Annotated in this window: 124 protein-coding genes and 1 pseudogene (2 of these 125 cut by a window edge); 79 read left to right on the top strand and 46 right to left on the bottom strand. The window is 71.5% G+C overall.

The features are described 5' to 3' along the window. A protein-coding gene (locus AC27IY_RS01320; protein ID WP_487176852.1) for a tyrosine-type recombinase/integrase crosses the window boundary here: on the top strand, positions 1-33 show its 3' portion. The gene continues 948 nt to the left of window position 1, outside the view; 33 of the gene's 981 nt are visible here — the last part of the coding sequence; its start codon lies off the left edge, out of view; its stop codon occupies positions 31-33. A 101-nt stretch (positions 34-134) separates the two neighbouring features. Here the strand turns inward: AC27IY_RS01320 and AC27IY_RS01315 are convergent, their stop codons facing one another. Both AC27IY_RS01315 and AC27IY_RS01310 read right to left on the bottom strand, forming a co-directional pair. Next, positions 135-344: a hypothetical protein gene (locus AC27IY_RS01315; RefSeq protein ID WP_487176851.1), complete on the bottom strand. Its 210-nt coding sequence runs from the start codon at positions 342-344 to the stop codon at positions 135-137. Positions 345-532: 188 nt separating this feature from the next. Then, on the bottom strand, positions 533-1045 hold the full coding sequence (locus AC27IY_RS01310; protein WP_487176850.1) for a helix-turn-helix transcriptional regulator: 513 nt from the start codon (positions 1043-1045) through the stop codon (positions 533-535). 165 nt (positions 1046-1210) lie between these two features. Between AC27IY_RS01310 and AC27IY_RS01305 the strand changes: the two genes are divergently transcribed. From AC27IY_RS01305 to AC27IY_RS01175, 27 genes are all read left to right on the top strand, one after another. Next, positions 1211-1417 carry a helix-turn-helix transcriptional regulator gene (locus tag AC27IY_RS01305; protein WP_487176849.1) on the top strand — a complete coding sequence of 69 codons (207 nt, stop codon included), beginning with the start codon at positions 1211-1213 and terminating at the stop codon, positions 1415-1417. Beyond that, positions 1417-1707, top strand: a complete 291-nt coding sequence (locus AC27IY_RS01300) for a hypothetical protein (protein ID WP_487176848.1) — start codon at positions 1417-1419, stop codon at positions 1705-1707. The genes AC27IY_RS01305 and AC27IY_RS01300 overlap by 1 nt, the downstream gene beginning before the upstream one ends. An 85-nt stretch (positions 1708-1792) precedes the next feature. Continuing rightward, positions 1793-2206 (top strand): hypothetical protein, encoded by a 414-nt coding sequence (locus tag AC27IY_RS01295; protein ID WP_487176847.1) that lies wholly within the window; start codon positions 1793-1795, stop codon positions 2204-2206. Next, positions 2161-2448 (top strand): hypothetical protein, encoded by a 288-nt coding sequence (locus tag AC27IY_RS01290; RefSeq protein WP_487176846.1) that lies wholly within the window; start codon positions 2161-2163, stop codon positions 2446-2448. Before AC27IY_RS01295 ends, AC27IY_RS01290 begins: the two co-directional genes overlap by 46 nt. Continuing rightward, positions 2445-2807, top strand: a complete 363-nt coding sequence (locus tag AC27IY_RS01285) for a hypothetical protein (RefSeq protein ID WP_487176845.1) — start codon at positions 2445-2447, stop codon at positions 2805-2807. The genes AC27IY_RS01290 and AC27IY_RS01285 overlap by 4 nt, the downstream gene beginning before the upstream one ends. Then, on the top strand, positions 2804-3049 hold the full coding sequence (locus AC27IY_RS01280) for a hypothetical protein (protein WP_487176844.1): 246 nt from the start codon (positions 2804-2806) through the stop codon (positions 3047-3049). The genes AC27IY_RS01285 and AC27IY_RS01280 overlap by 4 nt, the downstream gene beginning before the upstream one ends. Continuing rightward, on the top strand, positions 3046-3315 hold the full coding sequence (locus tag AC27IY_RS01275) for a hypothetical protein (RefSeq protein WP_487176843.1): 270 nt from the start codon (positions 3046-3048) through the stop codon (positions 3313-3315). Before AC27IY_RS01280 ends, AC27IY_RS01275 begins: the two co-directional genes overlap by 4 nt. Beyond that, positions 3315-3785, top strand: a complete 471-nt coding sequence (locus tag AC27IY_RS01270) for a hypothetical protein (protein WP_487176858.1) — start codon at positions 3315-3317, stop codon at positions 3783-3785. The genes AC27IY_RS01275 and AC27IY_RS01270 overlap by 1 nt, the downstream gene beginning before the upstream one ends. Next, a complete protein-coding gene (locus tag AC27IY_RS01265) occupies positions 3782-4231 on the top strand; it encodes a helix-turn-helix transcriptional regulator (protein WP_487176842.1) in 450 nt (149 codons plus the stop codon). The genes AC27IY_RS01270 and AC27IY_RS01265 overlap by 4 nt, the downstream gene beginning before the upstream one ends. Then, positions 4228-4764: a WhiB family transcriptional regulator gene (locus tag AC27IY_RS01260; protein WP_487176841.1), complete on the top strand. Its 537-nt coding sequence runs from the start codon at positions 4228-4230 to the stop codon at positions 4762-4764. Before AC27IY_RS01265 ends, AC27IY_RS01260 begins: the two co-directional genes overlap by 4 nt. Positions 4765-4804: 40 nt before the next feature. Next, the gene (locus AC27IY_RS01255) at positions 4805-5128 is read left to right on the top strand and encodes a hypothetical protein (RefSeq protein WP_487176840.1); all 324 of its coding nucleotides are present in this window, start codon (positions 4805-4807) and stop codon (positions 5126-5128) included. Then, a complete protein-coding gene (locus tag AC27IY_RS01250; protein WP_487176839.1) occupies positions 5125-5643 on the top strand; it encodes a hypothetical protein in 519 nt (172 codons plus the stop codon). The genes AC27IY_RS01255 and AC27IY_RS01250 overlap by 4 nt, the downstream gene beginning before the upstream one ends. Further along, a complete protein-coding gene (locus AC27IY_RS01245) occupies positions 5640-6365 on the top strand; it encodes a hypothetical protein (protein WP_487176838.1) in 726 nt (241 codons plus the stop codon). The genes AC27IY_RS01250 and AC27IY_RS01245 overlap by 4 nt, the downstream gene beginning before the upstream one ends. After that, positions 6362-6643 carry a hypothetical protein gene (locus tag AC27IY_RS01240; RefSeq protein WP_487176837.1) on the top strand — a complete coding sequence of 94 codons (282 nt, stop codon included), beginning with the start codon at positions 6362-6364 and terminating at the stop codon, positions 6641-6643. The genes AC27IY_RS01245 and AC27IY_RS01240 overlap by 4 nt, the downstream gene beginning before the upstream one ends. Next, positions 6640-7440: a hypothetical protein gene (locus AC27IY_RS01235; protein WP_487176836.1), complete on the top strand. Its 801-nt coding sequence runs from the start codon at positions 6640-6642 to the stop codon at positions 7438-7440. The genes AC27IY_RS01240 and AC27IY_RS01235 overlap by 4 nt, the downstream gene beginning before the upstream one ends. Before the next feature lie 25 nt (positions 7441-7465). Continuing rightward, positions 7466-8194 carry a hypothetical protein gene (locus tag AC27IY_RS01230; protein WP_487176835.1) on the top strand — a complete coding sequence of 243 codons (729 nt, stop codon included), beginning with the start codon at positions 7466-7468 and terminating at the stop codon, positions 8192-8194. A gap of 94 nt (positions 8195-8288) precedes the next feature. Further along, on the top strand, positions 8289-8576 hold the full coding sequence (locus AC27IY_RS01225) for a hypothetical protein (RefSeq protein ID WP_487176834.1): 288 nt from the start codon (positions 8289-8291) through the stop codon (positions 8574-8576). Between the two features lie 174 nt (positions 8577-8750). After that, complete coding sequence (locus AC27IY_RS01220; RefSeq protein WP_487176833.1) at positions 8751-9329, top strand: hypothetical protein; 579 nt, start codon at positions 8751-8753, stop codon at positions 9327-9329. Further along, positions 9326-11734, top strand: a complete 2409-nt coding sequence (locus AC27IY_RS01215) for a bifunctional DNA primase/polymerase (RefSeq protein ID WP_487176832.1) — start codon at positions 9326-9328, stop codon at positions 11732-11734. The genes AC27IY_RS01220 and AC27IY_RS01215 overlap by 4 nt, the downstream gene beginning before the upstream one ends. 351 nt (positions 11735-12085) lie before the next feature. Next, positions 12086-12475: a helix-turn-helix domain-containing protein gene (locus AC27IY_RS01210; RefSeq protein WP_487176831.1), complete on the top strand. Its 390-nt coding sequence runs from the start codon at positions 12086-12088 to the stop codon at positions 12473-12475. Continuing rightward, complete coding sequence (locus AC27IY_RS01205; RefSeq protein WP_487176830.1) at positions 12472-12870, top strand: hypothetical protein; 399 nt, start codon at positions 12472-12474, stop codon at positions 12868-12870. Before AC27IY_RS01210 ends, AC27IY_RS01205 begins: the two co-directional genes overlap by 4 nt. Next, positions 12867-13577 carry a hypothetical protein gene (locus AC27IY_RS01200; protein ID WP_487176829.1) on the top strand — a complete coding sequence of 237 codons (711 nt, stop codon included), beginning with the start codon at positions 12867-12869 and terminating at the stop codon, positions 13575-13577. Before AC27IY_RS01205 ends, AC27IY_RS01200 begins: the two co-directional genes overlap by 4 nt. A gap of 4 nt (positions 13578-13581) precedes the next feature. Further along, the gene (locus AC27IY_RS01195) at positions 13582-13899 is read left to right on the top strand and encodes a hypothetical protein (RefSeq protein WP_487176828.1); all 318 of its coding nucleotides are present in this window, start codon (positions 13582-13584) and stop codon (positions 13897-13899) included. A 154-nt stretch (positions 13900-14053) separates the two neighbouring features. After that, on the top strand, positions 14054-14569 hold the full coding sequence (locus AC27IY_RS01190; RefSeq protein WP_487176827.1) for a hypothetical protein: 516 nt from the start codon (positions 14054-14056) through the stop codon (positions 14567-14569). Then, the gene (locus AC27IY_RS01185; protein WP_487176826.1) at positions 14544-15800 is read left to right on the top strand and encodes a PBSX family phage terminase large subunit; all 1257 of its coding nucleotides are present in this window, start codon (positions 14544-14546) and stop codon (positions 15798-15800) included. The genes AC27IY_RS01190 and AC27IY_RS01185 overlap by 26 nt, the downstream gene beginning before the upstream one ends. A gap of 174 nt (positions 15801-15974) precedes the next feature. Next, positions 15975-17555, top strand: coding sequence for a hypothetical protein (locus AC27IY_RS01180; RefSeq protein ID WP_487176825.1), 1581 nt, complete (start codon positions 15975-15977; stop codon positions 17553-17555). A 15-nt stretch (positions 17556-17570) separates the two neighbouring features. Beyond that, positions 17571-18785: a phage minor capsid protein gene (locus AC27IY_RS01175; protein WP_487176824.1), complete on the top strand. Its 1215-nt coding sequence runs from the start codon at positions 17571-17573 to the stop codon at positions 18783-18785. On the opposite strand, the gene AC27IY_RS01170 is transcribed toward AC27IY_RS01175, so the two are convergent. Further along, a complete protein-coding gene (locus AC27IY_RS01170) occupies positions 18782-19159 on the bottom strand; it encodes a hypothetical protein (RefSeq protein WP_487176823.1) in 378 nt (125 codons plus the stop codon). The two genes, AC27IY_RS01175 and AC27IY_RS01170, sit on opposite strands and share 4 nt — an antisense overlap. Before the next feature lie 143 nt (positions 19160-19302). Here AC27IY_RS01170 and AC27IY_RS01165 point away from each other — a divergent pair, with 143 nt between their 5' ends. The 23 genes from AC27IY_RS01165 to AC27IY_RS01055 all read left to right on the top strand — a co-directional run bounded on the left by AC27IY_RS01165 (position 19303) and on the right by AC27IY_RS01055 (position 35276). Beyond that, a complete protein-coding gene (locus tag AC27IY_RS01165) occupies positions 19303-19953 on the top strand; it encodes a hypothetical protein (protein ID WP_487176821.1) in 651 nt (216 codons plus the stop codon). A 14-nt stretch (positions 19954-19967) separates the two neighbouring features. Next, the gene (locus tag AC27IY_RS01160; RefSeq protein WP_487176819.1) at positions 19968-20807 is read left to right on the top strand and encodes a phage major capsid protein; all 840 of its coding nucleotides are present in this window, start codon (positions 19968-19970) and stop codon (positions 20805-20807) included. A 41-nt stretch (positions 20808-20848) separates the two neighbouring features. Then, a complete protein-coding gene (locus tag AC27IY_RS01155; protein WP_487176818.1) occupies positions 20849-21013 on the top strand; it encodes a hypothetical protein in 165 nt (54 codons plus the stop codon). 3 nt (positions 21014-21016) lie between these two features. Next, positions 21017-21397, top strand: coding sequence for a hypothetical protein (locus AC27IY_RS01150; RefSeq protein WP_487176817.1), 381 nt, complete (start codon positions 21017-21019; stop codon positions 21395-21397). 52 nt (positions 21398-21449) lie between these two features. Next, entirely contained in the window at positions 21450-21683 is a 234-nt protein-coding gene (locus AC27IY_RS01145) for a hypothetical protein (RefSeq protein WP_487176816.1), read from the top strand. 1 nt (position 21684) lies between these two features. After that, the gene (locus tag AC27IY_RS01140) at positions 21685-22032 is read left to right on the top strand and encodes a hypothetical protein (protein WP_487176815.1); all 348 of its coding nucleotides are present in this window, start codon (positions 21685-21687) and stop codon (positions 22030-22032) included. 81 nt (positions 22033-22113) lie between these two features. After that, positions 22114-22494 (top strand): head-tail connector protein, encoded by a 381-nt coding sequence (locus AC27IY_RS01135; RefSeq protein WP_487176814.1) that lies wholly within the window; start codon positions 22114-22116, stop codon positions 22492-22494. Beyond that, positions 22494-22805, top strand: coding sequence for a hypothetical protein (locus AC27IY_RS01130; protein ID WP_487176813.1), 312 nt, complete (start codon positions 22494-22496; stop codon positions 22803-22805). Before AC27IY_RS01135 ends, AC27IY_RS01130 begins: the two co-directional genes overlap by 1 nt. 10 nt (positions 22806-22815) lie before the next feature. Then, the gene (locus AC27IY_RS01125) at positions 22816-23187 is read left to right on the top strand and encodes a hypothetical protein (RefSeq protein WP_487176812.1); all 372 of its coding nucleotides are present in this window, start codon (positions 22816-22818) and stop codon (positions 23185-23187) included. After that, the gene (locus AC27IY_RS01120) at positions 23184-23588 is read left to right on the top strand and encodes a minor capsid protein (protein ID WP_487176811.1); all 405 of its coding nucleotides are present in this window, start codon (positions 23184-23186) and stop codon (positions 23586-23588) included. Before AC27IY_RS01125 ends, AC27IY_RS01120 begins: the two co-directional genes overlap by 4 nt. Next, entirely contained in the window at positions 23588-24046 is a 459-nt protein-coding gene (locus tag AC27IY_RS01115) for a phage tail tube protein (RefSeq protein ID WP_487176810.1), read from the top strand. The genes AC27IY_RS01120 and AC27IY_RS01115 overlap by 1 nt, the downstream gene beginning before the upstream one ends. Positions 24047-24048: 2 nt before the next feature. Continuing rightward, the gene (locus AC27IY_RS01110) at positions 24049-24576 is read left to right on the top strand and encodes a hypothetical protein (protein WP_487176809.1); all 528 of its coding nucleotides are present in this window, start codon (positions 24049-24051) and stop codon (positions 24574-24576) included. Between the two features lie 158 nt (positions 24577-24734). Next, positions 24735-27941: a phage tail tape measure protein gene (locus AC27IY_RS01105; RefSeq protein ID WP_487176808.1), complete on the top strand. Its 3207-nt coding sequence runs from the start codon at positions 24735-24737 to the stop codon at positions 27939-27941. 10 nt (positions 27942-27951) lie between these two features. After that, the gene (locus AC27IY_RS01100) at positions 27952-28203 is read left to right on the top strand and encodes a hypothetical protein (RefSeq protein WP_487176807.1); all 252 of its coding nucleotides are present in this window, start codon (positions 27952-27954) and stop codon (positions 28201-28203) included. Beyond that, positions 28200-28727, top strand: coding sequence for a hypothetical protein (locus AC27IY_RS01095; RefSeq protein WP_487176806.1), 528 nt, complete (start codon positions 28200-28202; stop codon positions 28725-28727). The genes AC27IY_RS01100 and AC27IY_RS01095 overlap by 4 nt, the downstream gene beginning before the upstream one ends. Position 28728: 1 nt before the next feature. Then, entirely contained in the window at positions 28729-29160 is a 432-nt protein-coding gene (locus AC27IY_RS01090) for a hypothetical protein (protein ID WP_487176805.1), read from the top strand. A 67-nt stretch (positions 29161-29227) separates the two neighbouring features. Continuing rightward, positions 29228-31078 carry a phage distal tail protein gene (locus tag AC27IY_RS01085; RefSeq protein ID WP_487176804.1) on the top strand — a complete coding sequence of 617 codons (1851 nt, stop codon included), beginning with the start codon at positions 29228-29230 and terminating at the stop codon, positions 31076-31078. 12 nt (positions 31079-31090) lie between these two features. After that, the gene (locus AC27IY_RS01080; RefSeq protein ID WP_487176803.1) at positions 31091-32938 is read left to right on the top strand and encodes a hypothetical protein; all 1848 of its coding nucleotides are present in this window, start codon (positions 31091-31093) and stop codon (positions 32936-32938) included. Beyond that, positions 32938-33351 carry a hypothetical protein gene (locus tag AC27IY_RS01075; protein WP_487176801.1) on the top strand — a complete coding sequence of 138 codons (414 nt, stop codon included), beginning with the start codon at positions 32938-32940 and terminating at the stop codon, positions 33349-33351. The genes AC27IY_RS01080 and AC27IY_RS01075 overlap by 1 nt, the downstream gene beginning before the upstream one ends. Before the next feature lie 25 nt (positions 33352-33376). Then, complete coding sequence (locus AC27IY_RS01070; RefSeq protein WP_487176800.1) at positions 33377-33733, top strand: hypothetical protein; 357 nt, start codon at positions 33377-33379, stop codon at positions 33731-33733. A gap of 2 nt (positions 33734-33735) precedes the next feature. Beyond that, positions 33736-34488: a peptidoglycan recognition protein family protein gene (locus AC27IY_RS01065; RefSeq protein WP_487176798.1), complete on the top strand. Its 753-nt coding sequence runs from the start codon at positions 33736-33738 to the stop codon at positions 34486-34488. After that, positions 34485-34871, top strand: coding sequence for a hypothetical protein (locus AC27IY_RS01060; RefSeq protein WP_487176797.1), 387 nt, complete (start codon positions 34485-34487; stop codon positions 34869-34871). Before AC27IY_RS01065 ends, AC27IY_RS01060 begins: the two co-directional genes overlap by 4 nt. A gap of 102 nt (positions 34872-34973) precedes the next feature. Next, positions 34974-35276, top strand: a complete 303-nt coding sequence (locus tag AC27IY_RS01055; RefSeq protein ID WP_487176796.1) for a hypothetical protein — start codon at positions 34974-34976, stop codon at positions 35274-35276. Positions 35277-35440: 164 nt separating this feature from the next. Here the strand turns inward: AC27IY_RS01055 and AC27IY_RS01050 are convergent, their stop codons facing one another. The 5 genes from AC27IY_RS01050 to AC27IY_RS01030 all read right to left on the bottom strand — a co-directional run bounded on the left by AC27IY_RS01050 (position 35441) and on the right by AC27IY_RS01030 (position 39859). Then, positions 35441-35644 carry a hypothetical protein gene (locus AC27IY_RS01050; RefSeq protein WP_487176795.1) on the bottom strand — a complete coding sequence of 68 codons (204 nt, stop codon included), beginning with the start codon at positions 35642-35644 and terminating at the stop codon, positions 35441-35443. A 167-nt stretch (positions 35645-35811) separates the two neighbouring features. Further along, complete coding sequence (locus tag AC27IY_RS01045) at positions 35812-37863, bottom strand: hypothetical protein (RefSeq protein ID WP_487176794.1); 2052 nt, start codon at positions 37861-37863, stop codon at positions 35812-35814. Further along, the gene (locus tag AC27IY_RS01040) at positions 37860-38915 is read right to left on the bottom strand and encodes a hypothetical protein (RefSeq protein ID WP_487176793.1); all 1056 of its coding nucleotides are present in this window, start codon (positions 38913-38915) and stop codon (positions 37860-37862) included. Before AC27IY_RS01040 ends, AC27IY_RS01045 begins: the two co-directional genes overlap by 4 nt. A gap of 288 nt (positions 38916-39203) precedes the next feature. Then, the gene (locus AC27IY_RS01035) at positions 39204-39494 is read right to left on the bottom strand and encodes a hypothetical protein (RefSeq protein ID WP_487176792.1); all 291 of its coding nucleotides are present in this window, start codon (positions 39492-39494) and stop codon (positions 39204-39206) included. After that, entirely contained in the window at positions 39491-39859 is a 369-nt protein-coding gene (locus AC27IY_RS01030; RefSeq protein ID WP_487176791.1) for a hypothetical protein, read from the bottom strand. Before AC27IY_RS01030 ends, AC27IY_RS01035 begins: the two co-directional genes overlap by 4 nt. A 96-nt stretch (positions 39860-39955) precedes the next feature. On the opposite strand from AC27IY_RS01030, the gene AC27IY_RS01025 reads away from it, so the two are divergent. Both AC27IY_RS01025 and AC27IY_RS01020 read left to right on the top strand, forming a co-directional pair. After that, positions 39956-40723, top strand: coding sequence for a GntR family transcriptional regulator (locus AC27IY_RS01025; RefSeq protein WP_487176789.1), 768 nt, complete (start codon positions 39956-39958; stop codon positions 40721-40723). 133 nt (positions 40724-40856) lie between these two features. Continuing rightward, the gene (locus tag AC27IY_RS01020) at positions 40857-41102 is read left to right on the top strand and encodes a GntR family transcriptional regulator (RefSeq protein ID WP_487176788.1); all 246 of its coding nucleotides are present in this window, start codon (positions 40857-40859) and stop codon (positions 41100-41102) included. 144 nt (positions 41103-41246) lie between these two features. Here AC27IY_RS01020 and AC27IY_RS01015 read toward each other — a convergent pair whose 3' ends face one another. The 5 genes from AC27IY_RS01015 to AC27IY_RS00995 all read right to left on the bottom strand — a co-directional run bounded on the left by AC27IY_RS01015 (position 41247) and on the right by AC27IY_RS00995 (position 45612). Then, positions 41247-41471 (bottom strand): hypothetical protein, encoded by a 225-nt coding sequence (locus tag AC27IY_RS01015; protein ID WP_487176787.1) that lies wholly within the window; start codon positions 41469-41471, stop codon positions 41247-41249. Between the two features lie 54 nt (positions 41472-41525). Continuing rightward, positions 41526-43061 (bottom strand): acyl-CoA synthetase, encoded by a 1536-nt coding sequence (locus AC27IY_RS01010; protein ID WP_487176786.1) that lies wholly within the window; start codon positions 43059-43061, stop codon positions 41526-41528. Positions 43062-43149: 88 nt separating this feature from the next. Beyond that, positions 43150-43995, bottom strand: coding sequence for a MetQ/NlpA family ABC transporter substrate-binding protein (locus AC27IY_RS01005; protein WP_487176785.1), 846 nt, complete (start codon positions 43993-43995; stop codon positions 43150-43152). 10 nt (positions 43996-44005) lie between these two features. Next, entirely contained in the window at positions 44006-44662 is a 657-nt protein-coding gene (locus tag AC27IY_RS01000; protein ID WP_177240815.1) for a methionine ABC transporter permease, read from the bottom strand. Further along, positions 44659-45612 (bottom strand): methionine ABC transporter ATP-binding protein, encoded by a 954-nt coding sequence (locus AC27IY_RS00995; protein WP_344205833.1) that lies wholly within the window; start codon positions 45610-45612, stop codon positions 44659-44661. Before AC27IY_RS00995 ends, AC27IY_RS01000 begins: the two co-directional genes overlap by 4 nt. 380 nt (positions 45613-45992) lie before the next feature. Between AC27IY_RS00995 and AC27IY_RS00990 the strand changes: the two genes are divergently transcribed. After that, complete coding sequence (locus tag AC27IY_RS00990; RefSeq protein WP_364456556.1) at positions 45993-46427, top strand: MarR family transcriptional regulator; 435 nt, start codon at positions 45993-45995, stop codon at positions 46425-46427. A 118-nt stretch (positions 46428-46545) separates the two neighbouring features. On the opposite strand, the gene lon is transcribed toward AC27IY_RS00990, so the two are convergent. Beyond that, positions 46546-48903: an endopeptidase La gene (lon, locus tag AC27IY_RS00985; protein WP_423471921.1), complete on the bottom strand. Its 2358-nt coding sequence runs from the start codon at positions 48901-48903 to the stop codon at positions 46546-46548. Between the two features lie 896 nt (positions 48904-49799). Between lon and AC27IY_RS00980 the strand changes: the two genes are divergently transcribed. The 3 genes from AC27IY_RS00980 to AC27IY_RS00970 all read left to right on the top strand — a co-directional run bounded on the left by AC27IY_RS00980 (position 49800) and on the right by AC27IY_RS00970 (position 53425). Continuing rightward, the gene (locus AC27IY_RS00980; protein WP_487176784.1) at positions 49800-51095 is read left to right on the top strand and encodes a sensor histidine kinase; all 1296 of its coding nucleotides are present in this window, start codon (positions 49800-49802) and stop codon (positions 51093-51095) included. 236 nt (positions 51096-51331) lie between these two features. Continuing rightward, positions 51332-51994: a response regulator gene (locus AC27IY_RS00975; RefSeq protein ID WP_487176783.1), complete on the top strand. Its 663-nt coding sequence runs from the start codon at positions 51332-51334 to the stop codon at positions 51992-51994. A 66-nt stretch (positions 51995-52060) separates the two neighbouring features. Further along, entirely contained in the window at positions 52061-53425 is a 1365-nt protein-coding gene (locus AC27IY_RS00970; protein WP_487176782.1) for a phenylacetate--CoA ligase family protein, read from the top strand. 343 nt (positions 53426-53768) lie between these two features. Here AC27IY_RS00970 and AC27IY_RS00965 read toward each other — a convergent pair whose 3' ends face one another. After that, positions 53769-54020, bottom strand: a complete 252-nt coding sequence (locus AC27IY_RS00965) for a type II toxin-antitoxin system Phd/YefM family antitoxin (RefSeq protein WP_449954643.1) — start codon at positions 54018-54020, stop codon at positions 53769-53771. Positions 54021-54211: 191 nt separating this feature from the next. Here AC27IY_RS00965 and AC27IY_RS00960 point away from each other — a divergent pair, with 191 nt between their 5' ends. After that, positions 54212-54856: a biliverdin-producing heme oxygenase gene (locus tag AC27IY_RS00960; RefSeq protein ID WP_364456570.1), complete on the top strand. Its 645-nt coding sequence runs from the start codon at positions 54212-54214 to the stop codon at positions 54854-54856. Positions 54857-55425: 569 nt separating this feature from the next. Here the strand turns inward: AC27IY_RS00960 and AC27IY_RS00955 are convergent. Beyond that, a pseudogene (locus AC27IY_RS00955) lies at positions 55426-55638 on the bottom strand (Fic family protein); the annotation flags it as partial. A gap of 215 nt (positions 55639-55853) precedes the next feature. On the opposite strand from AC27IY_RS00955, the gene AC27IY_RS00950 reads away from it, so the two are divergent. Both AC27IY_RS00950 and AC27IY_RS00945 read left to right on the top strand, forming a co-directional pair. Continuing rightward, the gene (locus tag AC27IY_RS00950) at positions 55854-56585 is read left to right on the top strand and encodes a TetR/AcrR family transcriptional regulator (protein WP_423447684.1); all 732 of its coding nucleotides are present in this window, start codon (positions 55854-55856) and stop codon (positions 56583-56585) included. Further along, the gene (locus AC27IY_RS00945; protein ID WP_487176781.1) at positions 56582-57982 is read left to right on the top strand and encodes an MFS transporter; all 1401 of its coding nucleotides are present in this window, start codon (positions 56582-56584) and stop codon (positions 57980-57982) included. Before AC27IY_RS00950 ends, AC27IY_RS00945 begins: the two co-directional genes overlap by 4 nt. Here the strand turns inward: AC27IY_RS00945 and AC27IY_RS00940 are convergent, their stop codons facing one another. Next, positions 57983-59212, bottom strand: a complete 1230-nt coding sequence (locus AC27IY_RS00940) for a cytochrome P450 (protein ID WP_344205821.1) — start codon at positions 59210-59212, stop codon at positions 57983-57985. Between the two features lie 67 nt (positions 59213-59279). Between AC27IY_RS00940 and AC27IY_RS00935 the strand changes: the two genes are divergently transcribed. Beyond that, positions 59280-60764, top strand: a complete 1485-nt coding sequence (locus tag AC27IY_RS00935; RefSeq protein ID WP_487176780.1) for an FG-GAP and VCBS repeat-containing protein — start codon at positions 59280-59282, stop codon at positions 60762-60764. A 76-nt stretch (positions 60765-60840) separates the two neighbouring features. Here AC27IY_RS00935 and AC27IY_RS00930 read toward each other — a convergent pair whose 3' ends face one another. The 6 genes from AC27IY_RS00930 to AC27IY_RS00905 are packed head-to-tail and all read right to left on the bottom strand — an operon-like array spanning position 60841 to position 66678. Beyond that, entirely contained in the window at positions 60841-62334 is a 1494-nt protein-coding gene (locus AC27IY_RS00930) for a sensor histidine kinase (RefSeq protein WP_449954658.1), read from the bottom strand. A 5-nt stretch (positions 62335-62339) separates the two neighbouring features. Further along, positions 62340-63038, bottom strand: a complete 699-nt coding sequence (locus AC27IY_RS00925; RefSeq protein ID WP_344205817.1) for a response regulator transcription factor — start codon at positions 63036-63038, stop codon at positions 62340-62342. Then, entirely contained in the window at positions 63035-63571 is a 537-nt protein-coding gene (locus AC27IY_RS00920) for a hypothetical protein (RefSeq protein ID WP_423447690.1), read from the bottom strand. Before AC27IY_RS00920 ends, AC27IY_RS00925 begins: the two co-directional genes overlap by 4 nt. A gap of 10 nt (positions 63572-63581) precedes the next feature. Beyond that, on the bottom strand, positions 63582-64838 hold the full coding sequence (locus tag AC27IY_RS00915) for an ABC transporter permease (RefSeq protein WP_487176779.1): 1257 nt from the start codon (positions 64836-64838) through the stop codon (positions 63582-63584). Beyond that, on the bottom strand, positions 64835-65584 hold the full coding sequence (locus AC27IY_RS00910) for an ABC transporter ATP-binding protein (protein WP_344205814.1): 750 nt from the start codon (positions 65582-65584) through the stop codon (positions 64835-64837). Before AC27IY_RS00910 ends, AC27IY_RS00915 begins: the two co-directional genes overlap by 4 nt. Then, on the bottom strand, positions 65581-66678 hold the full coding sequence (locus AC27IY_RS00905) for an efflux RND transporter periplasmic adaptor subunit (RefSeq protein WP_487176778.1): 1098 nt from the start codon (positions 66676-66678) through the stop codon (positions 65581-65583). Before AC27IY_RS00905 ends, AC27IY_RS00910 begins: the two co-directional genes overlap by 4 nt. 194 nt (positions 66679-66872) lie before the next feature. Between AC27IY_RS00905 and AC27IY_RS00900 the strand changes: the two genes are divergently transcribed. Continuing rightward, a complete protein-coding gene (locus tag AC27IY_RS00900; protein WP_487176777.1) occupies positions 66873-68510 on the top strand; it encodes an efflux RND transporter periplasmic adaptor subunit in 1638 nt (545 codons plus the stop codon). Positions 68511-68651: 141 nt separating this feature from the next. On the opposite strand, the gene AC27IY_RS00895 is transcribed toward AC27IY_RS00900, so the two are convergent. The 3 genes from AC27IY_RS00895 to AC27IY_RS00885 all read right to left on the bottom strand — a co-directional run bounded on the left by AC27IY_RS00895 (position 68652) and on the right by AC27IY_RS00885 (position 71683). Further along, a complete protein-coding gene (locus tag AC27IY_RS00895; RefSeq protein ID WP_487176775.1) occupies positions 68652-70190 on the bottom strand; it encodes an alkaline phosphatase D family protein in 1539 nt (512 codons plus the stop codon). A 75-nt stretch (positions 70191-70265) separates the two neighbouring features. Next, entirely contained in the window at positions 70266-70859 is a 594-nt protein-coding gene (locus AC27IY_RS00890) for an HAD family hydrolase (protein WP_487176774.1), read from the bottom strand. Continuing rightward, entirely contained in the window at positions 70856-71683 is an 828-nt protein-coding gene (locus AC27IY_RS00885; RefSeq protein ID WP_371252832.1) for a hypothetical protein, read from the bottom strand. The genes AC27IY_RS00890 and AC27IY_RS00885 overlap by 4 nt, the downstream gene beginning before the upstream one ends. A gap of 100 nt (positions 71684-71783) precedes the next feature. On the opposite strand from AC27IY_RS00885, the gene arfB reads away from it, so the two are divergent. Next, positions 71784-72191, top strand: coding sequence for an alternative ribosome rescue aminoacyl-tRNA hydrolase ArfB (gene arfB / locus AC27IY_RS00880; RefSeq protein WP_344205804.1), 408 nt, complete (start codon positions 71784-71786; stop codon positions 72189-72191). Positions 72192-72215: 24 nt separating this feature from the next. Here arfB and AC27IY_RS00875 read toward each other — a convergent pair whose 3' ends face one another. The 7 genes from AC27IY_RS00875 to AC27IY_RS00845 form a co-directional block, all read right to left on the bottom strand. Next, positions 72216-72818 (bottom strand): NADPH-dependent FMN reductase, encoded by a 603-nt coding sequence (locus AC27IY_RS00875; RefSeq protein ID WP_423471945.1) that lies wholly within the window; start codon positions 72816-72818, stop codon positions 72216-72218. 117 nt (positions 72819-72935) lie between these two features. Beyond that, positions 72936-74915 carry an ABC1 kinase family protein gene (locus AC27IY_RS00870; protein WP_364456603.1) on the bottom strand — a complete coding sequence of 660 codons (1980 nt, stop codon included), beginning with the start codon at positions 74913-74915 and terminating at the stop codon, positions 72936-72938. Between the two features lie 168 nt (positions 74916-75083). After that, positions 75084-76010: an acyl-ACP desaturase gene (locus AC27IY_RS00865; protein ID WP_344205800.1), complete on the bottom strand. Its 927-nt coding sequence runs from the start codon at positions 76008-76010 to the stop codon at positions 75084-75086. Between the two features lie 155 nt (positions 76011-76165). Beyond that, the gene (locus AC27IY_RS00860; protein WP_371252835.1) at positions 76166-76564 is read right to left on the bottom strand and encodes a hypothetical protein; all 399 of its coding nucleotides are present in this window, start codon (positions 76562-76564) and stop codon (positions 76166-76168) included. Between the two features lie 190 nt (positions 76565-76754). Beyond that, the gene (locus AC27IY_RS00855) at positions 76755-77174 is read right to left on the bottom strand and encodes a hypothetical protein (protein ID WP_487176773.1); all 420 of its coding nucleotides are present in this window, start codon (positions 77172-77174) and stop codon (positions 76755-76757) included. A gap of 130 nt (positions 77175-77304) precedes the next feature. Then, a complete protein-coding gene (locus AC27IY_RS00850) occupies positions 77305-77931 on the bottom strand; it encodes a hypothetical protein (RefSeq protein ID WP_449954684.1) in 627 nt (208 codons plus the stop codon). 58 nt (positions 77932-77989) lie between these two features. Beyond that, positions 77990-78769, bottom strand: coding sequence for an HAD-IIA family hydrolase (locus AC27IY_RS00845; RefSeq protein WP_344205794.1), 780 nt, complete (start codon positions 78767-78769; stop codon positions 77990-77992). Positions 78770-78828: 59 nt separating this feature from the next. On the opposite strand from AC27IY_RS00845, the gene AC27IY_RS00840 reads away from it, so the two are divergent. The 8 genes from AC27IY_RS00840 (at position 78829) to AC27IY_RS00805 (ending at position 87835) form a co-directional block, all read left to right on the top strand. Next, complete coding sequence (locus AC27IY_RS00840; RefSeq protein ID WP_487176772.1) at positions 78829-80022, top strand: M20 metallopeptidase family protein; 1194 nt, start codon at positions 78829-78831, stop codon at positions 80020-80022. A 55-nt stretch (positions 80023-80077) separates the two neighbouring features. Next, positions 80078-81043, top strand: coding sequence for a zinc-dependent alcohol dehydrogenase family protein (locus AC27IY_RS00835; RefSeq protein ID WP_487176771.1), 966 nt, complete (start codon positions 80078-80080; stop codon positions 81041-81043). Positions 81044-81188: 145 nt separating this feature from the next. Beyond that, on the top strand, positions 81189-83024 hold the full coding sequence (locus AC27IY_RS00830) for an ABC transporter substrate-binding protein (RefSeq protein WP_364456615.1): 1836 nt from the start codon (positions 81189-81191) through the stop codon (positions 83022-83024). Between the two features lie 3 nt (positions 83025-83027). Next, the gene (locus AC27IY_RS00825; protein ID WP_344205788.1) at positions 83028-84035 is read left to right on the top strand and encodes an ABC transporter permease; all 1008 of its coding nucleotides are present in this window, start codon (positions 83028-83030) and stop codon (positions 84033-84035) included. Then, positions 84032-84937 (top strand): ABC transporter permease, encoded by a 906-nt coding sequence (locus AC27IY_RS00820; protein ID WP_344205787.1) that lies wholly within the window; start codon positions 84032-84034, stop codon positions 84935-84937. Before AC27IY_RS00825 ends, AC27IY_RS00820 begins: the two co-directional genes overlap by 4 nt. Before the next feature lie 5 nt (positions 84938-84942). Next, entirely contained in the window at positions 84943-85956 is a 1014-nt protein-coding gene (locus tag AC27IY_RS00815) for an ABC transporter ATP-binding protein (protein WP_344205786.1), read from the top strand. Further along, positions 85953-86963, top strand: a complete 1011-nt coding sequence (locus AC27IY_RS00810; protein ID WP_364456619.1) for an ABC transporter ATP-binding protein — start codon at positions 85953-85955, stop codon at positions 86961-86963. Before AC27IY_RS00815 ends, AC27IY_RS00810 begins: the two co-directional genes overlap by 4 nt. Next, positions 86963-87835, top strand: a complete 873-nt coding sequence (locus AC27IY_RS00805) for a GNAT family N-acetyltransferase (protein ID WP_487176770.1) — start codon at positions 86963-86965, stop codon at positions 87833-87835. The genes AC27IY_RS00810 and AC27IY_RS00805 overlap by 1 nt, the downstream gene beginning before the upstream one ends. 2 nt (positions 87836-87837) lie before the next feature. Here the strand turns inward: AC27IY_RS00805 and AC27IY_RS00800 are convergent, their stop codons facing one another. Continuing rightward, entirely contained in the window at positions 87838-88941 is a 1104-nt protein-coding gene (locus tag AC27IY_RS00800) for an exo-beta-N-acetylmuramidase NamZ family protein (RefSeq protein WP_423447718.1), read from the bottom strand. Positions 88942-88999: 58 nt separating this feature from the next. Between AC27IY_RS00800 and murQ the strand changes: the two genes are divergently transcribed. Genes murQ through AC27IY_RS00785 form a run of 3 tightly spaced genes read left to right on the top strand, consistent with a single transcriptional unit; the run spans position 89000 to position 91402 of the window. After that, positions 89000-89899 (top strand): N-acetylmuramic acid 6-phosphate etherase, encoded by a 900-nt coding sequence (gene murQ / locus AC27IY_RS00795; RefSeq protein ID WP_423447720.1) that lies wholly within the window; start codon positions 89000-89002, stop codon positions 89897-89899. A gap of 41 nt (positions 89900-89940) precedes the next feature. After that, positions 89941-90987, top strand: coding sequence for a serine hydrolase domain-containing protein (locus AC27IY_RS00790; protein WP_487176769.1), 1047 nt, complete (start codon positions 89941-89943; stop codon positions 90985-90987). A 34-nt stretch (positions 90988-91021) separates the two neighbouring features. Continuing rightward, positions 91022-91402: a VOC family protein gene (locus AC27IY_RS00785; protein ID WP_487176768.1), complete on the top strand. Its 381-nt coding sequence runs from the start codon at positions 91022-91024 to the stop codon at positions 91400-91402. Here AC27IY_RS00785 and AC27IY_RS00780 read toward each other — a convergent pair. Continuing rightward, the gene (locus AC27IY_RS00780; protein WP_487176767.1) at positions 91399-92286 is read right to left on the bottom strand and encodes a TIGR03619 family F420-dependent LLM class oxidoreductase; all 888 of its coding nucleotides are present in this window, start codon (positions 92284-92286) and stop codon (positions 91399-91401) included. The two genes, AC27IY_RS00785 and AC27IY_RS00780, sit on opposite strands and share 4 nt — an antisense overlap. 45 nt (positions 92287-92331) lie before the next feature. On the opposite strand from AC27IY_RS00780, the gene AC27IY_RS00775 reads away from it, so the two are divergent. Both AC27IY_RS00775 and AC27IY_RS00770 read left to right on the top strand, forming a co-directional pair. Then, positions 92332-93195, top strand: coding sequence for a phosphotransferase (locus AC27IY_RS00775; RefSeq protein WP_487176766.1), 864 nt, complete (start codon positions 92332-92334; stop codon positions 93193-93195). Between the two features lie 58 nt (positions 93196-93253). After that, positions 93254-93514, top strand: coding sequence for a TFIIB-type zinc ribbon-containing protein (locus AC27IY_RS00770; protein WP_364456635.1), 261 nt, complete (start codon positions 93254-93256; stop codon positions 93512-93514). Between the two features lie 47 nt (positions 93515-93561). Here AC27IY_RS00770 and AC27IY_RS00765 read toward each other — a convergent pair whose 3' ends face one another. The 3 genes from AC27IY_RS00765 to pcp form a co-directional block, all read right to left on the bottom strand. Further along, the gene (locus AC27IY_RS00765; protein ID WP_487176765.1) at positions 93562-94422 is read right to left on the bottom strand and encodes a hypothetical protein; all 861 of its coding nucleotides are present in this window, start codon (positions 94420-94422) and stop codon (positions 93562-93564) included. A gap of 164 nt (positions 94423-94586) precedes the next feature. Then, positions 94587-96263: an ABC-F family ATP-binding cassette domain-containing protein gene (locus AC27IY_RS00760; RefSeq protein ID WP_487176764.1), complete on the bottom strand. Its 1677-nt coding sequence runs from the start codon at positions 96261-96263 to the stop codon at positions 94587-94589. 275 nt (positions 96264-96538) lie between these two features. Further along, positions 96539-97180, bottom strand: a complete 642-nt coding sequence (gene pcp / locus AC27IY_RS00755) for a pyroglutamyl-peptidase I (protein ID WP_487176763.1) — start codon at positions 97178-97180, stop codon at positions 96539-96541. Between the two features lie 121 nt (positions 97181-97301). Between pcp and AC27IY_RS00750 the strand changes: the two genes are divergently transcribed. Both AC27IY_RS00750 and AC27IY_RS00745 read left to right on the top strand, forming a co-directional pair. Next, positions 97302-97466 carry a hypothetical protein gene (locus AC27IY_RS00750; RefSeq protein WP_344205762.1) on the top strand — a complete coding sequence of 55 codons (165 nt, stop codon included), beginning with the start codon at positions 97302-97304 and terminating at the stop codon, positions 97464-97466. A gap of 51 nt (positions 97467-97517) precedes the next feature. After that, positions 97518-99272, top strand: coding sequence for an AMP-dependent synthetase/ligase (locus AC27IY_RS00745; RefSeq protein WP_487176762.1), 1755 nt, complete (start codon positions 97518-97520; stop codon positions 99270-99272). Between the two features lie 18 nt (positions 99273-99290). Here AC27IY_RS00745 and AC27IY_RS00740 read toward each other — a convergent pair whose 3' ends face one another. From AC27IY_RS00740 to meaB, 3 genes are read right to left on the bottom strand one after another with little or no spacing between them, the layout of a single operon-like run. Continuing rightward, positions 99291-100373 (bottom strand): acyltransferase family protein, encoded by a 1083-nt coding sequence (locus tag AC27IY_RS00740; protein ID WP_487176761.1) that lies wholly within the window; start codon positions 100371-100373, stop codon positions 99291-99293. After that, positions 100370-100990, bottom strand: a complete 621-nt coding sequence (locus AC27IY_RS00735) for a TetR/AcrR family transcriptional regulator (protein WP_487176759.1) — start codon at positions 100988-100990, stop codon at positions 100370-100372. The genes AC27IY_RS00740 and AC27IY_RS00735 overlap by 4 nt, the downstream gene beginning before the upstream one ends. Before the next feature lie 49 nt (positions 100991-101039). Continuing rightward, positions 101040-102065: a methylmalonyl Co-A mutase-associated GTPase MeaB gene (meaB, locus tag AC27IY_RS00730; RefSeq protein ID WP_487176758.1), complete on the bottom strand. Its 1026-nt coding sequence runs from the start codon at positions 102063-102065 to the stop codon at positions 101040-101042. Positions 102066-102144: 79 nt separating this feature from the next. On the opposite strand from meaB, the gene AC27IY_RS00725 reads away from it, so the two are divergent. Next, complete coding sequence (locus AC27IY_RS00725; protein ID WP_487176757.1) at positions 102145-104031, top strand: serine/threonine protein kinase; 1887 nt, start codon at positions 102145-102147, stop codon at positions 104029-104031. On the opposite strand, the gene scpA is transcribed toward AC27IY_RS00725, so the two are convergent. From scpA to AC27IY_RS00700, 5 genes are all read right to left on the bottom strand, one after another. Beyond that, positions 104009-106162 carry a methylmalonyl-CoA mutase gene (gene scpA, locus AC27IY_RS00720; protein ID WP_487176756.1) on the bottom strand — a complete coding sequence of 718 codons (2154 nt, stop codon included), beginning with the start codon at positions 106160-106162 and terminating at the stop codon, positions 104009-104011. The two genes, AC27IY_RS00725 and scpA, sit on opposite strands and share 23 nt — an antisense overlap. Then, complete coding sequence (locus tag AC27IY_RS00715) at positions 106159-107871, bottom strand: methylmalonyl-CoA mutase subunit beta (protein WP_487176755.1); 1713 nt, start codon at positions 107869-107871, stop codon at positions 106159-106161. Before AC27IY_RS00715 ends, scpA begins: the two co-directional genes overlap by 4 nt. A 60-nt stretch (positions 107872-107931) precedes the next feature. After that, positions 107932-108708: a peptidoglycan recognition protein family protein gene (locus AC27IY_RS00710; RefSeq protein ID WP_364445174.1), complete on the bottom strand. Its 777-nt coding sequence runs from the start codon at positions 108706-108708 to the stop codon at positions 107932-107934. A gap of 79 nt (positions 108709-108787) precedes the next feature. Beyond that, complete coding sequence (gene mtnA / locus AC27IY_RS00705) at positions 108788-109726, bottom strand: S-methyl-5-thioribose-1-phosphate isomerase (protein WP_423447750.1); 939 nt, start codon at positions 109724-109726, stop codon at positions 108788-108790. A gap of 42 nt (positions 109727-109768) precedes the next feature. Continuing rightward, positions 109769-110082, bottom strand: the final stretch of a protein-coding gene (locus tag AC27IY_RS00700; RefSeq protein ID WP_487176754.1) for a CASTOR/POLLUX-related putative ion channel. The gene runs 1555 nt beyond the window's last position; the window shows 314 of its 1869 coding nt (coding positions 1556-1869); its start codon lies off the right edge, out of view; the stop codon is at positions 109769-109771.

Here is a 110082-nt window from a genome sequence, read left to right as displayed (position 1 = left end):
CATGCGCGGCATTCGCCGTCGGACAGGGTGTGAGCATGGATCGGGCCCAGAGCCTCCACCGATGGCTCCGGGCCCGCCTCCCCCGAGGTGCTCATTGAGACGCGCGTATCGTCACCTACGCGCGGCCTGGGGTGCTATTTGTCTCGATCGTTTCGGCCGTGCCGGTATCCGATGCGGTACTCGATGCCTTCGCGGCGGAGGAGCCAGGCGACGGTGACCACAATGGTGATGACGGCGAGCAGCCGCTGGCCCGGCTCGAAGTCGAGGTGTGGGCGTCCGAGTACGGCGACCACGTATACGACGTTCAAGGTCCACAACGCCAGTGTTGTGGCGGGCAGCAGCATGTGACGCATTTCGGTTGGGCCCCCTTGTGCTGTTCGGGACGTGCTGGAGCGGTGCAAAACCCCCATTTGGGTTGGTGCGAGTTGTTGCACGGACCAGCGAAACACAAGGAGCGTTCGGGTTCCACCCTTTCCTCTAAGTATTCTCGAAATTACTCAAAGTGTGATTTTGACGCTACGTTATGTCACGCTTACGATTCCGTTATGCCGGATTCGTCCACTTCAAATCGGACTAGCCGCGCAAAACGTGCATTAGCCTCTTCAGCCTCACGCGCAGCATCCTCTGCGATTCGCTCAAGTCGCCGGCGCTCCGTTTCCCGGAAATCCTCCAGTAGCGCGCGCCGCCGCGGCGACAATCGGGAGAGCAACTTTTCGGTCTCCGCATCGCCCTTGACTTCGGGGGTTACCACAGGTTGAGGCTCTGTGATGGCGTCATGGAGCGCGCGCTCGACCGGACTGTTGCCAGTCACCACGAGGCCCGCGACGGCGAGAAGCTCCTCCCGAGGGATGCCGAAGGCATCTGCAATAGCGTTCACAGTTTCGGGGAGGGGCAGGCGTTTCGCCCGTTGCCATCGGTAGATGGTAGCTCGATCAACTCCGGACCGTTCTTGCAGGTCAAGAGCACTCCACCCTCGCTTGTTGCGCTCCGATTCCACGCGTTCGTAGAGGCGGCGCACGGGGGGAAGTCCGCTGCTGTCGCTCATGTTGCAAGTTGTAGCACAGACGCACACCGGAAGCTCGTTTCGCACGACAATCTGCCTCACCAGGCAGCAAATTGTGGCGTCATGGGGCAGGTTGTTGCGTCTTTGCGATGTGTGTTGTAGCGTCTTGTTGCACGAAAGAACAAGGTGCAACAACCGGAAGAGCCGATGACCTACATCACCATGAACGAGACGTGCAAGCGCCTCGACCGGTCGCGCTGGACCGTCCACCGCCTCATCAAGGCCGGCACCCTCAAAGCCAAGAAGCGCGGTCCCGCGCGCAACGCCGAGGTGCTCGTGGACGCCCGCTCCGTGGACCGCTACCTCGACGGGCGCCCCGTCGAGCCCACTAGCACTTCCTCGGCGACCGCCTGATGGCCGCCGACCGGTCCGCCCGGCACCAGATCGCCGCGGACATCTCCTGGGCGCGCACCCCGAACCGGGCCGAGCGCACCGCCTCCGGCTTCAAGTCCTCGCCCCTGAGCTTGGACTACTGGATCGCCAAGATCCGCGCCGAGGGCAAGGTGCGCGAGGAGGACGTCGAGGCCGCCGCCCGCTCCGCCTACCGCGCCAGCCAGCGCCAGCGATCGCTCAAGGCCGCCGCCACCCGGCGCGCGAACGCCGAGCAGCGCCGCCAGCCCAACCCGCTGCGCCGCACCGCATAACCCCCGTAGACGCGGCGGGGCCCGGCCATGCGACGGCCGGGCCCCGGCAACCCGCACCCCCACCAACCAGAAGGGACCGGGTCTCATGACCATCATCCCAGACCGGACCAGCCTCTCCCCCACCAGCGTGGCGGGACTCGACGTCATCCAGGCCCACGTCGACGGCCTCAACGCCATCGCCGCCTTCCTCAAGGCCCACGTCGACCTCCTGCCCAGCCACGGGGTCAGCGTCGGCGGCACGCTCACCGCCGCCTACATCTGGTACGGCAACGAGGACACCGCGCGCGCGTCGATCGAGGCGTGGGCCGCCGCCGCGGTCACGGCGGGCATCCCGGTCGAGCCCTACGCCAGCCACAAGTACGCGGGCATCAACCTCCACTTCGGCCCGACCACCGTGCAGGTCTACACCCGCGGGCACGTACTGGGCGAGCGGGTGCAGGTCGTCACGGAGGAGTGGCGGCCGACCATCACCATCCCCGCGCCCGCGGCTGGTTCGTGATGGTGGCCGTCGACCTCACCGCCCGCATGATCGTATCCGCGCCCGAGTGGAACGACGGCCAGCCCGTCCGCATCGCCGCCGTGCACCCGGTGCACGGCGGCCGGGTCGCCGTCCGCTACCAGGACGCCCACCTCCAGCGCGCCGCCCGCGCCGACATCGTCCCGATCGGGATGGAGCTGACGCTCATCTCCGGCGGCTGCATCCCCACCAGAACCTCCCCCATTCCGAAGGACATCGCATGATCGGATACGCGCACATCGAGGCGTTGCGCGAGCAGGTGGCCCGCGCCGAGCGCGAGCTGGCCGGCTGGCGGAACCTGCTCACCTACGCGGAGCAGGCGGACGGCTCCGAGCGGATGCCGAACCCGGCCATGCAGGCCGGGCAGCCGTGGCCGCTCCACGCCCCGGAGCCGTGGCAGCCTCCCGTCGTGCCCGTCGCCGGCCGGGACCCGTACCCGGTCACCTCGGTGCTGCCGCCGATCAACGGCAGCGAGCTGCCGGGCCGACAGGAGGCGGCGCTCGGTGCGATCGCGTCCGAGCACGACGCCTACGCCCAGACGCCGAAGGGGCAGGACGAGCAGCGCAAGTGGGAGGCGTCGTGACCGGGCCGGAGCACTACCGCAAGGCCGAGAAGTTCCTCTCCTACGTCGAGGACCTCCCGCATGGTGACGCAAGGGGAACGGAGTCCCTGGTGCAGGCCCAGGTGCACGCGACGCTCGCCCTGGCCGCCGCCACCGCCATGCTCGGCCCCGTCGCCGCCTCCGGCTACGACGACGCCGACCTCGACGACTGGCGCAACACCACCAGCGTGCAGACCGACGGCAGCGGAAGCGAGGCGTCGTGATGCTGCTGCTCATGCTGATCGCCAGCGCGGTTGCGGCGGCGTTCCTCGGGGTCGCCGCCGCCCGCCGCCACTGGGCCCTCCACACCATCATCGCCGCCACGTGCACGTTCGTGCTGGTCACAGTCGCCGTGTATGTGGCGACCGGCGGCCTCATCGCCGACCTGCCTGCCTGGTTCACGCTGCTCGGGTTCGCCGTCGACGTCCTGCTGCTCGCGACCGCCTTCGACATCAACCGGGCCTCCAAGCATGACGGGGCGGCCCGGTGATGGTGAACAAGCCCAAGGCGCTCGGGACCGCGGCTGAAACCGCCGTCGTCCGCGCCCTCCGCACCCTCGGCTGGCCGCACGCCGAACGCCGCGCGCTCGCCGGCGCGGCCGACCTGGGCGACATCACCGGCACGCCCGGCGTCGCCTGGGAGGTGAAGGGCGGCCAGCAGACCCGCTCCCCGTCCGACGAGCAGGTCGTCGCCTGGATGGCGGAGACGGAGGTGGAGCGCATCCACTCCGGCGCCGATGTCGGCGTGCTCGTGCTGCGACGCCACGGCATCGGCGAGAGCAGGGCGCACCGCTGGTGGGCGTACCTGCCCGCCATCTGGGTTACTCGCCCCATGGTCGGCGACGTACGGCTCTCGGCCGGCCCACTCGACCATCTGCCGGTGCGGCTCCTGCTCGGCGACGCGTGCCTGCTGCTGCGCACTGCCGGATACGGCCAGCCGCTCCCGGAGACCACGCCGTGACCGCGCCGCTGCACCGGCAACTCGCCGCGCTGCGCCGTGCCGCAGGCCTCACCCAGAAGCAGGCGGCCGACCGGCTCGGCGTGACCGTGTACGCGGTCAGCGGGTGGGAGGTCGGCCGGCACAGTCCCCGCCTCCCCCACGCCATCGCCTACGCCCACCTCGTCGGCCGCCAGCTCGTCGTCACCGGCCGTGACGGGGCGCCGGTCGGCCCGCTCCCGGAAGTGCTGCCCCGGCTCGACGAGGTGCGTCGGGAGCGGATCCACCGCACCTACCTGGCGCAGCGGATGAACGTGCAAGTGAGCGCGATCGGCTGGTTCGAGCGGCGCGCCCGTCACGGCCAGACCCGGCTGTCCAGCCTCCTGGCCTACCTGACGGCGTTCGGGCACGGCCTCGACCTGGCCCCGCTGCCCGCCGAGCACGTCGAGCCTGCGGGGAGGGTGGCATGACCGTAGCGCTCGCCTACCTGCCCAAGTGGAAGGGCGTCGGCCCCTGCGTCGACGAGCCCACCCTCATGTACCCCAGCAACGACCACGACCTGCGCCGCGCCCGCTCCGTCTGCCGGGCCTGCCCCGTCAAGCCCGAATGCACGACGTGGGTCACGGGGCTGCCGTACTCCGCCGACCCGGGCGGTGTCGTCGCCGGCCTGACGCTCGCCGAGCGCGCCCGCATCGCCGGGCTGATCCCGGCCGCCAAGGTGTGCCCCGGATGCGAGGAGGAGCTGCCGTACACGGCGTTCGCGCTCATCTCGCGCGGCCGTCCCCGTCTCAAGGCGTACTGCAGGGCGTGTGAAGGCCGTGCACAGGGCGCGCTGCGGGCGGAGCCGGAGGAGGTTGACGCTCTTCCTGGTGAGGCGCACAAGGTCTGTCCCCGCTGCAAGATCACGCGCGGCGTCAGCCGCTACTACCCCAACCGCGACTTCACGGACGGCTTGTCCGTCTGGTGCAAGCCGTGTTTTTCGTCCCTGAGAGGAACCGAGTGACCACCACCGATAACGAGCCGCGGGTCGTGACCGGATGAACGTGAGCACGACCGAGGCCCTCACCGCGCGCGGTGGGGGCCTCCCCGCACCCGGGGCCAGCATCACCGTGACCGAGCGGCAGGGCGGCCAGGTGGTCGTGTCCACCTGGGAGACGTGCCTCGGGGTGTCCGCGTTCGTGACGTCGTTCCTCGGCGAGCCGTCCGCCCGCGCCACCACCACCGCGCCGTCGTGCTGCCGGTGCGACCCCGAGCAGTGCGCGACGGACGACTCGGGCGACCACTGCGCGACCGCAGGGTGCGCCCGCTGCCTGGAAGGATGCCCGGCGGCCGACGGCACGCCGTGCTGTGAAGGAGGTCAAGGATGATTCGCAAGCTGCTGACGGCCGTTCTCCGGCCACCGGTCAAGCCCGCTGAGCCGGTCGAGGCCAGGACGGTCGCGCTCCTCCAGGAGCTGATCGACTCCCAGGAGACGATCGGCCGGTTGAAGGATGACCTGTCCGAGGAACGGCACTCCGCGGCCGAGGCGCGGCGCGAGCTGGACGTGGCCCGGCTGGAGATCGGCCGGCTGCTGATTCAGCTGGAGGCTGGGGATCGGGCGGTGCAGCCGTGGCCGGTGCCGCGCAGCGTCTCGCTGGAGTTGGCGTTGGCGCGGGAGCGCGCTGATGCGCTTGGTGCGCGCGTGCACCAAGCTGCAGGAGGCGAACCTCAAGGCGCAGTGCATGCATGGAATCCCTGTTCAGCTGCGTGTTGCGGGCGCCGGGGGCGACTCCGGGGGATGATCTTGTGGTGCGTCTTGCGGCGTGATGTTGCATGTTGTAGCGTGTGTGCATCAGGACGCCACAAGGCGCACCACGAGAACCAAGGAGCACAGCAGCCATGACCCCCGAGCCGCAGGTCGGCGACCTCCTCAACATCACCCTCACGGGCGTTCGCGTCGCCGACACCATCGACGCGATCCCGGACTTCGGCCGCGGCCTCCTCGCCGCGATCCCGGCCGTGGGCGGTGGCGAGACCAACGTCCTGATCCGCATCGACTCCCCCGCGGTCTCCATCGAGCGCGCGACCCCCGCCGACGAGCTCCGCCGCGCCGCCGCCCACACCCGCGAGACCGCCCCTGACGGCGACCTCGACGGTGGCTTCACCGCAGCCCTCGCGGAGCTGCTCGACCACCTGGCCGACGAGATGAGCAGGGTCGGCGCGCACGAGAGCGAGGTCGCCGGCCCCGCCCCCCGCCGGGCCACCAGCGTCTACAACCGGCACGGCCGGGTCCAGCCCGCCTGGACGGCGGCGCTCGACCTCGCCCGCGCCATCAACATGGCGGCGACCGAGGACGCGGCCACCTGCGGATGCCCCACGGACACCTTCGACTGCAACGCCATGTCAGAGCCCTTGGACGGCCAGCACCCCGCGTGGCCGCCCCGCCAGGGCGACATGTGGAAGGACCGCGAGGACTACGTCTGGTTCGCCGTGACGAACTACGCCCGCACCAAGGAGGGCGCCGTCGAGCTGGTGGACGAGTTGGGCGACTACTACACCCCCGACATCGTCGCCTCCGAGAACGGCCCGCTCACCCTCGTCAGCCGGAAGCCCGCCGACCAGTGAGCACCCCGACCAGCACCGACGAGACCGGGCACATCGACGCCAAGTGCACCAACCCCGAGTGCAACGGCTGCATGTTCTGCGACGGCGGTCTGTGGGCCTGCGACGTCTGCTGCGGGCTGGAGGGCTCCATGCCGTCCACCTGCCCCGGCCAGCGCATGACCACCGAGCAGATTGAGGCGGTTTACGCCGGGCGACTCGACTTCCGTGACGGCCAGTGGGTCGAGGGCGTTGCCTCGCGCTTCTGCCCGACCGGCTGGCGGAGCGAGGTGGGCCAGTGAGCATCTCGCAGAAGGTCCTCGATCAGCAGGCCGAACTCGACCAGCTGATCGAGGCCCACATCCTCAACCAGCCCCGCAGCCTCCAGCGTGAGCCCGGCCCGTCCGAGCTGGGCATCCCCTGCGACCTCCGGCTCGGCTACAAGCTCGCCGGCCACCCGCAGGTGAACACCGGCCAGCCGCTGCCGTGGAAGGCGTGGATCGGCACCAACGTCCACCGCGGCCTGGAGGAGCTGCTGGCGCTCGCCAACTTCGCGCAGCCGAACTGGCACGTCGACGGGCAGGTGCGGTACGCGCTCGAGGAGCGGGTGACCGTCGGCCAGGTCGACGGCACCGACATCTCCGGCAACAGCGACCTGTACATCGACGGCGTCGTCTGGGACTGGAAGGTCCCCGGCGGATCCACGTTGCGCCAGTACAAGCGGGACAACCACCCGGGCGAGCAGTACGAGACGCAGGCGCACGTCTACGGGCTCGGCCACGAGCTCGCCGGCCGCCCCGTCACGCACGTCGCGATCTACATGCTGCCGCGCGATCAGGAGTGGCGGCAGCGGTGGCTCTGGTCCGCGCCGTACGACCGGCAGCGCGCTCTCGACGCCCTCTCACGGGCCGACGGGATCGCGAAGCTGACCGGCGCGCTCGGGCCGGCCGCCTTCCCTCTGCTGAAGAGGAAGGCGTCGTGGTGCCGTTCCTGCCCGTGGCTCATGCCCGGGTCCACCGATCTCGCCCGGGGCTGCCCGGGTGACCCCGACCTCGCCGAGCAGGCGGCGTCGGAACTGCAAGACCTCATCGCCAAGTAGCAAACGAGCAAGGAGCACAACAGCAATGACCGACATGACCATGATGAGCGCCGACGACTTCCTGATGGGCGGCGGCATCCCCTCCGGCCACGCCGTCTTCGACAAGGCACCGTACGGCACCAGCATCACCGGCACCATCACCACCCGCCCCACCGTCGAGCAGCAGCGCGACCTCGACACCGGCAAGCCCAAGTTCTGGGAGAGCGACGGCAAGCCCATGCTGCAGTTGGTCGTCACCCTGCAGACCGACCTGCGCGACCCCGAGCGGGTGGACGACACCGGCCTGCGCAACCTGTACGTCAAGGGCAACATGCAGCAGGCCATCCGCACCGCCGTGCGCGCCACGAGCGCGAAGGGCCTGGACATCGGCGGCCAGCTCACCGTCACCTACGTGGGCGACGGCGAGCAGAAGGCTCGGGGCAAGAACCCGCCGAAGCTGTACACCGCGGTGTACGTGCCCCCCGCGCAGGCAGCGGCGAACGACTTCGTGAACGGCGGCCAGCCTGCCCAGGTCGCGCAGCCGGTGCAGACCTCCGCGTACGCGGGCGCCCTGCAGCAGTCGGCCGCCTACAACGCGGCCCAGAGCCAGCAGCAGCCCGCTCCCCCGGCCCAGCCCGCCACCCCGCCCGCCCCGCCGGCGGCCCCGGCCGCGCCCGCCGCGGGGGCGTGGACGCCGCCGCCCGGCATGAGCGACGCCCAGGCCGCCGCGCTCGCCGCGCTCACCCCCGAGCAGCGCGCCGCCCTCGGCTACTAGCCCCTCTGCTGGCCCGGTGCGTCCGCCCGATCGGGGGTGCGGACACACCGGGCCAGCCCTTCCCCATCCGAGCCGACCAAGGAAGCAGGACCACATGAGCCACGTGGACGACCTGTGGGAGCCGAACGACCGCGAGCCCACCGAACCCGACGAGTACCACGAGCAGGGCGGCCAGGAGGAGACCCCGGTCTACCCCGCGCACGGCAGCGAGATCCCCGACCAGCCCGGCTACGTCGTCGGCACGTGCGGCCACCGCGTCGCCGGCAGCGAGTGGCGGGCCGGGTTCCGCACCTGCGAGCGGTGCCCGCGCATCGAGAACGTCGACGACGACTTCGACGGCGACGAGATCGACGGCGACTACTACGACCCGCACGCCTCCTAACCCCCTAGACGGCCCCCGGGCGCGCCGCACCATCCCCTCGACGGCGCGCCCGGGGGCACCCCCGCTTCACCGGCAGGCACCCGGGTTCGAGCCCCGGCGGAAGCACCAAGCACCACCCGCACCACCACGACACGGAAGGGGCCCCAGCATGATCGATCCCCGGCAGGGTCCCGCATGAGCGTCACCCTCGAACCCCCACTCACCCGCGGCGGCCTCTCCGACGGCGAACCGCTCACCACCGGGCCCCGCTACGTCCGCACCCCCGGCATGTCCCGCTGGCACCGCCCCCGCGACGGCGTACGCCTCGACCACGGCATCGTCTACGGCCTGTGGTGCGGCCAGTCCGCCCACGAGCGCAACGGCCTGGCCGTCGTCGACGAAGCGCCGGCCGGGGATCAGGTGTGCGGAACGTGCGAAGGCCGCGCCATCGGCGCCGGACAAGAGACCTGGCCCGGCGCCACCAACCCGCTCGTCTTCTCCCCGATGCGGCTCACCCCGCCGAAGAAGTGCCCCGGCTCCCGCACCGAGTGGTGCGAGGAGCTCGGCAACAACGTGGCCCGCTGCCTCGTGTGCGGCTCGTACGCGACCCTGCGCGCGTCCGGCGGGCCGTACAACCCGCGCTGGGGGCTCGCCATCCACCCGCCCGGCGAGCAGCTGGTGCCGGGCTGCCCGTTCCACGCCTGGCGTGAGCTCGGCCTCGTCGACGGCCGGGTGCGGTGCCTGTGCAAGCACGGGGAGGCGACACCCGAGTGACCCTGTCCATCCCCGACATCGACGACGAGCAGGACACCCTGTCCGCCGCCCTCGCCTACGCCCGCGCCGGCTGGTACGTCCTCCCCGTCAACCAGCAGACGAAGCACGCCGGGAGCGTGCTCGGGAAGGGCTGGCCGGCCAAGACCTCGCGCGACCCCGAGACCATCATCATGTGGTTCGCGGGCACCGACCACGCCCTCGCCCTCCACGTCGGCCGCTCCGGCGCCATCTGCTTCGACGTCGACTCCCCCGCCGAACTCCCGCCGCTCCTCCGCGCCGCGCTGCTCACCGTCCCCGGCCCGTTCCAGTCGACGCGCGAGCAGGATCCGGAGCGCGGCCACTACCTGTACGCCGTCCCGCCCGGCCGCCACCTCGGCAACAGCAACGGCGCCCTCGGCCGGTCGTGGGGCGAGGTGCGCGGCAAGAACGGCATCATCGTCGTCGCCCCCAGCATCCACGAGAAAGAAGCCGACGGCGGCCGCTACACCTGGGCCCGGACCGGCGCGCTCCCCGAGCTGCCCGCGGTGCTCGCCGAGCAGCTGCCCGACGCCACCGACGCGAGCGACGCCGCGACGGACCGCGAAGTCCTCGCCTTCCTCCAGGCGCACGACGGCAGCGCGCGGCCCGAACTCCTCGCCGCCGTCTTCGGCCGCTTCGAGGCCGCCGTGCGCGCCGGGGAGTCCCGGCACGGCGCCGCCCTCTCAGCCGCCGCCTGGGCGATGCGCGAGAGCGCCGCCGGGCTGTACCCGGCCCTCACCGCCGCCCGCGCACTCCAGGAAGCGTTCATCACCGCGCTGGCCAGCTCGCGCGACGGCGCCGAGCGCACCCTCCCCGCCGGGCAGGCCCGCGCCGAGCACGCCGGCATCCTCGCCTGGGCCATCGCCCAAACCGCCCACGCCCAGCCCGACGCCGTGCGCGCGGCCGTCGAAGAACGCGCCCCCCACAACAGCCTGGAGGCCCTGATCGCGCCCCTCCAACCGGGGCCGCCCCCTTTCCACGACCACGCCCAAGAGGATGAGATGCAGGGCCTCTACGAGCTCCTCGGCACTGATCCCCCGCCCGTCGAGGCGGCGGCGAAGGAGCGGACGTCGTGGTGGCCGCGAGGCCTCGGCAACATCCTCGCCGGAGTCGAGGAAGAGCCGCCGCCCGCGTTCCTCGCCCGCGCCGACGGCGCCCGCCTCCTCTACGCAGCCAAGGTCAACGCCCTCCTCGGCGAATCCGAGTCCGGCAAAACCTGGGTCGCGCTCCTCGCCGTCGTCCAGGCGCTCGACGCCGGGGAACGCGTCGTCTACCTCGACTTCGAAGACACCCCCGCCGGCATCGTCGGCCGCCTGCGCGCCCTCGGCGTCGGCGACGACACCATCCTCGCCCGCCTCTACTACGTCGGCCCCGACGAAGTGCTCCACGCCGCCGCATCCAGCGACCTGCGCGAACTCCTCGACCTCGTCAAGCCCGGCCTCGTCATCCTCGACGGCTGGAACGCCGCCATGACCCTGCTCGGGCTCGACCTCAACTCCAACACCGACGCCACCCGCTTCTCCCAGCTCCTCCTCAAGCCCCTCACCACCACCGGGGCCGGCGTCGTCGCCATCGACCACGTCCCCAAGAACAAAGACACCCGAGGGAAAGGCGGCATCGGCGCGCAAGCAAAACGCGCCATGCTCACCGGCTGCGCCATAACCGTGGAAGTCGCCGAACCATTCGGCCGAGGAATGACCGGACGCCTCCGGCTGTACGTCGACAAGGACCGGGCCGGGCACGTCCGCGCCATCGCTGCCGAAGCGAAATTCGCGGGCACCGCCATTCTCGAATCGGATGCCGCCACGGGAAATGTGACCGTGGAGATTCGTCCCCCGGATATGTCGCCCCGCATCGAAAAGGAAGACAACCGGCGCGCCTACCTGATGGAGGAGATCGCGACCTTCCTCCACCACGCCCCGCCGCGCACGAGCCTCACCGCCATCCGCAAGGGCGTCGAGGGCCGCAACCCCGACATCGACGACGCCCTGGAGGAGCTGATCCGGCGCGGGCACGTCGTACGGCAGGAGAAGGGGCAGGCGTTCACGCACACGCTCGTGCGGATGTTCACCGTCCTGGGCGAGCTCGCAGGCACGAACGATTCGTCCGATTTGCCCCTGCCCGTCCCGTCGGGGCACGGTGGGCACGGTCCCCAAAACATGCCCGAAAAATCCGATTCGCCCATGCCCGACCGATTCGGGGCAGGGTTCGGGCACGGCTCCGTACCACCGGCAAACCGTGCCCCGCGCCCCTCCTATATAGGGGGGCGGGGCACGGTTGCCGGGACGGACGGCCGCCCGGCGCCGACCGCCGACGAGTGGACCCAGATCGACGGCGAATGGATCAACACCCGCACCGGCGAAGCCCAAACCGAGGCACCACGGTGACCGCCGCATGGCTCCAGGCCCGCCGCGCCGAGTGGGCGCGCGCCGCCAACCTCAAGACGTGCCCGCTCTGCCGCGGCCCCGTGCTCGCCGGCCTCGACGCCGACACCGCGGCCCGCCCCGTCCGCTGCGACCCCACCCCACTCACCGAAATGGGCGAAGCCGTCGCCCTACTCCAAGGCCGCCAAACGTACGACCTGCTGCCCACGAAAACCGGGCGCGAACTCCACGAGCGATCGCCCTACTTCATACAAAAACTGAGGCGATACCAAGTATTCGCCTCACACCAATGCAATAACCCGCTCACCGCATTCATCGAACTACCCGCCGAGCCGAGAACCGAGGTAACACGCAATGACGACCGCCCGCCGTTCTAAGGCAACCATTTCCCGTCAGGAAAAGGTTCGCCCCGCACGCGACCACGAGGAGTACCTGACCGTCGCCGAGATCGCGACCCTGCTGCGCGTCTCCAAGATGACCATCCACCGCCTCATCGACTCCGGCGAGATCCCAGGGACCATCCGCGTCGGAAGATCCATCAGGGTCGCGCACAGCGCTCTACAGGCGTACCTGGAGGGCTCTGTCCTCACCCTCACGGCGGCCGACGTCGCCGCGGTGCTCGACTCCATGGCCGTCAACGACCACTGCACCATCGACCACCACGTGCAGATCAAGCTGGTCCGCGCCCGCATCGAGGCGTTCGCCGGCGAGGCCGGTCTGATGCTCACCAGGAGCGCCGAGTGAGCCGCGACGAACTCCCGCACCGCTGCGCCGACGCCGCCCTCGCCAGCCAGCTCGACAACATGCTGGCCAACCTGAACGCGCACATCGAGGCCCGCGCGCAGGAACTCGCCCAGCCGCTCATCTACGACGTCCGCGAGGCAGCCGCGACCGAGGTCAAGACGGCCCAGGGCAAGCAGCAGCGCGCTGAGGACCTGGTCGACGAGCTTCGCCGGCAGATCCGCGCGCTGGAGTGGGGGCGGAACGAGCAGAAGCAGCGCGCCGAGAAGGCCGAGGCCGCCGTCGCCCGCGTCCGTCGCCTCTGCAACCTCACCATCGAGGCATCTTGCCGTGTCGAGGCCATCAACCAGGCCAGAGACACCCTCGCCGTGCTCGACCGGGAGGAGCACAACTCTTGAGCTACGTCATCGAAACCCTCGACTGGCTCATCGAATACTGGCCCGACCTCCTCGAAGCCCGCCTCCCCCTCACCACCAACCAGCCACGCCACGCCGGCCAGCTCGGCGACGACGCCCGCGCCGAACGCGACGCCCAAGCCCGCGCGGAGCGCATCGAACGCAGCGCGCTCGGCCTGGGCGAGAGCCCGGCGCCCGTCAACGTGGCCGTGCTGTCGACGATCCTCGACGTGCTCGTGCAAGCCGACGACCTCGCCGCCGAACTCACCGAATGGGGCATCGCGCCGATCCTCGCGCCGCCCGGGCCCGGCCAGCTCGACGCCCGCCCCTACCTCGCCCGCGCACGCGACAGCCTGCTCGCCGAGATCGAGGACCTGGGCGAGCCCGGCCCCTGGCACGAGTACGCCGACTACCACGTCCACCGCATGTACGAGGCCGTCGCCCGCGCCCTCGCCATGCTCTACACCGGCCAGACCGTCCGCGTCCTCTGCCCCTGGTGCGGCGGCCGGACGGCCGAGCAGCCGGTCGGCGGCGCCTGGACGTGGCGCGTCCACGAACTCCCCGGCGGCCAGATCGCCATCGTCTGCCACGGCGTGTGTGAGCCGCCGGCGAGGGAGGTGGGGACGTGGTGGGGCGGCGCTCCGTGCTGGCCGCTGTCCGAGTGGCCGAGGCTCGCCAAGCGCGTGCACGCTGTAGAGCTGGCACGATGACCTGATGAGCGATGAACGAATTCGAGGGTTACACGACGTCATCGGGAAGCGTCCTCAGGAAGATCTGAAGATGGCGGCGATCGTTGAGGCGATCTCAACGGTCCTGCAACCAGGTGGCTCCGATGTCGGCAGCAGCATGATCCTTCGCCAGATGATGATGGCGGTCCTTAGCGATGGACAGCCCGAGTCCCTTGGCCAGGCCCTGTCGGCACACGTACGCGTCACGCTGCATGTGGTCGAACATCTCGCGGCGGCGACCGGTAAGACGCCACAGCAGGCCTGGGAATCCGTGGCTACTGCTCTGCGGCGGGAAGTACCGTAGCTGACCTGGCTTGACACTGCGCCTGTGGATAACCCATGATCGAGGCGTCTTCGGCATGCCCGAAGCACGGAGGTGGTCACCATGGCCTGACCACCCGCACACCAGCCAGCCCCGCCACCGAGCGGGGCTTTCTCGCGTTCGGGGGTGAGCACGTGTGCCCCCACGACTCCCCGAAAACCAGCGGCAGGCCATCCTCGACGACATCAAAGCCGGCGGAAACTCCTGCCGCGGCATCGCCCGCAAACACGGCGTCAGCGACCGCGTCGTCCGCAAAATCGCAGACGAGAACGCCATAGCCGACCCTTGGTCGCGCGCCCAGACCGAAAACGCCACGCGTGCACGTAAGGCCGACATGGCCGCCGAGCGGGCCGAACTCTCGGCGCTGTTCCTGCGCCGGGCGCGCGAAGCTCTGGAGCAGATGGTGCAGCCGCACGTCGTCTTCCACTTCGGCGGCAAGGACAACACCTACAACGAGAAGACCCTGGACCGGCCGCCCACGGGCGACATGCGGAACCTGATGACGATCGCCGCGACCGGGTTCGACAAGCACATGGCCCGCGAACGGTTCGACTCCGAGGACGACGCCGGCCAAGTGGCGTCCCTGCTGGGCACGCTCTTCGACGGGCTCCGGGAGAAGTACGGCGATGGCGACGATCCCGCGGCTGAGTGACAAACAAGCGCGGTCGATCGCGCACAGCACGGCCCGCATCAACATCTGGTCCGGCGCCGTCCGCTCCGGCAAGACGATCAGCAGCCTGCTGCGCTGGCTGGAGTACGTCGGCCGCGCCCCGCGCGGCGGCGCCCTCGTCGTCTCCGGCAAAACCTTCGACACCGTCGCCCGCAACGTCTTCGGACCGCTCATGGACCCGGCCGTCACCGGCCCCGCCGCCAAGCACGTCAAGTACACCCGAGGCGCGTCCACTGCGACGATCCTGGGGCGCGAGGTCGAGGTCATCACCGCCAACGACGCCAAGGCCGAAGGCCGGCTTCGAGGGTTGACCGCGGCCGGCGCGTACGTCGACGAACTCACCCTCATCCCCGAGGACTTCTTCACCCAGCTGCTCGCCCGCCTCAGCGTCCCGGGCGCGAAGGTGTTCTGCACGACGAACCCGGACGGGCCGGCGCACTGGGTCCGCAAGAGGTACTTGCTGCGTCAGGGCGAGCTCGATCTCCGCCACTGGCACTTCACGCTCGACGACAATCCCGCTTTGGATCCCGCCTACGTCCAGGCGCTGAAGGCGGAGTACGTCGGCCTGTGGTTCAGGCGGTTCATTAAGGGCGAATGGTGCCTCGCCTCCGGCGCCATCTACGACACGTGGGACGAGACCACGCACGTCGTCGACATCCTGCCGCCGATCGTCGAGTGGATCGCGACCGGCGTCGACTACGGCACCGTCAACCCGTTCAGCGCGCTCATGCTCGGCCTGGGCGCCGACGGACGCTTGTACTTCACCCGCGAGTGGCGGTACGACTCGAAGCTGCAGCGCCGCTCACTCACGGACATCGAGTACGCGACCCGCCTCGTCTCATGGATGGACGCCGGCGGCCACCCCCGCCCCACGTACGTCGTCGTCGACCCGTCCGCCGCGAGCTTCCGTGTGCAGCTGCACCAGCCGCCGTTCGGCATCGCCTCCCGGCTGGGCGACAACGAGGTGGTGCCCGGCATCATGACCATGTCCAGCCTCCTGGCCACCGACCGGCTGAAAGTCCACCGCTCCTGCAAGGGCTTCATCGACGAGGTGCCCGGCTACTCGTGGGATGACGAGAAGGCCGAGAAGGACGGCGAGGACGTCCCGATCAAGGCCGACGACCACTCGCTGGACGCGGCGCGGTATGCGGTGCACACGACCCGGTCGGTGTGGCAGTACCAGTTGCGCGAGCCGACTCTGCTCGCTGCATAAACGGACGCATAACGACTGCATAAACGGACATTTGGGCGGATTCTCGCGCCAATTTCGGAGCCGTTTCTCGCCCGATCGCGTGACCTGCGGAAACGCCGAACGCTGACCGAACAGAATGGGCATTCTGTACGGTTACCAGCCAGTAATCCACAATCGAGCCACAGGAGATTCTCCGTGCCGCTGCCGAGCGGCGGCGCCTGGCCGCCCCCCGCACTCGCACCCATCACCCCCAAACTCGCCGAATGGTCCGCCTGGTACTCCGGCGACCCCGACGCCCTCGCCAGCGTCTACGGCGGCCAACAGACCGGCGACACCACAGGCTTCTTCGCCAGCGAGCGCGGAGGCTGGCGCGCCGCCGTCGGCAAAAAGCTCGAACGCTGGTTCTGGGGCACCCGCCCCAACGGCGCCCAGCCCCGCACCAAACTCCACGTCCCCCTCGCCTCCGACATCTGTGTCACGAGCGCCAACCTCGTCTTCGGCGAGATGGTCAACATCACCAGCGAGGACACGGCCACGCAGGACCGCATCGAGCAGCTCGTCGACACGTCCGGCCTCCACTCCACCCTCCTCGAAGCCGCCGAACTCGACGCCGCCCTCGGAGGCGTCTACCTGCGCGTCTGCTGGGATCGGGAAGGGCAGCCCGACGGGCCATGGCTCGCCCCGGTCCACGCCGACAGCGCCGTCCCAGAGTTCCGATGGGGACGGCTGACCGCGGTCACGTTCTGGCGGATCGTCGAGGACGACGGCCAGCGCGTCCTCCGCCACCTCGAACGCCACGAGCCCGGCGCCATCCTGCACGGCCTGTACGAGGGCGACTGCGACGACCTCGGCCACATGATTCCCCTCACTGAGCATGAGGCCACCGCCCATCTCGCCCAGGTCGTCACCGACGGCGGCACGGTCCAGACCGGCATCCCGTTCCTGACCGCCGCCTACATTCCGAACGTCCGCCCGAACCGGATCTGGCGCAACAGCCACGCCGCCGCCTACCTCGGCCGCTCCGACCTGCAAGGCATCGAGCCCATGCTGGACGGCCTCGACGAGGTGTACTCCTCCTGGCGGCGCGACATCCGCTTGGCGAAGGCGCGGCTGATCGTTCCGTCGTCGTACCTGCAGAGCATGGGCAAGGGCCAGGGCGCCACGTTCGACGTCGAGCAGGAGCTGTACGAGACGCTGAACGTGCTCGGCGGCGACGAACGCATGGAAATCAGCCCGCAGCAGTTCCTCATCCGGCACGAAGAGCACCGCGCCACCGCCGCCGACTGGCTCGAACAAGCCGTGCGCGGCGCCGGCTACAGCGTGCAGACCTTCGGAGGAGAGGGCGACGTCGCCGCGACCGCCACCGAGGTCGTCGCCCGGCAGGAGCGCTCGTACACGACCCGGACGAAGAAGATCGGCTACTGGAAGCAGGGCCTGGGCGACGCTCTGGCCGCGCTCCTCGCCATCGACAACGTGGTGTTTGGGACGGGTGTGCTGCCGGAGCGGCCCATGCTGGAGTGGCAGGACGGGGTCGCCACCGACCCGAAGGCCCTCGCCGAGACCCTCAACCTCCTGACGCAGGCCGAGGCAGCCTCGACCGAGATCAAGGTGCGGATGCTGCATCCGGACTGGGAGGACGACGAGGTGCAGGAGGAGGTTGACCGCATCAAGGAGGCATCCCAGGCGGTCGAGGACCCCTTCGCGCTCCCGCCCGAGATGACCGACGGCCAGACCCCCGAGGATGGCGGCCAGAACGAGCCGCCGCCCGGCGAGTAGCTCGGGGAGGTCCTGATGGCGGTGGACCAGGACCTCCTCGACCGCATCGCCGCCAGCGTGGCCGACCTGTATCGCGAGGTCGAGACCGCGCTGGTGCGCACCGTCGCTCAACGGCTGCGCGCCGAGCTCGACGAGCAGCCCGCGTCGCTGGCCTTCTACCAGGAGAAGCTCGACGCTGTCCGCAAGCTCCAGGCGTCGGCCCGGCTGATCCTCGCCTCCCTACAGGAGAAGCGCGCGACCGTCATCCGCGAGGCGGTCGCCCGCGCCTACCGGTCCGGCCGGGACGGCGCGGTCGCCGACCTGCCGGAGAAGTGGTTCCCCAAGAGCGGCGTGGGCCAGGCCGCCCGCCGCGCTACCGCCATCGTGCCGAACGCCAGGGTGTTGGAGAACATCGCCCAAGCCCTCCACCAGGATGTCGGCCGGGTGGACGCGAACATCCTGCGCGCGCCCTGGGACGCGTACCGTGCCGTCCAGGCCGGCGCGGCGGCCCGCATCACCTCCGGGGCGTTCACGAGGCGCGAAGCCTCACAGGCCGCCTGGCAGAGGTTGATGGATCGCGGAATCGTCGACTTCACCGACCGGGCCGGCCGCCGCTGGAAGCTCTCCACCTACGTCGAGATGCTGGCCCGCACCAACGCCCAGCGCGCCGCCGTGCAAGGCCAGACCGACCGGCTCGCCGAGCTCGACATCGACCTGGTCTACATCTCCGACAACGTGCAGGAGTGCAAGCGCTGCCGCCCGTTCGAGTCGAAGGTGCTCAGGAGGGATCCCGGCCCGGTCGGCAAGATCCGAGTCGAGCACGCCACGAAGGACGGCGTCATGGTCACCGTCGACATCATCGACACCTTGGACGGAGCCAGGGCGAAAGGCCTCTTCCACCCCAACTGCCGCCACAGCGCCTCCGCCTACCTGCCCGGCGTCACAACCCTGAAGAAGAACACCGCCGACCCGGAAGGCGACAAGGCCCGCCAGCGGCAGCGCGCCCTCGAACGGCGGATCCGCGCCGCCAAAGAGGCCGAGCTCGGCGCGCTCACCCCGGCAGCAAAGAAGGACGCGCGCGCCCGAGTGGCCGCCGCCCAGGCCTCGCTGCGCGCCCATCTGAAGGCCAACCCGGGGCTGAAGAGGCTCACGTACCGGGAGCAGATCGGGGCTGGCAACATCCCGAAGGGCCAGCCGAAGGGCGGGCCGGTCACCGACCTCACCCCGCCGGTGCAGCAGGCGATCGTCTAGGGCTTGCACCACGCCTTGACAGCTTTGATCACCTGCTTGGCCTGGGCCTCATCGATCGTGGCGTTCCCGCCCGACAGCTCCTCCACGGTGTACTCCTCCAACGACATGGCGCCGTCCGAGCCGTGCAGGATGCGCTCACAGATCCGGCCCGCGCGACGCAGCACCCGCTCCTCGTTCACCACCAACCCCGGATCGATCTTCTCCAGCGCGGCCAGGTAGTCCGCGCGCTGGCCGGCGTCCGGGCTCGGCACGCTCGATGTGGGGCGCTCGGCGCTCGCCGACGCGGACGGCTGCGGTTGAGGGTCAGGGGCCGGCGTTGAGCAGGCGGACAGCAGGGAGCACGCGGCCACAGCCGCGATCACAGTGAGTCGCATAGCGATGCACCGTACGCGGCCCCACCAGTCTTCCGGCACCCCTCACCAGGTGACGGACACCCGAAAACGATCGCCCGGAGCGGTCCAAAACCCGTGTTCAGCCAGGCGCTGAACTTCACCCCGCAGACTCCTGGAGGGTCCGCATGTCCATGCCCGCCCCGCCCGCGCCCGACCCCAGCCAGCCCCCGACACCGGCGGCCCCGGCCGACCCGACCGCGCAGGCCCCTACCCCGGCAGCCCCCACACCACAGGCTCCGGCCACCGCGCCGGCCGCCCCGCAGTGGACGCCGCCACCCGCCGTCCCCACCCCGCCCCCGGCCGCCCCCCAGCAGCCGGCCGACGACGGGACGCGCGACATCTCCCGGCTCCCCCAGTGGGCGCAGAAGGAGATCAACGACCTCCGCAAGGAGAACGCCGACCGGCGCGTCACCGCCCGGACCGCGGTCGTCTCCCAGCACGCGTTCGCCGCCGCCCCCACCCTCGGGGTCAACGGCCACGCCCTGCTGTCGTCGATCCCGTTCCAGCAGGCCGCCGCCGAACTCGACCCCACCGCGCCGGACTTCACCTCCAAGCTCACCGCGAAGGTCCAGGAGATCCTCGCAGCGAACCCCTGGATGTCCGTCCAGCCGACCCCAGCCACGCCCGCACCGCCGCCCGCCCCCGCCGTCTCCGGCGGAGAGTTCACGGGCGCGCCCGGCGAAGGCCAGCCCATCACCGAAGCCCAGCTCGCCAACATGACGCCCGACCAGATCGCGAAGGCGTACGCGGACGGCAAGCTGAAGCACCTCATGTAAGAGAGGCAACCACCATGGCGATCACCCGGTTCCGGCCGGAGATCTGGTCCGCCCTGCTCCTGTCGAGCCTGAAGAAGTCCCACGTGTACGCCGAGGCGTTCACCAACCGGGACTACGAGGGCGAGATCAAGGCCGCGGGTGACACGGTCCGGATCACCTCGGTCTCCCGTCCCACGGTCAACAGCTACACCCGCAACGCCGACATCTCCTACGAGGAGCTGACGGACGCGCAGCGCACCCTGGTCGTCGACCAGGAGAAGTACTGGGCGTTCAGCGTGGATGACGTGGACATGGCGCAGGCGCGCGGCAACGTCGTCCCCGAGGCGATGCAGGAGGCCGCGTACGCCATCGCCGACGTGGTCGACCAGTACCTCGCCTCGTTCTACACCTCGATCCAGTCCGCCAACCAGATCTCCACCACGGCGATCACCGACGGCGACAAGGCGTACAACGCGCTCGTCGACCTCGGCGTCAAGCTGTCCGAGGCCAACGTGCCCAAGCAGAACCGGCGCGTCGTGATCCCCGAGTGGTACCACGGCCTCCTGCAGAAGAACACCAACTTCATCAACGCCGAGAAGTCCGGCAGCACGGAGCCGCTGCTCAACGGCCGCGTTGGCCGGGCCGCCGGGTTCGACATCTACACGTCGAACAACGCGCCGCTCATCACCGGCGACGACTACGCCGTCATCGCCGGCGTCCCCTCCGCGCTCACCTTCGCCGAGCAGGTCACCAAGACCGAGGCCCTGCGCTCGGAGGTGCGGTTCGCCGACCGGATGCGTGGCCTGTACGTGTACGGTGCCAAGCTCATCCGCCCCGACTCCCTGGCGGTCCTCACCGCCTCGAAGACCGCCTGAGGGTGATCGGTATGTGGCTTGTTGCCTTCGATGGTGGCCGCGTGAACCTCGTCCACGTCGCAGCGCTGCTGGCGTCCGGTAGCGGAACGAACTGGGTCGTCAGCGCCAAGCTCGTTGACGGCTCGACCGTGAAGATCCTCGACGCGCTCCCATCCAAGCAGGACGCGATCGACGCAATCGACAATCTCATCCTGGACGGGAGCTGACCCATGGCTCGCACCGCAGTCACCCCTCGCGCCCTGCTCGCCAACGGCGGCCTCAACGGCGCCACCGGCGCCACCACCATCGACTCCACGCTCGTCACCAACGGCGTCGTCATCAACTCGGCGGAGCCGGAGCGCATCCTGCTCCGCGTCACCAACACCGAAGGCTCGACGAACGTCGTCACCATCAAGGCGGGCGACTACCCGCCCGCGCTCGCGGCCGGCCTGGGCGACATCACCGTGACCGTCGCCGCCACCACGGGCGTGCAGTACATCGGCCCGTTCGAGTCCGGCCGCGTCCTGCAGTCCAACGGCACGATGGAGATCGACTTCGAGTCCGGCATGACCGGCGCCATCGACGCCCTCCTGCTCCCGAAGGGCGTCTGAGCCCGTGGCCCACACCGCGTATTTCCGGGGCGAGGGCGGGACCATCTGGGAGATGGACTTGCCCCTCTCCGAGGTGATGCAGGACAAGCTGACCCGCGGCTACCTGAAGCGCGTCAACGAGGACGGCACCCCGTACGTCGAGGAGGCTAGGGAGACGCTGTCCCTACCCTCGAAGACCGCGAAGAAGGCCGAGTGGGTCGGCTGGGCCGTCCACAACGGTATGAGCCCAGACGACGCCGACGCGCTCACCAAGGACGACCTGATCGAGCGGTTCGGGGGCGACTGACGTGGCCCGCACAGCACTCACCGCGGTGGCCGCGTCCGAGAACGGCGTCGATCTGGACGCCGTCGACCAGACGGCCGAGCTCACCGACGGCAACTCGTTCATATGGACCGCGACCAGGCGTTACTACGTCAACAACGGCGACGACGCCTCCCTCACGGTCACCTTCCAGACCCCGGCCACCGTCGGCGCGTCCGCGCTCGCGGTCGCCGATAAGGCGGTCGTCATGACGGCCGGCCAGCGCAAGGTGTTCGGCCCGTTCGGGCCCGAGTACCGCAGGCCCGACGGCACGGTGTGGGTCGACTACTCCGGCACGACCCCGACCGGGGTCATGGTGGCCGCCCTCGATTGACGGCGGCTTCGAGCGTGCGGGCGGGCTGGTGTTCGTGAGGGTGCGCTGCCCGCCCGCGCCCGGAATCGGGAGGTGCCTTGCATGGCCTACGCGACTGTGGACGATCTTGTCCCCACTTACCTGGCCACCGCTCCGGCCAACGCTACCCTGCTGCTCACACGCGCGTCCCGCGCCGTCGACCAGGCGCTCATCGCCGCGGTCTATGACACCGAGGACGCCGACGTGCAGACCGCGCTCCAGGAAGCGACGTGCGAGCAGGTCGCAGCCTGGGCCGCTGTCGGGGAGGACGGGACAGGCGCGTCCGCCGAGTACGCCAACGTCTCCATCGGCAGTGTCTCGCTGGGGCGGGCGCAGAGCGGCGGGGCGGGTGGCGGAGGCTCGGCCGCTACCCGCCTCGCACCCCAAGCTTTCGCTGTGCTGCAACAGGCCGGGCTCACCGGCCACGGGCCATGGATGTGCTGATGGACATCCCTCCGTTCCTGCTGCGCCACAGCGTGACGATCGAACCGTACGAGGGCGAGGGCCCGTTCGGCCCCGAGTACGGGCCGAAGACCACCGTGGTGTGCTTCATCGACGACGGCCGCAGGCTCGTCATCGGCCCAACCGGCGACCAAGTCGTCTCCGAGACGACCTTCTACGCGCCGCTCGACACCGTGTGCCCCGTCCAGTCCCGTATCACCGTCAACGGCCGGCAGACCTTCGCCCTGGCCGCGTCCCGGCGGGACGGCGGCGGCCTCCCCACCCCTGATCACCTCGAAGTCGCCTGCCAGTGAGGAGGCTCCTGTGCCGGTCCGTGCCGAGCTGAAGACGAACCTGGGCAAGATCCTTGCCGCCGAGCGCGCCGGCGCACTCAAGGGGCTGAAGGTGGCCGCCGAGCACCTCCTCAAGGTGGCCCGCGACCAGGTGCCGCACGAAGAGGGCACCTTGGAGAGGTCGGGCGACCCGTCTGAAACGCCCGGCGCGCTATCCGTCGATGAGGCCAACCTGCGCGCCGCTGTCAGCTTCGACACCCCGTACGCCGTGAGGCAGCACGAGGAGATGACGTGGAAGCACGACGAGGGCCGCAAGGCGAAGTACCTGGAAGACCCGATGGTGTCGGAGCAGGCGACGATGCGTGAGCTGATCGCCGCCGAGATCCGCCGGAGTCTCCGGTGACCCTCCTCGAAGAGATCATCGCCTACGTCACCGGGCTCGGCCTCGACCTCGGCCCCGTCCACTCCACCAAGCTGCCGGCGAGCCCGGACCGCGCGGTCGCGGTCGCCCGCTACGGCGGCCCAGAGTCCAGGCTGGCCGACAACTACGACGAGCCGCGCATCCAGTTCCGGTGCCGCGGCCCGGCCGCCGACGTCCGCGTGGCCGAACGGGACGCCGAACTCATCTACGACCGGCTCAACGGCCTCGAAGACCTCACGCTGCCGGGCGGCACCTTCCTGTCGCTCATGGTCGGCCTCAACGGCGGGCCCGTCTACATCGGCCAGGACGCCAACAAGCGCGACGAGTACACCGTCAACTTCCGCACCGAGGTGTCGCGGACCAGCACGAACAGGGAGAACTAATGGCTTCCGTGAAGATCAAGGCCCGCGATCTGATCGTCGAGGTGGAGTCCTCGACGCCAGACACCTGGCTGCGCATCGAGAACCTGGCCACGATCACGATCAACCCGGGCGAGAACGTCGAGCGGGCGGTGCTCACCGACAACGACTCGCAGGGCGCCTACGAAGAGTGGATCATGCAGCGCGGCGCCAGCATGTCGCTCGCCGGGCAGGAGGAGAACGACTCCGCCACCGGCCTGCCCAAGCCCGGCCGCGCCCAGGTCGAGGCCAACGCCGGCGAAGACAAGCTCGGCGAGGACTCCATCGCCCGCTACCGGTTCCGCCACCCGCGTCACACCGAGTGGAAGATCTGGGAGGCGACCACGGTGCTCGGCGAGAAGGGCGGCGAGACGAACGCGGTGGGCGCGTGGGCCGCCACCATCACCAAGTCCGGGCTGACCGACACGGAGGACGTGGCCTGATCATGTCGAACACCGAGCCATTCGACGACCACGACGACGACGCGCAGGAAGAGGCCGCCGAGGAGGCGGGCTGGGACGCCTTCTGGGACGAAACCCTCCGCGCCGAGGCGGCCGCCCGCGGCCAGCAGCCCACCACGGTCATCCGCGGCATCACGGTGAAGATCCCGCAGGACCTGCCGCTCCGCTACGAGGCCAAGGCTAAGAGGCTGCGCGACTCCGGCGATGATGCCGCGTTCGCCGAGCTGCTCGCCGAGCTGTTCGGCGCCGACGTGCTCGACGCCTGGCGCGACAACGGCATGGGGGCGCGCGAGTTCCGGGTGATCCTCGCCTGGGGCCTGTCGCACGGCCGCGGTAAGCCGATCTCGTTCCGTGAGGCGTACGACCTCGTGCACGACGAGGACGAGGACGGCGAGGGCGACGGGGGAAAAGCCTCACCCCGGAAGAGCGGCGCATCCGCAAGTACTGGCCGCTCATCGAAGCCGACTTCCACCGCGAGTACGGACTCCGGCCGGCGGACATCGCGGGGCTGACCTGGCGCCAGTTCTACGTTCGCCTTTACGGTCTGTCCCCGCAGTCCCTGTACCGGATCACGGTGGCCAACGCGCCGCTGGAGCTGTCCGGGGAGCGGGCGGCCGACTTCATCAGCACCCTGTGAACACGCGAGAGGCGGTGACCTCTCGTGGCCGGGATGACGGTGGGCGAACTGACCGGGTTCATCGACCTGGAGGACAAGGGCTTCGCCAACGAGCTGCGCGCGGCGGAAAACAGCCTCACCAAGCTCCAGTCCACCACCACCTCGAAGACGGCCTCGATCGAGTCGGCCGTGGTCAAGACGTTCCACGAGGTGGAGGAGGCCATCAAGGACGGCCTCGACCCGGCCGAGGCGATAGCCGACCTCGACAGGCTGGAGGCCGAGCTCGCCGCCAGCTTGGCCGCCATGCTGTCCGACGCCGACCAGTTCGCGGCCGACCTGGAGCGGGAGATCGACGCGGCCTTCGACGCGCTCGACGACGACGCGAAGGAAGCCGGGCGCAAGGCCGGCGAGCAGCTCGCCGACGGCCTTGAGGACGGGCTGCGCGACGCCCCCGACGAAGCCCGCAAGCAGGGCCGCAAGAGCGGCCAGGAGTTCGGCGACGGCGTCGAGGACGGCGGAGGCGGGCAGGGCGGCGGCGGCCGCATGGCCGGCATCGGCCAGTCCATGGTCGGCGGGTTGAAGGCCGGCGCCATGGGGCTCGTCGCCGCGGCGGGCGCGGCGATCGGCAGCGCCCTCGCGTCGGCGATCGGGAACGCCCTCGAACGCGAGGACATCTTCGCCGAGCTCGCCGTCAAGGTGGGCGCGTTCGGCGCGGAGTCCGAGCGGCTCGGCCGCCTGGCCGGGGAGCTGTACGCGGACGCGTACGGGGAGAGCCTGGAGGAGGTCACGGGCGCGCTCGCCCGTGTCCTGCAGAACATCGACGGGGCCGGCAAGTTGGGCGACTCCGCGCTGAAGGACATGACCGGCCAGGCGTTGACGGTCGCCCGGGTCATGGACGAAGACGTCAGCGCCGTGACGCGGGCCGTTTCCCAGATGCTCCGCAACGATCTTTCGCCCAGCGCGAAAGACGCGTTCGACGTGCTGATTCGCGGCCAGCAAGAGGGCGTCAACAAAAGCGAGGACTTGCTCGACACCTTCAACGAGTACGGCACCATCTTCCGCGACCTCGGCTTGGACGCGAAGGACGCACTCGGCCTGATGGCGCAGGGACTCAAGGCCGGCGCACGCGACTCCGACACCGTCGCCGACGCCCTCAAGGAACTGGACATCCGCGTCAAGGACCTGTCCGCGAAGGACGCCCTGAAGAAGCTCGGCCTCGACGCCAACGAGATGGCGTCCGCGTTCGCGAAGGGCGGGCCGACGGCCCGGAAGGCGCTCGACCAGATCCTGGAGAAGCTCGGCGCTGTCAAGGATCCCGCCGAGCGGTCCCGGCTCGCCGTGGAGCTGTTCGGCACCAAGGCCGAAGACATGGCGAAGAGCATCAACAGCCTCAACCTGGACGAGGCCAAGAGCAAGATCGGTGATTTCAAGGGTGCCGTCGACGAGGCCGGGAAGACGCTGGGCGACACCGCCCAAGCTGATGCCGACCGGTGGTCGAGGTCGTGGGAGGGCGCGTTCGCGTTCGCCGGCGAAATGTTCATGGCCCAGCTCCAGAACTGGCTGCCTTCGCCGTCGGACATGGAAGCCAAGTGGGGCGAGCTGACCAGCTGGTTCACCGGCACGGTGGGTCCCTTCTTCGCCGACGCGTGGGCATCCGTCTCAGCCACCACACAGGAGATCTGGACCGGCATCGGCGACTGGCTGAGCACGAAAGCGTCTGAGATCGTCTCCTGGCTGCAGGGCGTCCCCGGCAAGATCGCGGGCTTCTTCACCTCCGGCTGGGCCGACCTGAAGGCCAAGACGGTCGAAGCCTGGGAGGGCCTGAAGTCCGGAGCGACGCAGAAGGCGTCCGAACTGGTCACCTGGCTGCAGTCCGTGCCAGGCAAGATCGCGGGCTTCTTCACCTCTGGCTGGGCCGACCTGAAGTCGAGCACGATCGAAGCCTGGGAGGGCCTGAAGTCCGGGGCCATAGCGAAGGCGAACGAACTGGTCACCTCGGCCAAGGAGATCCCCTCCAAGGTCAAGGCCGTCTTCGCCTCAGCTGGCACCTGGCTGCTGCAGGCTGGCCGCGATGCCATCCAGGGGTTCATCAACGGCGTGCGGGAGAAGGCGCAGCAGGCCGTCGACGCGGTGCGCGGGGTCGGCCAGAGCGTCATCGACGCCGCCAAGAAGGTGATCGACTCCCATTCGCCGTCGAAGGTGTTCGAGCAGATCGGCAAGTGGACGGTGGAGGGCCTGGTCAAGGGTCTGCGCGACAACGAGCAGTCCGCGGTCGACACCGTCAAGGGCATGGTCGGCAAGATCAAGGAAGCGTTCTCGTCGCAGCCGGATGTCGCCGACGGCCTGGTCAAGTTCGTGTCCATCGGTAACGACAGCCTGGCCGCGCTCGCGAAGCAGCGCGAGGACCTGGTGTCCAAGTTGGCGGCGGCGAAGGAGATGGCCAAGCAGGTCGCCGGCAGCGCGCAGGAGTGGGCTGAGATCACCGGGCTTAAGGCTGAAGATTTCTCCGGCGGCGGGGACCTGGCGGCGGAGCTGCAGAACCGAGCCAGCGCGATCAACAACTTCGCCAACAATATCCAGACCCTCGCCAAGCGTGGCCTGAACAAGGCCGTTATCCAGCAGATCATCGACGCCGGGGTCGAGCGCGGCGCGACCTTCGCGGAGATGTTGGTGGGCAGCGACGGCTCCGAGATCAAGGCGTTGAACAAGGCTCAGGCGGCTGTGGAGAAGGCGTCGAAGAAGTTGGGCAAGGTCAGCTCGGACGCCATGTTCGACACCGGTAAGAAGGCTGGTGAGGGCTATCTGAAGGGGCTGCAGGACAGCCTGAAGAAGCTCGACGACGAGATGGAGAAGATCGTCAAGGCCCTGGTGGCGGCGATCAAGAAGCATCTCAAGATCAAGAGCCCCAGCCAGGTGATGGCCGAGATCGGCGGCCAAACCGTCGAGGGGCTCGCCGTCGGCATGACCGACGCGACCGGCGAGGCGGTCGCAGCCATCCAGCAGGTTGCCGCCAACGTCGCCAGCGCGGCGGCGGGCAGCCTCGGCGGGATGGTTGCGGGCCAGCTCGCCCCCACCGGGTCGGGCGGCCAGTACGGGCTCGCGCTCAACGGTGGGGGCGGCGTCGACTACAAGAACCCGCCTGGACAAGTTGGCGGCGGTACCAGCGTGGTCGTCAACATGCCGAACGCCACCATTCGCGAAGACGCCGACCTGCAGAAGATCGGCAACGAGTTCGGCTGGCAGGTCAACGCCTACGGATAGGAGCACCCCTATGTCGCTGATCGTCCCCGCCAGCCAGCACGACCTCAACGACCTGAAACGCCGGCTGGCCGAGCGCGGCCTCGGCACGCCGTCCACCCGCGACCGGGTGCTCCCCTACCGGGACGCGCGCGGCCGGCCCGCCCAGGTGCGCGTCGACCAGCTCGGCAACCTGGTGCAGGAGCGCTGGGAAGGCCAGGACGCGATCGTGTTCATGCCCCACCTGAAGGTGCGGTGGCGGCCCATCACCACGGAGGAACGATGAACGGACTCGGGCTGCCCACACCGCAGCCGACCGTCGCCGAGCTACGCGCCCAGCTCGCCATGGCGGAGGCGTGCGAGCCGATCGAGCAGGAGCTGCAGGACGCCAAGCAGGCGTACCGGGAGGCCCTGGAGGGCGGCGACCAGGAGACGATCGCCGCCGCCAAGCAGCGGAAGGACGCCGCCTCCCACCACATCAACGAGACCCGCACCTGGCTCAGGCGGGAGGCGCGGATCGCCAAGCTGAACGTCCTCATCCCCGACCTGCGCCAGGCGCTCGACTCCCCGGCGTGGAAGCCGCGCCCGAACTGGACGCAGGAGGAGCGGCAGGCCCGCGCCGACATGGAGGCGTCCCTCGCCGCGATGGAGGCCGAACTGCCCGCCCTGGAGGCCGAGGCGGCGCCGCTGCGCGAGCTGCTCGGCGCGGTTCCGCAGCCGGGCCCGCCCGTCATCGTCGAGGACGGCTCCGCCTCGGTGGACATGCCGACCGTGAAGGCGCAGGCCAAGACGATGAAGGGCGGCAAGTGACATGGCCAGTGGTCTGTACGTGGTCACCTACCAGGACGTCCTCGACACCACCCAGCTCGCCCTGGACCTGGACCTGGAGACGCACAAGTTCGCGCTCTACACCAGCTCCCGCACCCCCAACTACAACAGCGACAGTGCCTACGCCACCACGAACGAGATCAGCGGCACGGGCTATACGGCGGGCGGCAAGGTCGTCACCGGCACCGCCCTCAGCCTGCCCGGCGCAGGCGTCCTCAAGTACAGCTCGGACGCCGTCTCCTGGCCGAGCTCGACGCTGTCCGGGGTGCGGATCGTCGACATGTACGCTGACGCCCTCGCAGGCAACAACCTGATCATGGGCATCGACCTGGTCAGCGACTACAACACCGCCAACGGCACCCTGCTGCTCACCCCGCACGCCAACGGCCTTTTCACGATCGACTTCACCCCCTGACCTGCCGCAACACCGCGCCGCCGCCACCCCTCCGTGGCGGCTCTTCTCGTTGAAGGGGGTGTAAGCCTTGGCGATCACCCTGCACGCCTCCAGCCCGGCGCTCGTCACCACGACCGCCAACGGCACGCTCGTCACCAGCACCTTCTCCCCGCCGGCGAACAGCTTCCTGGTGGCGATGGTGTCGGCGCTCGACGACTCCACCAACGGCCCCACCGTGACCAGCGGCGGCGGCCTGACATGGACGCGGCGCGTCACCCGCGGCACCAGCGGCGACGGCACCCGCACCCAGATCTGGACGGCTCCGTGCGCGGCCGGAGCATCCAACATCACCGTCACCCTCGCCAGCGCAGGCGTTTTCGGAGGCGTGGTATTCGCCAGCGCCATGAAGGTCGACGTGTTCACCGACGTCGACCTCGCCTCACCGGTCGGCGCGACCGGGCAGAATTCCTCCACATCCGCCTCGGTCAACGTGACCGGCTACTCCAGTACGGCTGCCGGGTCGCGCGGCGTGATCGCGGCGTCGGATACGGCCGTGACCGGCCTGCCGTCGTCCTCGGACGACGAGTCCGCGTTCGACATGTCCGGCCTGTCCGGCCTGTTCGCGCGCAAGGCGGCCAACACCGCCACCTCCGGCACCAGCGTCACCTTCAACCTGGTGTCCGGCGGGTCGGGGCCGGAATGGGAGTGGGTCGCCCTCGAACTCAAGCCCGGCGCGTCCGACGCCTCCGCCACCCTCACCACCGTCACCGCCACCACAACCGTCCCCGCCCCGGACGCCGGCGCAGGCGCAGGCCCCACCCCCGCCACCGTCACCGCCACCACCACGGCCCCGGCCCCGACCGTTTCGGGTGACGCCAACGCCACCCCGGCCACCGTCACCGCCAACGTGGCGGTGCCGGCCCCGGCGGTCACCACCGACTCGGCCACCGTCGTCGACCTGTCCACCGTCACCGGCACCGTGGCGGTCCCCGCCCCGACGGTGCAGACCGACATCAGCCTCACCGCCGGGCCCGTCGAGGCGGCAGTTACGGTGTGGCCGCTCGACGTGGTCGCCGAATTCGACGCCTCCGCCGTCCTCCCGCACGTCGCCGTCACCGTCGAGGCGGCTGGTGTGGTCGCGTCCGTGCCGCCGCTGCCCGGCGACCAACTCGACGGGCAGCCTGGCCAGATCGAGTTCGGCGGCTTCGTGCTCGGCCGCGGCACCCCGTACAGGTGGAAGACCCTCACCGGGTGGCGGGGCAAACCGCCGATCGACTCCGGCAACGTGCCTCGCTCGTCCCGGCACGGGTCGTGGGCAGGCCGGCCGCTGCTGCAGGAGCGGGTCATCACCTGGACCGGGCTGCTGCGCGCCCCCCGCGCCGACGTGGAAGCGGCCGTCACAGCTCTGGAGCTGGCGTTGCCCGTTTACTCCGACGAGCGTGAGGTGCCGCTCGTCATCAACGACCTCGGCACCCCCTACCTGATCTACGGCCGGATCGACCGGGACCCGCTCGTCGTCGACCAGCAGCTCCGGCTCGGCCTCGGCCAGCTCAGCCTGCAATGGGTGTGCTCCGACCCCAGGAGGTACAACCTGCTCGCGACCGGCGTCACCGTCCCCGCCGGCGGCCAGGAAACGATCTCGAATGGCGGCAACATCGAAACCCACCCGCTGCTGGTCGTGCACGGCCCGGCCGCCGACCCTCCGAGCGTGCTGAACGCGACCACGAACAAGCTGGTCGAGTTCAACGTCACCCTCACCGACGGCCAGACCCTGGTCATCGACTGTGATCTCGGTAACGCCACCATCGACGGCGAGTCCGTGATGGGGCAGCTCGCCGGCGGCGCGGTGCACCCGACCGACTTCGTGCTCGACCGCGGCGGCAACGTCATCTCGGCCACGGCGGAGACGGATGTGCTGTACCGGGACGCCTGGGCGTAAGGGGGTGCGGCTGTGACCATCTCCGCCCGCTCCTACTCCGGCGGTGCTGCCGGTGTCGATTCGTCCGTGCACATTGACCGGCCCAGCCCGGCCCCGCTGCCCGGCGACCAGCTGTGGGCGGTGTGGACCGGCTACTCCGGCGGCGGCGGCGACGGCGTCACCTCGCCCGGCTTCACGGAGATTTACGAGTTCGAGCCCGACGAGTTCGGGGCCGCGTTCAAGATTCTCCGCCGGATCGCCACTGTCGCCGAGCCTTCCGGCTACACGTTCACGCTGCCGTCCGGCGGCAACGTGCACCTGATCTGCGTGCATGAGGCGTCGCCGACGGTGCCGGCCCGGATCGCCACCATGGTCGCCGAGGACAACGGCTCCCGCACCCCGTCCGTCACCCCCGCCTCCGGCAACCATCTGGAGATCCGGGTCGCCTCGTTCTTGAACGTCGCGTTCCCATCCGTCGACTGGGGGGCGCCGGCCGGGTACGTGCTGCGCGGCAGCCTGGACACGAGCATCGTCTGCTCCGCCGCCGCCACCCGCACCATCGCCTCGTCGGCCCCGTCCGGAGTGCAGACGTTCACACGCGACTCTGGCAACATCACCCTCACCTCGACCGGGTTGACCATCAGCATCCCGGCCGCCGACCTGGAGCCGGAAACCCCTCCGCCGCCACCCTTCACTCCCGGCGTCGGGACGGCCGACTTCCAGTACGTGTTCCGGCGCATGCTGGACCGCGCCTACCTCGGCCATCTTGACCTGTCCGGCGTGTCGTTCGAGCGGCGCACCTCCAGCGTAGGGGCGTTCTCCGCCAGCTTGCCGATCACGTCGTCGGCGATCGGCGACCAGGTCGACGCGATCATCCCCCGCGACCGCACCCAGCTCAACCGCGGCCCCGGGGTGATCGTGTGCGAGATCTTACATAAGGGCGACTACTGGGGCGAGTACTGGATCACCGGGTACACGCTGCGGAAGGACCGCCGCCAGGCCCCGGTCCTGCAGCTGCGAGGCTCCACCTTGGAGGCGTACCTGCAGCACGTGAGGATCAGAGACACCCTCGACTTCACCGGCAGCGGCGCGGCCGACCAGTTCGAGATCTTCCGCCAGCTGCTCATCACGATGCAGGCCCGGCCGCACGCCAACCTCGGCCTGGTCTTGCCGTCCGGCGATTCGGGGCAGGTGCGGGAACGGCTGTACGAGGGCAAGGACCGGACCCCGTTCGGGCAGCGCATCCAAGAGTTGGGTGATGTCATCGGCGGGTTCGAGTGGACTTTCGACACCATCACCGGCGCGTCCGGGCTGGACCGGGTCGTCCGGGTGGGCTCGCCCACGATCGGCGACCCCGACGCCGGCCACGTGTTCGGGATGGGGTCGGGCGGCGGCGACATCATCGCCTGGGGGTACGAGGTCGACGCCCTGAAGGGCGGCACCGTGTGGGAGGCCAGAGGCGACACCCCCGACGCTGAAGGCGACGCGTCGGTGTCGGCCGAACCGCTCACCTCAGCCTTGTATGAGGCGACCGACCACCTGGAGGCGGGCTGGCCCGCCATCGAGCGCCTGGTCGACCGGCCGGGCGTGACGATCCAGGAGACGTTGGAGGAGTGGGCGCAGGGCTGGGCCGCTCGCAAGTCGGGCGCGGTCACCGTGTTCTCGGTGACGATCGCGATCGGCGATAACCCGTCGTTCACGCCGAACAACCTGGGCGACACCGCCCGGTTCGTGCTCAGTGACGAGTGGCACAAGCGGACCAGCACCGGCGCCGGGCTCAACGCCCGCCACCGCGGGATCGGGACGCGGGTCCTCCCCGTCGGCCGCGACCAGGGCAAAGCCGAGATGGAGCTCATCGTCGAATCGTCGGAGGTGACCTGATGGACCGTGACCAACGCCCAGCCAACCCGATGCAGGACCTGCGAGACCTGCAGCGCGACGTGGCGCAGGCGCTCGGGCCGGGCGGCCGGGAAGCGCTCACGAAGGCGTCGAAGGGCTGGATCCTGCCGCCGATGGACGCCCCCGACCCTCCCGAGGAAGGCGTGCATCTGTTCACCGGCATGGACAGCAGCCCGTACGTCATCGACTCTTCCGGCACGATCACCCGGCTGACAGGCCAGGTAGCGCCAAACGTCACCGGGCTGACGGCCACCACAGGGACAGCGGGCGCGATCATCGACGACGTCGGCGCCACCTACAACCGCACCACCTTGAACAACAATTTCCGGTCGCTGACAGAGAAGGTCAACGCGATCTTGGCTGCGTTGAAGGCCAGCGACCAGATGGAGCACTGAGCCTGGCCGCCCGCGCGGGGCCTGGATGCGCGCCCCGACCTGGGAGGCGCGGGCGGCCACCCCTTCCATATCGCGGCGCTTCGCCGTGTCCCTCGACGATCGGAGCGCACCCTTGCCTCTCGACCCGCTCGGCCCCGTCACGATCGGAGCACGCGAAATCTACGACCAGCTCCTGGCCACGGACCGCAAAGTCGACGGCATCCGGGGCGAGGTCGCCCAGGTTGCCCAGGCGCACGGCGAGCTGACCAAGGACCTGGCGGACCATGAGGCCCGCATCCGAGCCCTGGAACGGGGGCGCTGGCCGCTCCCCTCGCTCGCCGTCCTCCTGTCGCTGGCCGGGTTCGTGCTGGCGCTCATCACCTTCCTGGCGAAGGGAGCGTGACCGTGGCCGAGCTCGTTACCCGAGCCGCCTGGGGCGCCCGCGCGCCCTCGCAGGCGCTGACCCGGATCGCCTCCACACGCGGTGTGAAGGTGCACTACACGGGCGGCCATGTCTCGCCCGCGATCGTGGACGACCACACCCGCTGCATCGCTCTCGTACGGTCGATCCAGCGCATGCATATGGCTGGCGGCCGGGAAACGCCCTACTCGGACATCGGCTACAGCCTGGCGGGGTGCCCGCACCGGAAGGTGTTCGTCGGCCGCGGCCCCCACATCCTGCCCGCCGCCAACGGCCCCGGACTCAACAGCGACCACTACGCCGTGCTCGCCCTCCTCGGCAACAGCGGCTTCACCCAGCCGAACGACGACCTTCTGCACGCGATCGTCGACTCGATCGAGCACCTGCGTGCGCACGGATCCGCCGGCCCCGAGGTGAAGTGCCACCGCGACGGCTACGCCACCGACTGCCCCGGCGGACCGCTGACGGCATGGGTCCGGCGCGGAGCACCACGGCCGGGCGCGACGAAGCCGGCCAAGGCGCGGCTGCCGGAGCTCAAGCCCGGCGACCGCTCCGAGCATGTGGTGACGCTGCGCAAGAAGCTCGGCGCCGCCAACCAGTCCAGCCCCGTGTACGACCCGACCGACCCGGACCTCGCCGCCCTCATCGAGGCGTTCAAGGCCCAGCACAAGCTCGGCAGCGGCCCCGTCTGGTCGGCCGCCTGCTGGGATGCCCTCAACCGATCGGAGAACCCGTGAGAAAGCCCCTCGTCGTCCTCGCTGCCGCCCTCCTGGTGCTCGGCGGCGGTGCCGCCGGCGCGATGGCGTCGGCCGCGTGGACCGAGCCCGCGAAGGCGTACGGCGGCTGCGTCTCCAAGACCACCGGCTACGTCCGCATCCTGGAGCGCAACGCCCTCTCCAAGAGCGTGAGCGGCGCCTGCAAGTCCACCGAGCGGAAGGTGACCTTCTACAGCCGGGCCGGGGTGGACGCGCTCGTGAGGCCGCTCAAGGGCTTCGAGATCAGCCTCGACGGCGCCGTCGCCACCTGCAAGCCCGGCGGCACGTCGAAGGCGGGCCTGCCCCGGTTCGCCTGCACCAAGGTCGCCCCGACGGCCAGCCCGTCCCCGACGCCCACCAGCTGACGCCGAAAAACGGCCCGACGATATGCCGGCTGGTATGCCATACCGGCCCTGACCAGCGCTCATGTAGCTGGGTCCCTCAACCCGTCTCCCTTGGAGGCACCCATGTCCCTGTCCGACTGGCTCGTGTCCTGGCTGCGCACCAACGTCGCCGCCTGGATCCCCACGGTGGCCGCGTGGCTGGCCGGGTTCGGCATCGACCTCCCGGTCGAGCCCTCCTCCGTCGCCATCGTGTCGCTCGCCATCTCCGCCTACTACACGCTCGTACGCCTCCTGGAGGCGCGCTGGCCCGCCGCCGGCGTCCTCCTCGGCTGGCGGGCCGCACCCTCCTACAGCCCGCCTGTGGCGGCGCGCACGACCGGCTACCACCCAGGCAACCACTCCGGCCGGGACCTCACCGGCCTGTAGCCCCCGGCGCGGCCCCAGGCGTACGGTGGAAGCTACTGCCCTGGGGAACATAAGACGGCCCCCGTCCTCCTTCGGGAGGGCGGGGGCCGTTCTTCGTCGTGCCCGGGGGTAGCGTGAGGAGTGCGGCGCCCGGTCGTGGGGAAGCGACCCGGGCGCCGCCGCCCTCACTCCCGCCCGCCGAACCGGCCGCGCACCTCGCCCCTGCGCCCGCAGTTCGTGCACGGCCTGTAGCGCCAGGGCAGCAGCCACGAGCGCAGCACGCCCTTCCCGCCGCAACGCCAGCACTTCGTCAGCGGGTTGCGAACACCGGCCAGGTAGATCGCGACGACGACTAGAACGGCGAACAGCAGAGCGATTCCTGGTTCCATCGGAGACTCCTTGGAGGGGTAGCGGTAGCGAAGCAGGTAGCGGCTCCGCTACCTGCCCTCGCTACCTGACTGACGTGCATAAACAGCCAGAGGTAGCGGGGTAGCGCGCCCCTTCAACGCCACCCGAGAACGGCCGGCACGGAGGGGTTGAGGGTGGGCGGTGGCCGCTACCCGGCGACGAGCTCGCGCTGGAAGAGCACCGCTTCGACGGCCTCCCGGCGGCAGCCCTTCAGCACCTGGCCGTCGGTCTTGACGTTCTCGCTCGGCACGCCCAGGCCGCGCAGCAGCGCGCTGACGGACTCGGGGGTGATGCCTTCGTACGCTTCCGGCCGCTGCTCGGCGAGCAACTGCGCCAGGCGCTGCCAGGACACGCCGGACCGTCCGACCGGCCACACCCTCACGACGTCCACGATCACGTCTAGGCGTGGCGCTTCTGCGCCGTCGGAGCCGATGATCTGGCCGCCGCGCAACTGGCTCGCGCGGGCAAGGATCTTCGCGGCGTGCTCCGGCGTCGGGAACTGCGACCGGACCGCGATGGGCCGTTCGAGGCCTGTCACCATCGCCCACCCGGCGTCCAGGCCCGGCCGGTAGCCGGTCGCGGTGATCCCGGACCGGTATGCGCCGGTGCCGAGGATCATGTCGTTGGCGATGTGGTCCTGCACGGCGAGGCAGGCGCGCATGGTGACGCAGCGGGTGATGTTCGGCGGCACGCTCTTCTTGTCGGGGATCTGCGTGGCCAGGATCACGATCAGGCCGAGGGCCCGGCCGCGCTTGATGAGCCGCTCCGCCGCCGCGGCGACCTCCTTGTCGATGAGCAGCTCGTGCGCCTCGTCGATGAGGATGACGACCGGGTGCAGGCCGACGCCGGCCGCCGCGAGCTCCGGAGTGACCTTGCCCTCGGGGGCGCGGCCCTCGGCCCGGAACTTCTTGATCCGCTTGCCGCGCCGTTCCGCCTCGGCGAGCCCCCACGCGATGATGCGGGCGCCGCCCTCGAATGCTTCGTCGTCGACCCCGCAGTAGTAGTCGGAGCACAGCCCGGCCTCGTCGAAGTCGGTGAAATCGCCGGTCCCCTTGAACTCGGCGATCTTGAACTCGACTGTCGGGTCGAGCGCGGCCATGAGCGCGAGCGCCCGCGCGAAGTACGACTTGCCGCTGCCGGGGACGCCGCCGATCAGCCAGTTCCGGGCGATCAGCTCGGTCGCGATCGGCCGCTGCCGCTGGTCCGCGCCGAAGTCCGCGGGCTCGAACACGGACGTGCGCGCGCCGTCGGCCAGCAGGCTCCACTTCGGCTGCCGCATCTTCGAGGCGGGCAGGTAGCCGACCCACAGGTCGAGCTGGCCTTCGTGGTCCGGGCCAACGGACGGCCACACCTGGTCCTGGGGCAGCCGCAGGGCGGAGGACAGGGCGCGGCGGGCCTCGCACACCTTCACCGCTTCCACCCCCCGGGGGAGGTTGATCCGGGCCAGCATGCCGGGCCCATCCCGGTGAATCTCCACCGGGAACTGAATCTGTGCCGGATCCTTGATGCCGGCGATGCCGATCGAGCACAGCGCCTCGCGCACCATCTCCGCCGTCAGCTTCCGGAACCGGGTGGTGACCACGGCCGGGGAGACGATCGGCCGGTCCGCGGGTCGCCCGAGGAAGCCGAGGGCGAGCGTGAGCCCGCTCCCGGCGAGCTGCAGCCACGGCGACGGCATGGTGAGGGCGGCGGTCACGGCGGCGCCGAGCGCTCCGGTGGCGCCGCCGGCGACGATGGGCAGCCGGGCGCGCAGGTGCTCGGCGCGTACGCGCTCCAGAGCGAGGTAGGCGTTGACGTCGCCCTTGGCTGCCACCTCGTGGCGTAGCTGCTTCTGCTCGGCATCGGTCGCCCACCGCCATGCTCCACGGAGGGTGACGCCGAAGCCACGCGGCGCCCACCACACCGTCTTGGCCGCATAGTGCGGGACGCGGACGGCGTGGTAGGCGGCGGTGTAGCTGAGGTGACCGGCCCACCAGCGGGCGGCGGCCTCGAAGTCGCGCCGGTTCCGGGCCCAGGCGGGGAGAATCGGCCGCCGCTCGTCGTCGGCGCGGCCGGTGACGGTCGCGTAGACGGTGGCCGGGCTGTCGTCATCTCCGTCGTCGGGAAGGTCCACAGGCCGCTCGGTGACGACCTCGGTTGGTTCATCGAGAACCTCGGCGTCATCCTCGACGACGCCGAGATCTTCGTCGTGCTGGATCACGCTCCGGCCGCCGATCCGTTCACCGCAGGCACCCGCGCCGGCGGCACCGGGCCGGAGGTGCGCGCGGTCTCCTGCTCGAACTGCCGCTCGGCCGCTTCCTCGCGGTCGGCGACCACGTCGGAGATCACGTAGCCTGCCTGCCGGTCGGCGATCCCGAACGATCGGGCGATGCCCGCGCGGGTCGGCTTTCCGCCGGCGTCGAGGATGAGGTGGACGGCGCAGGCGGCGAACCACTTGCGTACCTCCCGCTCGGTCTCCGCGTCGAGCACGACCTCCTCGGGCCGGTCGTTATCGTCCGGCCCGTCCCCGCTGTCCGAATCCGTCGAGCGCGGTTCGGTGAGCTTCGGGCGCTCCTGTTCGCGGTCGTCGGCGGCGTGTTTGGGCTGGTCACCCATAGCAGCCGGGAACAGATGGCGGAGCGCATACACGAACAGGTGCGTCCCACAGAAGATCGTCCCGATCACCAGGACCGCGATCACCGCGACCACCTGCCACGGCAGCGACCCCGGCTCCCCGGACCGGCCCGTCTGGGCGGTCCAACCGAGCCCATGCAGGAACTGCAGCAGACCGCTGGCGGCAGTGAAGAGGGCGACGATGCCGAGCGCGTACCGTCGGGCGACCGGATCGTGGCGCAGGATCATGGCGGCGACGATGGCCACCACGATCAGCCCATCGATCCCGATCCACCACAGGCGGGCAGCACTCGGTTCGATGTGCGCGGCGAGCGCGGTGTCGCGCAGCGCGCCGAGCCCGGTGTAGAGGCCGACGCCGACGATGGCGAGCACGAGCGCGGCGAGGGCGACGACGCCAAGGACCGCCCACCGGGACCGGTCCGCGCCGCGCGGCCGGGCCGAACGGACCGCGGCACGCTCGGCGCGCTTGGCGCGGCGGCGCTCCCGCCACGCGTTGACGCGCCGCTCCTTCGGGGCCTCTTCCGTCGTCTCGGGGGTGGCTCGCGGATCGGGCCCGGCCGGCTGGTCCGGCGCGGCGGGGGCGAGCTGGTTGTCGGAAGGTGCTGGCGCGGCCGGGGCCGCGATCGTACTGTCGTGCATGGTTCAGGACTCCAAAGAGCGTTGGTGTCGTGGACTGAAGACCCCGGCCGGCGCGCCAACGCCGGTCGGGCCTTCTTCGTTTCAGGGGAGATTGGGAGGCCGTCCCCGGGCGCTTCGCAGCGGCGCCAGTGGACGGGTCTGGCGGCGCGAAGCATGCCCGGGGACGGCCGTTGGATGGTGGCCCCGCACCATGGGGAAGCCCCGTGACGGGAGCCGGGCGCGGGGCCACCGCCCCGGCCCGCCGGCCCTGGGGAAAGGTGGGTGTGGGCGGCGGCGGGCCGGGGCTGCTTACGGGCGGTCGGGCCGCCTGGCGTCGAGGATCAGCAGCGACTGCTTGAGCAGCATGCGCGACAGCTCGTCGGGGCCGTCAGCGCGGAACGTCCCCAGGACGCCGAATGCCTTCCGCCGCTCGGTGAGCTGCAGTTTGAGGACGGCCACCCAGGCGCCGTCGCTGTCGCGGTCGACGTGCCAGGACGGGTAGAGGAGGCGGATGTAGCGCAGCCGCGTCTCCTCGGGCGTCTCCTTCGGCGGCGTGGGGGCGGGCGGCAAGGGGCGGCGATGGCGGAACCAGGCGGTCATGCGTGCTCCCACAGCTCGGCGTAGATCATGCGGTCGCGCCGCCGGCGGGTCCACGTCTCCCCGTACGAGTCGGCGAGCGCGGACACGATCTGGTGGGCGAACGGGGCGTCGACGCGCTCGATGTCGTTGGGGAAGACCAGCTCGAAGCGCAGGAAGCGGCGCGGCGAGTCATCGAAGATCGTGGTCAGGTTCAGGCGGCTGAGCGGGCTCGACCTGGCCAGCGCGGCCACGAACAGCTCCCGCACGATCTTCCCGGCGTCACCACCACGTCCCGGCAGATGTTCACCGACGATCGCGTCCGCGTAGGCCGCCGCGGCGTCGGCCGACCCGGGGAGTGCGGGGTAGTCCTGGGTCCAGGTTGTCACGGTCACCACCAAATCCGGGTCACAGAGCCGTACGTACGGCTCGCGAGTCGTATGGTCAGCTTGCAGCCGTACGTACGGCACGTCAAGCTGTCTGCTGTGGATCAGCCGTCATACGCCCGGATCGCGACCGATCTGAGACGTCAAATCACCTCCGGCGAGCTCGCCCCAGGCGACCGCCTACCGGCGCGGCACCAGCTGGCGCGCGACTACGACGTGGCCGAGAGCGTCATCACTCAGGCCACCAGGACCCTCGCCACCGAGGGACTGCTGGTGTCCCGGCCGGGCGCGGGCATGTTCGTCCGCGCAACGCCCCGCCGGCGGCAGCTCGTCCGCTCGTGGTTCCGCGAACGCCAAGGCGGGTCGCCGTTCGCCACCCAGATGGAGGAGCAGGGCCGCCGCGGCGCATGGGAGTACGCCTCGGACACGCTGCAGGCGCCGCCGGAGGTGCGGGACCGGCTCGGCCTGGACGCGCCGGACGGCGACCGGCACGACGTGATGCGCACCGTCTACTCCTTCACCTCGTCCGACGACGAGGAGCCGTGGATGCTGTCCACGAGCTGGGAGCCGCTCAGCCTGACGAAGGGCACCGTGATCGCTTTCCCGGAGGCGGGCCCGCACGCTGGCCAGGGCGTCACCCACCGCATGGCAGCGATCGGCGTGCTGGTGGACGCTTGGAATGAAGAGGTCGGCGCCCGCGTGGCGACAGCCGACGAGGCGAAGCGGCTGAAGGTCGGGCAGGGGTCGATCGTGCTCACGGCGGCCCGCGCCTATCTGGCGGGTGAGCAGGTGGTGGAGATCGCCGACATCGTGGTGCCGGCCGACAGCACGACGCTGGTCTACAACGGGCCGGTCGACGACAGCTGAGGTCGGGACCGGGACGGGTGACGCCGCCCCGGGCCCGCCGTGTCGCCGGTATACCCCGGTCTATAGGTGCCTATGCGTGCGCGTGTGTGCTCGTACGTACAGGGGTGCTGATGTGAGCCCCTACGCTCCCTACATGATCATGTGGAGAGATGATCTGCCCAGGTGGGAGCAGGTTGTCCGAGTCATCCGCCAGCGTGTTGAGTCTGGCGAGTACGGGCCCGGCCGCAAGATCACGGAACAGTCGCTGATCGAGGAGTTCGAGATCGCGAAGATGACCGCGCGTAAGGCGATCAAGGGGATGCGGGACGCCGGCCTGGTCTACACGCGCCCCAACCTCGGCAGTTTCGTGGGCCCGGACCCCGACATCGAAGATCGCTGATAGGTCGTTTAACTGTCGCGCATGCGGATGACAACGCACCTGGCTACACTCAGGCTTGCATGCGGGTCGCCGCTAGGTAAGACCTGGTTAAGCCTCTGATCAGAACTCCATGAGAAGGCCGATGGAGCGAGGTGCGCGTGCGGGCTACGGCGTCAGCGGCGGCAGGACGCCGATCCCGCGCAGAACCCCCACCAGCAGGACGATGGTGAAGCCGGTGAAGATCACCCAGATCCGTACCTGCCGGTAGAGGCGGACCATCCGCCGCGCCTCACGCCATTCGCGATCGTTGGCGCGCTTGGCACGTAAGCGGGCGATGTGGGCGCGGCTCGTGACCTTCAGCCTGCTGCGGTCGATCTGCTGTACCGGCATGATCCCATCCTGACAGGACGGGGCGGCCGGGGAAACGGGCCGCCCCGCGCGGGTTCAGGAGCGGGCGGGCCAGTACTCGTCGCGCAGCAGGCGCTTGTAGAGCTTGCCCGTGGGGTGGCGGGGCAGCTCCTGGCGGAAGTCGATCGACTTCGGGCACTTGTAGTGGGCCAGGCGCTCGCGGCAGTACGCGATCAGCTCCGCCTCCAGCTCCGGCCCCGCCTCGTCCATGGAGACCGGCTCGACCACGGCCTTGACCTGCTCGCCCATCTCCTCGTCCGGCACGCCGAAGACGGCCACGTCGGCGACCTTGGGGTGCACCGACAGCACGTTCTCGGCCTCCTGCGGGTAGATGTTCACGCCACCGGAGATGATCATGTACGAGCGGCGGTCGGTGAGGTAGAGGAAGCCGTCCTCGTCGAGGTAGCCGATGTCGCCGAGCGTGGTCCAGCCGCGGCCCTTCGGGTCCTGCGCGGAGCGGGTCTTGTCCGGGTCGCCGTGATACTCGAAACGGCCGCCGTTCTCGAAGAAGATGGTGCCGTGCGTGCCCGCGGGCACGTCCTCGCCGTCCTCGTCGCAGATGTGCACGACGCCGAGCAGGGAGCGGCCGACGGTGCCCTTGTGCTTGAGCCAGTCCTCGGGGCCGACGTAGAGGAAGCCGTTGCCCTCGGTGCCCGCGTAGTACTCGTGGATGATCGGCCCCCACCAGTCCATCATCTGCTCCTTGACGGGCACGGGGCAGGGCGCGGCGGCGTGGATGGCGTACTTGAGCGAGGACAGGTCGTACCTGGCCCGGGTCTCCTCGGGCAGCTTCAGCATCTTGATGAACATGGTCGGCACGAGCTGCGAGTGCGTGACCTTGTGGCGCTCCACCAGCGCCAGGTACTGCTCGGGGTCGAAGCGTTCCATGACCACGACCGTCGCGCCGAGGCGCTGGAACGTCATGCAGTAGCGCAGCGGGGCGGCGTGGTAGAGGGGCGCGGGCGAGAGGTAGACGCTGTCGGTGGAGGGCGCGAACAGCGCCGAGATGAGCTGGAGCAGCATCCCGGGCTCCTCCAGGGGGCCGTGCGGCGCGGGCACCTTGACGCCCTTGGGCCGGCCGGTGGTGCCGGAGGAGTAGAGCATGTCGGCGCCGGTGCACTCGTCCTCGACCGGCGTCGCCGGCTGCCCGGCGACGGCCTCCTCGTACGACTCGAAGCCCTCGGCGACGCCGTCGATCATCAGGCGAAGCTCGACCTTGGGCGTGGCGTCGGCGATCGAGGCGGCCACGTCGGCCAGGTCCGCGCTGGAGATGAAGACCCGCGCGCCGCAGTTGTCCACGATGTACGCCAGCTCGTCGGTCTGCAGCCGGGAGCTGATGGGCGTGTAGTACAGACCCGACCGGTGCGCCGCCCAGGCGACGGACAGGAAGAGCGGGTGGTTGGTGAGCATGAACGCGATGTGGTCGCCCGGCCGTAGCCCGGCGGCACGGAACAGGTGCGCCAGCCGGTTCGACTCCTCGTCCAGCTCGCGGTAGGTGACGATCCGCCCGGAGCCCGCCATGACCACAGCGGGCTTGTCGGGGGTGACTGCTGCGATGGCTCCCGGATGCATGACTAGAACAGTATTCGGTAGGCGGGCGGGCGCGCCAGCACGCGGCCGCCGCCCGCCCGTCATCCTTCCCGGTCAAGCCGGGGGGGACCTACTCGGCCGGGATGACCGAACCCTCGTACTTCTGCTGGATGAACTCCTTGGTCTTCGGGTCCTGCAGCAGCTTGCCGAGGGTGACGATGCCGGCGTCCTTCTCGTGGCCGGCCTGCACGACGAGGCCGTTGACGTACGGGTTGCCCTCGGTCTTCTCCAGCGCGAGCGCCTGCGAGGCGGGCTTGAGCCCGGCCTCAAGGGCGTAGTTGCCGTTGATCACGGCGGCGTCCACGTCGTCCAGCGAACGCGGGAGCTGCGCCGCCTCCAGCGCCTTGAACGTCAGGTTCTTCGGGTTGGCGGCGACGTCGCGCTCGGTGGCCGCGGTGCCGACGCCCTCCTTCAGGGTGACCACGCCGTTGTCGGCGAGCAGCTTGAGCGCGCGGCCGAGGTTGGTGGCGTCGTTGGGCAGGGCCACGGTGGCGCCGCTCGGCAGCGCGGACAGCTCGGTGACCTTCTTGGAGTAGAGGCCCAGCGGCTCCAGGTGCACGGGAGTGGCGAAGGCCAGCTTGGTGCCCTTGGAGGCGTTGAAGTCGTCCAGGTACGGCTTGTGCTGGAAGAAGTTGGCGGTCAGCTGCCCCTCGTCGAGCTGCACGTTCGGCTGCACGTAGTCCGTGAACTCCACGATCTCCAGCTTGAGCCCGGCGGCGGGGGCCAGGTTCTCCTTGACGAAGTTCAGGATCTCCGCGTGCGGCACGGGGCTCGCGCCCACCTTGATCACGGTGTCGGCGGACTCGGCGGTCTTGCCGCCGGCCTCCGACGTGGTGTCCGTCGCGGACTGCGACGTACCGCATGCGGCGAGCGACAACGACAGGGCGACGACACCCAGGACACGACGGATGTTCATGATTTCTTCCTTACTTGTGCGATAGACGCCGGGCGACCCAGTCGCCCAGGCTCTGCAGGAGTTGCACGATGACGATGAGCAGCACGACGGTGACGATCATCAGCAGCGTCTCGAAGCGCTGGTAGCCGTAGCGGACGGCGAGGTCGCCGAGCCCGCCGCCGCCGAGCGTGCCGGCCATGGCGGAGTAGCCGATGAGCGCCACGACGGTCACCGTCAGCCCGGCGACCAGGCCGGGCAGGGCCTCGGGCAGCAGGACCTTGCGCACGACGGTGGCCCGGCTCGCGCCCATGGCCTGGGCGGCCTGGACGACGTCCGTACCGACCTCGCGCAGCGCGGTCTCCACCAGCCGGGCGAAGAACGGCACCGCCCCGACGGTGAGCGGCACGACGAACGCGGCGGTCCCGATGGTGGTGCCGACGACCAGCCGGGTGAACGGGATGATCGCGATCATCAGCACGATGAACGGCAGCGACCGCCCGATGTTGACCACGAACCCGAGCACCGCCCGCAGCGCGGGCGCCGGCCGCAGCCCGCCCCGGTCGAGCACGACGAGCGCCACGCCGATCGGCAGCCCGAACAGCACGGTGAACAGCGTGGACCAGCCCACCATCTGGGCCGTCTCCACCGTCGCCGGCCACAGCAGCGGCAGCATCTCTTCCCAGGTCACGCGGCCTCCTCCACGATCAGTCCGGACTCACGCAGGTAGGCGAGCGCGGCCCCGGCCTCCGGGCCGTCCAGCGCGACGCGCAGCCGCCCGACCGAGTCGCCTGCCAGCTCCTCGATCGAGCCGCCCAGGATGTTGAGGTCCACGTCGAACTTGCGCACGACCTCCGACACCACCGGCCGGCCCGCCTGCCCGGCGAACGTCAGCGTCACGGAACCGGCGGGCGCCGGCTCGGGCAGCGGGAAGATCTCCCTGGTCAGGCGGGATCCGGGGGTGCGGACGAGGTCGGCGATGGTCCCCGACTCCTCGACGCGCCCGCCGGACATGATGGCGACGGAGTCGCAGACGCTCTTGACCACGTTCATCTCGTGGGTGATGAGCAGGATCGTCAGGCCCAGCTCGGCGTTGAGCCGCTTGAGCAGGGCCAGGATCTGCTGCGTGGTGGCCGGGTCGAGCGCGGAGGTGGCCTCGTCCGACAGCAGCACCGACGGGTTGCCGGCGAGCGCGCGGGCGATGCCGACGCGCTGCTTCTGCCCGCCGGAGAGCTGGTGCGGGCGGTGCCCGCCGCGGCCCTCCAGCCCGACCAGCTCCAGCAGCTCGCCGACGCGGCGCTCGCGCTCGGCCCTGGACACGCCCATGATCTCCAGCGGGAACGCCACGTTGCCGGCGACCGTACGCGAGGACAGCAGCGCGAAGTGCTGGTGGATCATGCCGATGCGGCGGCGGGCCCGGTTGAGCTCGGCCTCGCGCAGCGCGGTCAGGTCCTGACCGGCGACGGTGACGGTGCCCGCGTCGGGGCGTTCGAGCAGGTTGACGCAGCGCAGCAGCGTGCTCTTGCCCGCGCCGCTCTGGCCGAGCACGCCGAAGATCTCGCCTTCGCGCACGGTGAGGTCGACGCCGTCGAGCGCGACGACGTCGCCGTACTGCTTGCGCAGGCCGGAAGCCTGGATCACGGAAGAACTACCCCACGACTGAGGGCGGCCGGGGCCGCGGAGATGGACGACGACGGGCGGAGGAACCGGCCGGCGTCAGCGGGTGCCCGGAGGGAACGGCAGGTGGCTCAGCCTGCGCAGCACGAACACGGGGGCGATCATCAGGACCTTCGGGAGGAGAACGGGCGGGCGGGGGCGGTCGGGGTCAGCGGGCCGGCATTCGTCTCATGCGCATGCGACAACACAGGGCCGCCCCGGGGGCGCCTTGGTGGTTCGCGTATGCCTCGTTCACGCCCGTGCAAACGGCCGGTGAGAAGCGCATATTCCAGACCAGCCGCGTGATTCATGTCACGTCGGTCATATCGCTAGAGATGCATCGGTAGCGATGTAACATGCGGGCCATGAACATCGCGAGGATGCGCAGACTCGGACGGCGGCTGGTGGAGCTCGCCAAGGCCACGGAGAGCGAGGCGGGCGAGCCGGTGCTCACCCCCGGCGAGGAGGCCGTCTTCGTGGACGTGCTCCGCCATCCGGACAGCGCGGTGCGCGAGATCCAGGCCCGCACCGGCTTCGCGCAGAGCCACGTGTCGGCGTCCGTGGCGCGCATGCGCGAGCGCGGCGTCCTGGAGACCAGGCCGGACCCGGGGGACGGCCGGCGTACGCAGGTGCGGGTGGCCGACCGGACCGTGCACGCGCTGTTCCGGCGGGCGACCAGCCCGGTGGACGAGGTGGTCGGGGCCGCCCTGCGCGACCCCGCCGACACCGCGCGGGTGGTCGCGCTGCTGTCCGAGCTGGAGTCGTTGCTGATCACCGACGAGTCGCACGGCGCGGGCTGAAACAGGAACGCCCGCCGTCCCTCGGCGAGGGACGGCGGGCGTGGTCCCGCAATGCATGGTCCTGCAAGGCGTGGCCCTGCAAGACGTGGTCCTGCAAGACGTGGCCCCGCAGGGCCGGTCAGGCCGCGACGGTGGTCCCGACCTGGGCCGGCGTCAGCGCGAGGTCCAGCACCTCGCGCACGTCGCTGACCGGGTGAATGGTCAGCTCGCTCCGGACCTCCTCGGGCACGTCGTCCAGGTCCGGCTCGTTGCGGGCCGGGATCAGGACGGTGGTGATGCCCGCCCGGTGCGCGGCCAGCAGCTTCTGCTTGACGCCGCCGATCGGCAGGACCCGCCCGGTCAGCGAGATCTCACCGGTCATGGCCACGTCGCTGCGGACCAGCCGGCCGGACAGGAGCGAGGCCAGCGCGGTCGTCAGCGTCACGCCCGCCGAGGGACCGTCCTTCGGGACGGCGCCCGCGGGGAAGTGCACGTGCACCGACCGGTCCTTCAGCGCGGTGACCGGCAGCTCCAGCTCCGCGCCGTGCGAGCGCAGGTAGGACAGCGCGATCCTGGCCGACTCCTTCATCACGTCACCGAGCTGGCCGGTGAGCGTGAGCCCGGTCTCGCCGGTCTCCGGGTCGGCCAGCGACGCCTCCACGTAGAGGACGTCTCCCCCGGCCCCGGTGACGGCCAGGCCGGTGGCGACGCCCGGCACCGAGGTGCGCTGGGCGGTCTCCGGCAGCGAGGACTCCGGCACGAACCGCGGCCGGCCGAGGTATTCGACCAGGTCGGACTCGCCGACGGTGACCGGCAGCTCGTCCTTGGCGGCCACCTTGCGCAGCACCCGGCCGACCGCCCGCTCCAGCGAGCGCACGCCCGCCTCGCGGGTGTACTCGGCGGCCAGCCTGCGCAGCGCGGCCTCCTCGACGACGACCTCCTCGGCGCTCAGCCCGGCCAGCTCCCGCTGCCTGGGCAGCAGGTGGTCGCGGGCGATGGCGACCTTCTCGTCCTCGGTGTAGCCGTCGAGCGTGACGACCTCCATGCGGTCGAGCAGCGGGCCCGGGATGGCCTCCAGGACGTTCGCCGTCGCCAGGAAGAGCACGTCCGACAGGTCGAGCTCGACCTCGAGGTAGTGGTCGCGGAAGGTGTGGTTCTGCGCCGGGTCGAGCACCTCCAGCAGCGCGGCCGTCGGGTCGCCGCGGTAGTCGGCGCCGACCTTGTCGACCTCGTCGAGCAGGACGACCGGGTTCATCGAGCCGGCCTCGCGGATGGCACGGACCACGCGGCCGGGCAGCGCGCCGACGTACGTGCGGCGGTGGCCGCGGATCTCGGCCTCGTCGCGGACGCCGCCGAGCGCCACCCGGACGAACTTGCGGCCCATCGCGCGGGCCACGGACTCGCCCAGCGAGGTCTTGCCGACCCCGGGAGGGCCCGCGAGCGCGAGCACCGCGCCGCTGCGGCGGCCGCCGACGACGCCGAGGCCGCGCTCCTGACGGCGCTTGCGCACGGCCAGGTGCTCGATGATGCGGTCCTTGACCTCCTTCAGCCCCGTGTGGTCGGCGTCGAGCACGGCCCGCGCGCCGGTGATGTCGTAGTTGTCCTCGGTACGGACGTTCCACGGCATGTCGAGGACGGTGTCGAGCCAGGTGCGGATCCAGCCGGTCTCGGGCGACTGGTCGGGCGTGCGCTCAAGCTTGTCGACCTCCTTGAGCGCGGCCTCACGTACCTTGTCGGGCAGGTCGGCGGCCTCGACGCGGGAGCGGTAGTCCTCTTCCTCGGTCTCGGCGTCGCCGTTGAGCTCCTTGAGCTCCTTGCGTACGGCGGCGAGCTGCTGGCGCAGCAGGAACTCCCGCTGCTGCTTCTCCATGCCCTCCTGGACGTCCTTGCGGATCGTCTCGGCGACGTCCAGCTCGGCGAGGTGGTCGCGGGACCACTCGATCAGCCGGGCCAGCCGGTCGGCGGGGTCGGCCGCCTCCAGCAGCTCGACCTTCTGCGCCGTGGACAGCCAAGGGGTGTAGCCGGAGCTGTCGGCGAGCACCGACGGGTCGTCGATCTGGTTGACCTGGTCGACCACCTGCCAGGCGCCGCGCTTCTGCAAGATCGTGGTGGCCAGGGCCTTGTACTCCTTGGCCAGCTCGTGCGCGCGCTCGCTCGCCGGGACGGCGTCGATCGTGTGCGCCTCCACCCACAGTGCGGCGCCGGGGCCGGTCGTGCCGGTGCCCACGCGGACGCGGTCCACGCCGCGGACGACCGCCGCGGGCTCGCCTCCGGGAAGCCGCCCGACCTGCTCCACCACGGCGCGGACACCGGTGGCGCCGTAGCGGCCGTCGATGCGGGGAACGAGGAGCACCCGCGGCTTGTTGCCACCGGATGCACGGGCCGCGTCGATCGCCGCGCGCACCTCGGAGTCGGACAGGTCCAGCGGGACCACCATGCCCGGCAGGACCACCTCGTCGTCCAGCGGCAGGACCGGGAGGGTCAAGCTCTCACTCATGTGAACTCCAAAGGGTTGAGTTATACCGACTCAATCCATTGGAGCCGCCTAATGTTCCCTTTCTTGGTGATGTTCGCTCAGGGCGATCGTAATCATGTAAGCGGTACCTGGGGTTGAGGCAGGATCAGACCTCGGGGGGACGCGGGGCGGGCGGCGGTGTCCGTAGCCTTGACCACGTGATCCACCGCCGGCGCGACCCCCGCACCTCCTCCCCACCGCCGCCGCCACGCGCCTCTGAGACTCATGACGGTGATCGTGGGGCGGCGGACGCGTACGGAGCGGACGACGCCGGTGGCCACAGGCGCCCGGCCGGGGCACCTGATCACCACGCGCTCACAGCTGGGGAGCCTGGCGGCCACGAGCCCGCGCCCGGGAAACCTGAGGATCAAACGCCGGCAACCGGGGAGTCTGGCGACCGCACGCCGACGCCCCGGAAGCCTGGCTCCCGCGCGCCCGCACCCGGAAAACCGGACGACCACCCACCAGCACCCGAAAGATCTAGCAACCTCACACCAGCACCCGGGGAACCTGGCAGCCACGAGCCCACACCAGGGAACCCCGAGGACCATACGCTCGCCCTCAGGGAATCCGAGGACCACACGCCCGCCCCCAGGGAACCTGAGGACCACACGCCCGCTCCCAGCGAATTTGGCGACCACACACCCACACCCCAGGATCCTGGCGACTGCACACCCGGCCCCGGGAAACCTGGCAACCCCACGCCTGCACCCGGAGAACCTGGCGACCACGAGCCCTCCGCCGGCGTAGCCCCTGCAGCAGGACGTGCGGCCGACGACGACGCCAGTCACCAGCCCCGTGCCGCGGGCGGCGGGGCTCGGGGTGGGCGGGACGCGGCGGGGGGACGAGGGGCGGAGCTCTGGCGTTGGCGGGAGCTGGTGGCGGCAGCCCTGCAGCCGTTCGCACTCGCCCTGTTCCGGGGCAACGCCGACCCCCCGCCCCGATCACGCCGCCTGTCGCTCCCCGTGCCACGCGGGTTCCGGGTGCTGGTCCCGGTCGAACGGCTCAGCCTGGTGCGGACGGCCGAGCTCCTGATGGCCGTCATCCTCTTCCTCACGACCCAGGACATGGTGAGGCACTGGGCGATCCTGGCCGAAGCCGAAGGCCGGACATCGGTGCCGATCCCGGGGACCCTCGCGTTGCTCTGCGCCGTCGCGGCCGCGCTGCCGGTGGCGCTGCGCAACCGGTGGCCGCTCGCGGCCTGGCGTACGGCTTTCGCGCTGCTGCCGCTCTCCTTGTGGACGACCCTGCGTGTCAGCGAGCCGCCCTACCCGGTCTTCACCGTGCTGTCGTACCTGCTGGTGCTCTACTCCGTCGCCGTGCGCTGCGACCGGCGGATCACCCTGGCCGTGTGGGTCCTCACTCTGCTGACCGCGTGGATCGCGCACCCCGACTCGATGGCCGCCGTCACGGTCGTGGTGACCGTGGTCGTGCTGTTCGGCCACAACGTACGGGTGCGGCGCACCGCGACGTCCCGGCTGGCCGAGGAGGAGCGGCGCAGCCGGCTCGCGCAGGACGCGCAGGCGGTGCTGGAGGAGCGCGCCCGGATCGCCCGCGAGCTGCACGACGTGGTCGCCCACCACATGTCGGTGATCGCGATCCAGGCCGAGGCGGTGCCGATCAAGGCGGCCGGGGACCCGGTGCAGCTGGAGGCGGGCCTGGCGGAGATCCGCAACCTGTCGCTAGAGGCCATCGCGGAGCTGCGGCAGGTGCTGGGGGTGCTGCGCGACCAGGACGGCCGCACCGAGACCACGCCGCAGCCCGGCCTCGACCGGGTGGACGAGCTGGTGGCCAACGCCCGCTCCGCGGGGCTGGCGGTGCTGATCAAGCGGTCCGGGTCCCTGGACGGGCTGGGGCCGGCCGTGGAGCTGTCGGCGTACCGGATCGTGCAGGAGTCGCTGAGCAACGCCATGCGGCACGCGCCCGGAGCCGCCGTGGGCGTGGAGCTCGTCCGCGAGGGCGACGAGCTACGGCTCCGCGTGGCCAACAGCCGGGGCACGGGCGACGGTGGGCCGCCCGGAGCCGGCCAGGGGTTGGTGGGCATGCGCGAACGAGCGTCCCTGCTGGGCGGCACGCTGACGGCGGGCCCGACGCCGAACGGCGGCTTCGAGGTGACGGCAATCCTGCCGATCACCGCCCCGAGGACCGCCGCGAACGAGACGGACGACAGATGAGCAGCCGCCACCCCTCGCCGACCGATGGACGGGCAACAGGCCACGCACCACGGGCTGCCGGCGCCACACGCCAGTGCCGCGGGCGACGGAGCACGGTCGCCGGGAGAATGGTGTCCGGTGTCGAGGAACGGAGCCCGGCGCCCAGGAGAAGACGGCCGGCGGGCAGGCAGGACAGAGGTGCCCGGTGAGCGGGCGGGAGAAGGGGGACCGGTGAGCGGCGGGGAGAGGGGTGACGGGTGATCCGGGTTCTGATCGCCGACGACCAGGGGATGGTGCGCACCGGGTTCACGGTGTTCCTGAGCGCGCAGCCGGACATCCAGGTCGTGGGCGAGGCGGCCGACGGCCGGGAGGCGATCCGGCGGGCGGCGGAGCTGGCCCCCGACGTGGTGCTCATGGACGTCCGCATGCCGGTCATGAACGGCCTGGAGGCCACCAGGGAGCTGCTGTCCGGCGGCGGCAGGCCGCCGAAGGTGCTGATCCTGACGACGTTCGACCTCGACGACTACGTGTACGAGGCACTGCGCGCCGGAGCCAGCGGCTTCCTGCTGAAGGACGCCTCGGCGGCGCAGCTCGCCGAGGCGGTGCGCGTGGTCGCGGCCGGGGATGCGCTGCTGGCTCCGCAGGTCACCCGCCGGCTGATCCACGAGTTCGCCCGGCTGGGGGCGCCCCGACCGGCGACGGCGGGGCGGCGGCTGGCCGAGCTGACCGAGCGCGAGACGGAGGTGCTGACGCTCGTCGCGCAGGCGCTGTCCAACCAGGAGATCGCCGACAAGCTGTTCGTGGCCGAGCAGACGGTCAAGACGCACGTCGGGCGGGTGCTCATGAAGCTCGGGCTGCGCGACCGGGCCCAGGCCATCGTCTGGGCCTACGAGAACGGCCTGGTCCGCCCCGGGGAATGACCGCCCTGCCAGGGGATGCAGGCGTCGGAGGGTGCGCCGGGACGCCGGAGATCGTACAGTCGGCTGGTGGAACCGGTTGAGCTCTTCCAGCAGGTCGCGGCGACCGTCCCCGCCTACGGCGCGTTCCTCGCCGAGCACGGCGTCGATCCCGCCCGCGTCCGGACTCTTGAGGACTTCCGGCGGCTGCCGATGACCACGAAGGACGGCTACGTACGCCGTCACCCGCTGCCCGACCTGTGCCGCGACGGCGTGATCGGCGACATGATCGCGGTGTCGTCGGGCTCGACCGGCGTGCCGTCGTTCTGGCCGCGTTCGGCCGCCGACGAGCGGGCCGTCGCCGCCCGTTTCGAGGAGGTCTTCCGCGACTCCTTCGCGGCCGGGGAGCGCCGCACGCTGGCCGTGGTCTGTTTCGCGCTCGGCACCTGGGTGGGCGGCCTGTTCACCGTCAACTGCTGCCGTCACCTGGCCGAACGCGGCTATCCGATCACAGTCGTCGCCCCCGGCACCGACCGCAGGGAGATCGCCCGGGTGCTGCCGGAGCTGGCCCCCCACTTCGACCAGGTCGTGCTGCTGGGCTATCCGCCGTTCCTCAAGAACGTCATCGACGCCGAGGACCTGCCCTGGCACGAGTGGGACCTCAAGCTGGTCACGGCGGGCGAGGTCTTCAGCGAGGAGTGGCGGTCGCTGGTGTGCGAGCGGGCCGGGATCGCCGATCCGCTGGGCGGCATCGCCTCCCTGTACGGCACCGCCGACGCCGGCGTCCTCGCGAACGAGACGCCGCTCTCGGTCGAGCTGCGCCGCTTCCTCGCGGCCCGTCCCGCGGCGGCAAGGGAGCTGTTCGGCGCGTCGCGGCTGCCCTCGCTCCTGCAGTACGACCCGCAGGCGCGCTTCTTCGAGGAGGACGCGGGGACCCTGCTGTTCTCCGGCGACAACGGCATCCCGCTGGTCAGATATCACATCGCCGACGAGGGCGGCGTGCTCCCGTACGACCGCCTGCTCGGTTTCGCCCGCGACCACGGCTTCACGCCGTCGGCGCCCGGCCCCGAGCGGCCCTTCGTGTACGTCTTCGGCCGCAGCCACTTCACCGTCTCCTACTACGGCGCGAACGTCTACCCGGAGAACATCGCGATCGGCCTGGAACAGCGGGAGGTCAGCGGGTTCGTCACCGGCAAGTTCGTCCTGGAGACCGTCGAGGACGAGCACCGCGACCGCCGCCTGACCGTCACCGTCGAGCTGGCCCCCGGGGTCGCTCCCTCCGCCAGGATCGCCGAGGTCGCCGGCGAGTCGATCCTGACCCACCTGCTCCGCCTCAACAGCGAGTTCGCGGCCTACGTCCCGCCGCACCGCCGGCGGCCGGACATCCAGCTCCGCGAGACCGGCGACCCCGACTACTTCCCGCCCGGCGCCAAGCACCGCTACACCCGCGGCTGACCGGTCAATTCAGCGGTTCGAAGGGGTTGACCACGGACACGCCGGTCCCTGCGAAATCCTTCACATTCCTGCTCACCAGCGTCCACCCGAGCACCCTGGCCATCGCCGCGATCACGGGGATGATGTGGTCACCGAACTGCCGGTGAAGAGCGTGCAGCCAGCGTTCCAGGAGGGTCGCCTGGGCTGGACCTTGGGTCTGCGGAGCTCAACTCCACAGCGGATCTCTCACACGGTCAGGGCGCTGAGGTAGAGCGTGGGTCCATGAGCTCCGCCGATCCAGTCCCGGACGTGCGGGCTGCCGTTTCGTAGACCACGCTCGTGTCGAGGAGGTAGCCGACGTCCCTCAGTCGAAGTCCATCTCTCGGGGGAGGTCACGGTTGCGGGGGATCTCAAGGTCGTCGTCCCAGGCGGGTTCTTCCAGGAGGAATTTCCGGAAGTCAGGAGTCTCTCCTCTGAGACGGCGGTACTCGCCGATATCGATGACCACGGCCACCTCTTCCCCGTGCCGGGTGACTACTTGAGGGCCTTCACTCACCGCGCGCCGTCCAACCTCACAGAAGCGTTGCTTCGCCTCCTGTACCTGCCAGCCGCTCATGAACTCCCCTGTCCAGTCTTTCTAGACCGAGAAGATACGCGGCGCCGACTACCGTCGAGACTCGTACGCACGTCACTGGGTACAGAAGAAGGAAACCAGGCTTTGATGACATGGTGTCATCAAAGGGTTGACGTGCGCTCCCAGTGTTTGTGACACTTCGTCATGAAAGTACCGTGCGATTGAGGTGGGCCGTGACGACGTCGTTCTCCGAGACCTTGAGGAACGCCACCTGGGGCGACCACCAGTCCGCCGAGGCCGAAGGCTACCTGACCGAGCTCATGGCGGGACGCCTGACCGAGCACGAGTACGGCGAGATGGTGGCCCAGCACTACTTCGCGTACGTGGCCCTTGACGGCGTCTCCCGCGAGCTGGCCGATCACCCGGTCGCGGGCGCCTTCGTCTTCCCCGAGCTGTACCGCGAGGCGGCGCTCGAACGCGACCTCACGACGATCTACGGCCCGTCGTGGCGCGACCGCGTCACCCCGTCCAGGTCCACGACCGCGCTGGTCGACCGGATCCGCAAGGTGGCCGACTGGCCGTGCGGCTACATCGCCCACCACTACACCCGCTACCTCGGCGACCTGTCCGGCGGCCAGTTCATCCGGATGGAGCTGCAGAAGATCTACGGCTACGACAGGGGCGGCGGCGTCGACTTCTACTTCTTCGACGAGCTGGGCAGCCTGCCCCGCTTCAAGAACGACTACCGCTCCCGTCTGGACGCCCTCGACCTGGACGAGCGCGAGCGGCAGCGGATGATCCGCGAGGTGCGGCTGGCGTACCGGCTGAACGCGGACGTCCTCACCGAGCTGCTCGACGTCGTCAGGACCGCGGCCTGACCCCCGGGCGGTACGGGTCCCGCAGCGCGGCGTGACGCGCTCGGCGAACTCCTCCTTGAGCCGCGCCAGCCGCGGGCCCGCCGTGTAGTGGCGGCCCTTGGTCTCGCGTACGGCTGGAGCCAGCGCTTGGCGGTGAGGTCGCGCAGGTCGCGGGCGGCCTGGCCCTGGCTGAGGTCCTCGTCGGCCTGGTAGCGGCTGCGGCGCACCCGGCGGCTGACGAAAGCCTCGTACAGGGCGGACACGCAGCGCGTGTTGAGCCCGTCGCGGTCCACCTCGCCTTCGAGCAGCGTCCACACCTCGCCCGCCTCGGCCAGGCGCTGGCGTACGCGCTGGGCCTGCAGGTGGTGGGCGCGCAGGCAGAAGCGCACCCACGCGAGCGTGTCGCCGTGCGGCTGCCAGTGCCGGCCGCCGACCGCGCCCAGCACGTCGTAGTAGTCGACGGTGACTCGATGCTGCCCCAGCCACTCCTCGATCGAGGAGAACTCCGGCGTCGTGATCTGGTCGCGGCCGAGGACGAGGGTCTGCAGGGCGCGTGACATGCGGCCGTTCCCGTCGCGCCAGGGATGGATCTTGACGAGGTTGAGGTGCGCCATCGCGGCCCGGACGTGGCTCGGCAGGTCCAGGTCTCCGTCGTTGAGCCAGCCGATCAGCTCGTCGAGGAGGCCGGGGACGAGGGCGGCGTCGGGGCCCTCGTAAACGACCTCGCGGGAGAGGGAGTCCCGGATGTAGATGGGGCCGGGGCGTACCAGCCCGGGGGTGTTGTGGCGGTGGTGGCCGATCATCATGAAGGTGAGCGCGTGAGCACGCCGAGGTCGTAGCGGAAGAACGGGGCCTTCGACAGGAGCGCGATGTAGGTGAGCGCCTGCTGGTAGCCGCCGATCTCCTTGGCCACGGCTCATGCTGTACGGCACGCCCGTCCTCGAAGCGGCGGACCAAGCGGTGCTCGACGGACATCGAAGCATGAACGGATCATCTGCCGCGGGCCTACCATGGGCCTATGCCCAGGATCTCGGCCGCCACCATCGGTGAGCATCGTGCTCAGACGCGCGACCGCATCCTCCAGGCCGTCTCGCGCCTGTCGAGGACGCAGGGCATCGACGCGATCTCCATGACCGACGTGGCGAGCGAGGCCGGCATCACCCGCACCGTGCTCTACAACTACTTCCCGGACAAGGCGGCGCTGCTGCTGGCGTTCACCGAGCGGGTGACGAGCTACTTCATCGACAGCTACGAGCGTGAGCTGCCCGCCGGCGCCTCGCCGGCCGACCGGCTGCGGGCGTTCGTACGGCTGCAGCTGGAGGGGCTGCTGGCGCATCCGCACCCGGGGGCGGCCGATCTCGGCGCGGCGCTCGGGCCGGACGCCTACCAGCAGCTCGCCGAGCACGTCGCGCCCATGCAGCGGGTGCTGGCCGGGATCCTGGAGAGCGGGGCCGCCTCGGGCGACTTCCGGGTGGTGGACGTCGCGGCGACGGCGCGGATGGTCCTGGCGGTGATCGGCGCCGAGCGGGTGCCGCTGATCAGCGGGAGCGTCACCGTCGAGGCGGCGGCGGCGCTGGTGTCCGAGTTCGTCCTGCGAGCGCTGGGCAATCCGGCGGAGGCAGGCAGCCGGGCGGAGGCAGTCGGGCGGGCCGAGGCAGGCAGTCCGGCCGAGCCGGGCAGTCCGGCTCAGCCTGGCAGTCCGGCCGACCTGGCCAGTTCGGCCGAGCTGGGCGCTGCGGTGGAGCAGTGAGCGGTCCCGTTCAGGCCGGCGGGCATCTGGAGCTGAAGTCCGCGCGCGGCCGGTGGGTGTTGCTCGCGACCGTGCTCGGCTCCGGGCTGGCCCTGCTGGACAGCACGATCGTCAACGTCGCGCTGCCGTTCCTGGGGCGCGAGCTGAACGCGGGCATGGCCGGCCTGCAGTGGACGGTCAACGCCTACACGCTGACGCTGGCCGGGCTGATCCTGCTGGGCGGCTCGCTCGGCGACCGGTACGGCCGGCGCACCGTCTTCGTCATCGGCACGATCTGGTTCGCGGTCGCGTCGGCGCTGTGCGGGCTGTCGCCGAACATCGAGTTCCTGATCGCCGCCCGCGCGCTCCAGGGCGTCGGCGGGGCGCTGCTGACGCCGGGCGCGCTGGCGATCATCCAGGCGTCGTTCGCCCGCAAGGACCGGCCGCGGGCGGTCGGGGCGTGGTCGGGGCTCGGCGGCGTGGCCAGCGCGGCCGGGCCGCTGCTCGGCGGCTGGCTGGTGCAGAGCGCGGGATGGCGGTGGGCGTTCCTGGTCAACCTGCCGTTCGCGCTGCTGGTCGTGGTGGTGGCGATGCGGCACGTGCCGGAGTCCAGGGACGAGCAGGCGGCCGGGCGGTTCGACGTGCTGGGCGCAGCGCTGGCGGCGCTGGCGCTGGCCGGGATCACGTACGGGCTGATCCAGGGGGGCGCGCCGGTGCCGCTGGCCGTGGGGCTGCTGCTGGCGGCGGCGTTCGTGGTGGTCGAGGTGCGCCGGTCGCCGGACGCGCTGGTGCCGGTGGGGCTGTTCAGGAACCACGTGTTCACGGCGGTCAACGTGGTGACGCTCGTCATGTACGCCGCCATGGGCGTGGCGTTCTTCCTGCTGGTCGTGCAGTTGCAGGTGGTGTCGGGGTTCTCGCCGATCGCGGCGGGCCTGGCGATGCTGCCGACGACCATCCTCATGCTGCTGCTGTCCGCGAAGGCCGGGGACGTCGCCAAGCGCTACGGCCCCCGCTGGCCGATGACGATCGGCATCCTGCTGGCGGGCGCCGGGTTCGTGGCGATGAGCACGATCGGGTTCGGCGCGTCGTACCCGCTGCGGGTGCTGCCGGCGGTGACGATCTTCGGGCTCGGGCTGTCGGCGGCCGTCGCGCCGCTGACCGCGACCGTGCTGGCCACGGTGGACGAGCGCTACGCGGGCACCGCCAGCGGCGTCAACAACGCGGTGGCCCGCACCGGGGGCCTGCTGGCGGTGGCCGCCGTGCCGCCCCTGGTGGGGCTGGTGGGCGAGGCGTTCCAGAACCCGCCGGTGTTCGACGCCGGGTTCCGGGCCGCGATGCTGGTGAGCGCCGCGATGATGGCGGTGTCGGCGCTGGTCACGTTCGTGACCATCCGGACGAACGTGCTCGCCCCAGAATGATCAGAACGTGAAGGGCTGGCTGCGGACGCTGTTGTCGAAGTTGGACAGCAGCAGCTCCGGCTCGCCGGTCGCGCGCAGATCGGGCAGGCGGGTCAGCAGCTCGCGGTACATCGTGCGGATCTCCTGACGGGCGAGGTTGGCGCCGAGGCAGAAGTGCGGGCCGGGGCCGCCGAAGCCGACGTGCGGCTTGGTCTCGCGGGTGATGTCGAAGGTGTCCGGGTTGGGGAAGACGGTCTCGTCGCGGTTGGCGGAGCCGTAGAAGAGCACGACCTTGTCGCCCTTCTTCAGCTCCAGCCCGCGCAGGGAGTAGTCCTCGGTGACCGTGCGGCGGAACTGCATGATCGGCGAGACGTAGCGGACCATCTCCTCGACGGCGTTGCCGATGTGCTTGTCGAAGTCGCTCATCAGCAGCTCGCGCTGCGCCGGGTTGTCGGTGAGGATCTTCAGGCCGTGGGCCATGGTGTTGCGCGCGGTCTCGTTGCCCGCCACCAGCAGCAACGAGAAGAACGAGCCGAGCTCCTTGTCGGTCAGCTTCTCGCCGTCGACGTTGGCGGTGACCAGCAGCGAGACGAGGTCGCCCTTGGGGTCGGCGGCGCGTTCGTGGCCGAGCTTGATGACCATGCGCTGGAGCGCGAGCAGGGCCAGCATGTTCTGGCCGGCCATCTGGACGCTGCGGGCCAGGCTGGGCCGTACGCCGGTGTAGGCGGTGGAGATGTCGACGTGCTGGTGCACCTTGTCCCGCAGCTCCTGCGGGATGTCCAGCATGTCGCAGATGACGTGGATCGGCAGGCGGGCGGCGACCTGCGACACGAAGTCGCGGGGGCCCTCGCTGACCACGTCGTCCACGATGCGGGCGCAGGCGGCCTCGATGTCGCTCTGCAGGCCGGCCAGCATCTTGGGGCTGAACGAGCGGGTCACGATGCGGCGCAGCCGGGCGTGTCGGGGATCGTCCATGTTGACCATGGACTCGCCGAACACCTGCTTGATCCAGCCGGGCGGCTCGGGATTGGTCACCGCGGGCTCGCTGGAGAAGATCTTGGCGTTGCGGCTGGCCTCGACCACGTCCGCGTGCCGGACGAGGGCGTAGAAGCCCTTGCCCGAGCGCAGGAAGGGCACTTTCTTCTCCGGGAAGAACACCGGATGCTCCAGCTGACGGAGCCGGGCGAAAGCCTCGTGCCGCTCTTTCAGCGGTTTGCGCCAGAAATCCAAATCCGCGAGATCGATGTCCACGCGACTATCCTGGCACGTTCCCACGGTGTTAAGCCCGAGTTCGCGCCGGGAGGACATCACTGGTCGTATGAACGCGCTGCTCGCCGCCCTCCTGGCGGTTCCGCTCGCCTCCGGCACGGCTCCCGCGGCCCGCCCGTGCGGCGGCCACCCGCTCGACTTCGACGGCGACGGCCGCGCCGACCTCGCCGTCGCCGCCCCCTACGACCGCGACCGGGCCGGCTCGGTGGCCGTGCTGTACGGCTCCGGCACGAAGGTCACCCTCACCCAGGGCGACGGGGCCGAGCCGGGCGACTCGTTCGGCTCGGCGCTGGCCGTGGGCGACTTCGACGGCGACGGGTGCGCGGACCTGGCGGTCGGCGTGTCGGAGGAGTTCGCAGGCGAGCGGGTGCCCGGCGGCGACGGCAACGGGGTCGTGCAGGTCTTCCGCGGCTCCCCCGCCGGGCTGGTCAAGGGCGAGGAGCTGGCGCTGCCCAAGCCGTCCAGCGACCGGTTCGGGGCCGCGCTCGCCGCCGGGGACCTCGACGGTGACGGCGTGGACGAGCTGGTCGTCGGCGCGCCCAGCCACCGCTCGGGCGGCGCGGTCGCCGTGTACGGGCTGAAGGGCCGCGAGCCGTACGTGATCACGCAGCGGACGACGTGGGTGCGGCAGTCCGCGCAGGTCACCGACCAGTGGGGGGCCGCGCTCGCCACCGGCGACTTCGACGGCGACGGCCGGGACGAGCTGGCCGTCGGCGCGCCCGCCGACAGCGTCACGCAGGACGGCCAGGGCTCGGTCACGGTCGTCGACGTACACCGCAAGCGGGCAAGGCTGCTCACCCAGAGCACCCCCGGCATCACCGGCGCCGCCGAGAAGTGGGACGCCTTCGGCGCGGCGCTCGCCACCGGCGACTTCGACGGCGACGGCCGCGACGACCTCGCCATCGGCGTGCCGGGCGAGGGCCTGAGCGCGAACCAGCGGGCCATGGACTACGGCGACGGCACGGTGGACGTCCTGTACGGCTCGCGCGGCGGCCTCAGCACCGCCCGCGCCGAGGCGTGGTCGCAGAACACCCTGGAGGGGCGGCCCCGCTACTACGACCGGTTCGGCTCGGCGCTGGCGGCCGGCGACTTCAACGGCGACGGCCGCGACGAGCTCGCCATCGGCGTGCCCGGCGAGCGCGCGGTGCAGGTGCTGGCCGGCAGCGCCGGCGGCGGGCTGACCCGCAAGGGCAACCTGCTGATCAAGGGCGAGGGACGCGACTTCGGCGCCGCACTGGCGGCGCTGCCCGGCGGCGGACGGTTCCGGTCGCTCGAGCGGGGCGAGTCGCTGGAGCGGGACGAGTCTCTGAAGCCGGGCGAGTCTCTGAAGCCGGGCGAGTCTCTGAAGCCGGGCGAGTCTCTGAAGCCGGGCGAGTCTCTGAAGCGGGGCGGGGCGCCGCAGGGGCTCGTGGTGGCCGCCCCCGGCCAGGGGCTGGTGATGTACGCGCCCGGCTCGCGGACGCGGGGCCTGCGCCTCGGCCAGGTCCGCGAGATCGCCAAGGGCACCGGCCTGTACGGCTACGCCTTCGGCTGAGCCGGGCCCTCCCGCGGCCGGTCCGCCGTCGGCGGAGCTGAGCCCTTCGCCCAGCCGCCAGGCGATCGGCCACGCGTTACGGGTTCGGCTGATCCGTGCCTTCCCCCGGCCGGTGCGCCGGCAGGATCACCCGGAACAACGCCCCCTTGCCCGGCTCGCTCTCCGCCACGATCACCCCGCCGTGCGCCTCCACCAGCGTCGCCGCGATCGACAACCCGAGCCCCGACCCGCCCGTGCTCCGCGCCGGATCGGCCCGGTAGAACCGCTCGAACACCCGCTCGCCCACCTCCGGCGGGAACCCCGGCCCCTCGTCGGCCACCTCGACCACGGCGTGGTCGCCGTCCACGCCCACCCGCACCTGGAACGGCGTGCCGGCGGGCGTGTGCGCGAGCGCGTTGCCGACGAGGTTGCCCAGCACCTGCGCCAGCCGCGGCTCGTCGCCGGTCACCAGCACCTCGCCGTCGCCGTCGAAGAGGCGTACCAGCTCGATGCGCCGGTCGGGGGCCAGCGTCTGCGCGTCGATCACCGCAGTGGCGGCCAGGCTGAGCAGGTCGACCGGCCGGGTGGCCAGCGCGCGCCGCTGGTCGAGGCGGGCCAGCAGCAGCATGTCCTCCACCAGCAGACCCATGCGGGCCGCCTGCCCTTCGATGCGGCCGAGGAGCCGGACGGCCTCGTCCAGGTCCTTCTCCTCCCCCAGCCGGTACAGCTCGGCGAACCCCCTGATCGAGGTGAGCGGCGTACGCAGCTCGTGCGAGGCGTCGGCCATGAAGCGGCGCATCAGCTCCTCGGAGCGGCGGGCCGCGGTGGCGGAACGCCGGGCCGACTCGGCGGCCTCCTCGCGCTCGCGCACGGCGTCCTCGATGCGGGCCAGCATGGTGTTGAGCGAGCGGCCGAGCTTGCCGACCTCGGTGGTGCCGGACCAGAGGGGGACGCGGCGCGACAGGTCGCCGCCCGCGATGTCGTTGGCGGTGCGGGAGATCTCCTGGAGGGGGCGCAGGCTGCGGCGTACCAGCCAGTGGCAGGCGAAGCCGAGCACGATCACCGTGCCGCCGCCGCCCACCGCGACGATGAGGCCGAGCTGGGAGACGGTGTCGTCCACGTCGCCCAGGTTGATGGCGATCACCCGGCTCTCGTCGTCGCGTCCCGGCACGGCGACGACCCGCCAGGTGGGCCCGGCGGCATCGACGGACTCGACGGTGAAGGGCCGGCCCCCCAGCTCGGCCACGTCGGCGGCGGCCAGGCGGGGCAGGCTCGGCGTGTGCGCGGCGGTGGACTCGCTGAGCGTACGGACCGGCGCGCCCCTCGCGTCCAGCACCACCACGTGGAACAGGCCGAGGAAGCGCTGCGGCCGGGTGCCCGCGAGCCGCGGCTCCGGCGGCGGGAGCACGTCACGCGGGGCGGCCGCTGCCCTCAACTGCTGGTCCACCCGCTCCACGAGGTAGCCGCGCAGCAGCCGCACCGCGAACAGGCCGGTCAGCGTGATCGCCAGGGTGACCAGCAGCAGGGTCGCCGACACCAGCCGGAGCCACAGCGGCGTCCTGGCCAGGTGCTTGCGGAGCCTGCTCGGCATCGCGTTCACAGACCGCGCGGCGGGCGCAGGATGTAGCCGACGCCGCGCAGGGTGTGCAGGTACTTGTGCTCGCCGGTGTCGACCTTGCGGCGCAGGTAGGAGACGTACGACTCGACGAGGCCGACGTCGGTGCGCCAGTCGCCGTTCCAGACGTGGTCGAGGATCTGCGTCTTCGACAGCACCCGGCCCACGTTGAGCATGAAGTACCGCAGCAGCCGGAACTCCGTCGGCGACAGCTTCACCGGCAGGCCGTCGCGCCACACCTCGTGGGTCTCCTCGTCCAGCTCCAGGTCGGCGACGCGCAGCCGGTTGGGCGGCGGGGTGCCGCGCCGGGTGCGGCGCAGCACGGCCCGGATGCGCGCGATGGTCTCCTCCAGGCTGAACGGCTTGGTCACGTAGTCCTCGCCGAGGCCGAGCCCGGCGATGCGGTCCTCGGGGGTGTCCTTGGCGGTCACGAACAGGACGGGGACCCGCCGGCCGCGCGAGCGCAGCCGGCCCGCGACCGTCATGCCGTCGAGGTCGGGCAGCATGATGTCGAGCATCACCAGGTCGGGGCTGCTCTCCTCGGCCACCCGCAGCGCCTCCCGGCCGTCGGCGGCGGTCAGCACCTCGAACCCGGCCATGCGCAGGCTGGCCGAGAACAGCTCCCTGATGTTGGGCTCGTCGTCGACCACCAGCAGCCTGGCCTCGGGCTCGGGGCTCATCGCGGTCCGCCTCCCGGGAACTGCCGGCCGCCCTGGGTGATGGCGGAGGCCGTGACCGAGCCGTCGGCGCCCTGCTCGCCGCGTACGGTGACGTCGCTGCCCTGCTCCAGGTCGGTGACCTTGCCGGGCTTGGAGATCTGGACCGTGGTCTGGTCGGTGGTGGTGACGGTGACCGTCTTGCCGTCCGCGGTCTTGACGTACACCTTGCCGTCCTCGACCTTCTCGACGGTGCCGAACGTGCCGCCGCCCATGCGCTGGCCACCGCCGGGGAAGCCGCCGTTCCGCTGCTGGCCGTAGCCGGGAGGTCCGCCGCCCTGCTGCTGGCCGGTGCCGGCCGCCTGGCGCTGCCCGCCGGCGACGGCGGGCGTGTCGTCGCCGAAGAGCTTGCCCGCCTGGATGCCGATGAGGATGCCGGCCACCAGCACCACGCCGGCGGCCAGCGCCAGCGTGACCTTCGACCTGCCCTGGCGCGGCTCGACGGCGAGCTCCTCCCCCAGGTCGTCGGGGAACGGCGAGGAGTCGAGCTTCGACATGTGACTCTCCTTACTCGTGGCGCAGGGCCTGGATCGGCCGGAGCTTGGCCGCCCGGTTTGCCGGATAACTGCCGAAGAACAGACCGATGCCCACCGACACGCCCAGGGCCAGCGCCACCGACGACGGCACGAGGACCGGCTCGATGCCGGCGATGCTGAACCTGGTGCCGATGAAGGCCACCAGCACGCCCGACAACCCGCCCACCAGGCTCAGCAGGGTGGCCTCCACCAGGAACTGGCCCAGGATCGCGCCGCGCGGCGCGCCGATCGCCTTGCGGATGCCGATCTCGCGGGTGCGCTCGGTGACCGTCACCAGCATGATGTTGGTGATGCCGATGCCGCCCACCAGCAGCGAGATCGCGGCGACCGCGCCGAGCAGCACGGTGAAGGTGCCGGTCGCCTCACTGACGGTCTCCTGCAACGTGGCCTGGTTGAGTATGCGGTAGTCGGGGTTGTTGCCGGTGATGCCATGTCGTTGGTTGAGAATAGCGGTGACCTCGGACTGCGCCGTCGTGGTGGTGCCGGCGCCGGTCGCCTGGACGACGATCTGGCCGAGCGAGCCGAACCCGCTCAGGCTCTGCTGCACGGCCGGCAGCGGCGCGATCGCGATGTCGTCGGCGTCCTGCATGCCGGTGGACCCGGCCTCCTTGAGCACCCCGACCACCGTGAACGGCACCCCGGACACGCTGACCTGCTTGCCGATCGGGTCCACCGTCCCGAACAGCTCCTCGACGACGGTCCGGCCGAGCACCACGACCTTCCGCGCGGCCAGCACGTCGTCGTTGAAGAAGTACGTGCCCTGGGCGACGGGCTTGTTCATCGCCTCGAAGTAGCTGGGGTAGGTGCCGACGAACTGGGAGATCGCGTGGCTGGCCGGCCCGTACGCGGCCGTCGCCGAGGAGGCGTTCACGACCGGCGAGACGCTCTTGACCGACGGCGCGAGCGTCCGGTCGGTGAGCGCCTTGGCGTCGGCCAGGGTGAGCTGCCTGGCCTGGGTACGCGGCCCGGTGTTGCCGCCCCCGCCCGCCCCGCCGACGCGGAAACCGCCGCCCCCGCCGCCGCCCGAGAACGACGGGGAGATCGTGAGGGTGTTCGCGCCGAGGCGCTGGATGTTCTGCTGGATCGAGCGGGAGGAGCCCTCGCCGACGGCGACCAGCAGGATGACCGCCGCCACGCCGATGAGGATGCCGAGCGTGGTCAGCGCGCTGCGCATCTTGTTGGCCAGCAGGCCGCGCAGCGCGAAGCGGAGGATCTCGAACTGGTTCATCCGGCGGCCGTCCTCGGGGGCGGGCCGTCCACCGGCGCCTGCCTGCGGTCCTCGACGACCTCGCCGTCCACCAGGCGGATGACCCGTTTGGCGTGCGCGGCGACGTCGTCCTCGTGCGTGATGCAGACGATCGTGCGGCCGGCCGCGCTGAGCCGGTCCAGGATCTGGAGCACGTCGTTCGTGGAGGCGGTGTCCAGGTTGCCGGTCGGCTCGTCGGCCAGCAGCAGGGCCGGGGCGGTGACCAGCGCCCGCGCCACGGCGACGCGCTGCTGCTGGCCGCCGGAGAGCTGGTTCGGCTCGTGGTGCACGCGGTCGCGCAGGCCGACCTCCTCCAGCGCGGCCAGCGCGCGGGCGCGCCGTTCGGCCTGGGGGACGCCGCCGTACACGAGGGGCAGCTCGACGTTGGCCAGCGCGCTCATGCGCGGGATCAGGTTGAAGGACTGGAAGACGAACCCGACCCGCCGGTTGCGCAGGATCGCGAGCTGCCGTTCGTTCAGGCGGCCCACGTCGGCGCCGTCGATCAGGTACGTCCCCGAGGTCGGCACGTCCAGGCAGCCGAGGATGTTCATGAGCGTGGACTTGCCGGAGCCTGAGGCGCCCATGATGGCCACGTAGTCGCCCTGCTGGACGTCCAGGCTGACGCCGCGCAGGGCGCGGACCCTGGCGTCGCCCTCGCCGTACTCCTTGACCAGGTTCCGTACCCGGAGGACCGGCACGTCCTCCACGACGCGCAGCCCGGCGGTCATCGCCCGCCCCCGGGTATGCCGCCACCGCCGGGGAAGCCGCCGCCGAAGCGGCCGTTGCCGCCCGGCGTGGTGCCGGTCGAGGCGGCCGGGGGCACGATCTGCTCGCCCTCCGAGACGCCCGACCTGATCTCGGTCAGGGTCGTCCCTTGTACGCCGACCTCCACCGGGGTCCGGGTCTGCCGGCCCTGCCGGAGCACGGTGACGGTGGTCTGGCCGCCGCTGGTGGAGATCGCCGTGGACGGGACGGCGACGACGTTCTCCGCGCGGCCGGTGACGACCTCGACGGTGGCGGTCTGGCCCAGCCGGACCTCGTCGGGCACCTCGGTGAACGTCACCGTGACCGGGTACTGGACGACGTTGTTGCTGGTGGTGGCGACCGGCTCGATCTGGGTGACCTTGCCGGTGGCGCTCACGCCGGGCAGCGCGTCGAACGTGACCGTGGCGCTCTGGCCCTTCTTCAGCTTGCCGACGTCGGACTCGGTGAAGGTGCCGACGAGCTGCAGCTTGGTGGTGTCGGCCAGCTCGACGAAACCGGAGCCGGACGTGGACGTGGACGTGGAACCGCTGGAGTTCTGCGACTGACCCTGCCCTGCGCTGCTCTGGCCGCCCGAGCCGCCGGCGTTCGCGCCGACCGAGCCGTTGACGGCCGTGACGGTGCCGCCGAAGGGGGCCTTCAGCACCGTGGCGGCGGCCGTCCGCTGCGCCTCGCGGTAGGAGTTGCGGGCCTTGACGTAGGCGGCGTAGAGCTGCGCCGTGTCCGTGCCGTCGGCGAGGGCGCTGTCGTAGGCGGCCTTGGCCGCCGACAGGTTCTCCTGGGCGGCGGCGTCGTCCAGCCGGGCCAGGAGCTGGCCCTTGCTCACCTTGTCGCCGGCCTTGACGTAGATCTTCTCGACCGTGCCGGACGTGCCGAAGGACAGGGCGCGGAATTTGGCGCTCTCGACCGCGCCCGTGGCGGACACCGCGGCCACGACCGTTCCGCGGCTCGCCGTCACCGTCCTCACGGCGCTCTCGCTCGCCGCCTCCTCCGTACCGAGCTGGGAGTAGGCGAACGCGGCCCCGCCCAGCAGGAGCACCGCCAGCGCTCCGTTGGTCATCAGCGCTCCGCGGCTCTTGCGCGATCTGCGCCTGTTCGACACCTTCACGAGCGGTGACCCTTGCACACCAGGCTGCGCCGCAGCCGCGAGCAAGCTGAACGTTCGCTGACAGCGGGCCCGCCCCTGCGGGCGCACAGAGAACTTGCAGGCGGCTCGCAGGCTGCCGCGAACCTGCTTCGCCAGGATGATCCGTCATGAGACGGACTTTCGCGCTGGGCGGGCTCGCCCTGGTCGTGCTCGCCGCCGGGTCGGGCGTGGCCGTGCTCGCGACGCGCGACGACTCCCCCGCCGCCGTCCAGGTACGGCTCGCCGCGGCGCAGCGCGGGCAGGTCACGGCGGTGGTGAGCGCCGCGGGCAACACCGTGGACGGCTCCCGCCGCGACCTGGCCTTCGGCTCCTCGGGCACCGTCACCAAGGTGTACGTCAAGACGGGGGCGAAGGTGAAGAAGGGGCAGGTCCTGGCCCGGATCGACGGGCGGGAGGCGCGGGAGGCGTACGAGGCGGCCAAGGCCGACCTGGCGGCGGCCGAGGAGGCACTGGACAAGGCCTCCACCGCCACCACGTCGGCGTCCGCGGGCACGTCGGCGTCCGCGGGCACGTCCACGACTAGGGGCACGTCGGCGTCCAAGGGCGCAGCCGCGGCGCGCGGTGGCACGGACTGCACCCCTGTCGGCGGCAAGCCCGGCGCCACCACGTCCGGCCGTCCCGCCGGAACCCCCTCGGCCACCCCGACCAGCGCCCCGACCAGCGGCCGGACCAGCGCCGCCGACGGCCCTGCCGGAGGCGCGCTGCTCGGTCCCGTCCGCTCCCCCGGCCACGGCGGCACGACCTCGCCGACGCCCGAGCCGACCCGCACCCCGCGTCCCACAGCCACGCCGACCGCCACTCCTACCTCCACCCCGACCACCCCGACGACCAGGCCCACCGAGCCCGAACCTGGGCCCACGGTGACCGTCACCGCCACCGTGACGGCCACGGTCACGGTCACCGAAACCGTCACCGCCCCGCCCCAGGACGACGGCACGCGACAAACCCACCGCCCGGCCGGCTCCCCCACGGCCAAGCCGTCCGCCACGAAGAAGCAGGCCACCGCCGGCAAACCCTCGGCCCGCCCGAGCACCGGCTCCTGCGCCCCGTCCACCGCCCCCTCCACCAGCCCGAGGACCAGCGGCAGCCAGGGCACCAGCAAGGAGCAGGCCGCCGCGAACGTGGACCGCGCCGAGGCCGCCCTTGAGGAGGCCGCCGACGCCGTACGCGCCACCCGCATCCTCGCCCCAGCGGCGGGCACGGTCCTCTCGGTGGCGGGCGCGCCCGGCGACCAGGCCGGCACCGGCACCTTCATCAGCCTGGGCGACCTGGACGAGCTGCAGGTCCAGGCCATGGTGACCGAGTCCGACGTGAACCGGCTGCAGCTCGGCCAGCAGGCCGCGATCACCCTGGCGACCCGCCCGGGCGAGCGTCACACGGGCACGGTGACGGCGATCGCGCCGACCGCGACGAGGGACGGCCAGCTCGTCCGCTACTCGGTCACCCTCGCCTTCGACGAGCCGCCGACCGGCCTGATGCTGGGACAGACGGCCTCGGTGACGGTCACCACGGACGCGGCCGCGGACGCGATCTACGTCCCGGCGGCGGCGGTCCGCAGCAGGCCGGACGGCGCCCAGGTGATCACCGTACGGTCCGGTGGCCGTGACCTGGCCAAGGTGGTGGAGACGGGCGTGCGCGGCGACCAGTACGTCGAGGTCACCTCGGGCCTGACCGAGCGCGACCAGGTGGTGATCTCGGACGGCACCACGGGTGAGTTCCCCGACGGCGCCTGGCCCGACGCCTGACGCGTCCGACGTCCCATGATCCCCGGGCCGCGACCCGGGCCCGCCCCGCCCCCGGCGGCCTCGGGAGAGGGCGGACCTGCCCCCGGGTCGCGGCCCGGCCTCGTTGCCGGGCCGCCTATTGAGCGGATCCTCAGTTTGCTCTCAGCGGGCGTTCAGGGAGTCGGCCGTCAGCGTGAGCCGGTGCGACGTCTTGGCGGGCGCGCCGCGCCGGGAGACGCGGTCGAGCGTACGGAAGTCGACCGACAGCTCGTCCCTGGTGAGCCGGGCCATGAGGTAGCCGCGGCGCTGGTCGATGTAGGAGAAGTGGGGGTTCTCCCGCAGCGCGGCGGCGATCCACTCCCGGTCGCGGTAGCCGTCGCCGTCGCTGGCGATGGACGAGGTGATCAGCTCCTTCGCGACGACCGGTGAGTCCGGGTCGTCGAAGTCGGGCTTGAGCTCGGCCAGGTGGTGCATGTGGGCGTCGCCGGTCAGCACCACCGGGTTCGAGGTACGCGACAGCGCGCCGAGGAGGCGGGTGCGCTCGGCGGCGTACCCGTCCCAGGAGTCCAGGTTGACCTCGCGGCCGGGGCCGGTCCTGAAGTCGCGTTGCGCCACCATGATCTGCTGGCCGAGCAGGTTCCAGCGGGCGGTGGAGCCGTGCAGGCCGTCCTCCAGCCAGCGCCACTGGTCGCGGCCGAGCAGGGTGCGCCCGCCGGACAGCCGCTCGTCGCAGCCCGCCCGTACGCCGTCCAGGCAGGCCTGGTCGTCGCGGAACTGCCGGGTGTCGAGCAGGTGGAACCGGGCCAGCGTGCCCCAGGAGACGCGCCGGTTCACCCGCAGCGAGGTGCCCCGCAGGCTGGCGCGGCGCAGCGGCATGTTCTCGTAGTAGGCGCGGAACGCGTGCGCCCGCCGCCCGGCGAAGCCCGTCGCGCCGGTGCTGGAGACCTCACCGGCCCAGTTGTTCTCCACCTCGTGGTCGTCGAAGGCCACCAGCCACGGCGCGCCCGCGTGCGCCCGCTGCAGGTCGGGGTCGCTCTTGTACTGGGCGTGGCGGAGGCGGTAGTCGGCCAGGGTCCGGCACTTGCCCGGCGTGTGGGTACGGACGCGACCGGCCAGGGCGGTGTAGCCGCTGGGGCCGTACTCGTACATGTAGTCGCCGAGGAACACCACGAGGTCGGGCTCCTGCTCGGCGAGGCGGCGGTAGGCGGTGTAGTAGCCGTGCTCGTAGTGCGCGCAGGCGGCGACGGCGAACGTGAGCGGCGTCGCCGCGCCGGTCGGCGTGGTGCGGGTGCGGCCGGCCGGGGACAGCCGGCCCTCGGCGCGGAAGCGGTAGAAGTACTCGCGGCCCGGCTCCAGGCCGGACAGCTCGACGTGCACGCTGTGCGCGTCGCGGGCGCGGGCGGTGGCGGTGCCTGACCGGACGACCTTGGAGAAACGTTCGTCGGCCGCGACCTGCCAGTCCACCTCGACGTCGCGGGAGGGCATGCCGCCGCGGCCGTCGCCGCCGAGGGGGTCGGCGGCGAGCCGGGTCCACAGCACGAAGCCGTCGGCCGACGGGTCGCCGGAGGCCACGCCGAGCGTGAACGGGTCGGAGCGGAGGGTTCGGGAGGTTCTGGACGAGGTGGCCGAGGCGGGGGCGGCCCACGCCGGTGAGGTGACGAGGCCGGCCGCCGCTGCGGTCAGGAAGGCTCTGCGGTCCACGTACCAGGTATGTCCGGCCGGGCTGACCCGCCCGTGGCCGGGGAGTCAAGGCCCGGTGAACAGCAACGGTCGTCCTCAGGCGGCCAGCACGGCCCCGAGGGCGGCGCGCAGGTCGGCGGAACCGGTGTAGAGCAGGCCGGTCATGCCCGCGCGTTCGGCGCCCTCGACGTTCTCGGGGCGGTCGTCGATGAAGACGACGTCGGCCGGCTCGGTGCCGAGCGCGCGGGCGACCTCGTCGTAGATCTCCCGGTCCGGTTTCACCAGGCCCATCCTGCCGCTGTAGAAGCGGCGTGCGATGGCGGCGATCCACGGCAGCTCGTCCAGGCCGTCGCCGAGGCAGATCGGCGCGTTGGACAGCAGCGCCACGTCGCGGCCGTCGGCCAGCAGCTCGCCGAGCAGCGCGACGGTGCCCTGGTCGGGGTGGGCCCAGCCGGCGACGTCCATGGCGACCAGGCGGGCGACCTCGCTGTGGGTGACGGGCCGGTCGAGCACCGCCGCCCAGTAGGCGTGCGGGGTCAGGTCGGCCCGGTCGAAGTCCAGCCGGTGCCGCCAGTAGCCGGTCACGAACGCCTCGGGGTCGGCGTTCATCGCGCGGGCCATCTCCAGGGTGTCGGCCTCGGGCTGGGGCAGCGACAGCACGCCGCCGTAGTCGAACACGATCCAGGTCATGCCAGGAATGGTCGCAGATGCGGGTCGAGCGCGGGGCAGCCCAGGTATTTCTCGGCCGTGTGGAAGTCGAGCCAGTCGAGGTTGACCAGCTCCTCGGCGTCCACGCCGGTGAAGCAGCCGCCCAAGCCGGGCGGGATGGCGGCGATGTCGTCCTTGTCGGCGATGTTCACCCAGCGGGCCACGCCGGGCGGCCGCTCGCCGCGGCCGTTGATGGGGGCGGGCAGCAGGCGTTCGAAGACGACGTTGCGCATGCCGAGCGGGCTGCCGAGGGTGATCAGCAGCTCGATCCGCAGGTCGGGGTTGGCCCATAAGGTCTCGTACGCGACGACGCTCCCGAGCGAGTGCGCGATGACCACCTTGGGACGGTTGCGGCGGACCGTCTCGGCCACGGCCTGCCGGCACCGCTCGCGCCTGGCCGCGTCGGTGAGGTAGGCCGCCACCTCGGGCGCGAAGAGCTCGGCGAAGGCCGTGGACCGGGCGTCGAGCGCGGTGAGCAGCCATCCGGTGAACGCCCTGAGCGCGCCCGTGACCTGCTCGCCCAGCCCCCGGTTGCGCGCCCACTCCAGCAGGACCTGCTGGGCGGGGGCGTCCATGGCGGCCAGGGAGCGCGCCCGCGCCTCGCCGTCCCGCAGCAGGTGGGAGAAGTAGGCGATCTCGCTGAAGTAGTGTCCGTCCCCCTTGCCGCCGAGGGCCGCGTGCAGGTAGCGGTCCCACTTCAACCGCATGGCCTCCGCCGCCCCGGCGGCCGACCCCGCCTCCTGGAAGTAGTCGTACTTGCCGATGCCGTGCACCCCGACGATGACCGCCACTCCTGCCTCCCTCATGCGCGTATCAAAGGAAATACCGTTGGAATCGGCATATGTCATCCAGATACGGTGACACTCGGTCAAGGACCCACGATCCATCCCGACAGGAGTTCCGCTCATGCCCGGCCCGCTGGTCGTCAACGACGCCGTCGTCATCCCCGACGCCGAGCTCGTCTGGCGCTTCTCGCGTTCGTCGGGGCCCGGCGGCCAGGGCGTCAACACCACCGACAGCCGGGTGGAGCTGACCTTCGACGTGGCGGCGAGCACGGCGCTGCCGCCCGCGCTCAAGCAGCGGGCGCTCGACCGGCTGGGGTCGGCCACGGTGACGATCGCCGCCTCCGAGTACCGTTCGCAGCTCAGGAACCGGGAGGCCGCCACACAGCGGCTGGCCCAGCGGCTGCGCGAGGCCATCGCCCCGCCGCCGAAGCGGCGGCGCCCGACCAAGCCCAGCCGGGGCTCCGTCGAGCGCCGCATCGCCGCCAAGAAGCAGCGCTCGGACATCAAACGGCTGCGCCGCGGCCTCTGAGCCGGCGCTCTCAGGAGAAAGGGTTCAGAGGGAGAGCACGGGCTCGCGCAGTCCGAGGGCGGGCTCACCGCGCAGGTCGAGCGCGGGCTCCATGACCTCGTCAAGGACCGGCTGCGCCGGCTGGGCCAGGCACAGCTGACCGATCACGTCACGCACCTGCGCGCGCAGGACCGGGTCGGCGAGGCGGCCGTCCTCGTCGAAGTGCCGGCGGCCGGGCAGGATCACCAGCTCGGCGCCCGTCACCACGGCCCCGGCGATCTGCAGCCTCTTGTACAGCTCCGCCTGGGCCCACATCGCCCCGCACGCCCGCGCGCTCGCGCTCATCACCGCGACCAGCCTGCCCGCCAGCACCCCGGACGCGGCCAGCCAGTCGAGGGTGTCGATCAGCTCGTCCGGCAGCAGGCTGTGCTCGGGCGCCGTCACGACCACCGCGTCCGCCGCCAGGATCAGCCGGATGAGCTCCCCCACGGGCGCGGGCATCGGCCCCGGCTCGTACGGCGGCATCTCCCCCAACCCGGACCACACCTCGAATCCGACGTCCTCGGGCAACTCACCGCCCGCCGCTCCCAGCAGCCTGTTGACGAAGGAACCGGCGTGCAGGCCGGCGGCGATGCCGATGATTTTCACCCTCTGCTCCCAAGGGGGTCCGGTGTTACCGGAAACCTGCCCGATGCGTAGGTTGTCCAAGACCATGCCCGAGTCAAGAGTGGTTTCCGCGCCGCAGCTCTACCCCTGGTGCGGGAGTTAGTCCTCGGATTCCGGACGTCTTCTGAAGATCGGCGCGAGCACCCGCAACGTGAGGATCGCCGAGATCATCAGCAGGTTGTAGCCGATGAGGTGGTACAGCGTCGCCCCCGGCATGATCTGCGGCCCGCCGTCGTTGGCGAGCAGCATCACCCCCATGACGCCCGACGTGGCCCCGAGCACCGTCAGCAGCACCTGGTGCAGCAGCCCGGTCAGGTAGCGGCGGTCGCGCTCGTCGGCCAGCAGCCGCACGTTGAACGCCAGCCGGCCGTGCTCGGCGGCGCTGGCGATGCGCTCGACCCGGCGCGGCAGGCGGCGCAGCATCGGCAGCAGCGCGGCCAGCTCCTGCGTGAGCGTCTCCCGCACCGCGGCCGGCTCGGCCCGCTCGGCGATGTGGCGGCCCGCGAACGCGCGAGCCTCGCCGATGAGGTCGAAGCCCGGCGACAGGCGTACCAGCGTGCCCTCCAGCGTGGCCAGCGCGCGGAAGACCGCCGCCACCTCCGGCGGCACGGACAGCCCGTACGCCGTGACGATCCTGAACAGGTCGGTGAACATCTGGACGCTGTCCATGCCCGGCCCCAGATGGCGGGCCATGAACTGGCCGAGCGCGCGTTCCAGCGCGGCCTCGTCGATGTCCTCGGGGCGGGGCACCACCTCCAGCAGGGCGTCGGTGACACCGAGCGGGTCCTGGCGGTCCATGGCCAGCAGGAAGCGTTGCAGGGCGGAGCGGACCGCGGCGTCCAGGCGGCCCACCGAGCCGAAGTCGAGCAGGCCCAGGGCGCCGTCGTCGAGCAGCATGAGGTTGCCGGGGTGCGGGTCGGCGTGGAAGACGCCGTCCACGAGGATCTGGCGGAGCAGGCAGTCCAGGAGGTCGCGGGCCAGGCGCGGGCCGTCCTCGGGCGCGGCCTCGGTGACCGGCCGCCCGGACAGCCGCCGCATGACCAGCACCTGCTCGGTGCAGAGCGCCGTCATCGGCGCCGGGTACCGGACGCGCGGGGCGCCCTCCGCGGTGGCGGGCGGCTGGGGGGCGGTGACGGCGGCCATGTTGGCGGCCTCCACGCGGAAGTCCAGCTCCTCGCGGATGGCCGCCGCGAACCCCTCCGCGAGATCGCGCAGCCCCAGCGAACGGCCCCACCGGGTGCGGGACTCCAGCGTGGCCGCCAGCCGCCGGACGATGTCGAGATCCTTGGCCACCACCCTTCCGATGCCCGGCCTGCGTACCTTGACGACGACGTCCTCGCCGCCGGGCAGCCGGGCGGCGTGGACCTGCCCGATGGAGGCGGCGGCCAGCGGCGTACGGTCGAAGGCGGCGAAGACCTCCTCTACCGGCGCGCCCAGCTCCGCCACCAGCACCGGCTCGATCTGCGCCCACGGCGCCGGGACCACCTGGTCCTGCAGCCGCCCCAGCTCCTCGACGAACTCGGCGGGCAGCAGGTCACGCCGGGTGGACAGCACCTGGCCGAGCTTGACGAACGTGACGCCGCCCTCGTCCAGCGCCTCCCGCAGCGACCTGGCCAGGCGTACCTTGCCCGTGCGGTCCTCCAGCCGCTCGCCCCGGCCGCGCAGGTAGGGGCCGAGGCCGTGCTTGATCGCGATCCTGGTGATCTGCGAGTAGCGGCGAGCCCGCGAGACCCGTCCCCGCACCGAGCGCAGCAGCTCCACCGGCCCCGGCAGCGAGCCGGGCGGGACCAGCGCCTCGGCCAGCACCAGCAGCACCATGGGGATGAGCACCATGGCCATCGTGGCGAGCAGCAGGACGCCCAGCGCGCCCGCGTCCGGCACCTGCCCGTCCGCGGGGATGTTCATCGCCGTCAGCAGCGGACCGAGCAGCGGCTGCGCCAGCAGGAACGCGGCCAGCCCGGCCACGAGCGTGCGGACCGCGCCGAACCTGACGCCCAGCAGCCGCTGCGCCGCCAGGGCGAGCAGGATGATCGTCAGTAACGCGAACAGGGCGATGAGCAACTGGGCCAGGACGTCCATGGGGCAGGATCATGGCACGTCCGGCCCGCGCGTCCCGCCACGGGCCGACCGTTTCCCGACCCGTGGGCCGGAACGACCGTCAGCCGAGGCCGGCGTCAACCGGGGCGGCCGTCAACCGAGGCCGCCGTAAACCGAGGCCGCCGTAAACCGGGGCCGGCGTCACGGCCGTCAGCCGAGGCGGGCGGCGGCGCGGGCGCGACGCTCCTCCCGGCGCTCGACGAACCTGGCGGCCGTCGCCTCGGTCCTGTCCAGGAACGCGGCCAGCTCGTCGCGGGCCGCCTCCCCCTCGGGGCCGAGCCCGGTCTTGTCGAACACCGACCACTGCCGCAGCACCGGCATGAGCACGTCGTCGAGGTGCAGGCGCAGGTCGTAGATGCCCTCGTTGGCGATGATGAGGGCCTTGCGGGTGAAGCCCTCCATGCCCTGGCCGGGCATCTGGAACGTCGTGACGACGTCGGTCACCGCGCGCATGGTCTGGCCCGGGTCGAGCTCGAAGGCCGCTTTGAGCAGGTTGCGGTAGAAGAGCATGTGCAGGTTCTCGTCGGCGGCGATGCGGGCGAGCAGGCGCTCGCAGCCCTCGTCGCCGGAGGCCCTGCCGGTGTTGCGGTGGGCGATGCGGGTCGCGAGCTCCTGGAAGGAGACGTAGGCGAGCTGCTGGAGCATGGTGCCGTACTCGGTGGCGAAGCCCTGCTCCATGTGGTGCATGCGGGCCCGCTCCAGCGCGACGGGATCGACCGCGCGGGTCACCGTGAGGTAGTCGCGGATGGCGGTGCCGTGCCGGTCCTCCTCGGCCGTCCAGCGGTGCACCCAGGTGCCCCACGCGCCGTCGCGGCCGAACGTGGTGGCGATCTCGTGGTGGTAGCTGGGCAGGTTGTCCTCGGTCAGGAGGTTGACGATGAGGGAGACACGGGCGGCCTCGGGGATCTTCGAGTCGCTCTCCTGCCACGCCTCGCCCCCGTAGATGCCGTCGAAGTCACGGCCTTCGCTCCACGGGATGTACTCGTGCGGGAACCACTCCTTGGCCATCTTCTCGTGGCGGTCCAGCTCGACGGCCACGACGGGCTCGAGCTCGTGCAGCAGCTCCGTCTGAGTCATCGCCATATATGATCTTCTCCTTCAGGTTACGGTACCGTAGGTTAGGCTACCTGAAGGACCTACCGGTCAAAGAGTGTGGGCGTCTATGACTCGGTGCGACTTTTTGTGCACGATGTCCATTGTGTCCATGCCTGCCTTGCCCGGCCCGGTCCGGTTCAGTCGTCCTCCCGGGCCAGTAACCGGTCGAGCTTGATGCCGAGGTCGAGCATCTCCGAACGTACGGACTCGAACTCCTGGGCCATCTCGGCCCGCACCTCCGCGAACCCCTCGGCGATGTCGACGCGCAGCTGGATCTCGTCGCCGGAGCTCCTGGACACCCGGACGAACGGCGGGACCATCGCGCGGCGCACGCCCTCGACCTCGGTCTGCAGGGCCGCGAGGTCCTGGCCCATCTCCAGGCAGACCTCGCCGACGCGGCCGCGGAGGGCGGCTATCTCCTTCTGGAGGACCCGGGTCCGTTCGTTGATCTCGCGCAGCAGCTCCGCGTGGCGGGCCGCCGACGGGCCGGCCGACCTGTCGCGGTCCGCCTCCAGGTCCTCAACACGGAGCTTCAAGCCGAGAATCTCCGTCTGCACATCCACCCACGCCCGCCTTCTCCCTCGCGTCCTTGTGTCCGTCCGATCGCGTTCTGTGACGATCGTAGCCAGCACGCCCCCTCCGCGAGACCGGCTTTGCCCACATCAGACGCGTCGTGTCGAACATGCTGGAGCCCCCGGCCCCCTTCGGGCCGAGGGCTCCCCCGCCTTACGCGCTCAACTTCTCCAGGATCAGATCCACCTTGGAGTCCAGCTTCGTCACCTTGTCATCCAGACGGGTTACCTTGTCATCCAGGTGGGTCACCTTCGCATCCAGGTCGGTGACCCTCGCGTCCAGGCTGGTGACCCTCGCATCCAGGCTCGTGACAGTGGCTCGGAGCTCGGACACCTCACCCTTGATCTCAGTGACGTCCCCTTGCAGGCGGGTGATGTCGCCTTGCATCGTGGTGACGTCCTTGCGGAGGTGCGTGATGTCCTTCTGCATCTTCTCCGTGCGGGCGTCGACGCGCTCGAAGAGCTTGAGGTGTCGGTCGAGTTCCTTGGTGTGGTCCGTCACGATGCCCCCCGTTTTCAGGAACTTCTCGATGTCGCCCACCCGGCGCTTCAGGCCGTCGATCTCGAATTCCACGTACACGAGCCCCTCCAATGCCTACAGTGACTGGTGGGACCTGGCTACGTAGTTTAGCCAGGTCCCTTTCTGGGCCAGGCGATGATTGCACAGAGTGGGAGAGTCGCGACGTTGCGTAGTGGTTTCTGATCTACTTGCGGTCCTCGATCTCCCAGAGGTGGTCGAGGACGTGCCAGGTGACGCGGCGCAGTGCGTAGCGGGGTGGCCAGGCGGTGGTGAGGGGTGGCTGCCAGGCGGAGGACAGGGTGGCGGTGAGTTCCTGGCGCAGGGCGTCGCGGTCGGCGGCCGACTTGTACGGCTTGTGTCGCACGTCCACCTTGCGGGCGAAGGCGCGTTCGGCCTCCACCACATGACTCACGATCCGGTCGCGGTCGCGCCCGCCGCCGCGCGGGCCCTTGCGCAGCTCTTCGGGGGCGTCCCCCGCGACCTCGTCGAACAGGTCCCAGGCGGCGCGCATCAGCGCGACCTGGCGCCTGGCGTCGGCGGCGGGCAGCGGCTCCAGGTCCAGGCCGGGGACGACGATCGCGGGGACGCCGAAGTCGGTGGAGGTGTCGCCGGGCACGCGGGCCACCACCTCCGGCTCCCCCGGCAGGAACGGGACGCCGGCCCGGTCGGCGACGACGCGGTAGCGGGCCTCGTAGTCCATCAGGCGGTCGAGGGCCGCCTCCTCGCTCTTGTCGGAACGGGCCCAGCCGGGCCAGTCGAGCGAGCAGGCGAACACCTTCTTGCGCCCGATCTCCAGGTGAACGCGGTTCATGGCGTCACAGCCTGCCAGGCGTACCTGTCGGGATCCGTCAGGTTCAGATGAGGTCGATTCAGATGAGGTCGATGAGGTCGGCGACCGATTCGACGATGAGGGACGGCCGGTAGGGGTAGCGGTCGATCTGCTCGCGCTGCATGACGCCGGTGAGGACGAGGATCGTGTAGAGGCCCGCCTCCATGCCGGAGACGATGTCGGTGTCCATGCGGTCGCCGATCATCGCCGTGGTCTCGCTGTGCGCCTCGATGTCGTTGAGCGCGCTGCGCATCATGCGGGGGTTGGGCTTGCCGACGAAGTAGGGGGCGACGCCGGTGGCCTTGGTGATGAGGGCGGCGACGGCGCCGCAGGCCGGGAGCGAGCCCTCGGTGGACGGCCCGATGGGGTCGGGGTTGGTGGCGATGAAGCGGGCGCCGTTCTCGATGAGCCGGATGGCGCGGGTGATCTGGGTGAAGCTGTAGGTGCGGGTCTCGCCGAGCACGACGTAGTCGGGGTCGAGGTCGGTGAGGATGTAGCCGACCTCGTGCAGTGCGGTGGTGAGCCCGGCCTCGCCGATGACGTACGCCGACCCGCCCGGCCGCTGGTCGTCGAGGAACTGGGCGGTGGCGAGGGCGGAGGTCCAGATGGACTCGGCGGGCACGGTCAGCCCGGCCCCGGCCAGGCGTACGGACAGGTCGCGCTGCGTGTAGATCGAGTTGTTGGTGAGCACCCGGAACTTCTTGCCGGATTCGCTGAGCTTCTTGATGAATTCGGCGGCCCCGGGAACCGGCCGCCCCTCGTGGACGAGGACGCCGTCCATGTCGGACAGCCAGGAGTCGATCCGCTTACGCTGAGTCACCCGGCCATCGTACCGACGTATCTTGTCGACTTCCGTGCCGGTACGTGAACAATGTGCTCATGTCGTTCATGGAATCCGCACAGGACATGCGGGACGAACTCGTACAGCTCAGGCACTCCCTCCACACCACGCCGGAGCTCGGCCTCCACCTCCCCCGCACCCAGGAGAAGGTGCTGGCGGCGCTGGACGGGCTGCCGCTGGAGATCAGGACCGGCGAGGCGCTCAGCTCGGTGACGGCCGTGCTGCGCGGCGGCAGGCCGGGACCCGCGGTGCTGCTGCGCGGCGACATGGACGCGCTGCCGGTGACCGAGAAGAACGACCTGCCCTTCGTCTCCCAGCTGCCCGGCCAGATGCACGCCTGCGGCCACGACCTGCACACGGCGATGCTGGCGGGCGCGGCGCACCTGCTGAGCGCGCGGCGCGAGGAGCTGGCCGGCGACGTGATCTTCATGTTCCAGCCGGGCGAGGAGGGCCACGAGGGCGCCAAGTACATGATCGACGAGGGCGTGCTGGAGGCGGCGGGCGAGCGGCCCGTGGCCGCGTACGGGATGCACGTGGTGTCGTCGATGCTGCCGAACGCGCTGTTCGCCTCCCGGCCGGGGCCGATCATGGCGGCGGCGGACGTGTTCTGCGTGACGGTCAAGGGCCGGGGCGGGCACGGGTCGAGCCCGCACCGGGCGCTGGACCCCATCCAGGCGGGCTGCGCGATGGTGACCGCGCTGCAGACGATGGTGACCCGGACGTTCGACGTGTTCGACCCGGTGGTGGTGACGGTGGGCAGCTTCCACGGCGGCTCGGCCGACAACGTGATCCCCGACGAGGCCCGGTTCGAGGCGACGGTGCGCACGTTCAGCAAGGAGAACAGGGCGCTGGTCAAGCGGCGGCTGGTGGAGCTGGTCGAGGGCATCGCGGCGGCGCACGGCATGACGGCCGAGACGTCGTTCGGGATGGGCTACCCGGTGACGGTCAACGACCAGGACGAGGCCGGGTTCGTGGGCAGGACGGCCGACGAGCTGTTCGGCCCGGGGCGCTACTTCGTCGCCCCGCAGCCGGTGATGGGGTCGGAGGACTTCTCGTACGTGCTGGAGCGGGTGCCGGGGGCGTTCGTGTTCCTGGGCGCGTGCCCGCCCGACCTGGACCCGGCCACCGCCCCCTACAACCACTCCCCCGAGGCGCGCTTCGACGACGCGGTGCTCACGGACGGCGCCGCGCTCTACGCCTCACTCGCGGCGACCCGGCTCGATGCCGCATGAGAATGCGAGTGAACGCCGTCTAAGGAGGTAACACCGCAGGAGGAGGTGGCGCGGGATGAGAGCGTGGGTGGTGCGCGAGCCGGGACCGATCGCGTCCGGCCCGCTGGAGCCGGTCGAGCGGGACGTCCCCGAGCCGGGCCCCGGCGAGGTGCTGGTGCGGGTGGAGGCGTGCGGCGTGTGCCGGACCGACCTGCACCTGGCCGAGGGCGACCTGCCGCCCCGCCGCCCGCGCACCACGCCGGGTCACCAGGTGGTGGGCCGGGTCGAGGGCACCGGGCGCCGGGTGGGCGTGGCCTGGCTCCGCTCGACCTGCGGCACGTGCCGCTACTGCCGGCGGGGCATGGAGAACCTGTGCCCCGCCTCCGCCTACACGGGCTGGGACGCCGACGGCGGCTTCGCCGAGTACGTGGTGGCGCCCGAGGACTACGTCTACGACCTGCCGGACGACGTGCCCGCCGAGCGGCTGGCGCCGCTGCTGTGCGCCGGGATCATCGGCTACCGGGCGCTGGCCCGCTGCGACCTGCCGCCGGGCGGGCGGCTCGGCATCTACGGCTTCGGCGCCTCGGCGCACCTGACCGCGCAGGCGGCGATCGCGCGGGGCGCGACCGTGCACGCGGTGACCAGGTCGGCGGCCTCGCGCCGGCTGGCGCTGGAGCTGGGCGCGGCCTCGGCGGGCGACCGGCCGCCCGAGCCGCTGGACGCGGCCATCCTGTTCGCGCCGGTGGGCGACCTCGTGCCGCCGGCGTTGGAAGCGCTGGACCGGGGCGGCACGCTGGCGATCGCCGGGATCCATCTGACGGACATCCCGTCGCTGAACTACGAGCGGCACCTGTTCCAGGAGCGCACGGTGCGCAGCGTGACGGCCAACACGCGGGCCGACGGGCGGGCGTATCTGGAGCTGGCGACGGCGCACCCGCCGCGGGTCTCGGCGGTGCCCTATCCCCTGGAGGCGGCCGGCCGGGCGCTGGCGGATCTGGCGAACGACCAGGTCAACGGCGCGGCGGTGCTGGTCGTCCCGTAAAGCTTTACTTGATGGCGCTTAGCGTCACTACGTACACTCATGAAGGAAAGTTACATTAACCTCACAGTCTCTGGAGATTATTGACGCTTTCCGGAGGCGACCGTAGGGTCCGGTCAATCCCTTGAGACATCCCCCGGAGCGGCAAATGAAGCGACTGGCAGCGGTAGTGACGTTGCTGGGCCTTGCCGCCGCGACAGCGGCGTGCAGCGGTGGTTCGACCAACAAGTCCGGCGACGCGGCGGGCGGTGGCGGTGGTGGCCTGTTCACCACCATCGACGTCAACCGGCCGGGCCTGGAGGCATCCGCCCCGGCCAACCCGTACAACCCCAAAGGCAACTCCTTCCCGGGCTACAGCTCCATGAAGCTCGGCTGGGTCAAGAACCACCTCACCGATCCCAACCAGGCTCTCCCCGGCATCGCGGCCAGCTGGGAGATCGCCCCTGACAACTCCGCGATCACGCTGAAGCTGCAGCCGAACGCCAAGTGGTCCGACGGCAAGCCCGTCACCGCCGACGACGTGAAGATGTCCATCGGCATCGCCTACACGCAGGGCAGCACGGCCTTCTCCGTCACCCCCGGCGCCGCGGGCGCGGCCGCCGAGGTCACCGTGGTGGACCCGCAGACCGTGAAGATCACGCAGGACATGGCCAACCCCAGTCCGAAGTTCGCGCGCGGCGTGCTCGACACCACCGTACTGCCCGCCCACGTGTGGAGCAGCGTGCTGCCGGCCGACTTCTGGGACAAGCTGAAGGCCGCCCGCGGCGAGGGCGCCGACGCCGAGAAGGCCCGCGAGGAGATCACCGGCCTGGGCGAGAAGATCATCGCCTTCGCCCCGGAGAAGGACGTCTCCGCCGGCCCGTTCGTGCTGGAGCGGGTGAACCCCTCCGAGGCGCTGCTGGTCAAGAACAAGTACTTCTACAACGCCGCGAACGTGGCCCCCGCGCAGGTGAAGTTCCTCAACTACACCGGCAACGAGCAGATCTGGAACTACCTCATCGCCGGCAAGCTCGACCACGCCGGCTTCACCGCCGCGCCGACCGACGTGATGAACCGGATCAAGTCGGCCAACGGCAACGAGGTCATCAAGGGCTACTCGCCGGTCGCGGTGAGCATGGCCTTCAACCAGACCAAGAAGCCGTACGACAACGTCCACGTGCGCCGCGGCCTCGCCTACCTCATCGACCGCGAGCAGGTCACGCAGGTCGCCTCGCCCGAGGGCGGCACCGCCGCCGTCACGACGAGCGGCATCCACCAGAAGGCCGCCCAGGCCTGGATCCCGGACACGCTGCCGTCGCTGGAGCCGTACAAGGTGGACGTGGCCAAGGCCGAGGAGGAGTTCAAGCAGGCCGGCCTGGTCAAGAAGGACGGCAAGTGGGCGCTGGCCGACGGCTCGGCGTGGAAGGTCTCCATGCACGCGCCCGCCGGCTTCTCCGACTGGCTGTCGGCGCAGGAGAACATCAAGAGCCAGCTCGTCAAGGCCGGCGTGGACGCCGAGGTCGTGACGACCGCCGACTACCCGCTCTACCTGGAGGAGCTGGCCGCCGGCAAGTACGACGTCGGCTTCTGGCTGATGGCGCTCGGCCCCGCGCCGTACGACATCTTCCAGCGCCTCTACGGCGCCTCCAACGGCTGGGCGAACGTGGCCGGCAAGGTGCAGCACTCCGCGCCCGGCAAGAACGGCAACTGGATGGGCGGCCCCGAGGAGATCGAGGTCGACGGCGAGAAGATCAACCCCGGTGAGCTGACCGCCAAGCTGAACTCCTCCGACGAGCAGGCCGCCAAGCCGATCATGGCCCAGCTCGCCAAGGCCGCCAACCAGGACCTCCCGGTCATCCAGCTCTGGGACTACGTCAACACCCAGTTCGTCAACAACAGCCGCTTCACCGGCTGGCCGCACGACGACTCCATCCTGCGGATGGGCACCGGTGTCCTGCCCTCGGGCGTGTGGATCCAGCAAGGTCTGATCAAGGCGAAGCAGTAGCCTATGACGCTCATCGCACGGCGACTCGCGGGCCACCTGGCCCGCGGGTTCGTCATGATCCTCGTAGTCGCGACGATCAGCTTCTTCATCGTCAACAACATCCCGGGCGACCCGATGGCCGCCCGGTACGAGAAGCTGATCGAAGGCGGCATGGCCCCCGAGGCCGCCCGGCAGGCGGTCAAGGTGCTCTACGGCTTCCAGCCCGACGGCAGCCTGTGGCAGCAGTACACCGACTTCATGGCCGGGTTGTTCCGGCTCGATCTCGGCGTCTCGGTCAGCAGGCCCGGCACCCCGGTGCTCGACGTGCTGACCGACGCGGCCAAGTGGACCGTTCTACCGGTGCTGGCCGGCACGCTGCTGAGCTTCCTCGTCGGGATCATCCTCGGCGTGTACGCCGCCGTCAAGCGCAGCGGCAAGCTCGGCGACGCCCTGTCCATCTCGGGCTCGCTGCTCCACGGCGTCCCGCAGTACGTGCTGGCGCTGCTGGTCGTGATGATCTTCTCGACGCTCCTCGGGGTCCTGCCCGCGGACGGCTCGGTGGACATCCTGTACGAGCCCGGCTGGAACGCCGGCTACCTCGGCTCGCTCGTCGAGCACGCCCTGCTGCCGGTCCTCACCTACGCCCTGTCGGCGTACGGCGGGTGGATCCTGGCGATGAAGTCGTCGGTGGTCACCGTGCTCGGCGACGACTTCATCCTCGCGGCCGAGCTGCGCGGGATGAAGCGCTCGATCGTCTTCCGCTACATCGCGCGCAACGCGATCCTGCCGCTGTTCACCATGCTGGCCCTGTCGCTGGGCCTGCTGCTCGGCGGCGCGGTCTTCATCGAGAAGATCTTCAACTATCCCGGCCTCGGCTGGCTGCTCATCGGCGCCGTCAACGACCGGGACTACGCTCTGATGGGCGGCGCGTTCCTGCTCATCACCGTCGGCACCATTCTCGCCAACATCGTCGCCGACCTCTTCTACACGGTCATCGACCCGCGGGTGCGCAGCGGGGAGGAGGTTTCGTGAGCGCGACGCTCATCCCCGAGACCGGATCGGCCGCCTCGACCCTGCGCCGCAACTTCTGGCGCGGCGTGTGGCGGGTGATGCGGCGCAAGCCGAGCCGCCTGGTCGGCGTGGTCATCCTGGCCGGGTTCGTCGTCATGGCGGTCGTCGGGCCGATGCTGCTGCCCGACCCGCTGCCCAACGACCCGGCCGCGATCACGCAGCCGCCGAGCTGGGAGCACTGGCTCGGCACCGACCCGCAGGGCCGCGACGTGCTGGCGCTGGTCATCACCGGCTCCCGGTACGTGCTGCTGACCGCCGCGATCACCGCGCTCATCACGGTGGTCGTCGGCACCTCGATCGGCCTGTTCTCCGGCTTCAAGCGGGGCCGCTGGGACACCGTGCTCATGCGGGTGACCGACATGAAGCTCACCATCCCCGGCCTGCCGCTGCTGCTGGTGCTGGCCACCGTGTGGCGCTTCGGCAGCCCGTGGCAGATGGGCCTGGTGCTCGGCCTGCTGGGCTGGGGCGGCGTGGCGCGGGCGGTGCGCTCGCAGACGCTGTCGCTGCGCGAGCGCGGCTTCATCGAGGCGGCGCGCGGGCTCGGGCTGTCCACGACGCACATCATCGGCAAGGAGCTGCTGCCGAGCATGGCGCCGTACATCGCGATGAACATGCTCATCTCGGTGACCGGCGCGGTCTACTCGCAGGTGGGCCTGTTCTTCCTGGGCGTGCTGCCGTACGAGTCGGACAACTGGGGCGTGATGCTCAACCTGGCCGTGTTCCAGGCGGGCGCGCTGATCACCCCGAACGCGCTCGGCTACCTGCTGGGGCCGCTGCTGGCGATCCTGCTGCTGACGCTGGCCATCGTGCTCGTCGTGGACGCGATGGACGAGATCTTCAACCCCCGGCTGCGCGAGGAGTAGTGAGGGTGAGCAACCAAGCGCCGGGAGTGCGCATCGACGGACTGACCGTCGTCTACAAGACCCCCGCGGGCGAGCTGCCCGCCGTCAGAGGCGTGACGCTGACGCTGGAGCCAGGCTCGATCACCGGCATCGTCGGCGAGTCCGGCTCCGGCAAGTCCACGCTGGCGCTGTCGCTGCTGAACGCGGTGCAGCCACCCGGCAGGATCGCGGGCGGCAGCGTCGAGATCGACGGGCTCGGCGACGTCGTCGGGCTGCGCGGCGAGGAGCTGCGCAAGGCCCGCGGCAAGCACATCGGCTACGTCTTCCAAGCCGCCCAGAACTCCCTCAACCCGCTCAAGACGGTCGGCAAGCAACTACTCGACCTCGGCCGCTCGCACGGCGTGGACGACCTGCGCGGCCTGGTGCGCGAGGCCAAGGAGCTGCTCGGCCGCATGGGCCTGGACGGCGCCCGGGTGCTCGACTCGCACCAGCACGAGCTGTCGGGCGGCATGCGCCAGCGCGTCGGCATCATGCTGGCGCTGGTGCTCAACGCCCACCTGGTGGTGCTGGACGAGCCGACGACCGCCCTCGACATGATCACGCAGGCCAACATCCTGCGGATCGTGCGCGAGGTGCACGCCGAGCGCGGGCTGACCACGCTGGTCATCACGCACGACATCGGCGTGGTGGCGGAGGTGGCCGACCGGCTGGCCGTCATGTACGGCGGCCGCCTGGTCGAGCAGGGGCCGACGCGGGAGGTGCTGGGGGCGCCGCGGCATCCGTACACGCGGGGCCTGATCCAGGCCATCCCCCGGCTGACCGGCGACATCGGCGAGGCGCGGGCGCTGCCCGGCCGGCCGCCGACGCTGGCGACCGTGCCGAAGCAGGGGTGCGTGTTCAGGGAGCGCTGCGAGCTGCGCATGGACGTGTGCGACACCGTGGACCCGGAGACCGTCGCCGACGGCCCGCGCCTGGTGGCCTGCCACGCCGTGAACAGCGCGCCGGCGTCCACGACCGTCGCGACGAAGGAGCACGCGTGATCACCGGGACCGGCGTCGTCAAGACGTTCAAGCAGCGCGGCAAGGTGCTCGGCGCCCGCGAGGTGCGGGCGCTGCGCGGCGTGGACTTCGCGATCCCGAAGGGCGGGGCGGCCTCGTTCATCGGGGAGTCCGGCTGCGGCAAGACCACGCTGGGGCGCATCATCGCGGGGCTGGAGAGCTACGACGAGGGCGAGATCGTCATCGGCGACGTGCCGATGACGCCGCTGCGGCCCAAGCAGCGCCAGCCGCACTTCCGCAAGATCCAGATGATCCACCAGGACCCGTACTCGGCGCTCAACCCGACCCGGACCATCCACCAGACGCTGTACGCCCCGCTGAGCCTGCGCGCCAAGCAGACCGGCCGGTCGTCGGCGTGGATCGAGGAGCGGGCGGCCGAGGTGCTCTCGCTGGTCGGCCTGGACCCCGGCACGGTGCTGGCGCGCTACCCGCACCAGCTCTCGGGCGGCATGCGGCAGCGGGTGGTCATCGCGCGGGCCCTCACGGTGGACCCGGAGATGCTGGTGGCCGACGAGGCGGTCTCGATGATCGACGTCTCGCTCCGGCTCGGCATCCTGGCCCTGCTGAAGGACCTGCGCGAGCGGCTCGGCGTCAGCGTGCTGTTCATCACGCACGACGTCGCCACCGCCCGCTACATCGGCGACGACGGCGAGCTGTACGTGATCTACCGCGGGCAGGTCGTCGAGCGCGGCCCCGTGGACACGGTGATCGCCGATCCGGTGCACCCGTACACGCAGTCGCTGCTGTCGGCCATCCCGGTGCTGCACGGCCTGGAGCGGCCGGGCGAGGAGCCGGTGACGCCGCTGTCGTCGCTGGACGAGAGCCAGTCCGACGAGGGCTGCCTGTTCGCCCGCCGGTGCCCGTTCCAGGGCGAGCGGTGCGCCGACGAGCGGCCGCTGCTGCAGATCACCGAGGGGATCCCGCAGGAGCACGCGTGCTATTACCCCGAGCGGCGCAGCGTGATCGCGCGCCCGATGAGTGAGGTGTGATGGCCTTCGAGGCGCGGCCGATCGCGGACGCGGCGGAGCTGGCGGAGGCGGCCGGGATCGCCGCGGACGCGCTGACCTGCGACCCCGGGGAGGGGGCCGCGCTGGTCCGGCGGCTGGCCGCGCCGCCGCCCGGCCGGACGTGGACCGCGCTGGCCGTGGACGGCGGCGTGGTGATGACGTCCCTGTCGGAGAAGGACCCGGGGACCGGGCATCTCGATTTGCTCGCCGTGCACCCGTCGGCGCGCGGCGAGGGCCGCGGCCGGGCGCTGGTGCTGGCGGCCGAGGAGTGGCTGCGCGAGCGGGGCGCGCGGGAGGCCCGCTGGGCCGGCAACCCGCCCTGCTACGCCTGGCCCGGCATCGACGTGCGCTACACCGCCGCAGCCTGCCTGGCCGAGAGCCTCGGCTACGAGCGCTACCACGTGGCCTGGAACATGACGGCCGACCTGGGCGAGGGCGACCTGTCGGTCGAGGACGACCTGGTCCGGCTGGAGCAGGCCGGGGTGGCCGTGCGCGCGGCCGGCGGGGACGAGCGGGAGCGGGTGGCGGCGTTCGTCGCCGGCCACTGGAACGAGCGGTGGGCCTGGGAGGCGGCCAACGCCACCGGGCTGCACTTCGCCGAGCGCGACGGGGAGATCCTGGCGTTCGCCGCGTGGGGGGCGCGGCCGTCCTGGTTCGGGCCGATGGGCACCGCGCCGGCCGCGCGGGGGCTCGGGCTGGGCCGGGTGCTGCTCCGCAGGTGCCTGGCCGAGCAGCGGGCCGCGGGGCAGGCGGACGCCCAGATCGGGTGGGTCGGGCCGTTGCGGTTCTACTCGCGGGCCGTGGGCGCGCGGGCGGAGCGGGTCTTCTGGCTCTACCGGCGCGCCCTGGCGTGATGTCAGCCGTAGAGCAGCGGTCCCGAAGGGGTTCCCGGCGGCGGGCACAGCTCGCGCGGGTCCTCCCCGGCCTCCAGCCGCCGGGTCAGCTCGCCGGACCCCCACAGGTGGTCCAGGCCCGGCAGCAGGCGCAGGTCGTCCGGGTAGAGGGTGCGGGCCACGTGCAGCATCGACACCCCGGTCAGCACCGGGCGGAACGCCTCGCGGTCGTGCACGTGGAGCTGGACGCCGCGGACGGGCGTGCCGGCGTGCTTGTGGAAGGTGGGGGTGAAGCGGACGTCGCGGAAGCGCACCCCCGGCAGGCCGAGCGCGTCGAGCGCCGGGGCGAACCGGCCGTCCACGTAGGGGGCGCCGATCAGCTCGAACGGCCGGGTGGTGCCGCGGCCCTCGGAGAAGTTCGTGCCCTCGAACAGGCAGGTGCCCGGGTAGACGAGGGCGGTGTCGGGGGTCGGCATGTTGACCGAGGGCATCACCCAGGGCAGCCCGGTCTCCTCCCAGGGCGTGTCGCGCCGCCAGCCGGTCATCTTCACGACGGTCAGGTCCGCGTCGAAGCCGAACCGCCCGGCCAGCTCGCCCGCCGTCAGCGCGTGCCGCACGGGGATGGGGTGGCGGCCGACGAAGCTGGCGTACGCGGGGTCGAGCAGGGGGCCCTCGGCGACCGTGCCGCCGAGCGGGTTGGGCCGGTCCAGCACCACGAACCGCAGGCCCAGCCGGGACGCCGAGGCGAGCAGGTCGTACATCGTCCACACGTAGGTGTAGAAACGGCTGCCCACGTCGGCGATGTCGAAGACGAGCGTGTCCACGCCGGCGGCGGCGACCGCCGCGTCCAGCTCCTCGCCGGCCAGCTTGTACGTGTTGTGCACCGGCAGCCCGGTCCGCTCGTCCACGCCGTCGGCCTCGCCCCCGTCGGCCTGGGCGGTGCCGTGCAGGCCGTGCTCGGGGCCGAACAGGGCGGTCACCGGCGCCCCGGCGGCCAGCAGCGCCTCCGCCGTGGGGGTCAGGTCGGGCAGCACGCCGGTGGGGTTCGTGACGAGGCCGAGGCGGGTACCTCCCGCGAGCGCGGGATCGTTGGCCAGCCGTTCGGCTCCGGTACGCACAAGAGTCATGGAGCCATTGTGCTGAAAGATATTTACAAGAGGGAAGATAAGGGTGGAAATTAGCGTCATGATTGATCCGCTACCCGAGCTGTCCACCGAGCAGAGCGACCCCCGCTACAGCCAGATCGACCGGCTGCCGACGGAGCAGATCGCCCGACTGATGAACCAGGCCGACGCCGCCGTGCCCGCGGCCGTCGCGGTGGCCATCCCGGCGATCTCGGGAGCCATCGACGCGATCTCCGCCCGCATGTCGCAGGGCGGCCGGCTCCTCTACGTGGGCGCCGGCACGTCAGGACGCCTGGCCGTGCTGGACGCCAGCGAGTGCCCGCCCACGTTCGGCACCGACCCGTCGCTGGTCCAGGGCGTCATCGCGGGCGGCCCCGACGCGCTGACCCGGTCCGTCGAGGGGGCGGAGGACGACGCCGAGGCGGGCGCCGCCGCCCTGAGGGACCTCGACGTGGGCGCGCTGGACTCGGTGGTCGGCGTGTCCGCGAGCGGGCGGGCCCCTTTCGTGCTGGGCGCGCTGGCGGAGGCGGCCGTGCGCGGCGCGCTCACGGTGGGCCTGTCGTGCAACGAGGGCGCGCCGCTGTCGGCCGCCGCCCAGCACGGCATCGAGGTGGTCGTGGGGCCTGAGGTGGTGACCGGCTCGACACGCCTGAAGGCCGGCACGGCCCAGAAGCTCGTGCTCAACATGATCTCGACGATCAGCATGGTGAAGCTCGGCAAGACGTACGGCAACCAGATGGTCGAGATGTCGGCGATGAACTCCAAGCTGGCCGACCGGGCGCTGCGCATGGTCCGCGACATCACCGGCGCCGACCGGGAGACGGCGGGGGCGGCGCTCGACGCGGCGGGCGGGCGGACGAAGGTCGCGGTGCTCATGATCCAGCACGGCATCGACGCCGACGCGGCCCGCGCCCTGCTCGCCACGCACGGCGAGCGGCTGAGCGACGCGCTGAGCGGCTGAGCGGCGAGCTGAACGGCTGATCACGGGTGGAGGGGGCGGACATGCCGGACGGGCTTGCGGCGATCCTCGCGGGGGCGGTGCCGCGGGTCTGCCCGGCGGCCGTGGCGATGATCGCCGTGGACGGCGACGTCGCCGCCACGGCCGCCACGGGCGAGCTGGTGCGCTACACCGGCGCGGACGGCGCGCTGGCCGCCGAGCGCCCGCCGGTGCGGCACGACTCGATCTTCGACCTGGCCTCGGTCAGCAAGCTGTTCACCACGGTCGTGCTGCTCTCGCTGGCCGAGGAGGGCCGGCTGGCGCTGGACGAGCCGGCCGCCGCGCTGGTCCCCGGCCTCGACGCCAGGATCACCCCGCGCCGGCTGCTCACGCACACCGCGGGCCTGCCGCCCGGCCGCCGCATCGACAGGGAACTCCCGGACGCCACCGCCGCCGAACGCATGGCGGCGATGTGGCGCACGCCGCCCACCCATCCGGTCGGCGGCCCCTACCTCTACAGCGACGTCGGCATGATCATGGCGGGCGGGCTCGCCGAGCTGGCCGGGGACGCGCCGCTCGACGTGCTCGTCCGCGAGCGCGTCACCGGCGTGCTCGGCCTGGCCGACACCGGGTACGGGCCCCGCGACCCCGCCCGCGTCGCCGCCACCGAGTGCAAGGCCGGGCGTCCCGGCGTTGGCTGCGTACGCGGCGAGGTGCACGACGAGACCGCCTGGGCCCTCGGCGGCGTCACCGGCCACGCCGGGGTGTTCGCCACCGCCGCCGACCTGCTGGCCTTCGGCGAGACGCTGCGGCGCGGCGGCGGCCCGATGCTGCGGCCGGAGAGCGTGGCCGAGCTGACCCGCGACCAGGGCGCGACGGGCGCGCCCTTCCGCCACGGGCTCGGCGTGCGCCTCGGCGACCCGGCCATCGTCGGGCCGCTGACCGGCGCCTACGGCCATTCGGGCTTCACCGGCACGTCCCTCGTCGTGGACCCGGTCCGCCGCCTCACCGTGGTGCTGCTCACCAACGCCGTCCACCCCGTACGGGGCCGCGACGGCATCCGCGAGCTGCGCCACGCCGTCGCCGCCGAAGCCCTGCGACTGGCCGGCTGACCGTCCTGCCGCTTCTGCGCATAGCGTGGAAGTCATGGCAGTGCAGCTGAACCACACCATCGTCGCGGCCCGCGACCGGGACGCGACCGCCGCCTTCCTCACCGAGATCCTCGGGCTGGAGCCCGCGCCCGTCTACGGCCCCTTCCGGGTCGTCTCGCTCGGCAACGGCGTCTCGCTGGACGTGGCCCAGGCCGACGGGCCGGTGACCGCCCAGCACTACGCGTTCCTGGTGAGCGAGGAGGAGTTCGACCGGATCTGGGGGCGTATCAAGGAGCGGGGGCTGACGTACTGGGCCGATCCGTTCCACCGGCGGCCCGGCGAGATCAACACCAACGACGGCGGGCGCGGCCTCTACTGGTCCGATCCCGACGGGCACAACCTGGAGATCATCACCGTCCCGTACAGCGGGGGCTAGGGAGCCAGCGCCTCCAGGGCCTCCTCGGCGCGGCGCGCGGCCTCCCCGGCGTCGAGGCCGACGAACTCCTGGTCGAAGCTGAGGTCGTGGAAGACGTCGGTCACGCCGGCCGCGGCGAGCGCGTCCACGTCGGCCCGGATCTTGTCGTACGGGCCGGTCAGCGGCCGCTCGCCGGGCTCGGGCCTGACCCGCGTGACGCCACGGCAGACGAAGCGGAACCCGGCCGCGTCCCGCCCCGACGCGGCCAGCTCCGCCTTGATCAGCTTGATCCGCTCCGCGATGGCCGTCAGGTCCTCCCTGCTGGAGCTCACCCACCCGTCCGCCAGCCGGGCCGCCCGGCGCAGCGCCACCTCGGCCGTGCCGCCGAGCAGGATCGGCGGCGGCCCCGGCTCCGGCTTCGGGTCGAGGTGCGAGGCCGGCACGCGGTAGAACTCGCCCTCGTGCTCGACCGGGTCGTCGTTCCACGCCTTGCGCAGCACCTCGACGAACTCCTCGCCGCGCCGCCCGCGCCCCTCGAACGCCACTCCGGCCGCCGTGAACTCCTCCGGCACCCACCCGAGCCCGATGCCCGCGATGAGCCGCCCGCCGGACAGCGTCTGCAGCGTGGCGAGCTGCTTGGCCAGCACCACGGGCTGCACGTACGCGTTGATCACGGCGACCGCGAGCCCGATCCGCCCGGTCACCCCCGACAGGTGCGCCAGCGTCACCACGGGGTCGTGCACGCTGCGGTAGGTCGGCCCCATCTCGTGCCCCACGGGGTAGAGCAGGCGCTGGAACGTCCAGAGGTCGTGGTAGCCGAGCTCCTCGGCCCGGACGGCGACCCGGCGCAGGTTGTCCGGTGTGGCCCAGGCGCCCGACTGCGGTACGGCGAAACCTATTCTCATGCTCCCAGTCTGACCGACCGGTTTGCCGCCAATAGTCTGTACCCCGTGGGTCTTGAGGAGGAGCTGGCCGAGATCGCCGCCGGCTACGGCGGGACGGGCGCGCCCGTGTTGCATCCGACGCGTACGGACGTGATCGTGCTGCGCAGGGGCGAGGTGGTGGTCAAGGCCCACTCGGCCCGCGACGACGCGGAGGAGCTGCGCGTACGGTTACGGGCCGCCGCCTCCCCCGCGGCGAGCACGGTCATGCTGGCTCCGCTCGACCCCGAGGTGCTGACGGTCGCCGGGCGCGCGGTCACGGTGTGGCCCGCCGGGCGGCCCGTCCGTCAGGACGACCTCGACCACGCGCCCTGGGAGGAGGGGGCCAGGCTGCTGGCCGCGCTGCACGCCGTGCCGCTCACGCTGATGCCCGCCCTGCCCCCTGCGGGAGGGCCCGCGCGGGCCGCCCGCGCCGTCAGCAGGATGAGCGGCGACGGCCCGGTGGAGGCGCTGATCCGGCGGACGTTCAAGGAGCTGCCCGCGTCCCTGCCCACCCCTGGGCCCGCCCCCGGGCTGCTCACGCACGGCGACTGGCATCTCGGGCAGCTCGTCCGCCGCGACCGCTGGCTGCTCATCGACGTCGACGACCTGGGCGTCGGCGACCCGGCCTGGGACCTGGCCCGGCCGGCCGCCTGGTACGCCGCCGGGCTGCTCGACCCCGCCGTGTGGCAGCGGTTCCTGGGCGCCTACCTGGCCGCGGGCGGGCCCGCCCTGGGCGGCGGCGACCCGTGGGCGCGGCTGGACGTCCCGGCGCGGGCGCTGACCGTGCAACTGGCCGCCGTGGCCGTGGTCAACGCCGAGCGCGAGGGCCGGGAACTCGACGACGTCGAGCATTCGTTGATCGAGGCGTGCAACCGAATCGTCAGAGCGTAGGCGGGTTGCGCGCGGTAGGTTTCATCCTGGAACCTGAAAGCCAAGGAGAGCGACTTCGATGCAGTGCCCCAAGTGCCGCGGGAACATGCGGACCTATGAGCGCAACGGCGTCCACATCGAGCAGTGCGACAACTGCCGCGGGATCTTCCTCGACTACGGCGAGCTGGAGACCCTGACCAGGATGGAGTCGCAGTACCACGCGGCTCCCCCGCCGCCGCCCGCCCCCGGCCCGGCCTGGGGCGCGCCGTCGCACGGCGGCTACCACCACGGCCACCACCGCCACCAGCGCAGCTGGGTGGGCATGCTGTTCTCCACCTGATCGTGCGCGGGCCGCGTCCTCCTTGCGAGGGCGCGGCCCCTGGCCGATCAGCCGGGGAAGGACTCCGGGTCGACCGGGGCGGTGCGGGCGTTGCCGCCCGTGATGGCGTGCAGCGTGACGCGCCAGTCGTGCCAGCGGATCTGCGTGGCCGTGACCGTCGTCTTGAACGTCACCGACTTCTGGAACCTCTCGAAGCTGCACTCCCGGGTGAACGCCTTGTTGCGGCCGTCCCAGTCCACGCCGTGCGTGAAGTAGATCTTGTACGAGCCGTCGCGCACGCCCTTCACCTTGAACTTGGCCTTGCGGCGGACGTACACGCTGAACGCCTTGCTCTTGCCGCGCATCACGGTCACCACCGCGTCCCTGCCGGCGCCGTTGTCGATCTCCAGCGAGCTGCGCCCGCCGAACGATCCGTTACGGACGAACGAGCCGTTGCCGAGCCGCCGGGTCTGCTTGCGCGCCGCCTTCACGTCCACCACGTCGGCCGGGTAGTCTCCGGCCTTCTGCAGCGCCTCCCCCGCCTCGTCCAGCGCCTTGAGCTTGGCGCCGAGGTCGGCGAGCACGGCCGAGGAGGTGCACAGGGCGCGCGCGCCGACCTTGCCGCTCGTGGCGCCGAGCGCGGTGACGAAGTCCTGCAGGCTGGTGACGTACGCGTCGTGCTGCGGGCGGACGTCGGCCGGCGGGACCAGCGCGGCCAGCGACTCGGCCGCGCCGGACAACGTCTCCTCGGCCTTGCTGACCCGCTGGTCGAGCGCCTTGACCCCGCGCGCCCCCGCGAGCGAGCCGATCGCGTCGGCCATCGGCTTGTGCCTGCCGTCGAGCTCGGCCTTGTACGCCTCGGGGGTGAGCGCGCTCGCGCTCGGCGCGGCCGAGGCCGAGCCGGCGTCGCCGCCGGTGCCCCCTGCCACGCCGGAGACCGTGGACGAGCCGCCTTCGGGGGTCGGCGCGGTGGAGGAACAGGCGCCGACCGTGAGGGTCGCGAGAGCGAGAACACACGAGATCAAACGGGGTGAAGCCACCTGCCACACTATCGCCCGGTTGCTCCCCGCCCGTCAATCGGAGCCCCCTCCGGTCAGACCTCCGTCAACCCCCTCTCCCGGTCCTGGACCAGCCGCCGGGTGATGCCGATCGTCTCCAGGAACGGCAGGTCGTGGCTCGCCACGATCAGCGCGCCCCGGTAGGCCGCCAGCGCCTCGGCGAGCCGGCGGACGCTGGCCAGATCGAGATTGTTGGTCGGCTCGTCCAGCAGGAGGAGCTGCGGCGGCGGCTCGGCCGACAGCAGCGCGGCCAGCGTGGCGCGGAAGCGCTCGCCGCCCGACAGCGTGCCGACGGCCTGGGCGGCCCGCTGGCCGCGGAAGAGGAAGCGCGCGAGCCGGGCGCGTACCTCGTTGACCGACGCCGAGGGCGCGACGGCCCGGACGTTGTCGATGATGCTGAGCCCGTCGTCGAGCAGGTCGAGCCGCTGCGGCAGGTAGCGGACCGGCACGTGCGCGCCCTCGCCGGCGGCGATGCGCTTGAGCAGGGTCGTCTTGCCCGAGCCGTTCCTGCCGAGCAGCGCGATCCGCTCGGGCCCGCGCACGATCAGCGCCTCCAACGGCACGACCCGATCCTCCGCCGCGTCCTCCGCCGCCGTCTCCCCTTCTGCCGCGCCCTCTTCCGCCGTGCCCTCTTCCGCCGTGCCCTCTTCCCCCGTCTCCCCCTCTTTCGAAGGCGGGGCGAGCGCGAGGGACAGGACCGTGCGGCCGGACGGCACCTCGGTGCCCGGCAGCTCGATCCTGATCTCCGCGTCGCCCCGCACCGCCTGCTCGGCCTCGCCCAGCCGCTCGCGCGCCTCCTCCAGCTTCTCCTCGTGCAGGGTCCGCTGCTTGCCCGCCGTGGCCTGCGCCTTGCGCTTGAGCCCGTTGGCGACGATCTTCGGCGCCCTGTTGTTCGCGGCGGCCTTCTTGCCGGCCCGGATGTTCCTGTCGATCCTGATCCGCGCCTCGACGAGCTCGCGCTGCTGCCGCCGCACCTCGCCCTCGGCGGCGCGTACGGTCCGCAGCGCGGCCTCCTGCTCGGCGGCGGCCTGCCCCTCGTAGTCGGTGAGGTTGCCGCCGTAGAAGCGCACGCCGCCTTCGCGCAGCTCGGCGACCTGGTCGACGAGCTCCAGCAGCGCCCGGTCGTGGCTGACCACGACGAGCACCCCCGGCCAGGCGGTCACGGCGGCGTACAGCCGCTCGCGGGCGTCCAGGTCGAGGTTGTTGGTGGGCTCGTCGAGCAGCAGCACGTCGGGCCGCTTGAGCAGCTGGGCGGCGAGCGCGACCATGACGGTCTCGCCGCCGGACAGCGTGCCGACCGTGCGGTCCAGCCCGAGGTGGGCCAGGCCGAGCCGGTCGAGCTCGGCCCGCGCGCGCTCCTCGACGTCCCAGTCGTCGCCGATCGCGGTGAAGTGCTCCTCGGCGACGTCGCCGCTCTCGACGGCGTGCAGCGCGGCCCGCTTCCCGCTGATCTCCAGCAGGTCGGAGACCGTACGGGCGGCGGCGAGCGGCACGTTCTGCGGCAGGTATCCCACCTCTCCGGTGACGGTGACCGAGCCGGACCGCGGGGCCAGCTCACGAGCGATGATCTTCAGCAGGGTGGACTTGCCCGACCCGTTGACCCCGATCAGGCCGGTACGGCCGGCGGGGAAGGCGGCGTCGAGCCCGTCGAGCACCCGGGTGCCGTCCGGCCAGGCGAAGCTGACGCGGTCGACGACGATGGAAAAAGGCATAGAGGCGGCTCCCAGCACAAAAGTCGAAATCGTGCGACAAATTTCGTGACAGGCGGGAAACACCGCAGACGCGCGACACATGGAAGCCGGGGCCGAGCCCGCGACGGAGGGGCGAGGAGGATCGCCGAGAGGTCCAGGTGTGCGCACGAAAAGCCCATGACAGGGCGGAACTGCGCGGTGCCCGCGACCTCAGATCCTCACGTCAACTGCCCCCGTGGGTCGGCGATAAGACCATTCCAGGTTAGGGGATCACCCCGAGCAGGGGCAACCACGGGTCAGTGGAGGGCGCCGCCGGTCTCCTTCAGGTCCTCGGTCGTGGTGACCGCCGCGGACACGATCGCCGTCAGCGCCTCGGCGACGGACCGGGCGGGCATCGACGGCTTGTCGCCGTCCGGGACCTGCTCGGGCAGGTAGGGCACGTGCACGAAGCCGCCGCGCCGTCCCGGCCGGCCGGACTCCAGGTGGTGCATCAGGCCGTAGAAGACGTGGTTGCAGAGGTACGTGCCCGCCGTGTGCGACACGGACGCCGGCAGACCGGCGTCGCGGACGGCGGCCACGCACGCCTTCACCGGGAGGGTGGAGAAGTACGCCGCCGGCCCGCCCGCGACGACGGGCTCGTCGACGGGCTGGACGCCCTTGTTGTCCGGGATCCTGGCGTCGTCGAGATTGACGGCGACGCGCTCGACCGTCATGCCCGCCCTCCCTCCCGCCTGCCCGACGCAGATGACGACGTCCGCCCCGGACTCCTCGACGGCCGTGCGCAGCCGCGCGATGGCGTCATGGAAGACCACCGGCAGCAGCGCCGTGGTCAGCGACACCCCTTCCGGCGGCGCGGCCTCGGCCAGCCGCACCGCCTGCCACGACGGGTTGACGGCGGAGCCGCCGAACGGCTCGAATCCGGTGAGCAGCACGCGCATCGGGGGATTTCCTCTCGGGTAGGGGGAAAGGCTCATCCATGATGGCCCACGTGCGGGTCACGGCCGGCGAAGCAGGTTGTAAGTGTTGAACTGAACAAGGTCCTTACCTCAGGTTGGAATCATGCACCCCGGACACCGGCACGACCCCCTCGCCCTGACCGTCGTCTCCTCCCACCGCACCTCCGACGGCGTGGTGTGCTATCTCCGCTGCGCCTGCGGCGCGTGGGAGGTCCGCACCCCGGGAACGGTCGCCGCGATCCAGCCGCGGGGCCGGACCGTCGACTGATCGCGGCCTCCCGGCCTAGAGTCGGCACAACAGCACCTCTGGAGGACAGGCATGTCGAGCATCCCCGCCCTGTTACGCGACCGGATCGCGGCCACCCCCGACGCCGAGGCGTACCGCGTGCCCACCGATGACGGCTGGGAGTCGTTGACGTGGCGCGAGGTGGGCGAGCGCGTGCGCGGGCTGGCACTCGGCCTGGCGGCACTGGGAGCCGGCCCCGGCAGACGGGTGTCCATCCTGTGCTCGACCCGGCTGGAGTGGATCCTCACCGACCTCGCCGTGCTGGCGACCGGCGCCGCCACGACGACGATCTACCCGTCCAACACGGCCGCCGAGGCGGCCTTCGTCATCACCGACTCCGGCAGCACGATCGTCGTGGCCGAGAACGACGAGCAGGTCGCCAAGCTGCGCTCGGTCCGGCAGGAGCTGTCCGGCGTCACGCAGGTGATCGTCGTCGACGGCTCCCCCGGCGACGACGGCTGGGTGGTGCCGCTCGGCTCGGTGACCGGCGAGGGCGACTACGACGCCATGGTGGACGCCATCACCGAGGACGACCTCGCCACCCTGATCTACACCTCGGGCACCACCGGCCGGCCCAAGGGTGTGGAGCTCACCCACGACAACTGGCTGTACGCCGCCGACGCGGTCCGGCAGCTCGGTCTCATCTCCCCCGCCGACCTGCACTTCCTCTGGCTGCCGCTGTCGCACTCGTTCGGCAAGCTGCTGGAGGTCGTGATGATCGGCATCGGCGTGCCGACCGCGATCGACGGCCGGCTCGACAAGATCGCCGACAACCTGGGGGTGGTGCGGCCGACCATCATGGCCGCCGCGCCGCGCATCTTCGAGAAGATCCACAACACCGTGGCCGCGTCCATGCGGCGCGAGGGCGGCGCGAAGCTGCGCATCTTCGAATGGGCGCGCAGGACCGGCATCCGGGTCAGCCGGGCCCGCCAGCGCGGCGCGAGCCTGCCGCTCACCACCCGCGCCGAGTACGCGCTGGCCGACCGGCTCGTCTTCGCCAAGCTGAGGGAGCGCTTCGGCGGCAGGGTCCGCTACTTCATCTCGGGCGCGGCCCCGCTCAACACCGACATCGCCGAGTTCTTCGACGCGGCCGGCCTGACGATCCTCGAAGGCTACGGCCTGACCGAGTCGTCGGCGGGCAGCTTCCTCAACCGGCCGGACTCGCCGCGCTTCGGCACGGTGGGCCCGCCGCTGCCCGGCACCGAGGTGCGCATCGCCGACGACGGCGAGATCCTCATCGGCGGGCGCGGGATCATGCGCGGCTACCACGGCCTGCCCGAGGAGACCGCGGCGGCGCTGGAGGACGGCTGGCTGCGCACGGGCGACATCGGCGAGCTGGACGAGGCCGGCCGGCTGCGCATCACCGACAGGAAGAAGGAGCTGATCAAGACCTCCGGCGGCAAGTACGTCGCGCCGACCCACCTGGAGGGCTCGATCAAGGCGGCCTGCCCGTACGTGTCGCACGTGTTCGTCCACGGCGACCGGCGCAACTACGTCACCGCCCTGGTCACGCTCGACATGGACGTGGTCGCGCCGTGGGCGGCGGCCGAGTCGCTGCCGGCCGACGCCGAGGCGCTGCGCGAGCACCCGCGCATGCGCGCGGAGATCCAGAAGGCGATCGACCAGGTCAACGCCGACCAGGCCAGCTACGCGACGGTGAAGAAGTTCGCGATCCTCGCCGAGGACTTCACCGTGGAGAGCGGCGAGCTGACCGCCAGCCTCAAGATCCGCCGCAAGATCGTCGAGGAGCGTCACGGCAAGACCCTGGACGGCTTCTACGACGGCTGAGCACGTCCCGGGGGCCGGTCACAGCACGCGATCGGCCCCCGGCAGCCGCCGGACCAGGAAGGCCAGCCCCCAGCACAGGGGCAGCGCCGGGACCAGCATGATCACGAACTTGACCGCGGCGGGCGCGGACAGCCAGCGCAGCGCCCAGCCGAGGCCTACCAGCACGAGCGGGTGGACGACGTAGACGGCGTAGGCGTGCCGGGACAGGAACCGGCCGCGCGGTCCCTGCCGGTTCCACCGCTCGCGGAACCACACGGTCAGCCCGATGATCATGCCGACCGCGAAGACCGAATGCCACACGCTCATCGCGGCCGGGGCCAGCGGCCCGGTGCCGAGCGCCACCGGCATGAGCGCCACCGTGGCGACCCCGGCCGCGGCGAAGCCCACGCGGGACGCCCGCACCGGCAGCGTCTCGAACCAGCCGCGCCGGTGGGCGACGCAGCCGAGCACGAACATGGCCGCGTACTGCGGCATGAAGTCCGGCGTCGGCAGCCCCAGCGCGTACGTGCCGGTGGGCACCGGGATCCGCCACAGGATCGTGGCCGCCGCCAGCCCCAGCGTGAACAGCACGATCCAGCGCGGCCGCAGCGGGGCCGGGCGGGCGGGGAGCGGCGCGCGCAGCGCCCGCCAGCCGGCGTAGGCCAGCGCGAAGACGATCAGCACCTCGGCGAACCACATCGGGCCCGCGTCCAAGGTGTCGAGGTAGTGCTGCCAATAGGGGACGTCCGGGTCCTGGAGGTAGTCGCCGAGCATCACCAGCGGTCGCAGCAGCACGACGTAGGCCAGCAGCGGGACGCCGAGCCGGAGCAGCCGGTCGACGAGGAAGCGGCCCGCGCCCTTGCGGTCGTAGGAGCCGGGGGTGAACAAGCCGGAGATGAGGAAGAAGAACCCCATGAAGAACGCCTGGTTCACGACGAGCAGGACGTCCAGCAGGAAGCCCGAGGGGTCCTGGGCGGGCTCGCTGTAGTACCAGAGCGGGATGTGGGAGTAGGTGATGGCGGCGTGGTGGACGACCACCAGCGCGGTGAGCGCGACGCGTAAGTTGTCGAGGGCGAGGATCCTGGTGGTGGTGCTCGTGGTGCCGGTGGCCTCGGTCTTCATGTGGCACATGCCCTTTCGAGGAGGTCGGCGAGCTGGCGGGCGTGCTCGTCCAGGTCGTGCTCGGGGTGCTCGACCCAGTAGGCGAACATCGCGTCCACCGCGGCGGAGTGGGTGACGGCCATCACCCGGACGTCGAAGTCGCGGAATTCCCCGGCGGCCTGGCCGGCGCGGTAGATGTTCTCCAGGCTCCGGTAGATCTCGTCGTTGGTCCTGATGCCGAAGCGGGGCCTGCCGTCGGCGTCGCGCAGGTTGCCGAAGATCTGGCCCAGCGCCTTGAGCCCCTTGCGCTGCTCCCGCATGTAGGCGGCGACGGACAGCACGTGCGTGCGCAGCAGCTCCCTGGGCGACTCGACGCCCTGCATCGCGGCCAGGACGTGGTCGGCGATGGCGGTGTAGGTGACCACGACGACCTCGGTCATCAGCTCCTTCTTGCCGGCGAAGTGGTAGGAGATGAGCCCCTTGCTGATGCCGGCCTGCCTGGCGATGCGGGCCAGGGACGCCTGGGCGAACCCGACGTCGGCGATCACGTCGATGGCCGCGGCGACGATCTGAGCCCTCCGGGCGTCCTCGATGAACGACCGCGACTTCTGACCAGTTGGCTCATTTTCTGACCGCATGGCCAAAATCTAGCACGCGCGGTCAGGAAACGCGTGTGCGGCGTTCAGATCAGGAGGTGGCGGGGCCGCCTTCGAGGAGGCGGGAACAGGGCCGCTTGAAGACCGAGAGGAGCCGGTCGGCGGCGAGCGCCGGGGTCAGCGAGCCGTCCAGGATCTGCCGCTCCACCTCGTCCTTGATGGCGGCCACCTCGGGGTCGTCGCGCAGCTCGGCCAGCAGCCGCTCGCGGACCATCGTCCACGTCCAGCCGACCTGCTGGGCCCGCCGCCTGGCGGCCAGGTCGATCGACTCCTGGTGCGCCACGACGTGCCGCCACAGCTTCTCCAGGCCGTCGCCGGTCAGGCCGCTGCAGGTCAGCACGGGCGGCGGGGTGCTGTCGGAGCGCAGCATGCGCAGCGCGCCGGCCAGCTCCCTGGCCGCCTTCTTGGCGGGCAGCTGGTACTCGCCGTCGGCCTTGTTGACCGCGATCACGTCGGCCAGCTCCAGCACGCCCTTCTTGATGCCCTGGAGCTGGTCGCCGGTACGGGCCAGGGTGAGCAGCAGGAACGTGTCCACCATGTCGGCCACGGCGGTCTCCGACTGGCCGACGCCGACGGTCTCGACGAGCACCACGTCGAACCCGGCCGCCTCCACCACGACCATCGCCTCCCGGGTGGCCTTGGCCACACCGCCCAGCGTCCCCGACGTGGGCGAGGGCCGGATGAAGGCCGCGGGATCGACGGACAGCCGGGACATGCGGGTCTTGTCGCCGAGGATGCTGCCGCCCGTGCGGGTGGAGGACGGGTCCACGGCCAGGACGGCGACCTTGTGCCCCTCCCCGGTCAGCATCGTGCCGAACGCGTCGATGAACGTCGACTTGCCCACGCCCGGCACGCCGGACACGCCGATCCTGCGGGCGCGGCCGGTGAGCGGGGTGAGCTCGACGAGCAGCCGCTGAGCCAGGGCCATGTGGTCGGGCCTGGTGGACTCGACCAGCGTGATCGCGCGGGCGATCCACGTACGCGAGCCCGCGCGGACGCCGTCGGCGTAATCCTCCAGCGAGTGCACGCCCCGCACCCCTCTCTTCCTCTTGGTCATCATGTCTTCTGACAAATGTTGACTTTGCCAGTATGGTGCTGGGGTTCCGGTCTCAGCCGTCACAGGAGTCACTCCCCTCATGCCCAACGTCGAACCGCTGCGCGCGGGCGACCCGGCTGCCGCCGGACCCTATCGGCTCGTCGGGCGGCTCGGCTCGGGCGGGCGCGGCGCCGGCTACCTCGGCCGGGCGCGCGACGGCAGGCCCGTCGCGGTCAAGCTGCTGCCCGAGGTCCTGGCCGACCGGGAGCGGCTGGTCAGGGAGCTGACCGTGGCGCGGCGGATGGAGCCGTCCTGCCTGGCGCGGGTGCTCGACGCGGCGACCGGCGAGCGGCCGTACGTGGTGCGCGAGTACGTGGACGGGCCCACCCTGGAGCAGGCCGCGCCCGCCCCGGCGGGCGAGCTGCCCCGGCTCGCCGTCGCGGTGGCGACCGGGCTGAACGCCCTGCACCAGGCGGGCATCGCGCATCTGGCGCTCAAGCCGGCCAACGTGCTGCTGAGGCCTGGTGGGGCGCTGGTGGCGGACTACGGGATCGCGGGGGCGTACGGGGAGGTGGTGCGCGGGGCCGGGACGGCGATGGCGGGCGGCGCCGGGGCGCCCGCTTATCTGGCGCCCGAGCAGGTCGCGGGACTCTCGGGCGGCGCGCCCGCCGACGTGTTCGCCTGGGCTGCGGTGGTCGGGTTCGCCGCCACCGGGGTGCCACCTTTCGGGGACGGTCCCCCGGCCGAGGTCGCCGAGCGGGTGCTGCGCGACGAGCCGCAGCTGGACGCACTCCCCGCCCCCTTGCGTGAGGTGGTGACCGCCTGCCTGGCCAAGGACCCGGCGGCCCGCCCGACCATGCGCGAGGTACTCCTGCACCTCATCGGCACCGCCGCCCCCACACCGGACGACGACTTCGCCACCCCAGCCGCCACCCAGGAGTTCCGCCCCCCGAGCCTCCCCCTCCGAGCGCCCCACGCCTCTCCCCGGGACCGGCACCTGCCACATCCGGACCCACAGCTCCCGCGCCCGGACACTCACGCCTCGCGCCCGGACCCGCATCTTTTGCATCCGGCCCCGCAGCACCCGCTCCCGGACCAGCGCATCCCCCATCCGGATCCACAGCTCTCTCGCCAGGACCCGGCGGCCCGGCTCCGGGGCCCGCAGCTCCCGGACCTGGGCCCACAGGCGCCGCTCCGGGACTCGCAGCTCCCGCATCCGGACCCACAGGCTCCGCTCCCGGACCCGCACATCCCGCGTCCGGGGCTGCACGTTCCGCCCCCGGAGTCGAATCTGTCGTCGCCGGAGGCGCAGGCGCGGGATACCGGGACGCTCCTGGTGCGTCCCTTCGCGGCCTCCGCGCAGCCCGGTCAGGGGCGGGCGACCGCTCCCCCACCTGACTGGACGGCGTTCCATCGCTTCGAGCAGCCGCGGGTCGAGGAGGGGCAGCGGTCGGCGTTCGTGGACGTCCTCGTCACCGGCGACGCGCCGGCCACCCCCACGAGCAGGGGAAGGCGGGTCAGGATGGCGCTCATCACGACCGTCTCGGGCGTCCTCGTGCCGGTCCTGGCCGCCGCGATCGTCTGGCTCACCCCCACCGAGCCCCCGCGCCCCGAGCCTCCCGCCGCCCCGCCCGAAAGCAGCCGCGCCGCCGAGCCGAGCCCCGCCCGGCTCCAGGTCACCCGCCTGCGCCCGCACGGCACCGGCAACGACGGCTGCTGGACCCCCGGCGAGGTCACCGTACGGGCCCTGGCCGCCCGCACCGGCGGCCCGCTGACCATCCGCTACGCATGGCTGATCGACGGCGCGCCCGCGGGCGCGACCGCCTCCACGCTCATCCCCGGGAACGGCCAGCGCTACCTGACCTCACCGCGGGCCCTGACGGCGGACCCGCCTCCGGAGGGCGCCACCCGCCGCGTCACGCTGCGCATCACGTCCCCGGTCGTCGTCCAGCGGTCGGTCACGCTCACGCTGTGCGCCGCCGGCTGAGCTGGTCGAGCAGGCCGAGCGCGGCGTCGGCGATCACCGTGCCGGGCGGGAAGATCGCGGACGCGCCCGCGGCACGCAGCTCGTCGTGGTCGCCGGGCGGGATGACGCCGCCGACCACGATCATGATGTCGCCGGCGTCGAGCCCGGCCAGCGCCTCGCGCAGCGCGGGCACCAGCGTCAGGTGCCCGGCGGCCAGCGAGGACACGCCGACCACGTGCACGTCGGCCTCCACGGCCTGCCGCGCGACCTCCTCCGGCGTCTGGAACAGCGGGCCGACGTCCACGTCGAAACCGAGGTCGGCGAAGGCCGTCGCGATCACCTTCTGGCCGCGGTCGTGCCCGTCCTGGCCCATCTTGGCGACCAGGATGCGCGGCCGGCGCCCCTCGGCCCGCTCGAACTCGGCGCAGGCGCGGCGCGCGCGCTCGATGTTCTCGGCGGGGCCCGATTCGTCGCGATACACGCCTGAGATGGTACGGACCCGCTCGGCGTGCCGCCCGAACACCCGCTCCAGGGCCTCGGAGATCTCCCCCACCGTGGCCTTGGCGCGGGCGGCGTCCACGGACAGCTTGAGCAGGTTGTGCTCCAGCCCCGCCTGCGGGTTCCCGGCGGCCGCGGTGAGCGCGTCGAGTGCGCGCCGCACCTCGTCGGCGTCCCGCTCGGCCCGCAGCCGAGCCAGCTTCTCCAGTTGCCGGCCGCGAACCGCGCTGTTGTCCACCTTGAGCACGTCGATGACCTGGTCGTCGCCGGTCCGGTACTTGTTGACGCCGATGACCGGCTGCCGCCCGGAGTCGATGCGGGCCTGGGCGCGGGCGGCGGCCTCCTCGATCCGCAGCTTCGGCAGCCCGGCCTCGATGGCCCTGGCCATGCCGCCGGCCGCCTCGACCTCCTCGATGTGCTGCCACGCCCGCTCGGCGAGGTCGTGGGTGAGCCGTTCGACGTAGTAGGAGCCGCCCCACGGGTCGATGACGCGGGTGGTGCCCGACTCCTGCTGGAGCAGGAGCTGGGTGTTGCGGGCGATCCGCGCGGAGAAGTCGCTGGGCAGCGCCAGTGCCTCGTCCAGGGCGTTGGTGTGCAGCGACTGGGTGTGGCCCTGGGTGGCGGCCATCGCCTCGACGCACGTACGGGCCACGTTGTTGAACACGTCCTGTGCGGTGAGCGACCAGCCGGAGGTCTGGCTGTGCGTACGCAGGCTCAGCGACTTGGGGTCCTTGGCGCCCATGTCCCTGACGATGCGGCTCCACAGCAGCCGGGCCGCGCGGAGCTTGGCGACCTCCATGAAGAAGTTCATGCCGATGCACCAGAAGAATGACAACCGCGGCGCGAACCGGTCGACGTCCATCCCGGCCGCGACCCCGGCCCGCAGGTACTCCAGGCCGTCGGCCAGCGTGTAGGCCAGCTCCAGGTCACAGGTGGCCCCGGCCTCCTGGATGTGGTAGCCGGAGATGCTGATCGAGTTGAACTTCGGCATCTTCTCGCTGGTGTAGGCGAAGATGTCGGAGATGATGCGCATCGAGGGGGCCGGCGGATAGATGTAGGTGTTGCGGACCATGAACTCCTTGAGGATGTCGTTCTGGATGGTCCCCGTGAGCTGCTCCGGCTTCACCCCCTGCTCCTCGGCCGCCACGATGTAGAGGGCGAGGACGGGCAGGACGGCGCCGTTCATGGTCATCGACACCGACATGCGGTCCAGCGGGATGCCGTCGAAGAGCTGGCGCATGTCGTAGATGGAGTCGATGGCGACCCCGGCCATGCCGACGTCGCCCGCCACGCGCGGGTGGTCGGAGTCGTAGCCGCGGTGGGTGGCCAGGTCGAACGCGACCGACAGCCCCTTCTGCCCGGCGGCCAGGTTGCGCCGGTAGAAGGCGTTGGAGTCCTCAGCGGTGGAGAAGCCCGCGTACTGGCGGACGGTCCACGGCTGGTTGACGTACATGGTCGGGTACGGCCCGCGCAGGTACGGCGCCGCGCCGGGATAGGTGCGCAGGAAGTCGAGCCCGTCGAGGTCGTCCGCCGTGTAGAGGGGCTTGACCGCGATGCCCTCCGGCGTCTCCCAGACCTCGCCGTCCGGCTCGGGCCGCCGTCCCGGCTCCTTGGCCAGGCCGTTGAGCGGTACGCCGGAGAAGTCCGGGATCATCGGGTCACCCCCAGGTCGTCATAGGTGGTGCGCAGCACGTGCAGCGCGTCGCAGCCGGCGTGCACGGTGCCGTCCACGCCGTCGTACACGCCCTGGCCCGCGAGCCACACCCGCCTGGCCCCCGCCCGCCTGAGCGCGGCGGCCACGGGGGCGGCGTGCTCGGCGTACAGCCGGTCGCTGGAGCACAGGCAGGCGACGCGGGCGCCGCTGACCGCGAAGGCGGTGGCGATCTGCTCGGGGTCGGCGCCCGGCCCGGCGGTCTCGGTCGCGAAGCCGCCGGCCTGGAACAGGTTGGCGGCGAACGCGGCCCGCGCCGTGTGGGCGGCGACGGGCCCGATCGTGGCGAGGAACACCTTGGGCCGCTCCGGCCGCGACTCGGCGAGGTCGCGCAGCGCCTCGAACTCCTCGGCGTAGCGCGGCGTGGCGATGCCGTTCCCGCTCCTGCTCATGGGCCGCTCCCCGAGGTCGGGGTACTCGCTGACGCCGGTGATCGGGAAGCGGCGGCGGGCGACGTCGGCGGCGCGCCGCTCGCGGGTGGCGGCCACGCGGGCGGCGATCAGCTCCTCGGCCGCGTCGGCGCCGCCGGCGGCCTCGATCTCCTGGAACCACGCCCACGCCCGCTCGGCCAGGTCGGCGGTGCGGCGCTCGACGTACCAGGAGCCGCCCGCGGGGTCGAGCACGCGGGCCAGGTGCGCCTCCTCCAGCAGCAGGGCCTGGGTGTTGCGGGCGAGGCGGCGGGAGAAGCCGTCCGGCAGGCCGAGCGCGGCGTCGAACGGCTGCACGGTGACGGCGTCGGCCCCGCCCACCCCGGCGGCGAAGCAGGCGACGGTGGTGCGCAACAGGTTCACGTACGGGTCGCGGACCGTCATCATGGCCGAGCTGGTGACCACGTGCTGCCGCTGGCCGCCGTGCCCGGGCGCGCCGCACACCTCGGCGACCCTGAACCACAGCCGCCGGGCGGCGCGCAGCTTGGCGATGGTGGCGAACTGGTCGTCGGTGGCGGCGTAGCGGAACTCGATCTGCCCCAGCGCCTGCTCGACGGAGAGCCCGGCCCCGGTGAGCTCGCGCAGCTCGGCCACGCCGCGCGCGATCGAGCAGCCCAGCTCGTCGGCGTCGCCGCCGCCCGCGTCGTGCCAGCGGGTGGCGTCCACGGTGACGGCCCGCAGGCCGGGGAACCCGGCGGCGCACCGCACCGCCAGCTCCGCTCCGGCCGCGCCGGAGCCCCCCAGGTTGCCGGAGACCGCGACGTCGCGCTCGGCGGCCAGCGCGAGCAGCGCCTCGGCGGCCTCGCGGGTGCGCGGGCCTGCCTCCAGCGCCACGGGGGCCAGGTCGAGCAGCACGTCCTTAAGCACGCCTGCCAGCGCCTCCGGCGGGATCGCGCCGTCGCCGACGACCAGCCACAGCGAGGTGACGCCGTTCTCCAGGTCGGCCAGCACCGCCTCGGGGTCGGGCGCGGCGTGCCGCTGCCGGACGTCCCAGCGGGGGACGGTGCGGGCGCCCCGCACGTACGGCGGCGCACCGGGCAACCCAGGGTCGCCGGGCAGGTCGTCCAGGTCGTAGAGGGGCGCGATCGTCAGCCCGTCGTAGGTGGGGGTGGACAGCGCCTCCTCGGGCGAGCCCGCCTCGATCCCGGACCTGCGCAGGACGGCCACCGCCAGCTCCCGCCAGTCGTCACGGGTCGTGGGCGTGAACCCCGCTGCGAGTTCCATGTCTCGGATAGTAGGCGGAACCGGTAGGAACCAGCACCCCAGGGGCCCCCGACACCCTGATCAGCTTTGCGGGGCCTCCCAGGTGAGCCGCCAGGTGAGCGGGCCGACCACGCCGTCGTCGGCGATGCCCTGCTGCCGCTGGAAGGCAAGGCAGGCGGCGCGCGAGGCCGGGCCGTAGGCGCCGTCGGCGTCGAGGTCGAAGCCGCGCTGCCGGATGCGGCCCTGCCAGGTGCGTACGTCGTCACCCCGCATGACCGGCGGGTACGACAGCAGCCGCCCGGGGAACGGCGGCGCGACCGGCCCGGACGGAGGCGGCTCCGCTCCGCCCGAGGGCCGGGGCGCGCCCCGCCGCACCCACGCGTACAAGGGCTCGCCGGGGCAGTCGGTGGAGTAGCCGTCGCGGTGCCCCTTGATCTCCTTGCCGGCGCCGCCGCGGGCGCGTACGTGCTCGACCGCGTCGAGGATGGCGTGCAGGATCAGGTCGGTGGGCTGCACGAGCCCGGTGTTGCCGACCAGGCCGAGCACGGCGTAGTGACCGGCGTTGAGCCCGGGGCCGTTGGCGGCGGGCAGGTGGTGCAGGCCGCGCCCCTCGAACACCTTGCGGTGCGGGCAGGCCACGAAGGAGTAGCCGATGTCGACCCAGCCGTTGCCGTCCATGTGGTGGGTCTGGATGGAGCGCACCAGGGCCGCGCACGCGCCGTGGTCGCTCACGATGCCGGGATCGACCCTGCCGCCGGTGTAGTGGACCTTCACGCCTTTGGCGGAGTCGAGCTGTGAGTAGTCTCCGCGGGGGGCGCGGGCGTTCCAGTCGCGCCGTGACACCAGGTCGATGGCCAAGACGAACTCCGAGACTAGTGCGGGGAATACTGAGCGTAACAAGGGATACGCGGACAGGTCCCGGAGTTGGCTGATTTGCCTAGGGCCGGATCACCCGGCTCTCCGTCACGATGGCGGTGATGAGGTCGTGCGGGGTGACGTCGAAGGCGGGGTTGATCGCGTCGGTGCCCTCCGGTGCGACCCGCACGCCCCTGACCGAGACGATCTCGCCGGGGCCGCGGTCCTCGATCTCGATGTGCTCGCCGGTCGGGGTGCCGGGGTCGATGGTGGACTCGGGCGCGACGACGTAGAACGGGACGCCGGCGCGTTCGGCGCCGAGCGCGAGGGCGTACGAGCCGATCTTGTTGGCGGTGTCGCCGTTGGCGGCGATGCGGTCGGCGCCGATGAGCACGGCGTCCACCCCGCCCCTGGCCAGCAGGTAGGGCCCCGCCGAGTCGGCGACGAGGCGGTGCGGCGCGCCCATCCCGGCCAGCTCCCAGGTGGTGAGCCTGGCCCCCTGCAGCAGCGGCCGGGTCTCCAGCGCGAGGACCTCGGCCAGCCGGCCCCGCTCGTGCAGCGTACGGACGACGCCGAGCGCGGTGCCGTGCTCGACGGCGGCGAGCGCGCCGGTGTTGCACACGGTCATGATCCGCAGCCGGTCGCCCTCCAGCAGGTCGGCGCCGCGCTCCCCCATGGCCCGGCAGGCGGCGATGTCGTCGTCGCGCAGGCGCAGCGCGGCGGCGAGCACGGCCTCCCTGCCCTCGGCGAGGCGGGCGGCCGCGCGGTCGACGCCCCAGGCGAGGTTGACGGCGGTGGGACGGGCGGCGCGCAGCCGGGCGATCAGCTCCGGGTCGCCGTCGGCGAGCACGACGCCGAGCGCGCCGGCCACACCGAGGGCGGGCGCGCCGCGCACGGCTAGCCGGCGGATCGCGTCGACGAGCTCGTCCACGGTGTGGACGCGTAACGTCACGCACTGGTCGGGAAGCAGCGTCTGGTCGATCAGCTCGATCGCGCCGTCCACCCAGTCGATGGTCCTCACGCCAGAAACGTTAACGGGTCGGGGGCCTTCAGGGATTCGGCCCTAGTGTTCGGCGAGGACGATGACGGCGTCGCCCTCGGCGAAGACGATCGGGTCGGACTTGCCCGGGTTGAGGACGATCCCGTAGTGCGGCGGGTCGTCGCGGCCCGCGCAGGCGCGGTAGCCGATGGCGGACTCGCCGCGACGCCGCGCGGCCTCGATCACCGTGGAGAACGTCACCTCCGTCCCGGTCCTGACGTACGAGGAGGCGGGGCGGGGATAGATCTCCGAGCCGTGTGAGTCGAAGAGGCAGCCGAACACCTCGGCGAGGTGGCGGTTCTCGGCGAGCTGGGCCAGGAGCAGGCCGATGACCGTGT

Source organism: Nonomuraea sp. B208, from assembly GCF_057536035.1.
This window is presented reverse-complemented; position numbering and strand designations above follow the sequence as displayed.

Coding starts and splice junctions, on each gene's coding strand:
- AC27IY_RS01315 (WP_487176851.1), bottom strand. CDS start 344: ATGCTGCTGCCCGCCACAACACTGGCGTTGTGGACCTTGAACGTCGTA.
- AC27IY_RS01310 (WP_487176850.1), bottom strand. CDS start 1,045: ATGAGCGACAGCAGCGGACTTCCCCCCGTGCGCCGCCTCTACGAACGC.
- AC27IY_RS01305 (WP_487176849.1), top strand. CDS start 1,211: ATGACCTACATCACCATGAACGAGACGTGCAAGCGCCTCGACCGGTCG.
- AC27IY_RS01300 (WP_487176848.1), top strand. CDS start 1,417: ATGGCCGCCGACCGGTCCGCCCGGCACCAGATCGCCGCGGACATCTCC.
- AC27IY_RS01295 (WP_487176847.1), top strand. CDS start 1,793: ATGACCATCATCCCAGACCGGACCAGCCTCTCCCCCACCAGCGTGGCG.
- AC27IY_RS01285 (WP_487176845.1), top strand. CDS start 2,445: ATGATCGGATACGCGCACATCGAGGCGTTGCGCGAGCAGGTGGCCCGC.
- AC27IY_RS01270 (WP_487176858.1), top strand. CDS start 3,315: ATGGTGAACAAGCCCAAGGCGCTCGGGACCGCGGCTGAAACCGCCGTC.
- AC27IY_RS01260 (WP_487176841.1), top strand. CDS start 4,228: ATGACCGTAGCGCTCGCCTACCTGCCCAAGTGGAAGGGCGTCGGCCCC.
- AC27IY_RS01250 (WP_487176839.1), top strand. CDS start 5,125: ATGATTCGCAAGCTGCTGACGGCCGTTCTCCGGCCACCGGTCAAGCCC.
- AC27IY_RS01245 (WP_487176838.1), top strand. CDS start 5,640: ATGACCCCCGAGCCGCAGGTCGGCGACCTCCTCAACATCACCCTCACG.
- AC27IY_RS01230 (WP_487176835.1), top strand. CDS start 7,466: ATGACCGACATGACCATGATGAGCGCCGACGACTTCCTGATGGGCGGC.
- AC27IY_RS01225 (WP_487176834.1), top strand. CDS start 8,289: ATGAGCCACGTGGACGACCTGTGGGAGCCGAACGACCGCGAGCCCACC.
- AC27IY_RS01220 (WP_487176833.1), top strand. CDS start 8,751: ATGAGCGTCACCCTCGAACCCCCACTCACCCGCGGCGGCCTCTCCGAC.
- AC27IY_RS01210 (WP_487176831.1), top strand. CDS start 12,086: ATGACGACCGCCCGCCGTTCTAAGGCAACCATTTCCCGTCAGGAAAAG.
- AC27IY_RS01195 (WP_487176828.1), top strand. CDS start 13,582: ATGAGCGATGAACGAATTCGAGGGTTACACGACGTCATCGGGAAGCGT.
- AC27IY_RS01185 (WP_487176826.1), top strand. CDS start 14,544: ATGGCGACGATCCCGCGGCTGAGTGACAAACAAGCGCGGTCGATCGCG.
- AC27IY_RS01175 (WP_487176824.1), top strand. CDS start 17,571: ATGGCGGTGGACCAGGACCTCCTCGACCGCATCGCCGCCAGCGTGGCC.
- AC27IY_RS01170 (WP_487176823.1), bottom strand. CDS start 19,159: ATGCGACTCACTGTGATCGCGGCTGTGGCCGCGTGCTCCCTGCTGTCC.
- AC27IY_RS01165 (WP_487176821.1), top strand. CDS start 19,303: ATGTCCATGCCCGCCCCGCCCGCGCCCGACCCCAGCCAGCCCCCGACA.
- AC27IY_RS01160 (WP_487176819.1), top strand. CDS start 19,968: ATGGCGATCACCCGGTTCCGGCCGGAGATCTGGTCCGCCCTGCTCCTG.
- AC27IY_RS01150 (WP_487176817.1), top strand. CDS start 21,017: ATGGCTCGCACCGCAGTCACCCCTCGCGCCCTGCTCGCCAACGGCGGC.
- AC27IY_RS01145 (WP_487176816.1), top strand. CDS start 21,450: ATGGACTTGCCCCTCTCCGAGGTGATGCAGGACAAGCTGACCCGCGGC.
- AC27IY_RS01135 (WP_487176814.1), top strand. CDS start 22,114: ATGGCCTACGCGACTGTGGACGATCTTGTCCCCACTTACCTGGCCACC.
- AC27IY_RS01130 (WP_487176813.1), top strand. CDS start 22,494: ATGGACATCCCTCCGTTCCTGCTGCGCCACAGCGTGACGATCGAACCG.
- AC27IY_RS01115 (WP_487176810.1), top strand. CDS start 23,588: ATGGCTTCCGTGAAGATCAAGGCCCGCGATCTGATCGTCGAGGTGGAG.
- AC27IY_RS01110 (WP_487176809.1), top strand. CDS start 24,049: ATGTCGAACACCGAGCCATTCGACGACCACGACGACGACGCGCAGGAA.
- AC27IY_RS01105 (WP_487176808.1), top strand. CDS start 24,735: ATGACGGTGGGCGAACTGACCGGGTTCATCGACCTGGAGGACAAGGGC.
- AC27IY_RS01100 (WP_487176807.1), top strand. CDS start 27,952: ATGTCGCTGATCGTCCCCGCCAGCCAGCACGACCTCAACGACCTGAAA.
- AC27IY_RS01095 (WP_487176806.1), top strand. CDS start 28,200: ATGAACGGACTCGGGCTGCCCACACCGCAGCCGACCGTCGCCGAGCTA.
- AC27IY_RS01090 (WP_487176805.1), top strand. CDS start 28,729: ATGGCCAGTGGTCTGTACGTGGTCACCTACCAGGACGTCCTCGACACC.
- AC27IY_RS01075 (WP_487176801.1), top strand. CDS start 32,938: ATGGACCGTGACCAACGCCCAGCCAACCCGATGCAGGACCTGCGAGAC.
- AC27IY_RS01070 (WP_487176800.1), top strand. CDS start 33,377: ATGCGCGCCCCGACCTGGGAGGCGCGGGCGGCCACCCCTTCCATATCG.
- AC27IY_RS01055 (WP_487176796.1), top strand. CDS start 34,974: ATGTCCCTGTCCGACTGGCTCGTGTCCTGGCTGCGCACCAACGTCGCC.
- AC27IY_RS01050 (WP_487176795.1), bottom strand. CDS start 35,644: ATGGAACCAGGAATCGCTCTGCTGTTCGCCGTTCTAGTCGTCGTCGCG.
- AC27IY_RS01040 (WP_487176793.1), bottom strand. CDS start 38,915: ATGCACGACAGTACGATCGCGGCCCCGGCCGCGCCAGCACCTTCCGAC.
- AC27IY_RS01035 (WP_487176792.1), bottom strand. CDS start 39,494: ATGACCGCCTGGTTCCGCCATCGCCGCCCCTTGCCGCCCGCCCCCACG.
- AC27IY_RS01020 (WP_487176788.1), top strand. CDS start 40,857: ATGATCATGTGGAGAGATGATCTGCCCAGGTGGGAGCAGGTTGTCCGA.
- AC27IY_RS01015 (WP_487176787.1), bottom strand. CDS start 41,471: ATGCCGGTACAGCAGATCGACCGCAGCAGGCTGAAGGTCACGAGCCGC.
- AC27IY_RS01010 (WP_487176786.1), bottom strand. CDS start 43,061: ATGCATCCGGGAGCCATCGCAGCAGTCACCCCCGACAAGCCCGCTGTG.
- AC27IY_RS01005 (WP_487176785.1), bottom strand. CDS start 43,995: ATGAACATCCGTCGTGTCCTGGGTGTCGTCGCCCTGTCGTTGTCGCTC.
- AC27IY_RS00990 (WP_364456556.1), top strand. CDS start 45,993: ATGAACATCGCGAGGATGCGCAGACTCGGACGGCGGCTGGTGGAGCTC.
- lon (WP_423471921.1), bottom strand. CDS start 48,903: ATGAGTGAGAGCTTGACCCTCCCGGTCCTGCCGCTGGACGACGAGGTG.
- AC27IY_RS00965 (WP_449954643.1), bottom strand. CDS start 54,020: ATGAGCGGCTGGCAGGTACAGGAGGCGAAGCAACGCTTCTGTGAGGTT.
- AC27IY_RS00950 (WP_423447684.1), top strand. CDS start 55,854: ATGCCCAGGATCTCGGCCGCCACCATCGGTGAGCATCGTGCTCAGACG.
- AC27IY_RS00935 (WP_487176780.1), top strand. CDS start 59,280: ATGAACGCGCTGCTCGCCGCCCTCCTGGCGGTTCCGCTCGCCTCCGGC.
- AC27IY_RS00930 (WP_449954658.1), bottom strand. CDS start 62,334: ATGCCGAGCAGGCTCCGCAAGCACCTGGCCAGGACGCCGCTGTGGCTC.
- AC27IY_RS00925 (WP_344205817.1), bottom strand. CDS start 63,038: ATGAGCCCCGAGCCCGAGGCCAGGCTGCTGGTGGTCGACGACGAGCCC.
- AC27IY_RS00920 (WP_423447690.1), bottom strand. CDS start 63,571: ATGTCGAAGCTCGACTCCTCGCCGTTCCCCGACGACCTGGGGGAGGAG.
- AC27IY_RS00915 (WP_487176779.1), bottom strand. CDS start 64,838: ATGAACCAGTTCGAGATCCTCCGCTTCGCGCTGCGCGGCCTGCTGGCC.
- AC27IY_RS00910 (WP_344205814.1), bottom strand. CDS start 65,584: ATGACCGCCGGGCTGCGCGTCGTGGAGGACGTGCCGGTCCTCCGGGTA.
- AC27IY_RS00905 (WP_487176778.1), bottom strand. CDS start 66,678: ATGACCAACGGAGCGCTGGCGGTGCTCCTGCTGGGCGGGGCCGCGTTC.
- AC27IY_RS00900 (WP_487176777.1), top strand. CDS start 66,873: ATGAGACGGACTTTCGCGCTGGGCGGGCTCGCCCTGGTCGTGCTCGCC.
- AC27IY_RS00890 (WP_487176774.1), bottom strand. CDS start 70,859: ATGACCTGGATCGTGTTCGACTACGGCGGCGTGCTGTCGCTGCCCCAG.
- AC27IY_RS00885 (WP_371252832.1), bottom strand. CDS start 71,683: ATGAGGGAGGCAGGAGTGGCGGTCATCGTCGGGGTGCACGGCATCGGC.
- arfB (WP_344205804.1), top strand. CDS start 71,784: ATGCCCGGCCCGCTGGTCGTCAACGACGCCGTCGTCATCCCCGACGCC.
- AC27IY_RS00870 (WP_364456603.1), bottom strand. CDS start 74,915: ATGGACGTCCTGGCCCAGTTGCTCATCGCCCTGTTCGCGTTACTGACG.
- AC27IY_RS00865 (WP_344205800.1), bottom strand. CDS start 76,010: ATGACTCAGACGGAGCTGCTGCACGAGCTCGAGCCCGTCGTGGCCGTC.
- AC27IY_RS00850 (WP_449954684.1), bottom strand. CDS start 77,931: ATGAACCGCGTTCACCTGGAGATCGGGCGCAAGAAGGTGTTCGCCTGC.
- AC27IY_RS00840 (WP_487176772.1), top strand. CDS start 78,829: ATGTCGTTCATGGAATCCGCACAGGACATGCGGGACGAACTCGTACAG.
- AC27IY_RS00835 (WP_487176771.1), top strand. CDS start 80,078: ATGAGAGCGTGGGTGGTGCGCGAGCCGGGACCGATCGCGTCCGGCCCG.
- AC27IY_RS00830 (WP_364456615.1), top strand. CDS start 81,189: ATGAAGCGACTGGCAGCGGTAGTGACGTTGCTGGGCCTTGCCGCCGCG.
- AC27IY_RS00825 (WP_344205788.1), top strand. CDS start 83,028: ATGACGCTCATCGCACGGCGACTCGCGGGCCACCTGGCCCGCGGGTTC.
- AC27IY_RS00805 (WP_487176770.1), top strand. CDS start 86,963: ATGGCCTTCGAGGCGCGGCCGATCGCGGACGCGGCGGAGCTGGCGGAG.
- AC27IY_RS00800 (WP_423447718.1), bottom strand. CDS start 88,941: ATGACTCTTGTGCGTACCGGAGCCGAACGGCTGGCCAACGATCCCGCG.
- murQ (WP_423447720.1), top strand. CDS start 89,000: ATGATTGATCCGCTACCCGAGCTGTCCACCGAGCAGAGCGACCCCCGC.
- AC27IY_RS00790 (WP_487176769.1), top strand. CDS start 89,941: ATGCCGGACGGGCTTGCGGCGATCCTCGCGGGGGCGGTGCCGCGGGTC.
- AC27IY_RS00785 (WP_487176768.1), top strand. CDS start 91,022: ATGGCAGTGCAGCTGAACCACACCATCGTCGCGGCCCGCGACCGGGAC.
- AC27IY_RS00780 (WP_487176767.1), bottom strand. CDS start 92,286: ATGAGAATAGGTTTCGCCGTACCGCAGTCGGGCGCCTGGGCCACACCG.
- AC27IY_RS00770 (WP_364456635.1), top strand. CDS start 93,254: ATGCAGTGCCCCAAGTGCCGCGGGAACATGCGGACCTATGAGCGCAAC.
- AC27IY_RS00760 (WP_487176764.1), bottom strand. CDS start 96,263: ATGCCTTTTTCCATCGTCGTCGACCGCGTCAGCTTCGCCTGGCCGGAC.
- pcp (WP_487176763.1), bottom strand. CDS start 97,180: ATGCGCGTGCTGCTCACCGGATTCGAGCCGTTCGGCGGCTCCGCCGTC.
- AC27IY_RS00750 (WP_344205762.1), top strand. CDS start 97,302: ATGCACCCCGGACACCGGCACGACCCCCTCGCCCTGACCGTCGTCTCC.
- AC27IY_RS00745 (WP_487176762.1), top strand. CDS start 97,518: ATGTCGAGCATCCCCGCCCTGTTACGCGACCGGATCGCGGCCACCCCC.
- AC27IY_RS00740 (WP_487176761.1), bottom strand. CDS start 100,373: ATGAAGACCGAGGCCACCGGCACCACGAGCACCACCACCAGGATCCTC.
- AC27IY_RS00735 (WP_487176759.1), bottom strand. CDS start 100,990: ATGCGGTCAGAAAATGAGCCAACTGGTCAGAAGTCGCGGTCGTTCATC.
- meaB (WP_487176758.1), bottom strand. CDS start 102,065: ATGACCAAGAGGAAGAGAGGGGTGCGGGGCGTGCACTCGCTGGAGGAT.
- AC27IY_RS00725 (WP_487176757.1), top strand. CDS start 102,145: ATGCCCAACGTCGAACCGCTGCGCGCGGGCGACCCGGCTGCCGCCGGA.
- scpA (WP_487176756.1), bottom strand. CDS start 106,162: ATGATCCCGGACTTCTCCGGCGTACCGCTCAACGGCCTGGCCAAGGAG.
- AC27IY_RS00715 (WP_487176755.1), bottom strand. CDS start 107,871: ATGGAACTCGCAGCGGGGTTCACGCCCACGACCCGTGACGACTGGCGG.